Genomic DNA, 115,343 nt, shown 5'->3' on the forward strand with positions numbered 1-115,343 from the left:
CCCACTTTTTCAATACCGGCCTGCTGCAAGGTCGCCATTAGCGTCATGATAGCGCCGTATTGGTTATTTTGATCGGCATTGATCATTACTTGCAATGGCTCGGCATTGGTACTACCGCTCTGAGACTGTAAATTTGATAGTGTGTTGATCAGCTCAGGTTCACTCATGGGTAAATCGACGTTGTTCTCATAGCTGACAAAAATCTCACCATTATCAGTCAAAGAGACAATAACGGGTAATTGGCTCTGGCTCATCGTATTGGTCTGCTCTTTTGGCAAATCAACATCGACACCTGTAATGAGCATCGGTGCGGTCACCATAAATATCACCAACAGCACCAGCATGACATCGATATAAGGCACGACATTCATCTCTGCATTGAGTGCTTTTTTCTCACGGCGATAGGGGTTTGGTTTCATAGCCCATTCACCTGACTGGCACTCACTTGAGTTTCTCTGTTGACAGGGCTTTGAACGCTAGTCTCACGCTGTAGCATGCCTGTCATCTCATCACAAAATAAGGCACGTGAGTCATAAAGGTTACTCGATTTTGCAGTGAAATGGTTGTAAGCCAGAACTGCAGGAATAGCAGCGAATAAGCCCATCGCCGTTGCAATTAATGCCTCAGCAATACCAGGTGCAACAGAGGCGAGGGTAGCCTGCTCCGTTTGCGACAGCCCCAAAAAAGCATTCATAATGCCCCAAACAGTACCAAATAAGCCAATATAAGGCGCGACTGAACCGATACTGGCAAGCGCCGTGAGTCCTGACTCTAGCAGCTGCTGCTGGCGACCTAGGCCCACGCGCAGCTTACGCTCGACACCATCGATAATATCGTCTTTGGGTTGGCGCTTTTTATGCATTCTGAGGTATTCTGAAAATCCCACATAAAAAATCTGCTCAAGCCCTTGGCGATCAGGTGAGCCTTGGATACCTTGATATAGCTTTGCCAGGTCTTCACCTGACCAAAACCAAGTCTCAAACTGCTGATCAAAGTTTTTGGCCGTACCGAGACGCGCACTCATACGAAAAATAATAACCCAACTGAGTAAAGACGCTAATAGCAATAACGCCATCACAATCTGTACCAATAAACTGGCTTGGGTAATAAGATCAATAATATTTAATGATTCAGGCATGTAATGGACTCACGGATAATTGACAACAGCTGGATTGAATAAAAGTATATGAACCAGACCAACCTCAAAATATAATGCTTATGCTTTATTGGTCGCCCTCAAGGCAGTGCTACGTCTACAATAGCAAAGATAATTGTCCAATAGGGGTCTAGCAATGATTAAGGTATCGACACAATAACCCCCTAGTTTACTTCTAAATGAAAGAAAGGTCATTATTAATGTGTTAAACAAACAGATAGCGCATATATCAAATGGCAAGTAGCGAGTATATATAGAAATAATTGCAGAGCAACGAACGCTTTTATTGACAACTGATATACCTAAATACACTTAGAGTAATATAGAGAGCAGACTATTTGTATAGACGTTTAGCCCTTACGCCAGTGGCATCTCGAATTGTGTTTTTATACGAATTAGGCATTATCAACGATTGAGTTTGTAAGATAACTGGTCTAATATGTTACGCTTTGTTACTACATTATTCTCACTGTGGCGTCGTTATTTTTGCTGAAGTTACGTTTGATTTTAAGTAGTGGTGACTTTTTATTGGCCAGTCGGGGGCGACACTTATGAATGCAATTGAACGCTATTTTGGGATCAACGGTGAGAATACCACGATCAAAACAGAAATCATCGCTGGTATAACCACGTTTTTGACGATGGCATATATCATCTTTGTGAACCCAAATGTTTTAGCTGATGCGGGGATGGATAAAGGGGCAGTATTTGTAGCGACTTGTGTGGCTGCAGCGATAGGTTGTTTTATCATGGGCATATATGCCCGACTACCAGTAGCGTTAGCACCAGGAATGGGGCTCAACGCTTTTTTCACCTATGGGGTTGTGCTAGGCATGGGCTATGCATGGCAAACAGCGCTAGGTGCGGTGTTCTTGTCGGGTTGTATCTTTGTACTGTTAAGCTTATTCAAGATCCGTGAAGCGATTATTAATGCGATTCCAAACTCTCTCAAAAACGGCGTAGTCGCTGGTATTGGTGCATTCTTAGCTTTCATTGCTCTACAGAGCGCTGGCATTATTGTCAATCATGATGCAACCTTGGTTGGTCTTGGTGACATGACGTCATTTGGACCTGTTATGGCCTCATTGGGTTTTGTGGTTATTATCGGCTTGTCTTACAAAAAAGTACCAGGCGCGGTTACCATCGGTATTTTATTGGTTGCTCTGATTAGCTTACTAATGGGCTATACACAGTTCACGGGTATTATCTCTACGCCACCTTCAGTCGCACCAACGCTCATGCAGCTTGATATTGCAGGTGCGTTCGATGTGGGTATGATCAGTGTGATTTTTGCTTTCTTGTTTGTCGATTTATTTGATACTGCGGGTACTTTGATTGCAACCACTAGCCAAGCCAAGCTGACCGACAAAGACGGCAACATTCCTAATATGGGCAAAGCACTATTGGCTGATTCGTCAGCGACAGTAGCAGGCTCTTTGCTGGGTACGTCATCGACGACCAGTTATATTGAGAGTATCTCCGGTATTGCCTCAGGTGGCCGTACGGGCTTAATGGCAGTGACTGTTGGTGTGCTATTTTTATTCAGTATCTTCTTCTCGCCACTAGCAGGTATGATCCCAGCGTATGCAACGGCTGGTGCAATCTTCTATGTTGCTGTACTGATGATGGGCACTCTAAAAGACATCAACTGGAGCGATTTAACAGAAGCGGCGCCTGTAGTCGTCGTGTTGTTATTTACACCGCTGACATATTCTATCGCTGATGGTATTGCACTAGGTTTCATTACCTTTACTGCGGTAAAAGCTATCGCAGGCAAGTTCTCTGATATCAGCATCGCGGTATGGCTTTTGACTATTATACTACTGGTTAAGATTGTCTTCTTGTAAGATATAACCAAACATTAGCTAGTATCTAAAAAGCAAACCCTCTTTATCATTGAATGATAAAGAGGGTTTTTCTTTGTCAGTAATGTAGATCTACAGCTTCAGCTTTCACCCTTACATTTTGGGCTTTTTTGCTGGCTTTTGACATGCCAAAAAACAGGCAATAGTAAACAGAAATATATAACCAAAGCGTCATAGTCAATAAATTGCTTGTAAGCTATTGTTATTTATATATATTAATTTATGAAATTAAGAAAAATTCGTTAGTTTGAAATTTTTTTTCATGATATTATACCTCCGTTAAGCGCATCACCTCAATCAACGCCGTAGAGGTTTTTCTTACAGTGAATTAGCACATTTTAGATGACAGATTTAGGCTCTCTCAAGCGATATCTGGTCATTACACTCCTTTCACTACTAACAAGAAGAAGGCACTAATGCCGCTTAATTTTTCGTTGTTGCCTTTGTATTGTTAACGTAGCCCGTTTAACAGTCGAACGACCTACTTAACCGTCTCCAGCATGTGCTGGATTTTCTAGTTTTGTGATGGCGCCGTTTGGTCTTTTGATTATTGCTGTGAATATCCGTCAATAACCTCTATTTTTTGATAGCGGTTACGAGCAGTTATACAGGACGATCAGACTTCCTAAAGCACCATTTATTATGGTTTTTAAACGATAGTTATGGAGTTGTTATGAACCCAGTAGACCAGTTTACCCCGCAAGAGCCGATTTTGTTCAATCCTGTTGATTTGCTGTCGCCTGAGTACCTTGCGCAGTCAGCAGCAGAGCTACATAAGCGTATTTCGCCATTATATAGCGTTGATGAAGAACGTTGGTTGTCTGATTTATTGCCACTTGCCAAGCCTAGTATAGAAGAGCGCGATGCTGCTGCTGAGCAGACACGCAAGCTGGTTGAGCATGTGCGTAACGATGGCAAAGCCGTCAAGATGGTTGACTCATTACTGCTTGAGTATAGCCTTGATACCCAAGAAGGTATCTTGCTCATGAGTTTGGCAGAAGCATTGATTCGTGTACCAGATAATTACACGGCTGATGCGCTGATCCATGACAAAATGAGTGTTGCTGATTGGAAAAAGCACATCAAAAACGACAATGGCTTTATGGTCAATGCTTCTACATGGGGCATGATGATGACAGGCCGTGTTGTCAGTATCGATAGCAGCACCACTGCATCAGGCTTCTTGGATCGCATGACCAAAAAGATGGGTGAGCCTGTAATTCGTAGTGCCATGCAAAAAGCCATGCGTATCATGGGTCATCAGTTTGTATTGGGTGAGACTATCGAAGACGCCAACAAAAACAGCCAACCATATCGTAACAGAGGCTATACCTATTCGTTCGATATGTTGGGCGAGGCGGCGATCACGCACAAAGACGCTGAAAAGTACTTCAATGACTACCTGCATGCGATCAGAGCAACGGCTAATGTTAAAGTCAAAGAAGGCATGCCTAAGCCGTCTGTTTCTATCAAGTTGTCAGCACTGCATCCTCGCTATGAAGCCACGCAAGAAGCTCAAGTTATGGGGCTATTGCGTCAGCGTTGCCTGCTATTGATTGAAGCGGCACGTGAAGTCAATGTCGATATCAGTATTGATGCTGAAGAAGCAGATCGCCTTGAGATTTCTCTAAAACTGTTTGAGTCTTTGTACCGTGATAATTTAACGGCGGACTGGGATGGTTTGGGTATCGTTGTACAAGGGTACTCTAAGCGTGCTATCGCTGTATTGGCCTGGCTTGCTCGTATATCAAGTGAAGTAGGCGACCGCATTCCAGTACGTCTGGTAAAAGGCGCTTACTGGGATACTGAGATCAAACTTGCTCAGCAAAAAGGTCTATCAGGCTATCCAGTATGGACACGCAAAGAAGGTACGGATACCGCATACCTTGCTTGTGCGCGTTTCTTATTGTCAGAGCAACTACGTGGTCTTATCTGGCCACAGTTTGCCACGCATAATGCCCATACATTGTCGTCAATCATGACCATGAGCGCGCACAGAGACTTTGAGTTCCAACGTCTGCACGGTATGGGTGATGCGCTGTATGATCATATCTTGCAAGCTTATGAGATCCCTGTGCGTATCTATGCACCAGTTGGCGCGCACAAAGACTTGCTACCATATTTGGTACGTCGTTTGTTAGAGAACGGTGCCAACAGCTCGTTTGTCCATCAGTTATTAGACAAGTCGTATCCGATTGAAAAGCTAACCGTACATCCGTACGACAAGCTACTTGCTAATGCCACCTTGCACAATCCAGATATCCCGTTACCACTAGAGATTTATGGTGAGCGACGTGCAAGCTTTGGCCCTAATATATTTGTTGAGTCGCAATGGCTGCCGTTCAAATCAGCTATTGATAGTCATCTAAATAACAAATGGTCAGCAACACCTATCATCAATGGTCAAGCAGTTAATGAGTATGAAGTAGATGGTGTCACCCATCAGCTAAATGCACAGACTGTACTTGCGCCTTGGAACCACGATGTAAGCGCTGGTGAAGTCAAATATGCCAATGCAGCATTGGCTCGTCAAGCGATTGATGTGGCTGTTGCTGGACAAAGCATGTGGCAAAACGTGAAGGTCGCTGAGCGTGCTGCTATCTTGCGTAAGATTGGTGAGCTATTTGAAGAAAACTATGCTGAGCTGATGGCACTATGCCAAGTCGAAGCAGGCAAGACCATGCAAGACAGCATCGATGAAATCAAAGAAGCCGTTGATTTCTGCCGTTTTTATGCGGATGAAGCAGAGCGATTAGACGATGTTGTACATGAGTTTACCGATTTGTCTGGTAAGCAATCTCGTCAAGTGTATAAGCCACGTGGCACCTTTGTTTGTATCAGTCCATGGAACTTCCCACTAGCGATTTACACAGGTCAAATCGTAGCGGCACTAGCAGCAGGTAATACTGTCGTGGCTAAGCCTGCCGAACAAACCAGCTTGATTGCTCACTTCGGTGCTCAGTTAATGTATCAAGCAGGCGTACCAGCCGAAGCGCTACAGCTAGTTACTGGTGCAGGTGATGTGGGCGGCGCATTGACAGCTGCTGACAATATATCAGGGGTGATATTTACAGGTTCGACGCAAACTGCTCAGCGTATTAACCAAAGCTTGAATGATCATGCACAAGCCAGCGGTGAGCTGCCTGTCTTTATCGCTGAGACTGGCGGTCAGAACGCTATGATTGTCGATTCAACAGCATTGCCAGAGCAAGTCGTGAGAGATGCAGTACTATCAGCATTTGGCTCAGCAGGCCAGCGTTGTTCAGCTTGTCGCATATTGTGTGTACAAGAGGAGATGGCTGATGATTTGATCGAGCTACTACAAGGCAATATGGCTGAGCTGTCTGTAGGCAACCCTCTATATGCTGCGACAGACGTTGGTCCAGTTATTGATGCTGACGCTAAGCATGGTTTGGAGGCGCATATTGCGCGTATGGATGCTGAACCGACAGCAAACATTTTGGCGCAAACGCCAATGAGCTCAAGCTCAGTGGTCAGCCAAGAGAAATCTACCTTTGTACTGCCTACAGCGATTGAAGTAAACAGTATCGATGTGATTGGCGGTGAGCATTTTGGTCCCATTCTGCATGTGCTGCGTTATCAAGCTCGTGATTTGAATAAGCTGATTGATGCCATCAACAACACAGGCTTTGGTCTGACGTTGGGTATCCATAGCCGTATCGAAAACACGGTTGAGCACATTGAGCGTCGTGCTTTTGTCGGAAATACCTACATCAACCGTAACCAAATCGGTGCGGTTGTAAACGTCCAGCCATTTGGCGGTTGTGGTTTATCTGGTACGGGTCCAAAAGCTGGCGGGCCGCACTATGTTGCGCGTCTGATGCAGCTCAAATCAGAGTCAGTTAATGCCGCACAACCAGCTGCTGACATGACAGCGACCACCACTCAATCTACCACTCAAACAGAACTCGCATAAGGAGTAGCAACATGGCGACTGAATTCAAAAAAAATCATGCCCAGGTTTGTGAATCTTGGCGACTACTTGGTGCAGTCAATCGCGCAACGTACCTGCAAGCGGCAGTGTCAAAGCTGGCGCTGCTCACTGGTGATGCTAATAAAGCAAAGCGCTTGTTCAATCATTTATTGAGTGCGGCTCCTAGTCTAGATGAGACGCACCGCATGACGGGTGCAACTGGCGAGTCAAACGACTTGTATGTGACTGGCCGTGGTAAAACCATGGTCATCGGCGGTGAGTCTGCTAGAGCCATGGCCGTACTAGGGCAACTTATCGCTGCGCTACTGACAGGTAATGAAGTCATACTACATTGCCCAAGCCAAGATGACATGTGTAGCGAAGCGGCCAAGATACTACATGATACTGGTATCAGCGAAGATGTACTGAGCGTTGCTAACGACTCACAAACGGTCACGCTTTTATATATCGACCGTCTTGCGCAAGTGGCAGTGTCTGGTAGTCACAGCGAAGTACAGGCGATCAGTCAAGAGCTTGCCAATACTGACGGTATTTTGACCCAAGTCATCAGCGTCACTGATATGGAAGGCCTATCAGAGATGCTGACACCTGACTACTTGCATCGGTTTGTCACTGAGCGTGTTAAGACTATCAATACCACAGCAATCGGTGGTAACGCGAGCTTGCTTGAGCTGGGTACAGAGTAGAGTAGTTGCATTAATTACGAATCCGCTTAGCTTTTATAGTAACTATTCATAATAGCAATCTTCACAAAGGCTAAGCGGTGTTTGGTAGCCCTATTAAGTACCAAACCAGTGATTGTATAAGATATATAAGAAAAAACCGCTATCTGAGTAATTATCAGATAGCGGTTTTTTTGCGTTATTTAACTGAAACTTTATTACTGAGTATTATTCAGCAATATCCACCCATACCCAGCCGTTCTCTAGCCATTCGCTCAAATCATCTGCATCGATACCCGTCACGTCGCTATGTTGCAGTGTTTCACCATTGGCCAAGCGTACCAGTACTGATATTGCCACTTCATCAAGCCCATCGATACGTTGACCGTTGGCATACAGCACGGTGCTATCATTGGTCTGGCTATAGAGGATGCGATTGCTATAGTCTGCTTGTAATGTGGCACCTTCTGATAGCGCTTGCATGAGCTCATCGGTATCTAACGTTTCTTCTGGCATCAGCGCATCATATTGACGCTTACTGACCACCTCCGAGACTGCTTGACGAATCATGTCGTCACCGCGACTAGATTGTAGCATCTCTAGCAACTGCGCTTTGATAGCAGCGATACTATCCGTTTGCAGCTCACCTGAGTTCTGTAGTGCTTGTGGCAGTAGCATCGGGACAAACAAGCTGCTGTCATTGGTCGCAATATCTGCCACGCTATCGATAATTTGCATCAGGTTTGGACGGCGGCACCCAAAAGAAAAAGTCAGACAATCGTCTTGTGCCACACCGAAATGTGATAATTTAGGTGGTACATAAAGCACGTCACCTGCTTCTAGTACCTCATCAAAGATAATCTCGCCCATATCATCAAATAATCGCAAAGGCTCATCAGCAACAAACGCTGTTCGCTCATCACAGAACTTACCTAATTGCCAACGTCTAGAGCCATAGCCTTGCGCCAAAAACACATCATAGTCGTCATAATGCTTACCGACCGACCCACCTTGTGGAGCATAAGACACCATAATATCATCCCGCTGCCATTGCGGAATAAAATCAAACGCTTGCCACAGCTGACCCAGCTCTGGTGACCATTGTTCGAGATTTTGTACCAATACCGTCCATTGCTCTGGTAAGTCTTCAAAGTCAGTCTCAGCTAGTGGGCTTTTTTTGAGCTGCCACTGCGCTTGACCTTCTTTTTTACTGGCTGCTTGAGTTAGTAGGCGTGCGCTAGCGTCTTCTTCAAGGGCAAGACCGATCATGTCATCGGGCTCAAACATGTCAATCAGTTGCGACAACCCTTGCTTAATAAGCAGTGGCTTTTTTTGCCAGTATTCTGCTAGAAACTGCTCAGGCGTTATAGTGTCAGGTAGACAAAGCGGAATAGAAGTCATTGATAAATCCATATTTTAAATACGTACAATATTAATAATAAGGGACGCTTTATAGGAAGGTTTTAATAGTCTATGATTATGGTCTATCTGATGGTTATCATCAGAGTAGCCACTAAATCGTAGGAAAGTTATGAAAAAATTGCACTTGATCGCAATCATCGTTAGCGTGTTTTTGCTACAAGCCTGTGTCCACAAAATCGTCACGGTGCCCGCTAAAGTTGCTTATAAAACCACCAAAGGCGTGGTAAAAGGGACAGTAGCGGTTGGCAAGGCCATCATACCAGGCGACAGTGATGACGATGATGACAAAAAATAAAACCTCACTTATCAACTATGAATTTTAAATCAATATCATAGCATTCAAAGTAAGGCTGTTGTGTGGTCACAAAACCAGTAAGACATTAGCTGAACCAGACAATACTAGTATCGAAATAAGAGCGCGTAAATTATTTTACACGCTCTTATTTTTTGGTATCCGCTTACTGCTATTAAAGCTTGGCAATCCATTCTTTAATAGTGCGCGCTTGTTCAGCGGCATTACCGATATAAGTGGCTGGCGTCAATGCGCGTAGACTTGCTTTGTCAGCATCACTAACTGCCGATAGCTCATCACTTTCGACAAACGTCAGCATCGCTTCGCGAGTCATAGCATTACCACGAGTTAAAGCTTTTAGCTTCTCGTATGGGTTTTCAACGCGGTAGCGACGCATGACCGTTTGAATCGGCTCTGCCAACACTTCTTGCGCTTGATTCAAATCATCATTCAAACGCTGCGCATTCAATTCAAGTTTACCAACGCCTTTTAGGCACGCATCAAATGCAATCATGCTTTGTGCTAGGCCAACACCAATATTACGCAATACCGTTGAGTCCGATAGATCGCGCTGCATACGTGAAATTGGTAGTTTTTCACCTAAGTGTCCCAACATAGCATTGGCAACGCCCAAGTTACCTTCAGAGTTTTCAAAGTCAATTGGGTTAACCTTGTGCGGCATGGTAGAAGATCCAACTTCACCATCTTTTAGACGCTGTTTAAAATAGCCTAAGCTAATGTACTGCCAGATATCGCGGTTAAAGTCGATCAAGATTGTGTTGAAGCGTTTAACAGCGTCAAAAAGCTCAGCAATATAATCATGCGGCTCAATCTGAGTCGTATAAGGGTTAAAGGTCAGCTCTAGACGCTGATTGATGAAGGCTTCAGCATGGCTCTGCCAGTCGACGTCAGGGTACGCTGAAAAATGCGCATTATAGTTACCAACGGCACCGTTTATTTTACCAAGTAGCTCTACTTGACCGATTTGCTTGATTTGACGAGCAAGGCGATAGGCCACGTTTGCCATCTCTTTACCAAGCGTCGTTGGACTAGCGGTCTGACCATGTGTGCGTGATAGCATTGGTTGGTCAGCATGGGTGATTGCTAAGTCAACGATGCTGTCAGTCACTTGCTGCATTTTGGCAACGACGAGCTCGCGGCTATCTTTGAGCATCAATGCGTATGATAAGTTATTGATATCTTCACTGGTACAGGCAAAGTGAATGAACTCAAGCGAATCAATTAAGGCATCCTGACCACGGAATTTGTCTTTGATAAAGTACTCAACCGCTTTTACATCATGATTGGTCGTTGCTTCGATGTCTTTGATCGCTTGAGCATCGGCTTCGCTAAAGTCATCAACAATCGCATTCAAAAAAGCATTAGTCTGTTCATCAAATGCTGCTAATTCACCAATTGCGCTGTTGTCAGCCAATGACTGCAACCAGCGAATCTCTACCGTAACACGGGCTTTGATTAGACCAAATTCAGATAAATAAGGACGTAAGCTGTCAGCCTTTGATGCGTAACGACCATCAATTGGAGAGAGAGCGGTAAGTGGGGTCATGGTTATGCCTCAGTAGTTATGAAATAAAAAACTGCAAGAGTCTGGCTAAAAATTACCATACAAAAAACGACATCGAAATCGCTGCGCGTAATATAGCAGAAATATGTTATTAAAAAAGCGGTCTATGCAAAAAAAGCGATGTTGAAGCCAGCGCGTTTTTGCTGTCTATGGCTTCGAGATATAAGGCTTCAACATCATATACGGTTTCAATATCTATGCCTCAACTAACAACATCAAAGAGAAATGTCTAAAATCCACAAGGTGCATCGATAGATTCAATCACGCCGCCGCCCAGACATACGTCATCGATATAAAATACGGCTGACTGACCAGGAGTGACGGCGCGCTGTGGCTCATCAAATATGACACGCACTTCGCTGCCATCAGTATTGGTCGCAAATACGCGACATGCTTGGTCTGGCTGGCGATAGCGAGACTTTTCCATACAGGCTAGACCTTCGTCACTAAACACATCAGCAGGCGGCAGACCATTCGTCCAATCGAGCTTATAAGCTTTTAGCTCGTTGCTCATTAACATGGGATGTTCATGCCCTTGACCAACGATTAAACGGTTTTTTTCTAAGTCTTTTGCCAATACAAACCAAGGCTCCTCAGGACGGTCTTTAACACCGCCAATACCGATGCCGCCGCGTTGACCCAGTGTGTAATACATGAGGCCGTCATGAGTACCGATGACTTTATTGTCATCAGTAAGTATCTCGCCTTTTTGAGCAGGCAGATATTGCTGTAAGAAGTCTTTAAAGCGGCGCTCACCAATAAAGCAAATACCTGTAGAGTCTTTCTTTTTAGCCGTCGCTAGGTCATGCTCTTCGGCAATTTGACGTACCACTGGCTTTTCAAGCTCACCAACTGGGAATAGCGTTTTAGCGATTTTATCGCCGCCAACCGCATGTAAGAAATAGCTTTGGTCTTTATTGTTATCAAGGCCGCGCAATAACTGGGCAACCTCGTCACCCTCGGCATTTTTGTAATTCACACTGCGGCGCGTATAGTGACCTGTAGCGATATAATCTGCACCAAGGGTCAACGCGTAGTCCAAAAACGCCTTAAACTTGATTTCCTTGTTGCACAAGATATCGGGGTTAGGGGTGCGTCCAGCCTTGTATTCTGCCAAAAAATGCTCAAAAACACGGTCCCAATATTCCATAGCAAAGTTGGCCGTGTGTAGCTTCATACCGATTTTGTCACATACGGCTTGCGCGTCTGCTAGGTCGTCCATTGCCGTACAGTATTCAGTACCATCGTCTTCTTCCCAGTTTTTCATAAACAGGCCTTCAACCTTGAAACCCGCTTGTTGAAGTAATACGGCTGACACAGAGGAGTCGACCCCACCTGACATACCAACAATCACATGTTTGGTGCTAGGGTTTTCGACGTCGGCAAGTGTCAACGGGCGATGAGCATTAAAAGACTCAGAAACGACTGCGTTTGAGGTGTTTTTTGTGGCTGACATAGAACGGCTCAACTATTTATACGTTATCCAAAGTAAATGCCGACGCCAAGAGTTATGCAATTACTATAACGTATAGTCTCAGCACAACAGTGTCAGCTTGTCTTTTGGATCTGGTATTATGATAAAATAAACGTCATATTATACCAGTTAATTTAAACTGGTGGCGACCGATGCTATCTAGCTATTGGGAAAACCACTTTGAAAATTCAGATATTCATTTTGAATTATTTTAATCACGTCTAACTCATCTTGGAATGAAAATGATAAAAATCGGTCAAGGTATTGATGTTCACGCGTTTCATAACAACGGTCAGCAGCAGCAATACGTCGTATTGGCAGGGGTGCCCATTGAGCATTCGCACAGTTTGCTGGCACACTCTGACGGCGACGTGGTTTTGCATGCCTTGGCTGACGCACTACTTGGCGCTTTAGCACTTGGTGATATTGGTCAGCATTTCCCTGATACAGACGCCGCCCATGCAGGCCTAGACTCGCGTATATTGCTACGCTACGTTTATGGCAAAGTACAAGAGGCAGGTTATAGCCTAGGCAATGCCGATATCACGGTGATGTGTGAACGGCCTAAACTGGCACCGCACAACCAAGCGATGCGCGCTAATATTGCAAGCGACTTGCAAACAGATATTAGCAATATCAGTGTGAAAGCCACTACGACGGAAAAATTGGGATTTACTGGTCGACAAGAAGGCATCATGGCCAACGCCGTGGTATTATTGGTGCCTAATGCGGTTGGTCCATAATGCTATCGAATCTAGAGCTTTTAGATTTAGTAAACAACAACTGGCTAAAACAATATGAAAGGGCGCTTGTAATATACAAGCAGTCACCCCATGTATCAGCCATATCTTCACATAATTATTTTTATATAAATAATCATTTTAATAAACCGCTTTATCAATAGGAGCTTTTATGAGTGAGCAAACCCCAAATACTGCTGCAAACGACGTTGAACAATTGATCCGTGATCAAATCCGTGACAATAAAGTCATTATCTACATGAAAGGCACGCCGCAATTTCCACAGTGTGGTTTTTCTGCACGCTCTATTGAAGTGTTGACTCAGATTGGTCGTCCATTTGCATTTGTAAACATTTTAGAAAACCCAGAAATCCGCGCAACACTCCCGAAAGTTGCTAACTGGCCAACGTTCCCACAGTTATGGATCGATGGTGAGTTGATGGGCGGATCTGACATTATTTTGCAAATGTATCAATCAGGTGAGCTAAAGCCATTGGTTGAAGCAAACAGCCCTGCTGCTTAATACTTGAGAGTGTTGGTTGGATGTCTTTGATGTCCAATTAGCCTTTGCAAGATATGAGCATAGCAAACCCAGATAGCTATTAATGGCTATTTGGGTTTTTTTGTTGTCCCCATTAGTATTCTCACGCGCCTATATCATTAGGCTTCGTTGTTTTTATAGTATCTACCCCCATATAGTGTCCAAGATATTAGCGATATAAATAATAATTACTATACGAGTAAGAGAGCTTTATGAATAACAAAACCAATGAACAGTTAAACGAGCAAAAAGAAGCGGCTGAGCAGGCGGCGATTGAAAAACGTCGCGCGCGTCTAAAAAACGAATCTACGCGTATCATTGAGATTGCTAGTAATGAGACAAACTCAGCACTCAAGTGTATTCACCAGCTGAGTGTGGCAGGCGGTGCGACAGAAGCGACCTATATCGCTATCGAGCAGCGCGTCGTTGCAGATCAAGATACGGCAGGTGCTTATCATTTGGCATTATTGGCACAAAATACTCCTGATCTACCTATTGATGCGCGCCAGCTGATCGAGTTGGTGGTTAATAAGGGTGACAACGACCAGCGCTTAGCATTGCTTAAGAATTTACCATTACCACCAGTCGAGCTCATCAAAGAGCAGATCTTAGCAAGTGATGATGGTGATGCCATTGGTCAAATGAATGCCTATTTGCAGATCAACCCAGAAGGGTATGGTAGCCACCATATGTTGTCTAGTGGTCAATCAGATCAAATAGTACCGCTGAGCCGTGGTAACGGTAATGGCTAAGATATCATCATAAACTAAAAAGCTAACCGCTAAAGTGATGGTAGCTGCACCAGTAATGACGGTGTTACTGTCAACATCGTCATTATTGGTATAAATATCTTTGCGCTTAATTATAATAGTTTTTGTCCTAGCGTTTTTTAAGCGTCAAAAAATTGTTATAATGACAGGTTATCTAACCAATTATGAACGACTTATCTGAGTCGTTATCTTTTTTATAAATACGACTGACGTTTATTTGCCGACTACCATGTTATTCAATGAAATGTGGTACCAAGCAGCGTTATGAGTCAAGTGAGGCAAACATGCAATACCCAAAACATTATGACGTGATAGTGATCGGCGGTGGTCATGCTGGCACAGAAGCTGCTCTAGCGGCTGCACGTATGGGCGCACAGACCTTATTGTTGACGCATAATATTGAGACGCTCGGGCAGATGAGTTGTAATCCTGCGATTGGCGGTATTGGTAAATCGCATCTGGTGCGTGAGATTGATGCGTTGGGCGGTGCAATGGCGCTGGCAACGGACAAAGCAGGTATCCAGTTCCGCGTACTAAACAGCCGTAAAGGGGCTGCCGTTCGTGCCACGCGTGCGCAAGCAGACCGTATTCTGTATAAAGCGGCGATTCGCCATACATTAGAAAACCAGCCGAACTTAGATATATTTCAGCAAGCCGCTGACGATATCTTGGTAGAGAATGGCCGTGCGACAGCGGTTGTGACATCTACAGGTATTGTCTTTAAGACTGAAACAGTGGTATTGACCTCAGGAACTTTCTTGGGCGGCGTCATTCATATTGGTATGGAAAACTCAAAGGGTGGCCGTGCAGGGGATCAGCCGTCTATCAAACTTGCAGATCGACTGCGTGAGCTTAAGCTACCAGTAGGTCGTCTAAAAACAGGCACACCAGCGCGTATCGATGCCCGTAGTGTTGATTTTAGCGTGATGACGGTACAGCCGGGTGATACGCCGCTGCCAGTCATGAGCTATATGGGTGATGTCTCTATGCATCCTGAACAGGTCAATTGCTATATCACCCATACCAATGCGCGTACTCATGACATCATCCGTGAAAATCTCGACCGCTCACCGATGTTCTCTGGAAAAATCGAAGGCGTGGGCCCGCGTTATTGCCCATCGATTGAAGACAAAATCCATCGTTTTGCGGATAAAGACAGCCATCAGATCTTTATCGAGCCTGAAGGTCTCACCACGCATGAGCTATATCCAAATGGTATCTCGACCAGTTTGCCGTTTGATGTGCAACTGGAATTTATTCATAGTATGAAAGGACTAGAAAACGCCCATATTACTCGTCCAGGCTATGCAATTGAATATGATTATTTTGATCCGCAGAACTTAAAACCAACGCTTGAGACCAAATCGATTGATCGTTTGTACTTTGCTGGTCAAATTAATGGTACGACGGGCTATGAGGAAGCGGGCGTACAGGGTCTACTAGCAGGTACTAATGCAGCATTGGTCACCACTAATAACAGCGAGTTTGACACCTGGACACCGCGCCGTGATGAGGCTTATCTTGGTGTGCTTGTCGATGACTTGATTACGCACGGTACGACCGAGCCATATCGTATGTTTACGAGCCGTGCAGAGTATCGTCTATTGCTACGTGAAGACAATGCCGATCAGCGTTTAACTGAGACAGGTCGTAAGCTAGGACTGGTAGATGATGTGCGCTGGCAGGCCTATCAAGAGAAAATGGAAGCCATTTCGACAGAAACCTCGCGTCTAAAAGACATGTGGGCAACGCCTAGTAATGCATTAGGTAAGCAAGTGACTGAGCAAACAGGTGAGGTGCTGTCTAAAGAATCGACAGCCTTTGATTTGCTGAAGCGTCCGCAGATTCACTTTGCGGATATCGCTGCTATTACTGATTCAACCGTTGATGCACAAGTGGGCGAGCAGATCGAGATTTCTGTGAAATACGCAGGCTATATCGACCGTCAGCAGGAAGACATCGATCAAATGAAGCGACTAGAAAACACAGCGCTACCGCTAGATTTTGATTATAGCGTCGTCTCAGGTCTATCAAACGAGATCGTACAGAAACTCACGCAAGTGCGTCCTGCAACGCTTGCTCAGGCTGGGCGAGTCAGCGGCGTGACACCTGCTGCTATACAGCTATTGGCGATGACGGTCAAAAAACATAAGAAAGCAAAGGCTGCATTGGACTCATAGCTGTATTGGACTCACAATAGGTATGTAATAAAGCCTTTTATAATAAAGCACTTATCGTATAAGAAGCCTGTAATGACACTTCGTTACAGGCTTTTGTTTGCCAAAATATATGTCATTTTGATAAGAAAGAAGTATGTGAGCTTGTTTTACTATCTACTTTATCTCTATACTAGGTCACCGAAACTAGGCTGCCGAAATCACCGAACCTCATTAATATTTACTAATTTATCTTGCTGATGCCTATATGATAATGGGCTTATCAGCAAACTGAGCTTATTTATGATCGATGCTGTTATTTTTGCGATTACCATTGTCTTTCCCAACCTTGCACTGATGTGGTTGGGTTTTTTTATGCAAAGGCGAGGTGAGACCAGCCAAACTTTTATCGATCAAGCATCAAGTTTTGTCTTTAACTACTGCTTGCCGTGCTTGTTGTTCTTTAGCGTGGTCGATAGTAATGTCGACTATGGTCAGCAAATTAAGCTAATCTTCATTGGTATCTTGGTAACCTTTGTTTTGTTTATTGGCGCAGAGCTTTATGCCAAGCGGTTTGTCAAACGTCCTGAAGATCAAGGCGTGTTCGTACAGGGTATTTTCCGTAGTAATATGGCAATTATTGGTCTTGCAACGGTTGCCAACGCTTATGGCGCGCAAGGTTTAAGTATCGGCGCTGTCTATATGGGCGTGGTGACGATACTGTTCAATATTTTAGCGGTCATTACCTTGAGCCGTGTTTCAAAAAGTATAGATGATACCTTGATCAGTCGTAGTATTATGATCATCAAAAAAGTATTCACTAATCCGCTTATCTTGGCATTGTTATCAGCATTTGCATATAAAGCACTGCCATTGCCACCACTGACAGGTGTGATACATACAACAGGTGACTTATTGGCAGCGGTCGCATTACCCTTAGCATTGATTTGCGCTGGTGCGAGCATTGATCTGAAATCAATGCTGAGTGCGTCAGGATTGTCCATGCAGGCTAGTATTGGACGCATTGTTGTTGCACCATTGGTAGCTGTCGCGATTGGACTGGCATTTGGCTTGTCAGGTGTGCACATGGGCGTGTTATTCTTGATGGTAGCGTCACCAACAGCAGCAGCCAGTTATGTGATGGCAAAAGCGATGGGTGGCAATGACATACTGGCGGCAAATATTTTAGCGTTTACTACGGTCGTTGGCATGTTCGGAATGGCGTTTGGGGCGGCAGCGCTGCGTGCGCTTGGCTTGATGTAGTATTTATTTTATTAAGGACATCGGTTACATTCAAATTAACAGCATTACTGAGTGTTGACATATCTTTGAGCCAAAAAAAGCCCTTTTTCTTATTTGAGAAAGGGCTTTTCGTTATCGATTTAAATTGTCTCGATTACGCTTATCTTCCCGGCGCTGTTTGCGTTTAGGGCTAGTACGATAGGTTAGGTATGCAAAAATAGCCAGTACTGCAAGGAGCGCCACGATATACATAAATATTGATGAGCCAATCATCAATGACGCACCAATAATGGGAGTTGCTTCCATGTCAAAGATCCAGTTTTAGGTTTATCAATGATTATGCAAGCCTGTCATTTCATTGTAAAGTAAATAAGTTTAGCTCCGATGTAAGTTCAAGTGAACGGATACGGGCGGCTTGGTCATAGATGTTGGCCGTCACAATCAGCTCATCTGGCTGGTATCTTGCCAAAAACGCAGACAATTTAGGTTTAACGGTCTCAACAGAGCCAACGAAAGACACTGATAGCGCATTGTCTACCATCATTTTTTCTGCTTGACTCCAGATACTGTCCATATCGTAAGTGGGTTTTGGCATCTGACCGGTCTCGCCGCGGCGCAACCGTACAAAGCTCTGCTGCGCTGAAGTAAAGTGATATTCAGCGGTTTCATCATCATCAGCAAGTAACAAGTTCGCAGCCAGCATCACATAAGGCTTGTCCAGATATGCAGATGGTTTGAACTGTTCACGATAGGCATCGATTGCTTGCCCAAGCATCTGCGGTGCAAAGTGCGAGGCAAACACGTAAGGCAGTCCTAAATGGGCGGCCAAAGTAGCGCCAAAAAGAGAAGAGCCCAATATCCAAATAGGAATGCCTGATTTTGCACCAGGGAATGCCTGTACAGGGCTACCGTCAGTATCATTGCCCAAAAAGTACATCAGCTCTTGCACGTCCTGCGGAAAACGCTCAGCGTCTTTCATTTGTCGGCGAAGTGCCTGAAACGTCGCCCCATCAGTACCAGGTGCCCGTCCCAGACCCAAGTCAACACGGTCGCCGTAGAGCGCTTGCAAGGTACCAAACTGCTCAGCGATCACGAGGGGTGCATGGTTAGGTAACATGACGCCGCCCGCGCCAATACGAATGCGCTTGGTTTGACTACCGATATGCGATAGAAGTACCGAGGTTGCTGCACTAGCAATACCTGGCATATTATGATGCTCTGCCATCCAATAACGATTCAAGCCAGACTTTTCTGCTTGCTGTGCGGTTTCGACGGTTTGGGCGATACCTTCAGCGATAGTATGGTCTTCAGGTACGGGTGCTAGATCTAAAAAAGATAAAGGGATGTTGTTATTCATAAATTATCCAGTAGTTTGTAAATTACTGTCTACCGATATGCTCATGATTAGTGATAGTTTCAAGTGCTGCTACTTGGTGTTAATCAATCATAACAAAGTAAGCTAACTCAGTATTTAAGTCCACTTAATAATCACTCGTTAACCATTGAGCGTGATATATAACGTTGTCATACGATATAGAGGTAGTACAAGCAATATTGCACCATCATAGAGAACAAAAAAGCAGGCAACCTAGGTTACCTGCTTTTTTTGGTTATTGATAAAATAGCCATGATATGAATCATTGGTACTTTATCAACATAACGTCCTATAGCTGAGCGGCTGTTTAGCTTAATAGCTGTTTAGGTAAATGCTACTTAGACTGGTCACCAAGTTTATAAGCCATGACGTAGTCACCAATAGTTGTACCTACTGAACCATGTCCACCAGCAACCAGTAGTACCATCTGCTCACCTTTAGAGTTCAGGTAAGTCATTGGTGTGGCCTGGCCACCCGCTGGAATACGAACATTCCACAGCACATCACCATTCTTTAGGTCATAAGCGCGGAAGTTGTTTTCGGTCGCCGCTGATAAGAACGCAACGCCGCCTTTGGTAATCATAGGTCCGCCAATACCAGGGACCCCTAATTCCAGTTTAATTGGGATAGGAGACAGATCTTGTACTGTACCGTTTTTGCGCTGATAGGCAATCTCGCCAGTCGCTAGATCAGCACCTGCTATCGTGCCCCATGGTGGCTGCTGGCAAGGGACGCCTAGTGGCGATAAGAAAGGACCTAGCTCGACTGCATAGTCTGCGCCTTCGTTTGCATTGACCCCTTGTTCGCCTTTATTGGTCTCCGCATCGCCTAGCGTTTCTCTAGGAATGAGTTTTGAGGTAAATGCCAAATACGTCGGCATACCAAACATTACGCCATTTTCAGGATCGACCGCGATACCGCCCCAGTTAAAGGTACCAAAGTTACCAGGATAGACCAAGCTGCCATTGGTTGATGGCGGTGTATAGCGACCATCATAGTTGAGCCGATTGAACTCGATACGGCACATCATTTGATCAATGAGACTCGCGCCCCACATGTCTTTTTCAGTCATCATTTCAGGCTCAAAGCTCAAACCAGAGTACGGCTGAGTCGGTGCGGCGTGCTCACCTGCTACCAGATATCCCTGCGGCGCTTCGCGTTCTTTGATCGGTACAATAGGCTCACCTGTTGCACGGTTCAAGACGTAGACGTCGCCTTGTTTGGTCGGCACGACCAACGCAGGCTGAACGCCGTCAGCAGTATCTAAGTCAAGCAACGTAGGCTGAGCAGGGGTGTCCATGTCCCAAAGGTCATGATGTACAAACTGCTGAACCCAGCGCGCTTCACCCGTTTCGATATCTAGTGCAACTACAGACGTTGCGTATTTTTCTTCAGCAGCGTTACGGTAGCTACCCAACTGATCTGGAGTACGGTTGCCCATTGGGAAGTATGCCAATCCAAGCTCTTCATCAGCACTAGCGATTGCCCATGAGTTTGGTGAGCTGGTTTTGTAAGTTTGGGCTGGATCATTGACATCGAAAGGTGCGGTGTTTTCAGGATCACCTGAATCCCAGTTCCACATGAGCTCACCAGTATTGACATCATAAGCGCGTATCACACCAGAAGGCGAGTTGACATCATAGTTGTCATTGACAGCGCCAGCTACAATAATGACGTCACCTGCAACAACTGGCGGCGAGGTAGAGTAGTAATACCCTGCCTGAGTAAATGGCATGTTATGCATCAAATCTAATGCACCATCATCACCAAAGTCTTGGCAGCGCTGTCCTGTATTTGGATCAAGTGCATATAGCTTGGCATCAGACGTCGGAATAAATATTTTGGCATCACATTGTTTAGAGGCATTGTCAAACGTATTGCCAGCAATTTTTTGAACCATCGTATCGCGAGTACCCGCTTCATTAGTCGCAGCGACATCATTAGCAATCACAGGCGTATTATCAGTGCTAGCTTGACCCGCATAGTAAGAGACGCCGCGGCATGTTTGGTGCTGACGTTGTAAATTCTCTTCTACTTGAGGGTCAAACTTCCATAGTGTCTCACCAGAGTCTGCATCTAATGCCATAACCCAGTTGTGAGGTGTACATAGGTATAGTGCATTACCGATTTTGAGCGGGGTTACCTGATAGGTGGTCTCACCGACATCGTTAGGACCTTTGACATCACCTGTCTGGATCTGCCAAGCCAGTTCTAAATCTTTGACATTATCAGTGTTGATCTGTGTCAGAGGAGAGTAGCGCTGTCCGTAGTCTGTACGACCATACGCGCTCCACTCGCCATCTGGCGTTTGCTGACCATTGGATAGTGGATCACCAAGATTGGCTGACGTTTCATCTGTACTGTCATCTTGGTTGCTTTTATCGGTCGCAGACAAATCAAGCTCGCCTAGTTTGTCAGTAGCGTTGTTTGCCAAGCTCCCAAAAGAGAGCAATGCGCCCACAACGACACTAGCGAGCAGACCCCAATAATATAGGGGACTTTTCTTAACAGAGTCTGTGGTTGGTGATGTGCTCGCGGCTACTTGAGGCTTATGTCCACGCATCTTATTAGCTACCCATGGTAATAGCATGAGCAAACCAAATATCAGTGGGAAACCAACGCGAGGTGCTAGCGCCCACCAATAAAATCCAGATTCCCATAGTGCCCACACCATGGTTGCCACGATAAAGAGGGCGTAGAGTCCGTAAGCACTCCAATGTTTTTTGAACAATAAAAAAGCTGTCGTTAACATGATAACGCCAGCGAAAAGATAGTAAGGACTACCGCCTAGAGAGAGCAGATAAGCGCCGCCGATAAGCAAAGGGGCGGCAAAAACTGCCATAATGATCGCTACGAGTTTTTCCATGAGCGGTATCACCTGTTACATAAGAGCAAATGGACATGCAGTGATCGACACCCAGTAGCCATCAAATCCTAAATCTTCAAATATTTAGGTCATTAAATGTCTAGGTGTCCAGCAATACATGCATAAATAAAAAATAAAACGTTGGATGACGTTTTAGACTCTATTTTATCATTTATGCATAAGTTCGGTAAAGGTGACGCAAGCTAGCAGTAACGGTTTGGTAGGGTTGTTTTAGTTGTTGAATTGTTTCTGACACAGTTCCATAAAGGCGCGGCCGTATTGGCGGATTTCGGCATCATCGCGTACTGCCATCCAACTGGTAAAGCGGCCAAAATGATCTACTGGTATGGCAGTTAGGTTCTGATAATGGCTGGGTTCAAACGCCATTTCTGCGATGATGCCAATCCCCAAACCCAGTCCAACATAGGTACTGATCACATCAGCATCCAAGGCCGCTAATACGATATCTGGCTCCAGACCTGCTTCTTCAAAGGTTTTATCAATGGCGCCGCGACCAGTAAAGCCGCCGTGATAGGTAACAATGGGATAGCTGGCAAGGGTAGGCAAGTCGATAGATTCTTGACTAGCAAGCTCATGATCGCTCGGTACGATAACGCGGTGCGTCCAGTCATAGTAACGGTAGCATCTGAGGTAATTGTTTTGCAGCAACGACTCGGTTGCGATACCAATATCCGCCTGACCACGAATCACCATCTGCGCGATGGTCTCAGGATCTGCCTGTTGTAAGATGAGATTTACTTTGGGAAAGCGATCTTTGAACTCTTTGACTACTTGCGGCAACACATAGCGTGCTTGTGTATGAGTGGTGGCAATCGTTAGTGTGCCTATATTGGGATTGTTAAAATCTAGACTCAAGTTTTCAATGGTACGGATTTCAGCAAAGATAGACTCGATATGAGGCATGAGTGCTGTACCCATAGTGGTCAAACCTGTCAAGCGCTTGCCTTGACGAATGAATACTTCGGTCTTTAGTTGGTTTTCGAGGGCTGCGATATGCTTAGATAAGCTCGACTGGCTCGTGTGTAGGACCGTCGCTGCTTGACTTAAGTTATAGCCATTGATCACCGTATGCCATACTGTTTCCAACTGTTTGAGCTGAATCTGCAAATGTCGCTGGTTGACCACTACGTCGATTGCCATAACCTAATCCTATTGTATAACTATATAGACCTTGTCTATGTTTGAAAGGTCTGTATATGAAAGTAAAAACATATGAATATACCGCAATAGGCTAGTGTAAAACAAACCTATTATTCTTGTATATAATAAATAGCTATCAATTTATGATAATAACGAATATAGAGGCAGTTGATGTGGTGACATAGCTCTCAACATGGGTCATGATGATTTATATTAGTAAAACGTGAATGGCTTATAAGACGGTAGTCACTCATAAAAGACAAATGTCTTATGAAGGATAAGCGGTCTATAAAGCACAAAAAATTACAGCTTTCTAGAAAATAGACTTCAAACGGGTAAATTTTCAGCACAAAAAAACAGCTACCTTCTAGAAGGTAGCTGTTCATGATTTATAGACTTGCTTGATTTTCGTTAATCCAATAAATAACGCTTACTTAGCAACATCATAGCGATCTGCATTCATCACTTTGTTCCAAGCGCTCACAAAGTCACGAACAAACTTCTCTACATTATCGTCTTGTGCGTATAGCTCAGCATAGGCACGTAAGATAGAGTTTGAGCCAAATACTAGATCGACACGGCGTGCTTGCCATTTAACCTTTCCAGTGCTGCGCTCACGCACTTCATAGTTATCAACAGTATCACTTGCTTTGTCGTCCGATTTTACAGGATGCCAAGTGTAGTTCATGTCTGTCAAGTTAACAAAGAAGTCATTGGTGAGGACACCAGCGCGTTCCGTAAAGACACCATGTTGGCTATGACCATAGTTGGTATCGAGGACTCGCATACCACCAATCAATACAACCATCTCAGGCGCTGTCAATCCCATCAACTGAGAACGATCAAGTAGCATCTCCTCAGGAGAAACGGCGTAATCTTCTTTGACCCAGTTACGATATCCATCATGTAATGGCTCTAAATCAGCAAAAGATTCAGCATCAGTCATTGATGCATCGGCATCACCGCGACCTGGTGTGAATGGAACGGTTATGTCTACACTTGCCTCTTTTGCTGCTTGCTCGATAGCCGCATTACCAGCCAACACAATTAGATCGGCCAAACTGATGTCTTTGTCAAAGTCAGCTTGAATGCGTGTCAATGTCTCAAGTACACGTTGTAGCTGCTCTGGCTCATTACCCGCCCAGTCTTTTTGAGGGGCCAAACGGATACGTGCACCGTTGGCACCGCCACGATAGTCTGAGGCACGGAATGTACGTGCGCTATCCCATGCGGTAATGATAAGTTCACGGCGGCTCAACTCACTATCTAATACCTGCGATTTTAGCGTTGCAATATCATCAGCAGTTAACTCTGCATTTCCTGCTGGGATAGGATCTTGCCAGATAAAATCTTCGCTTGGTACATCGGCACCTAAATAGCGAGCTTTAGGTCCCAAATCACGGTGAGTCAGCTTGAACCATGCTTTGGCAAATACTTCATCAAAATACTCTGGGTTGTTGTGGAATTTCTCAGAGATCTCACGATAGATAGGATCTTTAATCAACGCCATATCGGCATCAGTCATGATTGGATTGCGGCGTACACTTGGATCATGAGCATCTAATGGACGATCTTCTTCTTTGATGTCGGTTGGTTCCCACTGCCATGCCCCTGCTGGACTTTTGGTCAATGCCCAGTTTTGGTTTAATAATAGCTCAAAGTAGCCGTGATCCCACTGAGTAGGATTGGTCGTCCAGGCGCCCTCAATACCACTTGAGACCGTGTTACCTGCATTGCCGTTACCTTTAGGGTTGCGCCAGCCTAGACCTTGCTCTTTCACATCAGCGGCTTCTGGCTCATCCTCTAGGGTTGTTGCATCACCATTACCATGACATTTACCCACGGTGTGACCACCAGCTGTTAATGCCACAGTCTCTTCATCATTCATTGACATACGAGCAAAGGTCGTACGCATATCTTGAGCTGTTTTTAGTGGGTCAGGGTTGCCGTCCACACCTTCAGGGTTAACATAGATCAAGCCCATTTGTACTGCTGCTAGTGGGTTTTCGAGCGAGGTACGGTCTTCATCATTGTCGTAACGGTTCTCTGTATCTGCTAACCATTCACGCTCAGAACCCCAATAGATGTCTTTTTCTGGATGCCAAGTATCAGCGCGACCACCAGCAAAACCTATGGTTTTAAAGCCCATAGACTCATAAGCCATGTTACCTGCCAAAATCATCAAGTCAGCCCAAGACAGTTTGTTGCCGTATTTTTTCTTAATGGGCCATAATAAACGGCGCGCTTTGTCTAGGTTGACGTTATCTGGCCAGCTGTTCAATGGCGCAAAACGCTGATTACCCGTATTAGAGCCACCGCGACCATCAGCACCGCGATACGTACCAGCTGAGTGCCATGCCATGCGAATCATCAAACCGCCATAGTGTCCCCAGTCTGCTGGCCACCATTCTTGTGACTCAGTCATTAGGTTCTTTAGATCTGTTTTTACCGCTTCTAGATCAAGTTGTTTAAACGCTTCGTTATAGTCAAAATCCGCTCCCATAGGATCGGTCTTTTTGTCTTGCTGATGCAATATGTCTAAATTCAAGCTGTTTGGCCACCAATCGGTTGCAGCAGAAGCAGTAGTGGTATGAGCTTGATGTATGACAGGACAGCCACCCATGCTAGGGCGCTGCGGCGCGTGTGATTTGTCAACGTTTTCACTATGAATCGTTGGACCCTTGTTATCTCCTTGATCATAAGTGGTATTGGTTGGTGCATTGTTGCTATGATCCACAGGGCAACCAGCAGTATCCTGCGTAGCGTTTTTGTTGGTTGGGGTATTGGTCGAATCGGACATGGTAAAACTCCTGGGCTATGATAATAGAAAGAACAAACAGTTAATCGAAATAATCATTGTTTATACATAGAGCATAGCGAAGCACTGTGTATTTATAAAACTAATATATAAGAATTATAAGTTTTAAATTATTAATCATAAAAAGCTTGATGTTTTGTTTATCTAAATCGTCGTTAACGCCTGTACTCGTTATCGCTAGTTGAGAATAAACCAATAGATTACGCTCAATCAATCAGATCTATTTCAATTTTATAGCTACCTTTATATTACCTATATGTCATGACGTTGTCAGGTATGGCTTAAGAGAAACTGTAGTAAGAAAAATAAGGGTTAATTTAACCTTAGAGAAATATTGTTATAATCTGCGTGACTACTACGAAACATAAGCTATCGTACAATCAGTATAGTCAGTATAGTCAGTATAGTCAGTATAGTCAGTGAGTTAGTGCAAAAACATCTAGTCAAGGTGAAGGTTCTCAAGTACCATAACTGGATTTTGTTGTTATATCTATATTGGTACAACTTTATATTGGTACAACGTCGAGCAGTTTCTATCGATTCTTTTTTATCGCTACTTTGCTGAGTAACTGACTTTAAAGAATGATAAGAATTGTGTGCAGTTGTGTTCCTTGTCTCAATTGTTGGTGAGTTATTATGTCTGCTGTCAAATCTGTGCCGCCCAATCAACCAATTGCCAAAAAATCATGGGGCGAGGCGACAAAAGCCTATCTAGACCCTCGTGTGATTATCATGTTGTTTTTGGGTTTTTCAGCGGGTATCCCTATTCTGCTTATTTTCTCAAGCTTATCATTATGGCTCAGAGAAGCAGGAATTGATCGTAGCGTCGTTACCATGTTTAGTTGGGCGGCATTAGGATATTCATTTAAGTTTATTTGGGCGCCATTAATCGATGCGCTACCTGTACCGTTTTTGACAAAATGGCTCGGTCGCCGCCGTAGTTGGATGGTGGTATCACAGCTGCTCATTGTGCTGGCCATCGTTCTAATGGCAAGGGTAAACCCTGTCAGTGAAGATGTTTTGGTTTATATGGCAGGTGCTGCGGTGTTGCTTGGCTTCTCTTCTGCGACGCAAGATATCGTGATTGACGCCTACCGTATCGAGCTTGCACCGCCGTCTATGCAGTCTATTTTGTCTTCTATTTATGTGTCAGGTTACCGTATTGGTATGATCGTTGCTGGGGCAGGCGCGTTGTATTTGGCGGACTATTTTGGCTCAAATGAGACTTTTTACAGTTACGAGGCATGGCGCAATACCTATTATATCATGGCAGGGGTCATGACTTTAGGGGTCTTGACGACATTTGCCAGTTATGAGCCGACGGCTGACGTTTTACAAAACAACAAGCAAAAAGGCAATTTAAAAGTATTTCTTATTTATTCAGCGTTACTGCTGATACCAGGGCTGCTATTCGGCTTTATTTACCTAATTAATATCTTAATCAATACAGTATTTGATAGCACAGTGGCATTGATACCGCTAATGATAATGCCGGCTATCAAGTTTTACTTTTTGGCTTTGGTTGCTTGTGCCCCATTATTACTACTGTACTTCATCGTCAACCAACCCAAAATCATCAACAAAGCCCCACTGGTCGCTGAGACTCGTGAGGATTACGTCAGACTGGTGGCGTTGTTTGTGTTTTCAGTGATTGCCTTTATCGCTGCTTACATAGTGATGGGACAAGTCCTACCAGAATTTGAAGGCGCATTTTCTAGCTTCTTTGTAGAAACTTTCCATTTACTGGTGAGTTTAGGGGCGGCGATGGTAGCAGGCTACGCATTGGTACAAGTAGGATTAGTCAAAAAAGAAGTAGCCATGGCAACATGGATTGAGCCTGTTTTAGACTTCTTCCGTCGTTATGGCAAAAAAGCCCTGTTGCTGCTGGCGTTAATTGGTCTGTATCGTATATCTGATATCGTAGCCGGCGTGATCTCAAACGTCTTTTATCAAGACATGGGCTTTAGCAAAACGGACATTGCGAATGCTGTGAAGCTTGTCGGTGTGATTATGGCGATTGGAGGTGGGTTTTTGGGCGGGATTTTAGCTCAGCGCTTCCGTATTATGCACGCTATGATGATTGGTGCTATTTTAGCCTGTGCGACCAATTTGTTATTTGTACTATTGACGTATAATCCAGGCAGCTTACCATTCATGTATTTGGCGGTCATTTTTGATAACTTAGCTGCAGGACTGGCAAGCGCTGTATTTATTGCCTTCTTGTCGGCACTGACTTCTATTCGATTTACTGCCGTACAGTATGCTATTTTTTCTTCCCTGATGACGCTCATACCTAAGGTCATGGGTGGATACTCAGGTGCTATCGTCGATAATATGGGCTACCCGTTCTTCTTTATCTTTACCTTTGCGATTGGTATTCCTATCTTGGCACTGATTTATTTCGTTGATAAACATATTGTCATTGGTGATAACGATGACATTTATGGCGACGATGATGGCAGCGGTGATAAGTTAGCCAAGGCAAACCCAAACTTGACTGATACCAAAGAGCCACCGCGCGCATCAGAGTAGTTTAGGCCCTTTACTGATCTTTCTATTATTTTTAAGAGTGACTTATGTCAGCATCAACCATCGGTCAAATTAAGCAACACATTGGACAACTGACGAATGATAATACGAGCAACCGGCTGCCGTCGTTTTGGCTAACGGACTGGTTGTTACATGTCACTGATAAGCCCGCGATAGCGTTGATGACGGATGAAGATTACCAATTGAGTGACAGCGAGCTTGCACAGTTCAGTGATGGTGTGAATAAGATGCAGCAAGGCATACCGCTTGCGTACTTGACTGGGCAGCAAGAATTTTGGTCACTTAATTTTAATGTCAATGAGCATACTCTGATTCCTAGACCGGATACCGAGGTATTGGTCGAGCAGGTACTACAGTGGATCAATGCTCAGCCGACATGTATTAATAATAAGCGTTTGCTAGATTTGGGGACGGGTTCAGGTTGTATCGCTATCAGTCTTGCTCATGAACTTAAGCACGCTAACTGGCAAGTTGTTGCGGTCGATTTATCGCTCGACGCGCTGAAGGTTGCTCAGCATAATGCTGTGAGCAATGACGTTGCTGATATTGAGTTCGTCCAAAGCAGTTGGTATCAGGCACTCGCTACTGGTGCTGAACAGCAGTTTGATGTGATTGTCTCTAATCCACCATATATCGATGAGACAGATGAGCATTTGGCTGCGTTAAAGGCAGAGCCGATAAGCGCACTGAGTGCGCCCAATCATGGCTTGGCGGATATTGAGTATATTATCCAGCAGGCACGGACATACCTATGTACAGATGGATTATTGGCTATCGAACATGGCTATGATCAAGGTATTGCCGTTCGACAGTTGTTTTTGGATAATGGTTTTGGTTCGGTGCATACGGTACAAGATTATGGTGGCAATGATCGTGTCACGCTAGGGCACGTTCAATAGACAAGTTTTATGAGTGGACTTTTTTGATTATAGGTTGTAGATAAATATGGTAGAAGAGGTGGTACCACTATCCGATGATGAGCTGCTCCGTTATGCTCGGCACGTTTTATTAGACGGTTGGGATATGGATGCTCAGCTGCGACTAAAATCAGCACGCGTGGTGATTATAGGGGCAGGCGGTCTTGGATGCCCAGCGTCTGAGACACTGGTACGTGCAGGGGTAGGCTATGTTCATCTGATTGACGATGATGAGATTGAGGCGAGTAACCTACAACGACAAACGTTGTTTTTGCCAGAAGACATTGGTAAATCTAAAGCACTGAGTGCAGCTGCCATGTTAGCGCGCATTAATCCTCTGATACAAGCTCACGGGACAGTCGCACGTCTAGATGAAAACAATGCTTATGAGCTGCTAGGGATGGCAACAAACAAGCCTGATTTACTCTTAGACTGTACGGATAATTTTACTACGCGTGATAGTATCAACCGTATCAGCGTGCGCTATAAAATCCCGCTGTTATCAGCTTCAGCAATTGCAATGCAAGGACAGTTGGCGTTGTTTGAGCCTCAGCTCGATACAGGCTGCTACCACTGCGTGTTTGGCTCGGTTGTGCGCGATGATGCCGCTGATGAACGTACCTGTGCCAATTCGGGTGTGCTCGCTAGTACTACAGCCGTCATGGGTAATCTGCAAGCCAATGCCGCCTTACAGTATTTGGGATTAACCAAAAATCCACTGACAAATAAGCTGCTCATATGGGATGGTAGTCAAATGCAGCAGCGGCTGATGGGTTATAGAAAAGACCCCCAATGCCCTGTCTGTAGCAGTGTTAATTAATATGCTAGTGCTGTAACCCTTTATAAATACTTTTATCATATTATCTATTTTCAAACATCCTTCTTATTACCATAGTTGTTTCTTATGAAAATTCATCGTCCGCATTTATTAAAACATACCTTTAATGTCGTCAACCGTGTTCGCCAGACAGCGAGTGTGGCAGGTCTGTCTGCGCTGAGAGTAGCAAAAGGGGAAAAACCTGACGCGATGCTCCTCAAAGAAACCTTTGAGCAACTCGGCACTACTTATATTAAGATTGGTCAGTTTATTGCCAGTACACCGTCGCTGTTTCCACGAGAGTATGTCAAGGCATTCCAGAGCTGTCTAGATCAGACCACGCCATTGTCTTATGCTTATATTGAGCAAGTACTAAAAGAAGAACTAGCGACTGAGGGTATGACCCTTGATGACACGTTTGCACATATTGACTCAGAGCCGCTCGCATCAGCTTCTATTGCCCAAGTGCATGCAGCACGGTTGCATAACGGTGATGAAGTGGTGCTAAAAGTGCAAAAACCTGGTGTCGAAACCATTATGCAGACCGATTTGGGTGTCTTGCATGGCGTGACTAAACTGCTGGAAATTGTAATGCCGTCGATGAAATTTGCCAGCATCGCACCGATCATCGATGAGATTCGTCTGCGTATGCTTGCCGAAACTGACTTTATCGCTGAAGCACAAAATATCCGCGATTTTCAGCAGTTCTTAGCGGTGTCAGGTAATACGCGCGTAGTGGCGCCGCAAGTATACGAAGCGTTGACGACTAAGCGTGTGCTCACAATGAGCCGACTATATGGCGTCTCGATGGTCGATGAGTCGCTCATGCGTCAGTACTGTAGCGATCCTGCGCAAGTGATGGCAGATACTCTAAACACATGGTTTGCCAGTCTCATGCTGTGCAACAGTTTCCATGCTGACTTACATGCTGGTAATTTGATGCTATTGACCGACGGCCGTATTGGTTTTTTAGACTTTGGTATCGTTGGTAAACTAAAAGCTGAGAGCTGGCGCGCGTGCATGGGTATGATGCAAGCGATGCAAGACAATGACTATCAAGCGATGGCCCGTCATATGATTGATATGGAAATGACGCATGGCGACAACAAAGTCGATGTGGCTGCATTGGGCAATGATTTACAGCGCATGATGACAACCATCATGGCAGAAGATAAGGCGTTTACCAGTGGCGTGCCTTTCAACAGCAAAGAACAAGCAGACGAGCTGAATCAAATGATGCTTGAGATCGTCGAAGTGGGTAAGCGTCATGGTATCCATTTCCCGCGTGATTTTGCTTTACTGACCAAACAGATGCTATATTTTGATCGGTTTATGCGTACGTTAGCCCCTGATATGGATATGTTCAGTGATCAACGTGTACAGATGCTAGGACAAGATGAGACAGAAATGCCAACGCTAAACGTCTCGTAAATGTTGATTCGATTAGTAAATCATAGGTTTGTCATTTTTGCTATTGATGAGTGCCTGAATATCTGGTTTGATGGGACATTTGGGCTACATGGTAATGTCGCTATTGTAAGGTTGAGATTTTTGTAATTAATTTCTGTCGGCAGGGTAGCGATGATACTCACATTGTGTCAAATGCCACTGCTGCCCACTCTGACTTAGTGATTGCATTAGTGACGCTGTTCTATGCACTAGGGCAGTTTTTTGGCTTATTGGTCACAGCCTTGCTGGCAGGGCAGGATAATAATGCTAACACCCCGTCGTCCTACACTACCAGTGGCTTAGATCCTCTAAACCACGCTCCGACTAAACACTTCTCGTAACTCAAAGCTGGTATGTACTTGGGCAACGCCTTCGATACGATTGAGTCGATGTAACAAAAACTCCTCGTAATGCGCCATATCGCGTACCCTCACTTTGATTAGATAGTCCTCTGTGCGTCCTGTGACAATACTACAGCTAATAACTTCCTCAAAACTTTGAACTTTGCGCTCAAACTGTTCGAAACGCTCAGCTGTATGACGGTCCATACTGATAGCGATAAACACAGCAAGTGGATAACCGAGTTTTTGTGCATCGGTCTTGGTTTGATATCCTGTGATAACATTTGCATCTTCTAAGCGTTTGATTCGCCGCGCGCAGGGCGTGGCAGATAGATTAACGCGCTCAGCAAGTTCAGTCACACTCATGCGGGCTTGTGTCTGTAATAAGCGCAGTAGTTGCCTATCGATCTCATCTATATCTGCTATTACTGTATTCTCGATCTGATGGTCTGGCATTTTTATCGTCTCAATAGTGAATTAACTCGATTATAGAGCCTAATATAGTATTATCCACTAAAATAACAATAAATAGAGTGAAAAAAAGCAGGTTTCTGAGCATCAAACTTTGCTATTATTGTGATATAAACACTAGCTATCTCGTATGATAAGTATTGATCTAACCAGCAGCTAATCGCCCACTAAATATACAAATAACGTTACCGTCTAAGGATTGATTATGTCTGACCAAGCCACTCGCACTGCAGTCTCAGGGACTGCAAAGATCACACCAAAAAGTGCCGCTTTTGACTTTCGTAAATACCGTCCATTTGCATTTGCACCCTCGTTGCCAGATCGGACGTGGCCGAGCAAAACAATCGAAAAGTCACCGATATGGGCAAGCGTAGATCTGCGTGATGGTAACCAAGCATTGATTGACCCGATGACTATTGAACAAAAAATGCGTTTCTTTAAGACGCTAGTCGATGTTGGTTTTAAAGAAATTGAGATTGGCTTTCCATCAGCGGCACAGGTTGAGTTTGACTTTGCTCGTAAGCTCATTGAAGAAAACCATGTACCTGATGATGTGACACTGCAAGTATTGGTACAAGCGCGCGAGCATTTGATTGCCCGTACCTTTGAATCATTGAAAGGCGCAAAACGCGCAGTCGTTCATGTTTATAACTCAACCAGTCGTGTACAACGCGAAAAAGTCTATGGCAAAGACAAAGCTGAAATCAAAGAGATTGCTATCGCTGGTGCCAAGCTACTACAAGAATATGCGGCAAAATACCCTGAGACGGATTGGGTATTTCAATACTCTCCTGAGAGTTTTAGCCAGACAGAGACTGAGTATGCTGTAGAAGTCTGCGACGCAGTTTGTGATGTGTGGCAGCCGCAGAACGGTCAAGAAGTTATTTTTAACTTACCAGCGACTGTTGAGGCATCTATGCCCAATGTCTTTGCTGACCAAGTCGAGTACTTCTGTCGTCATCTTGCCCAGCGTGAGCATGTCATTATTAGTTTGCATACGCACAACGATCGCGGATGTGCAGTAGCGGCAGCTGAATTGGGTGTACTTGCAGGCGCTGATCGTATCGAGGGTACTCTGCTTGGCAATGGCGAGCGTACCGGTAATATGGACATCATGGTCATGGCTATGAACTTGTTTAGCCAAGGTATCGATCCTGATCTTGACTTTAGCAACATGAGTGAAATCGTACAAGTCGTGAGCGAGTGCAATAATTTACCGTTGCATCCACGTCACCCTTATGTAGGCGAGTTGGTCTTTACGGCATTTAGTGGCTCACACCAAGATGCCATCAAAAAGTCTCTCGATTATAATGAAAACCATCAAAATGAGACGGATAACGTTTGGGATGTGGCTTACTTGCCAATCGATCCTGCACATATTGGTCGTAGCTACCAAGATGTGGTGCGCATCAATAGTCAATCAGGAAAAGGTGGCGTTGCTTATATTCTACAGCGCAATTATGGCTTTAATTTACCGCGCTGGATGCAGATTGACTTTAGTCGCGTGGTACAAAAGCAGGCTGAAGCGGTTGCCCGCGAATTGCAAAACGATGAAATCCTACAGACCTTTGAAGATACTTACTTACAGCAAGGTAAGTTTGAGCTATTAGACTATAGTGTCAATAACAAAGGCGGCGAGGTGTATTTTAGTGGTCAGGTACAGATGAACAGTGACACTATTGATATTGATGGTACTGGTAACGGCCCATTATCATCGTTTATTGATGGTCTTGCACAGCATACGGGTAAGTCTTTGCATATCATTAACTATGCTGAGCATGCGATTAACCCGCACCATAACAGCGGTAATGGCATCGATGACGATACCAACAGTGACAACAAGACTAATGCCAATGCTGCTGCCTATATTCAGCTAAATGTAGATGGTGAAGTATACTCTGGTATCGGTACATGTAGTAGCACGGTATCAGCGATGCTCAAAGGGGCGCTGTCAGCTTTTGCTCAAGCATTGAGTACAGAGGTAGCCTAATACTAAAAAGTGTACTAAACAGCAATCACTGAGTAGTCCGGTGACCTGCGCTGATCTTAACTTCATAAATATATAGCGCCATAGCTCCTTGTGCCTAACAAGAAAAGTTATGGCGTTATTTTTTGGGTAAAAAGAAGACTGAGCGTTGGTCAATGTTCTATCTTCTTATGGATATAGCCTACGGTTATGCAGATATTTTTGAATACTTTTTATATATGATGCTGCGACTAATAGCATAATGTTACTTGTGTTTTTGGTGCCTACGACTTACGCTAATGTATATATTAAAACATTATAAATAAAAGGTTAACCATGGAACCTACCTCATTTGCTTCGTTTACATTGGCATCTATTCTAGCTTCATTACCTGCAAATGGTGAAGCGGTTACTGAGCCGACAATCACTACTCATATCAGTCCCGCTATTGCAGGACAGTGGGAAATTGATTTGGATAGTCCTGTCACTATGACCAAAGAGGCGAGGGCTGAGCAAGCGGTTGTGAGTGAGCAAAAACCCAGCAGCGTAGAGCCTAAAGTGATGGCTGGGATAGATGGCGGTATACTGACCCAAAACGAAGAGCGAGTTTTAAAGATTCCGCCAACTACCAGCAATAACCTCATTAGTTCAGCAAATAAGTCTGCGCAGTGCCGCGAGTTGTACAATTTTGGTGCTGATAACGAGATGCGAGCGTCGAGTGGCAAGGAGTGGACCTATGGTCGTTACTTGATCACTCATCGCGAAGAAGGTCTGCCTATTATCGCGATCAAGACCGTCTATGACAATAACGAGGTAGACTGCTCGGGCAATCAGATAGACCAGACTGATGAAGCATTGATTGCCTTTATCAATCATGATGGCAATCAGATGCAGTGGTGCGCTGACCCTGATGGAAAAGAATGCTTTATGAACTTCAATAGAGTTTTACCATAGGAAGTGGTATCAATAGTATATTGTCTATCATATAGAATACTAATCGTCCTGTTCTAATACGAAAAAGCCGCTATCGATATAGCGGCTTTTTCGTATTAAGTTTCTAATAAGTCTGGTTTAGAGATTAATAATAAGCAGATTAAAGTCTTTAACTATCAATCCTCTAATTGTAATAACTCTAATTACTGTAATTTATGATTCTTTTTTAGTTTTGTCCGCACTCAACATCTCTCTTTCAAGATAGTGAATGTTTTGTGCTTCTTGAACAAACTGATCATCCGCCAAAATCACATCACGATGAAGTGGGATATTGGTCTTGATACCTTCGATGATTAATTCATCAAGGGCATGTACTGTCTTAGCGATAGCTTGCTGACGCGTTTGACCGTGACAGATAAGCTTACCAATCAGTGAATCATAATAAGTCGGTATTTCATAACCAGGATATAAATGCGAGTCAAAACGAATACCAGAACCACTTGGTGTGAACAATTGGCTGATAGTACCAGGGCACGGCACAAAGGTCGCTGGATCTTCAGCATTAATACGGCACTCGATCGCATGACCTTGGATTTCAATCTCACTTTGACGATAAGATAGACCATAACCAGCGGCGATTTTGAGCTGCTCAACAACAACATCGATACCAGTAATCATCTCAGTCACGGGATGCTCAACCTGCACTCGAGTGTTCATCTCAATAAAGAAAAACTCGTTGTTTTCAAATAAAAACTCAAACGTACCTGCACCGCGATATTTCACAAGCTCACAGGCTTTCACACAAGCTTTTAGAATTGGTTCGCGTACATCATCTGGGATATCTGGTGCAGGCGCTTCTTCTAGTACTTTTTGGTGACGACGCTGCAATGAGCAGTCACGGTCATACAGATGGATGGCATTACCATTCCCATCACCAAGTACCTGTACTTCTACGTGGCGTGGGTTTTGTAGATAGCGCTCCATATAGACCGTATCATCACCGAACCATAGCTCAGCTTCTTGTTTTGCAGCTTGTACTTGACCAACCAACTCATCAAAGCGCTCAACCACACGCATACCGCGTCCACCGCCACCAGAGGCGGCTTTGATCAGTAATGGAAAACCGATATTACGTGCCTGCTCTTCAGCATTGTGGAGTGTCACAGCGCCAACAGAGCCTGGCACAGTCGGTACGCCTGCTTTTTTCATCGCGTTGATGGCAGAGACTTTATTGCCCATTAAGCGGATGTGATCAGCATTTGGACCAACGAAAGTCAATCCTGCTTCTTCTACTCGTTCAGCAAATTCAGCATTTTCAGACAAAAAACCATAGCCTGGGTGGATAGCATCTGCGCCAGTGATTTCAGCAGCGGTTAAGATGGTATTGATATCCAGATAGCTTTGGTTGGCATTAGGTTTGCCAATACAAATTGCCTCATCAACAAAGCGCAGGTGCATCAAATTGGCGTCAGCGGTAGAGTAGACACCTACTGTTTCAATACCTAGCGCTTTACAAGCTCGAACGATGCGCAGGGCAATCTCACCTCTATTGGCAATGAGCAATTTTTTTATCATGGGTTCATCCTTGTCGAAGCGTCAGTCATTGACCAAGTTTAATATAACACCGTATTATTCAATATTGATACGATGGGTACACCAAAACTCAGCCATTATGAAATAAAGTATGGCAAATATCGTTACGCTTTATAGCGTATGACAGGTTGGCCGAACTGTACGACTTCAGAGTTGTCTACCAAGATTTCATCAATGATACCGCTTTGAGTCGCTTCAAGTGGATTCATGATTTTCATGGCTTCGATAATACCTAAGGTATCACCTGCTTGAACTTTTTGCCCGACTTTTACAAATGGTGGATCATTCGGCGTTGGTGCTGAATAGAACACACCTACCATAGGTGAGCTTTCGACGTTTCCAGCTTTTGCCGCAGGTTTTGCATCAGCAGCTGCCGTTGGGGCAGCGCCAGCAGTTGGGGCTGCCATCATAGCTGGTACAGGCGCATCATAGTGACGAGTCAAACTAATATGTTCATCATCTGAACTGATTTCTAAATTCACCAGTTCACTTTCTTCCATAAGGGCGATGAGGGTGCGTATTTTTTCAATATCCATAGTTTTTATCTGGCCTTGTACTAAATTCGAGAAATAGTGTAACTAAATATTGTCTAATTAGTTGCTAATGATACCTAGATTCAGGTCAATGAGCAATCAATGTACAGTTGTTAACTGAGAATTTTTACATATTTTGACGTAAGCGCTTTGTTTAGCAAGAAATCTTCTACGATTTATCATAGTCTATGTCACTAAGTAGCGCCAGTCATGTTGTGAGATAAGGTGCTCTATCATCGATGTTAGCCCCACAGTGCTGTCAGACGTTTTTGTTGGTAACGTAGACGCAGTGTCAATAGGATAGAGGATAAAAACAGACCAGTTATGAGTGCCATCCAAAACCCCTGTGCACCAACATCAGTGAAACGCACTAAATAAATACCCAGCGGTAATGCAACCAACCAATAGCAAAAGAGCGTCACCCACATCGGTATCGTCGTATCTTGCATACCGCGTAATATGCCAGCGACATTGACCTGCCAGCCATCAAAGAGCTGGTAGGCAAGGGCAAAGATAAGCAGGTGCATAGACTGAGCTCTCACAACGGGGTTATCAGTAAATGCAGCTGCCAATTCTGGCCTAAACAACCATATACCGAGCATGCAAACGACAGCAATAAGGACTGTCCAAATAAGCCCAGTGGCTTGCACTTGGCGTAGTGCCAAGAGATTTTTTTGACCAAATCGATTTGAGATCATGATAGTGAGTGCCATAGCGACGGATATCGGTATCATGAACAGTTGTGAGGTCACGGATAGAGCCACCTGATGCGCTGCTGTCGCAATCTCACCCAATGGGCTAATAACTAGAGCACCCAAACTAAATAAGCTGGCTTCAAAAAAGATAGAGATCCCGATAGGAATACCAAGCTTTAAAAGTTTTTTGATCTGTGTACGATTTGGACGTGTAAACCCATAAAAAAAGCGAGTAGTGGCAAACTCTTTTCGCTTGGTAAAGCCAGTATAAGCGGCTAATAGAAGCACATTTATCCATAATACTAATGCGGTTGCCACACCGCAGCCAGCGCCGCCCATCTCAGGCATGCCAAATAAACCATGAATAAAGATATAGTTGAGCGGTATGTCGGCCATCAGACCAATAATACTAATGACAGTCACAGGCTCAGGTCGACCCAGCGCCTCACAGTAACTGCGCAGTACGGCATAGACTGCTAGTGCAGGGAAACCAAAGGACACGCCATGCAAATACTGTGTTGCGATCGGCTGAATATTCTCAGGTACACCCATGAGACCCAGAACATTGGGTGCCAAATTGACAACAATAAACCCAATAATCCCAATCACCCCTGCGGTCCATAAGGACTGCTGCGTGATATGTGGAACCTGGTCATGCTGGTTTTGACCAACCGCTTCACCAATCAGAGGGGTCGTCGCGATTAATATACCTGTCGCTAACAAAAACAGTGGGAGCCAAATACCAGACCCAACTGCCACTGCTGCCAAATCAAGCGCAGACACCTGGCCTGCCATGATAGCGTCAACAACACCAAGTGCCGCTTGGCAAAACTGAGTGATCAAAATAGGTAGGGCAAGTACGCCTAAACGTAAACTGTAGCTTTTAAAATCTTTGAAAGACAATGGAAAAACCATGGTGAGCAACTTTTTATTCTTTGCGGTAATTGTTATTAAGAGCGTTATTATGAATAAGCCAACACTGCTATGAATCCGAAGAGAGCAATGCATCAAAAATGAAGCAATAGCATGAGCAGAAAAGTCGTGCCGATGATAATACCTCGATAAACGATATGAGCAAACTCATAAAGACCACGCACAGCAATGAAAATCAAGGTCTTAAATAAGGGTTCTAAAATAAAGACACTAAAATAAAAATAACCCGTCGATCCAAGCAGTGGATTGACAGGTCATATATAGATAAGATGGTAAAGAAGCGGCGCTACGATGTCAACGCTTTGAAGGGTCTATATACATATTAATCATAGACGCTTTGTACTTCACTGCTTATCACCGATAAGTGATGTGTTGAATCAATAAATTAATTAATGATTCGTTGTCTGCTCTGGTAATATCTCAAGCGTCTCCGCCATATTCATAATCGCACGCCAGTGCTTGGGTTCTAATGGGATCACTGTTAATTGTTGACAGCCTTTTCTCAGTAGTAAGGAATCTTCGAGCGCAGGCAAAAATTTTAGCTCTGATAAGGGCAACACCTCGGTAAAAGCGTGCTCAAAAGTGAGATCTACCATGTACCAACGCGGCGCTTCTTCGGTCGCAATAGGGTCGTAGTGTCGATGCTCAGGGTGAAACTGGCTAGGGTCAGGATAGCCTGCTTGGCTCACGGTCATAATACCAGCCACACCAGAGGGTTTGGCACTAGAGTGATAAAAGAAAACCTTGTCACCAACTTTCATATCATCGCGCATAAAGTTACGCGCGCGGTAGTTACGAACACCGTCCCAACCGTCGGTGCCCAAGCGCTGCAAATCTTCAATGCCAAAAAATTTAGGGTTGGATTTCATTAACCAATACGCCATATATTTGTCCTCTGAATTTTTTTTATTCTTTAATTCGTTCTTAAAGCTACTAGGGTTAGTTTCTATTAACTCACCCTCAAACATGTTTTAAATCGTGTCTATTCTCAGTAGAGGCTGTTTCTAATAGAGTCTCTATATACTGCCCATAAGTTGTCATGGTGAATAGAGCGTTTATACGTGTTTTTGTTAATAGTTTTATGATAGATAGGCTTTTCTTTATCCCATCTAGTCGCTATCCTAGCGTTACTTTTGATATCGATTATTATTGCTCACTACAAAATAAGTTTATTTATGCCCAAAGTGAATACAGACAGCATGCCAAACGACCTAAATACATTAAGTCTTACTGAAACAACGACGGATACTATCACGGTAGACGTGACTGACATTCCATTGTCTCTTTACATTCACATTCCGTGGTGTGTGAAGAAGTGTCCTTATTGTGATTTTAATTCGCATGAGTTGCCTGTAGACAGTCAGATCTCCATGTATGATGACTATGTCGATGCGTTACTGCTAGATGCCGCAATGCAGCAATCACTGGTGCAAGGTCGCAAAATTTCTTCTATATTTATCGGTGGTGGCACGCCATCTTTGTTACCTATTGCTCAGTATCAGCGATTGTTCTCTGGTCTACGGTCATGTTTTGAGTTTGCAGCAGATATAGAAGTCACGATGGAGGCCAATCCAGGAACCTTAGAACATGCTCCATTTGCGCAGTACCTAGAGGTTGGCATCAATCGGTTGTCTATCGGCGTACAGAGCTTTGCTGCTGACAAGCTGACAGCGCTTGGACGTATCCATGACCCTGTGCAAGCATTGTCAGCAATTAAAGCTGCCAAATCTGCTGGATTTACGCGTGTTAATGTCGATTTGATGCACGGTCTACCACAGCAAACTATGAAAGAAGCTCTTAATGACATTCAAATGGCACACAACGCTGGCGCCACACATATTTCTTGGTATCAATTGACAATTGAGCCCAATACAGTGTTCTATCGCAGTCAGCCGGTCTTACCTGATGAAGACAACTTGGCAGATATTGAACAAGCAGGTCAGTCGCTATTGCAGCAATTAGGCTATAGCAATTATGAAGTGTCGGCATGGGCGGGCGCATCAGACAATCCATGCCGTCATAATATAAACTATTGGCAGTTTGGTGATTATTTAGCAATAGGTGCAGGGGCGCATGGCAAAGTGACGGTTGGTTATAACCTAAACAATGAGCCGTCAACGCAAAGCAATATGCTAGAGACTAACCTAGTAGCAGAAGCAGGTGTTTATCGATTCAGTAAGTCACGTCTGCCGAAGGATTACGTGGGGTCTACAGATATCACTGAGCAGTCTCATATCAAGCAAAGCGCACCCAAAATGGTTGGCTGGCAAGAGATTGATCGTGATGAGCTGGTAAGCGAGTTTATGTTGAATGCGCTGAGGTTGCATGGAGGTGTGGCTTGGTCATTGTTTGAGGAAAGAACGGGGCTGAATCTTGATAGTATCAATGAGCAAGTGGCTGGTTTGATAAAACAAGGGTTGCTGATAGACAGTGATACGCAGTTACAACCGACACTGTTAGGGCAACGCTACCTTAATCAGATACTACGTGCTTTTTTATAAGATAAATAGCCAAAAATAAAAAAGGCTTACCAAAAAATGGTAAGCCCTTAACAAATCTAAAAAAATCAGACCTTAGATTTTATTTTGTACTTCTTGTGCGCCACCAGTGACAGCATCGCCAGCACTTGATACGTCTTGACCAAAGCCTTTGAACGTGTTGCAACCAGTTAGAACGAACATAGCAGTTAAAGATGCGATGATTACTTTTTTCATAATAGTATCCTCAAAGATAAATGGATGGTTATAAATAACAACAGTGATGCAAAGCGGTCTGCTTAAGCGTCACTGAAGGGGTATTGGATGAGACAGTCACACTTAAATGCTATCGCGTTATCCATTACAGACATCATAGAGAAAGTTAAAAGCGCTGCACAGTATCAAAATGTAATTATTGGCAGTAAACTGTAACTTTTAATTACCTGTCGCTCATAAACTTAAATAACAGAGCGTTAACCATTTTTGGAGTAAATAAACATGACCATTCATATCGTGCTGGTTGGCCCAAAGATGCCGAGTAACACAGGCAATATCATTCGCCTGTGTGCCAATAGTGGTGCCCAATTACATTTGGTAAAACCGCTAGGGTTTGAGCTTGATGATAAAAAACTACGTCGCGCAGGACTCGATTATCACGAATATGCGCATCTACAAGTACACAATGACTGGGCAGCAGCGAAGCAGGCGTTACAGACAGCAGACTGCCATGTCATTACCGCGCTGACGACTAAGCTGAGTAAACCCTTTTACGATTATGATTTTGGCGGGCGAGTAGCTACTGAAGAGGCTAATGACGACGTAGTACCTAATATCGCACTGGTATTTGGTTCTGAAACGGCAGGTCTTGCAGATGATATACGTGAAGATATTGGTGCTGATAATTGGTTAAGACTACCCATGCTGGCTGACTCGCGCAGTTTAAATTTATCCAACAGCGTTGCTATCTGCCTGTATGAAATATGGCGACAGCAAGGGTTTTGGGGTGATGAAGGTCGTAGTGTCGGTTATGAGAGTTTGACAGTCTACGACCCAAAGTAGTTACTTTAACGAATAGCGATTTGTCTGATAAGACCGATAGGATTGATTATCCTTGTTTCATAAAAACAGAATAAGCAATGATATGTATTATAGGCAGTTTGGCGGTTTGGGTAGACCCGCTAAGCGGTTGACATGACGTGCAACCAAACCAGTATGAAACAGCTGCTGCAACTTTTGATTGCTAATGTCATGTTCTGGCAAGGTCTTTTGTAGCCATTTTATCAATGGGCGTGTGGCTGGTGCGTGGTTGAACTTGTCAAAAAATGCACGCACTTGCTGCAAAACCTGTAAATGCTCAGCTTTCAAATGAACGTCTAATGTGTCAGCCAGTTGCTGCGCGATGTCAGGTGTCCAAATAGTGTGGTCACATAAGTGACCGTCTTGATCCAATGCAGCCTCAGTGGCTGCTATCATTACGTTGTTGTTGGGCGTGGAGTTGTGATCTGTCATAAGGCAATGGTCACCACTTTATCAAATTGACGGTCCTGAGTCAGATTGACCCATTCAGCGTCTGTTAACACGCCAGTTAGCTTGGTATCTAAATTTAGCTTGCCAGTAGTATTCGCTGTGAGCTGCGCGACATCATCCGTCAATGCATAAATAGCAGCGATGCCATCTATCTCATTATCATTCAAATAAGCACTTAGCCAGTCGATAAAAGCGACCGTCGTACCGAGCAAAACAATGCTGTCGCCATTGTGCCAAGTGCGAGACATCTCTTCAGTGCTACGTCTGAGCGTGTCCATCGTACTGTGTAATTGATATAAAGTCGCCATAAAAGTATCCGATGATGTGTTTTGTTATTTTTCTGATGATATAGTCATTTAAAAAGTTAAAATCTGCTCAAAGTCTTGCGAGCTGATGATCTCTGGTACCAGTGTAAGCTGTGATGCCAGATCTGTCGGTAGCATACCAATGACCCAACCGCTAAAGACATCGTCAGGTAGCCAAGCTGCGGGCATATCGTAAAGATCAAGCGACTGAATCATACCGTGCAAACGGGACTCCGTTTGCATCAACAAACCAAATACAGGCGCATCCAATGATAACTGCACTTCATGCCCAAATGTTGCTAGTGTTAGCGCCAGTGCACAGCCCTCATAACTAGCCGCTTCAGTGGGCGTATGCAACTGAATTAATAATTTCATGTTATATTCCTAAATAGGTTTGTCGCTGTTGACAGTCGTTATCGTAATGCCATCAAAACTGTATCAATCGGCAGTCATCTTGCATCATTAGAGCAAGCTCACTGAGTCCTACTAGCGTAAATCCTGCAGCAAGATTGGCACCCTCTAGCTGATGTCGTGTGCTGTTGTCAGCGTCACTCACACCGCGGCTCAGTGCAGTGCTGACACAAACGGGTAGTGATAATTGATACTGCTCAGCCAACGATTGCCATTCTTTTGTTAAATCTATTTGATCTGCTGACTGCCAACGTAGACGGTTGGCAGTATGAGCTGAATCGCCGTAAAAAAAGACATTGAGCAACGCCCGTTTGGTGTTAGGATTGTCACTATCGTTTATGTCGTTATCGTCAATCCTACTATTCTCAGAATGGTTTGAGGCCTCTCTAAGATAAGCGTGTGCATAACGTAGTGCTAGGTGCGCCAGTGGGTGGGCGGGATCAGCAGTGATGAGCAGTAATGGAGTAGTAGTCATAAGGTGCGGTATCACATATTGTCAATAAGAGTGTTATGAGAATTAGAAGATAGTAGTGAGTGGTTGCGACTGTTTTGTAGACAGCAGTTTGTTTCTTTGATTTGCTTCATTGGTTTATGGTCAGGTATATAGTCTTTAAACACTATTATATCAAAATACTATTTTTATTGGTGAGAAGAGCATTTAGCTACATGACCACGTCGCTATAGTGGTGTAACGACAGTGACGGATCAGCGACGCATTTTAGTATGCTACCATAAAGCGCTTCACATCAAATAGAGCGACTAATTACTAAACGCGCCTTTATCTTTTGTGCTGATATACCGAGTATATCTATTTGACGTTGTGACTGTCTCGTAAGAAAAAACAATAAACTTATGAGCTTGGTTCACGTAGTCTTACCATTCTATGTAAGGAGTTTTTGTCATTATGTTACCTGCTATGCCCTCACGTATGAACAGTGGTACAGATTATCAGCCGACAGCGGAGCAACTACAAGTACTACAAACAGCAAGTGAATTTGCTTATCAGATTTGGGAGAGTCGAACGGTTTCATGTCAGACGTTTTTGCGTAGTTACCCTTTGAGTAGTACGCTAACCCGTCAACAAATCGATGATCTGATACAAGATTATACGCTGGATGAAAACTACCAACTCGCTGATGAAGCCAAAGTCATGAGCGGCTTGCGTAATCTGCGTACACTGTTGATGATGCGCTGGATTTGGCAAGATGCCTTACAGATGATCAGTCTTGAGCAATTGACCGATGAGTTGTCTGAATTTGCAGATGGTTGCATTTCTTTTGCTAAAGGCTATACCTACCAGCACTTAGTTGCCAAATATGGTGAGCCAACCTTTGTCAATGCCCAAGGCAATGTACAGATTGATGACATGGCAATCATGGCTATGGGTAAGCTTGGCGCTCAGGAGCTGAACTTATCAAGTGATATCGACCTAATTTTTGTGCATCAAGCGCGCGGTGAGACCGATGGTGACAAAACCAAAGGCACACGTAGTATAGACAACAAACGCTTTATGACTAGGCTTGGTCAAGGCATCATTAAACTACTCGATAACAAGACGGCTGATGGTTTCGTGTTTCGAGTGGATATGCGCCTGCGTCCATGGGGTGATGGCAGTGACTTGGCCATTCACCTGTCAGCATTACAAAAATACTTCACGATGCATGGGCGGGCGTGGGAGCGTTTTGCTTGGTTAAAGGCGCGCGTCGTTGGACAAATAGAACAGCCGTTTTATGATGAGATACAGGCACTGATTAAACCCTTTGTGTTTCGTTATTACGTTGACTATAGTGCATTCTCGGCACTTAGAGAGATGAAGTCTCTCATTCAAAATCAAGTAGCACAGCGTGAAGATCTAGACAATATCAAGCTTGGTGCGGGCGGTATCAGGGATATTGAGTTTATTGTACAAGCATTTCAGTTGATCTATGGTGGCCGGCATCCACAGCTACAAACAAAACCTTGTCTACAAGCAATGAAAGTGTTGCGTGAGCTTGGATATCTAGAGCAGTCAACCTACGATAACTTACAAGCTGCGTATCGTTTCTTGCGCCGGCTTGAGCATGGCATTCAAGCAATCAATGATCAGCAAACCCAGCGCTTACCACACGATATGCAGTGGCAGCACAATCTAGCCGTGACGCTCAATTTTGAAAACTGGCGTGCATTGCTAGATCAGCTTAATTGTCACCGAGAGCTCGTCAACGTACCATTTGAGCGTATGGTCACCGAGCGTCAAGTACCTGATCACGAAGACACTGATCTCGAGCCCGAACGCTTAGATGAACAAATTTCTCGTTTAAATGAGGTATTGACAGAAGATAATCGCGAGCTATTGCAGAGCTTTTGGCAATCAAAGATGGTGGTGAATTTAAGTGAGGAAGCAAGAGAGCGCTTAGATGATGCTTACCCTGTTATTGTCCATGCGCTACTGGCCCATCAAGAGCAGCAAAAACTTGCTAATGCCGCCTTGCCTCGACTGATTTCATTGCTTGAAGCGATTTGCCGTCGTTCCATCTATCTGGTCATGATTGCAGAAAACCCCAATGCAACGATTGAGCTGATCCCGATGCTGTCTGCCAGCCCATGGATTGCAAAAGAGCTGGCACAGTATCCTGTATTGCTAGACACCTTTTTACAGCAGCGCTACCGTCATTTGCCAGACAAGCGTGAACTGCGTGATATTTTGCGTCAACAGCTGCTGCGCGTCGAGCCGAACGACGAAGAAGAGCTACTAAGCGTTTTACGACTATTCAAGAAAAACCAAATATTGGCTGTGGCTGCGAGCGATGTATTGGCTGAGCGCCCGATCATGAAAGTATCAGACTCTTTGACGTATATTGCCGAAGTAGTACTGGAGGCCGCACTAGAGCGTGCTTTTGCCGAGATCGTCAACCGTTATGGTTATCCTATTGGCCAAGATGGAGACCCTGTCACTGAAGCTGATTGCGGATTTGCTATCATTGGTTATGGGAAGCTTGGCGGCTTAGAGCTCTCATACTCGTCTGACTTGGATTTGGTGTTTTTGCATAAGATAAAAGAGCGGGGCATGACCACGGGCGAAAAATCAGTGAGCGGAATGAAGTTTGCTGCGCGCTTGGTACAGAAATTGATGAACTATCTCAATACCCAAACGCGAGATGGCAGAGCATACGAGATCGACATGCGTCTACGCCCTTCAGGCAATGCTGGCATGATGGTGGTGTCTTACCATGCGTTTGAAACGTATCAAATGGACAAAGCCTGGTCGTGGGAACATCAAGCGTTGGTACGTGCCCGAGCAATTTGTGGTGACAGACGGGTGACGGCGCTCTTTTGTGACATTCGCCGAGATGTGTTGGCGCTACCACGGACATTGGATCAAGTGCGTAGTGAAGTCACTAGTATGCGTATCAAAATGCAGAAGCATTTGGGCACCAATCAATGGCAGCAGCAAGCGGGTAAGTTCCATCTTAAACAAGATGCAGGCGGTATCGTAGATATTGAGTTCTTGGCACAGTTTGCGGTATTGGCCTATTCGCATGAGTATCCAAGCTTGACCAAATGGAGTGATAACGTTCGTATCTTCGAAGAGGTTGCCTTACTTGGTATATGGCAAGAGCAGGTCTGTCAAGATTTGAGCGATGCGTATCTCAGGATACGCGCTGCCACGCATCAACTGGCATTATCAGAGCAGTCGTTGCTGGTCGATGAGTCACTCTGGCAGGAGACACGCGCATTGGTACAAGCACAGTGGCAACATCTAATGGGTGTCGAATCTGCCAAAAAGTGATTGATACTTGTGTTATTAAGGTCTTGCTGATAGCTACAGAGACGCTTACACTGTAGGGCCCTATGATAATTGACAAGCGCAATTAAAAGCCATGTGCTCCCAAACCAAAAGATTTCATTTGCCAACACGGCCAGTGATATAATCGGTCGCGCATCGTCATAGCACTGCCAGCCATTTATCATAATAATGCTGGATTTTAAGCAATAAATAAAGGCACTGCAGTGTTATCATAGGGTGTTAATCACTACTGTTAAATAAAACCTACCTAAAAAAGTTAGACGTCAGTGCTAGCATAAGGACTATAAAATGAATATGGCAACACAAGATGGCAAGCTTTGGATGAATGGCACAATAATTGAACAGCCAGATGCTAAAGTTCATGTGCTTACACACAGCTTGCATTACGGCATGGCTGTGTTTGAAGGTGTGCGCGCTTACCAAACGGCTGACAATCGCACGGCTATTTTTCGCCTAAAAGAGCATACTGAGCGTCTGCTTGGCTCAGCCAAAATCTTCCAAATGGATGTGCCTTTTGATGCAGCCACACTAGAGCAAGCACATAAAGATGTGGTCAAACAAAACAACTTAGCAGAAGCGTATATTCGTCCACTCATTTGGGTTGGTGCAGAAAAACTTGGTTTGTCTTCGCGTGAAAACAGCATCAATGCTATGGTTGCCGCTTGGCATTGGGGTGCTTATCTTGGTGAAGAAGGTATCAAAAACGGTATCCGCGTAAAAACATCTTCATTTACGCATCATATGACCAACGTGACCATGTGTAAGGCAAAAGCATCAAGCAACTACCCTGTGTCTATTATGGCGAACCAAGAAGTCACTCGTAATGGTTACGACGAAGCGATCCTCATGGATCCGCAAGGGTATGTTTGCCAAGGTGCTGGCGAAAACTTGTTCTTGGTAAAAGATGGCGTGTTACATACACCAGATTTAGCGGGCGGTGCTCTTGATGGTATCACGCGTCGTACTATCATGCAGTTTGCTGATGACTTAGGAATTAAAGTCGTTGAGCGTCGTATCACTCGTGATGAGTTCTACTTAGCAGATGAGATCTTTATGACAGGTACAGCCGCTGAAGTGACGCCTATCCGCGAATATGATGATCGCATCATTGGTAACGGTGGCCGCGGTGAAATCACTGAAAAACTACAAACCTTGTATTTCGATGTGGTTCATGGTCGTAATGAACAGTATATGGACTGGTTAAGCTTTATTGATTGATAATGTCATTACTTTAAAGACCGAAAAGGCTGAACATAATTGTTCAGTCTTTTTTTTATGCTAATATAGCCATCATATTTATTCATAAGATTAAAGCGAGCAGTCAATGCCAACAGATTCTAATATAGTAGATGATAAAAACATTAAGCAAATTATTTGCATCAAATGGGGCACAAAGTATGGTGCTGATTATGCCAATAAACTGTATGGCATGGTGTCTCGCAATATCACACCGCCGTTTCGTTTTGTTTGTTTTACCGATGATACAACCGATGTGCGTCCAGAGATTGAGTGTCAAGAGTTACCACCACTTGATGTGAGTATGCCAACCAATACACTGGGTAAATGGCCAAAATCTCGTTTGTGGGGTGAAAAGCTAGGTGATTTGACAGGCACAGTACTGTTTGTAGATCTGGATGTCATTATAGTAGATAGTCTTGACCCTTTCTTTGAATATGGCGCGCCAGATGACGTTATTTTATCTTATAACCCAAGTAATCCATTAGAGCGCTTGGGACAGACGTCTTGCTTTAGATTTCAGGTAGGCTCACTTGTGTCACTACAAGAGAAGTTCAAAGCAGATCCACAAGGTATCGCTGATGAATATCGTTTTGAGCAGCGTTTTGTTACTCGTAATGCGCCAGGTGGCGTGAAACTGTTTCCAAAGGCATGGGTGGCCCATTTCAGACGTAAGTGCCGTCAGCCATTTCCACTTAACTATGTTAAAGAGCCAAAGATTCCTAAAGGTGCTCGCATGGTTATTTTCCCAGGCGACTTATATCCGACTCACGCTATTGAAGGTAGATACAACAAAAATGCTGCCAACAATGCCAAAGACCATCTAAAAAGACTGACTGAACCTAAAAACCTAAAAAGACCACTACGTCATTTGCGTCATTTCATTTTGCCAGTAGGGTGGATTGAGAAGTATTGGAAAGAGTAGACTTCAAGTTCTGAATGATACCGGAGCGTCAGTCTTTTAATAAAAATAATATTAGCAGGTAAGCCATAGTTCATGTCTCAAATTACCAAAAAAGTTGTGTTAGTTATTAATTGTTTGCAAGGTGGTGGCGCAGAGCGTTCAGTACTTACTTTAGGTCAGGGGTTTTATGAATTGGGCTATGAGGTTCATATATTAAGATTTAAACCGCTTGTAGAATATGATCTCAATCCCAACTTGAACTATCACATGATCAGATTCAAGCCTTATAAGCTAATACCGAGTAGTCAACTTCGTTATCAGTTATTTGCAGCTAAGGTGGATAGATATATATTAAGTAAAATAGGACAGCCAAATATTATCTTATCCAACCTTTATCCATCAGATAGAATTATGGTTCATAGTAAATTACCTAATTTAATTTACGTCATTAGAAATACCGTTTCCAATAAGTTTGAACTGTCAAATAACACTGATAACGATAAAAAAGTAAAAGAGCTTCGCCAAATTTACGAGAGTAGACCTTGTATTTGTGTTTCAAAAGGAGTGGAGAATGATTTACAAGCAAGCTTAGGCTCCTGTGTCACTAGCAGTACCATTTATAATGCGTTTGATAAACAATTGATTCAACAACTGGCTAATGAATCAATTGAAGGCCAATACGATAATATTAAGCCAAGACAATATATTCTTCATGTAGGTAGTTTTAAGATAGAAAAAGCGCATGATGTTTTGCTGAAGGCTTATGCGAAATCTTCTATGGAATACCCTCTAGTACTACTAGGTAAAGGGAAGATGCTTGAGCAAACAAAAAGGCTAGCTCACGACTTAGGTATTTCAGAGAAAGTTCTATTTCTAGGTTTTAATAAAAATCCTTACCCTTATATGAAGCATGCTAGAGGGTTTGTTTTATCTTCAAGATCCGAAGGTTTTGTTAGGGTTATACCCGAGGCATTAGCATTGAATGTACCTGTGGTAAGCACCAACTGTAAGTCAGGTCCAAGTGAAATGTTACCGACTAATAGTCTTGTGCCTGTAGATGATGTTGATGCTTTAGCTAGCAAAATGACCCTATTGATGGCAAAGCCTGAAAGTTTTCTATTTGATTTTGATGAACAGTTTTTACCCAAGAACATTGCTCAAAAATATATTGACTATCTAGCTTCTTCTTAAGGTTACTTTATATTATTTATTGAATGTTTTAAAAAACATAAATGGAGTTACTGTTATATAGATAACAGTTAAATTATTGAAAATAGTATAGGTTTCTTAATGATTGACAATGTTTTGACAGTTTCAAAAAGCAGATTAGAGGGTGAAGTTGCGTTAGCAGGTGCTAAAAACTCAGCATTACGTTTGTTGGCGGCTAGCATATTATCTGAAAATAGCATTATATTAGAAAACTATCCTTCCCAATTGTTAGATGCGCAAGTACATGTAGATATGCTGCATGCTTTAGGCAAACAAACTGAGCTTGTAAATAATGACATCATTATTATTAAAGAAAATACCAGTATAAAAACAGATTTGATATGGGATGGTCGCTCTATTAGAAACACATTATTGATACTAGGAGCGTTAGTGTCTCGTTTTGGAGAAGCCAAAGTACCACTGCCGGGCGGTTGTAAGCTGGGCGAACGTAAATATGATTTGCATGTTATGTTGTTAGAGAAACTAGGAGCAACGATATGGGAAGAAGGTGACTATCTATGTGCAGAAGCGAGAAGTGGTTTAGTAGGAAGTGACATACATTTACCACTGCGTTCAACAGGAGCCACTGAGAACGCTATCATAGCTGGATCGTTAGCTCGTGGTACTACACGTATCTGGAATCCACATATACGTCCAGAAATAATTGACTTGATAACAATGCTCAATGGTATGGGCGCTCGTATTAAAGTGTTTGGGCAAGAACATATCGAAATATCTGGTGTCGAGCGGTTAAATGGTATTAGGCATAGAGTGATAGCTGATAATATGGAGGCCATTACATGGCTGGCAGCAGCAGTTATCACTAAAGGTGATATAGAGATTCATGACTTTCCTTACAATGATTTAGAGGTTGTTCTTAGTCATTTGAAAGCTGGGGGAGCAAAGCTTTACCAAGGTGAAAGATCACTTATTGTACGCGGTGGTTGTTGCTATCCACTTGAATTAAGTACTGGGCCTCACCCAGGTATAAATTCAGACGTACAGCCCATTCTAGCGGCTTGGGCTGCACAAGCTCAAGGTGAGTCGCGTATAGTAGACTTGCGTTTTCCTGGACGTTATGGATACGCAAAAGAAATGGCTCGTATGGGAGTTGACTATGAAATCTCTGGTGATATGCTAAAAATTATAGGTAAAGGTGGTGGTTTGTTAGGAGCCGAAGTCAAGGCTCTGGATCTAAGAGCTGGTATTGCCTTGACGCTATGTGGTTTAGCTGCTGAAGGAGAAACCGTTATTACTGATGCATGGCAAATCGGACGTGGATATGTTGATCTTATACCTAAATTAAAGTCTCTTGGTGCAAACTGTGGTGGTAGTATCGGATAAATACAAATGAATACCTTATATCAGAAAAAAATTAATGAGATATTCCCTGAAATTATAGAGTTTGAAGTGTCTTTGTCTAAACTTAGCCAATGGAAGGTAGGTGGAAAGGCAGACATTATCATTCGGCCAAGAAGTAAAAACGAATTAATCAAAGTTCGACAATGGTTATATTTGAATGGTATAAAATCCCTCATAATAGGTAGTACTACAAATTTACTATTCTCTGATGAAGATATACACATAGTTATTATACAAATAGGAACTAATTTTTCAAAAGTAACAGTGGATGGCTTAGAGATTGTTGCTGAGCCTGGTATATGGGTGCCTAGTTTGGCTAGGCTGGCTATGCAAAACAGTCTATCAGGCATCGAACATACGTGCGGCATACCTGGGACACTTGGCGGTCTTGTTGTCATGAATGGTGGCAGTCAAAGAAAAGGTATTGGTAGTGTAGTCACCTATGTAGAAACTATCGATAACCAAGGCAATATAAAACGTTATGATAACTCACAATGCAATTTTTCCTATCGCCATTCAATTTTCCAGAATACAGATGAAGTGGTCGTTGAAGTCGGATTAAAGCTCAAAAATGGTCGTGATAAATGTCATATTCGTCAAAATATGTTAGACATTCTCCATTCACGTCGAAAAAAATTTCCTAGAAAACAACCAAACTGCGGCTCAGTATTTGTTAGCAACCCTGATATGTATGAAGATTATGGACCACCAGGAAAAATTATTGAAGAGTTAGGGTTAAAGGGTATAAATAAGGGTGGTGCACAAATATCAGAACAGCATGCCAACTTTATCGTAAACAACGGCAGTGCTCAATCTAAAGATATTTTGTACTTAATTAATGCTGTCAAAGAGACGGTATACAAAGAAACAGGTTATAGAATGGTAGTTGAAGCAAGGTTTGTAACTTCTAATGGAGAAATTACTGGCATCTAGTTCTATAAATAGTAATGAGACTCAGTTCAAGTGAAGCGCGTTAGTAGACTATACATTTAGAACTAACAATATTTGTTAACTTAGCATTCCTTTAAGTCTATGTCTAAAAGACTTTGTTCTGTGCTTGAAATGTAGCTTTATATTGTGAAGCCGTAACATGAAAAAGTTCCATCTGGAGATTCCCGGCTTGTTTTGACTGCTGTGATATATATCAAGTACTTTTCTAGCTCCTACATCTACATTAAAATCTGAGTTGAAGATATCATAACCGAATGCGCTCAGTTTATGTCTATAGGTGCTGTCTGTTATTAAATCCAAAACATACTTTGGATTACAGTATTCGCTTAATTGCTCAGGCACTATGGTTCTTTCTGAGAAATTATCCTGCATGGCATAAGCCGCGGTCTTTTCATTAAACAAACATGGATAATCAAAATTAGAAACGGGAAATAGTAGAATTTTACCAGCAGATAGGGCTTCCATAGCACCGCGACCAGTACCAACTGCCGCATCACAAGACCATAATAGTTCAGATGCTTGTGATGTATAGTCGCTATCAGAATAGATAGATAATGATACATTTAGCTGTTCTGCATAACCCCTCAGTCTTTGCGTAACCTCTACTGACTCTTCATAACCAACAAAGCTCAGATGTATAGGAAAATTCTTGCTTTGAACGTGTGAACAGAACTTAATAGTATCTGTTAATGTTTTAAAATAATAACTGCCAATTCTACCTATCTTTAAAATATTAAAAGCATGCTCATTGCGGATCTCTTGGATTTGATATTGTCTACTTTTCTCATATAATGCAGGTTTTGCTCTATTAGGAATAAGGTGGACATGTGGGTAGTTATTTTTTTGTTTGGAAAAGTAGTCATAGTCTTTTTTGTGAAAAACAATCAAAGAGTTTACTTTAGGATAAAACTTTTTTGGTACTCTGCCTCCACATTTTGTAAGTATGAAGGAGGTCTTTGTCATTTTTGCGATATGTGCACCAATGTAAGCAGACTTTGCATCGTAAGCATGAACAGTAGTGAGCTCAGATAAACACTCTAATTCTTCAAGCTTAGCAATAACGTTTTTTACGCCCTCTTGTTGCTTATGTAATTTAGTAGAAACAGAATGAACATTTTGCATACCTAATAATGCCGCTGGCAATGAGACGCTATCTCCCATTACAACGGTTACGACTTGTCTGTTTTTGGCTATAGTTTCGGCCATTTGTCTCAATGAGTAATAGTGCCCGCCACGTCCAGTATTAAAACCTGAGTAGTTTGAAATCAAAAATAAAACCATGTACTGTTCCTCAGTAGTGGGTACTCAAAATAACTGTAAAGCTTGTCTAAACTGATATAAATATTAGATATAATATCGTTGATACCATTCGACAAATTGCTTAATACCTTCTTCGATACTGGTTTCAGGCTTGAAGTTAATATCCTCTATCAACTCATCTATATCAGCGTAAGTAACAGGCACATCACCTGCCTGCATGGGCAATAGGTTTTCCTGCGCTTTTTTACCACATGCGTCTTCAATGGCAGTAATGAAACGGCGCAGCGTGACTGGCTGATTGTTACCAATATTATATATCTTGTAGGGGGCAGCTGCAGTTGTAATAGTAGATTTCTGAGGAGAGGGTGCTTTATCAATAATGCAAATAATACCTTTGACAATATCATCAATGTAGGTGAAGTCACGCTGCATAACACCATTATTAAAGACGTTGATGGGCTCACCAGCCAAAATCTTCTTGGTAAATGAAAAGTAAGCCATGTCAGGGCGACCATAAGGGCCATAAACCGTAAAAAACCTCAATCCTGTCGTAGGTATATTATATAAATGACTATAGCTATGTGCCATAAGCTCGTTGGATTTTTTCGTGGCTGCATATAAGCTGATAGGAAAGTCAACGCAGTCAGCCGTGGTAAATGGTTGCTTAATATTCATACCATAGACAGAGCTTGAGCTGGCGTAGATTAAGTGCTTGATATCATGGTGACGACACCCTTCTAATATATTGACGAATCCAACCACGTTTGAGTCGATATAGGCATTTGGGTTTTCGATAGAGTAGCGTACGCCTGCTTGAGCGCCCAGATTAACAACGGTATCGAATTGATGGGTGGCAAAAAGCTCAGACATGGCTTTGCGATCAGCAAGGTCTAATTTGATGAACGTAAATGTGTCTGGCGATGCTATCTCACCTAATATTCTTAAACGCTCTTTTTTTAAATCTACATCATAATAGTCATTGATATTATCGATACCAATAATACAATATTCGCTATCAGATACGCCCGTTTCCAATAATGCTTTGATTAAGTGGAAACCAATAAAGCCCGCCGCACCAGTGACTAAAATTTTCATTAATCGTTCCCAAATAGATCTCTAGTAAATACTTTGTCCGCCACATCTTTTATCTCATCAGATAAGCGGTTGGCGACAATCACATCACTCATTGATTTAAAGGTTTCTAAGTCCTGAATAACCTGCGAGTTGAAGAAATTGTCTTCTTTTAACACAGGTTCATAAACCACCACTTCAATCCCTTTTGCTTTGATACGCTTCATGATACCTTGGATCGCAGACGCTCTAAAATTATCTGACCCGCTTTTCATCACTAAGCGATGTATGCCTACGATCTTTGGCTGTCTTTCGATAACTTTATCAGCAATAAAATCTTTGCGAGTTCTATTAGAATCGACAATAGCCTTTATCAGGTTGCTTGGTACTTCATCGTAATTTGCAAGTAGCTGCTTGGTATCTTTGGGTAGACAGTAACCGCCATAGCCAAATGAAGGGTTATTATAATGATCACCAATGCGTGGGTCTAAGCCGATACCTTCGATGATTTGTTTGGTGTCAAGTCCAAAGGTTTGAGCATAAGTGTCAAGCTCATTAAAATAAGCCACGCGCATCGCTAGATAGGTATTAGAAAATAACTTAATCGCTTCAGCTTCGGTAGATTCTACAAATAATAGCGGTACGTCCTTTTTGATTGCACCTTCAAGTAATAAGTTGGCAAACACGCGAGCCTGCTCAGACTGTGCACCTACAATGATTCGAGAAGGGTAGAGGTTGTCATGTAGTGCTTTACCTTCACGCAAAAACTCAGGCGAAAAAATAATGCGATCAGTCGCGTAACGTTCTCTGATACTTGCTGTATAACCTACTGGTACTGTGGACTTTATGATAATAGTCGCTTGTGAGTTCACTAAGAGCACTTGTTCAATGACCGCTTCTACTGTGGAGGTGTTGAAATAGTTAGTCTTAGTATCATAATCAGTTGGTGTGGCAACGATGATAAAGTCAGCATCTTTGTAAGCTGTACTGGCATCCAGCGTCGCAGAAAAGTTGAGGTTTTTATGCGATAAAAAGTCTTCAATATCTTCATCTTCAATAGGAGATTGCTTGGCATTCAACATCTCTATCTTTTCAGCAACCACATCGACAGCGATAACTTCGTTATGCTGTGCCAGTAGCATTGCATTTGATAAGCCTACATAGCCTGTACCTACGACTGTTATTTTCATAATATATCCAAGTAATGTTTATGCTTTTATTGGTTCAAACCAAAATTGGCTAGTTCTTATAGTTGTTTAAGATTGGTAGCTGCTCAAGCTTGAGCTAACCTGCTTTAGGCTTATTCATTAATGCTTGCTACCACAGAGGTAGGTAGATAAGCTGCGAGTTTATGCGTCATGGCTTGGCTGATTTTCTTGTGCAAATCTGTCTCAAGAAGATCTAGGCTTTGGATACAACCGTACTTAATAGATTTATCTTCTAAAGCAGTAATAAAATCATCGACACTACTCTCATTTTTTAGATAATTGACAGAGGTATCAGATTTTAAATGTACTTCACTCTTTTGAATTTTCAGATGATTCATCAGTGTTATAGGATTGACCTGTGCAACATCCCTAAATTTATATTTTATCTGCTCTTCTAGCAGTTTAGGGTTATTTAACAGGTGAGTTTTTAAAATATTTCTATCAACAATATGAGGGTAGTGGTGTATCTCAAAAAATTGATCCATACCTAATATTTTAGCACTTAACATTTGAGCTATAGTATGGCGTGGTTGAACGGGGGTACCAAATAATTTCAAGCGAGATTTTCGGAAAGTAAGCTTAGCGCTCAAAACAGCATTATTGCGCCACTGACCGTGAATGATCAGGTTGTTACCATCTAAGAAGTCATCTATCGTCACAGGCTGGTTAAAAAAGAAATCATCATTCATATAAACAAAATAGTCGGATAGCCCTTCGATATTCCATATCATTGTCTCAATTGACCGAGTATTAAACGTAGGCAAAAACTGCTCATAACCTGAAAATATTTCTTTATGATCGACGATACGTATTTTATCTGCTGAACAGATATTTTGCTTGGCAAACTCATCGATGAATGCAGGTTTCTGTTGGTCTGTGACAATATAAATGTGACGGCAAAAAGGCACGTATTTGATGACAGAGGCAATATTATAATATATCTCATCATCGCTTGCGAAACGCGTCGCAGATGTCGCATCTGACGCTACTGCCTTACCTGACTTATAATGCTCTCTTTTTTGTTTGAGGATAGGATCTGCGCCATCTACCCAAGCGATGACAACGTCTACTACTTTTTCATTAAACTGCTTCATAATAGATCCTACCTTTTGGGAATACATTTTATCAAAATGCTATTATTTTTAGTAGTGACGTTAGCTCAGCTAGGATATTTACTGATATCAGTGTTACCAAGTCTTCATCAATTTATAACAACAATGTTTATCACAAGTCTGCTATGGGCAGGCAGACCAGCTACGTCTATACTTAATTAATCAAAATCAGGAGGGCAAAGGTAGATGAGACTAGCATATAAAGCCAGAATGCTGCAATAAATATGGCTATTAATACACTTATTTGGGCAATCAATCATACTAATACGCTTACCAAGCTGAGACACGCATGCCACCCGTTATTTTATTTATTCTAAAAGCGCTTGAAGGTCGCGGTGCTGAGCGTATGGTTACTACACTAGCGAGTACTTATGTACAGATGGGCTATAACGTACATATACTATGTTTGGAAGGGACGCAGGATATGCCGTTGGATGCTGGTATTCACTATCATGTCGTACCATACAATGAAGTGTTTATTGAGCAAAATCTTGATCCAGGTTCCAAACAGGCACAGGCTTATAAGAAAGTTGCGACGCGTATTGACGATTATGTACTTAGTCAAATAGGAACACCAAATCTAACCTTGGTTAACATTTATAAATTAAACTGGATCATGACGTATAGCCGATTGCCAAATGTCGTAAATGTGCTACATACAGCGCTATCTAAACAGTTCGAGTATCAGTTATTAGACACACCAGTACAGACTCTTAATCATTTAAGAATGGTGTATGGTGCGCACCCTTGTAGCTGCGTCAGTGAAGGTGCACGTAAAGACTTAGTCTCGCTTTTAGGAGAAATGACTGCTACCACAACAATCTATAATCCTTGCGACGCTGCTTGGATTCAAAGGAAATCAGTGCAAATAACACATATTGAAGCATTTGGTTTAACCCATAAACAGTATATGATTCATGTTGCCTCATTTGACACTATGAAGGGACATCGCGAGCTATTACAGGCCTATGCACAGACAGCGCAGAAGCTGCCGCTAGTACTGGTGGGTAAAGGCACGCTTGAAACAGAGATTAAGGCGTTAGCAGTTGAGCTTAATATTAATAACCATGTTAGGTTTTTGGGTTTTCAGACCAATCCTTATCCACTGATTGCGTCAGCGGCATTGATGTTAGTCACCTCTAAGTTCGAAGGTTTTGGCTATGTTATTGTCGAAGCGCAAGCACTTGGCGTACCCGTGATCAGTACCGACTGTCCTTTTGGTCCAAGGGAGCTGTTACCAACTAAAAACTTGATAGCTGTCGGAGACATTGAAGGATTAGCCATACTTATCGATCAAGCGGTAGACAATCTTATACGTTATATAGTGCCATTAAATGAGCAACTATTGCCGAAACATATCGCGCAGCAATATTTGGAATTTGGTCTCATATCGAATTTACTAGGTAATGAAAGTTATAAAAAAGATTATAGACCATTAAATAAGTCTTTGGAGACGGGCGAATGATTGATAACAGTAACCCCATGTGCTCTGTACGCTCTACCCAGTAAGTTAAAGGAAGGCACAATGCGCTCGCTCATAACTTTACTCAATGTACTTGGCGCACTGTTGCCATCGTTTTCATAAAAACGCGGTTGATCACTATTGAGTAAGTCAATACCGTATAGATGAATAGTAGCTGCAAGACGAGAAAAAGCCAGTTGTGTAGCGACATAAGCAACGGTACCTGCTTCGACAAACCCATGAGTGACATTAAGAGAAACGCCAATTTCAGCAGCGCTATGAGTGCTCGCAATAACAAAGTTTGGATGGTTTATAAAGTAAGACAATGGCGTTTTTTTATTCAGTCGTTTTTTCTTAAATATAAGCTTATTGAATGATAGCTTATTTGACTTAACCCCCCACGGTCTATCCACCGGATACAATACTCGCATGGCATGATGGTAAGTGCGCATGATGTCCGGGTGAGTGGTTGCCATTGCTTCAAAGACAGCCAATGTCGCGTATAAAGGTTGACCCGTATAATGCTGCCGTAGAATTTCAGGTTGATGATTGATAAAGCGGGCATCACTGATAACATAGCCGACGATATCATTGAAATTATGCTCTGCGGTAAGGCTGATACTGCCGTTTACAAAGATAGTTGGCGTGTCTGATAAATCTGACAATACCAGCTGCTGTATTGATGGGCCTGAGGCGATAATATTGACGTCTTTTCCAAGCAAACTTTGCTCTGCTTCATTAGCATTAAAAGCATTGATAACGACGAGCTCGTTATCAATATTGAAACTAGCAGTGGTCGGTAACCTTAAATACAACGCCATACCATTTTCCAGTAGTTGACCTCAATTATTTGATATTTTAATGACTAAACGTTTACTGCCAGTGTTCTTTTAACCAAGGACTTGGCTTCACATGCCGATACCATTTGCCACCGCTACCAGCAATGGCGTCTGGTGGATTAATCTCGCCATGGAATATAACAACCTTTGCATCGTCAGGTAGTGTGGGCGCTCGTACAAAGTTAAACGGAATGGGCGCGATACATTGGTATTTAAAACTCACACACCAGGTTTTATCCCAATACTCTAGATGATGATGCTCACGCAGGTAGTTAGACAGGTAGGCCTGTTCATGACGTACTTGAGTGCGAATGGTCTCGAAATTTCGCTCAAAGTTTGCCAATAGATCAGGGTAGGTGTTCATACCAATATTAAAACGATAGACAGAGCTATTACCAATCATACGCCATGGTTTTTTCCAATCGCGAATGATGACCACACTATCTTTATGCTTTGCTGCATAAGTAAAAAAAGCATCGATATTATCGACAATGACGATGTCAATATCCAAAAATAGTGCCACACCTTTTAAATCATACAGCTCAGGCTTAAAGGTAGTGAGCTTTTTCCAGCCACGTTCAGGACCTGCGGGCAAATCCATCTCAGGTATGGGGTAACAAGCAATCGCAGGATCGATACCTGTACTGTCATCGGTCAAACAAACCATTTGAAAATCTAGTGTCAGATGACGGCTTACCATGTTGTAGAGACGATTGACGTATTCGGGACCATATTTATCGCCCCATTTCATACAAATAATATAACGCTGTTCAGTAGTGCCGCTACTGCGCTGCGCTGGGTCTGTAGGTACGGCTTTGGTTACGTCAGATGTCATAATACACTCGTGATGAGATAATGATAAGGTGAATATAGGATCAATAAAAAAGAAAAGAATTTGAAAGTTAGGCAATACTAGCATAACTGTGATTGATGATATGTCTAAATCATTACATGATAGCACGGTTGTTGCTAGCGATTATTAAGCTCGGTGCTATCGCTGATAGCCGTTAAGATCATTGTTGGAACGATCAGCAGTAGCATGATGCGACTGAATAAAGGCTGCTAAAGTGGCTTTGTCTTTTCGGTAAGGGTTGCCTAGATTTGGTATGCGTTTAAACCGTCGGTAGCCCCACATATAATGACTGCAGTGTTCGTTGATCATATGCTCCATAGCCTGGTTGAGCGCGTGAGTCGCCACTTCAGCATTACGGTCGTATAAAGCAGAGTCATCGAGCTGATAGCAGTAAATATCAAAACCGCGTGCATCAGTACGGCGAATACATGCGAGGCCAACTAAGGCGCATTTGGTTTTACTCGCCAATTTTGAGGCAAGGGTGCTGGTTAATGTTTTGACACCAAAGAAGGGCACGACAACGCCGCCAGAGGGATCTGGGACATGGTCTGGCAGTACAATACTAAACCCCCCTTGCTTGAGGGTTTTAAAGACGGCTTTTACACCGCTACCGTCAGTAGGTACCAATGTGGCATTAAGACGCGCACGACCTTGCAAGATAAACTCATTAGCGAATCTGCCTTCTACAGGCTTGTACATAATAGTTGGCGAACCAAACTGGTTAAGCCAGGCATTCATCATCTCCCATGTACCAAGATGGGGTACGATGGCAAGCATACCATTGGGATTGGCAAGCCCTTCTAATAGAATGTCTTTATTATGGACGTCACGAATCTGAGCAATGCTCCATTCAGGTGGCATAGCCCAGCTTTTGATAGATTCGATACTGGTCAAACATTGATGGTAGATGATATCTTTAGTTAGTGCGCGCTTTTGTCGCTCAGACAAGGTATCAGTAACCAGCGCCATATTGATACGAATGGTGCGCATGATACTTAGACTGGGTATTTTAACGATAACCCAAGCGACAAAACGTGCCAGCATCTGCAGTACAGACAGTGGCACGAATTTGAAAATATGATACGGATTCATAACCACTCACATGGCAATGAATCACGTAACAAGCACGGTAGATAGTAACTACGCATCATCAAAGGTTTTATTGAGCAGGTTTGTTGGCATCAGCCTGTGCTTTTTCACGCACACGGATACCAAGATCACGTAACTGTTTGTTATCAACTTCAGCAGGTGCTTGGGTTAGTGGGCATTCAGCAGTTTTGGTTTTTGGGAAGGCAATCACATCACGGATAGAGTCTGCACCTACCATGAGCATGATCAAGCGATCCAAACCGAAAGCTAAACCACCATGCGGCGGTGCACCAAATTTCAATGCATCAAGTAAGAAGCCAAATTTGTCTTCTGCTTCTTGCTCGCCGATACCTAAAGCATCAAGGACAGCTTGCTGCATATCGTAAGTATTGATACGCAAGCTACCACCGCCAACTTCTGTGCCATTCAATACCATGTCATAAGCGATAGAAAGCGCAGCTTCTGGGTTGTTTTTCAACTCTTCAACTGAGCCTTTAGGCTTAGTAAATGGATGATGCATTGACGTCCATTGACCGTTGTCAGTTTCTTCAAACATTGGGAAGTCAGTCACCCAAAGCGGCGCCCACTCACAAGTTACCATCTCAAGGTCAAGCCCGATTTTTTGGCGTAATGCGCCGATTGCGTCGTTCACGACACTGGCTTTATCTGCACCAAAGAAGATAATATCACCATCTTCTGCAGCAGTACGCTCAATTAAGCTAACAAGCACATCATCAGTCATGTTTTTGATGATCGGAGACTGTAGGCCAGACTCTTTATCTACGCCATTGTTGATGCTGCTTGCATCATTGACTTTGATATAAGCCAAACCGCGTGCGCCATAGATACCAACAAACTTAGTATAAGCATCGATTTGCTTACGGCTCAATGAAGCACCGCCAGGTATACGTAGGGCAGCAACGCGACCTTTAGGATCGTTAGCAGGGCCAGCAAATACCTTAAAATCAACGTCTTTCATCAAGTCTGCAACGTCGACCAGTTTCAATGGAATACGTAAGTCAGGCTTGTCTGATGCATAGTCGCGCATGGCTTCAGCATAAGTCATGCGAGGGAACTGCTCAAACTCAACGTCCATCATGGTCTTGAACAAATGCTTGATCAGACCTTCATTGATGTTCATGATCTCTTCTTCGTTTAAGAAAGACGTCTCGATATCCACCTGAGTAAATTCAGGCTGACGATCAGCACGTAAGTCTTCGTCACGGAAGCATTTAGCGATTTGATAATAACGGTCAAAACCTGACACCATTAATAATTGCTTAAATAGCTGTGGTGACTGCGGCAGGGCAAAGAAGTTACCAGGACGCGTACGTGATGGTACGAGATAATCACGCGCACCTTCAGGCGTTGCACGAGTCAAAATAGGCGTCTCGACATCCAAGAAACCATGATCGTCTAAATAGCGACGAATTGCTGAAGTTGCCTTGGCACGGAACACCATACGCTCTTGCATTTGCGGACGACGCATATCAAGATACCGATACTTTAAACGCAAGTCTTCTGATACCGTGGTTTTTTCGTCATTCAATGGGAATGGCGGTGTTTCAGATTTAGCCAATACTTCAATTTCTTTGCCCAATAGCTCGATCTGGCCACTGGTCATATTATTATTTTCAGTACCTTCATAACGACGACGTACGCGGCCAGTGATTTTTAGTACGTATTCAGGACGTACCGCATCAGCGGTTGCGAAAGCTTCTGGTGTGTCAGGGTCGACCACGACCTGCAAGATACCAGCGCGGTCACGCATGTCTAAGAAAATCACACCACCGTGATCGCGACGACGATGTACCCAACCTACGATGCTAATGGTTTGCTCAAGTAAGCTCTCGGTTACGGCTCCGCAATATTCGTCTCGGTATTCGCTATGCGTCATAGTGCTTTGCGTCATAATATAGTTATCCAGTTATCAGCCCAATTCGAAATACAGTAATGCAGCCATTGCTGTGCGTTTCAAGCGATTTGCCAAAAAAACACACAAACAACGCGATCAAGACAAAGGGTCATCACGTTGGCTGCAGAAAATTTGATATAAACGCATATTATGCCTAATATGCCCTTGTTATACAACCGGCTGAGTTCAATCAAAGTGCAGCCATGCACTGGTATCGGCTGTATTCATTGAGCGATATCTAGATTAGGTTAAATATTGTCATTTTGCTTGAAAACACCAACAAGCGTGCGCATATCAACCGCACCTGAATAAAAACATCTATATTGATATATCTACTGACTTGAGGATTTGTAATCATGCTATTTCATCCCCCTAAAAACCCGGTTGAGCTAAAAGTAAGACATCTAAATGAAGCCCAAAAACAGCGTCGCGAAGATTTGATGGAAGCGACCCAGGGCAAAGCCGCGCTTAAAGCATTCAAAAAAGCAATGGCAAAAAAAGCCAAGCAAGCCCTAAAGACAAAAAGTAAAAAGCAGAAAAAAAATCCTGACAATGCCTCGCAAGTTTTCGTCCTGGATTTTGAAGGTGATATCAAAGCCACTGCCGTTAAGCATCTGCGCGAAGAAATCAGCACCTTAATCAGTACGGCTAACAAAGGCGATGAAGTGATTGTACGCCTCGAATCAGGTGGCGGTTTGGTGCATGGTTATGGATTGGCAGCCGCGCAATTGGTGCGCTTAAAGGACGCTGGTCTAAAGCTCACAGTATGCGTCGATAAAGTGGCGGCAAGTGGTGGCTACATGATGGCGTGCGTGGCAGACAATGTGGTGGCAGCGCCATTTGCGATTATTGGCTCAATCGGCGTGGTATCACAATTGCCAAACTTTCATAAATGGCTCAAAAACCATGATGTCGATTATGAGATGTTTACGGCTGGCGACTACAAACGCACGGTGACTGTGTTTGGCGAAAACGATGCCGAAGATCGTGCTAAGTACCAAGAAGAGCTAGAGCAGACGCACGAGCTATTCAAGCATTTCGTCAATACCTATCGTCCAGAACTTGATGTTGCCAAAGTAGCCACAGGTGAGCATTGGTATGGCGAAGATGCGTTAAAGCTTAACCTGATTGACAGCTTGCAGACCTCTGACAGCTACATTTTAGAGCGTATGGAAGACAATGAAGTGTACGCATTACATTCACGTCAGAAACCGACGCTGGCAGAGAAGCTGGGCCTTGCGCAAGCCGCAGAAGCGACGCTCAGTATGGCAGTGGATAAACTGCCAGATGCGCTCGCACGTTTTGAGTCAAACAGCCGTTTGAATATTCTAAAATAGTGTTAGATATCATTATGATGCCTGATAGCTAGTATCTTAGCGGTCATATGTTCAGCAATACACTGTTTGTATTTTGTAAAAGGCGTGCCCTAACGGGTCGCGCCTTTTTGCTGTTTAATCATAATTGCTGTGTTATAAATGTAGGATACAGAAAACAGTATACGTCCGTACACTAAGGCTCGCATTAAAGATCTCGCAGAGCTTTTTGTCAAAACCTGATTTAGACAATCAATAAAGAAAAGGAAGTCATTTATGTCTAGCGACAATTTAATGTTTACCGCAACGGAACATGGTCAAGCCATGCATGCCAAAGTCAAAGCGTTCATTGAAACGCATATTGAACCCATCGAAGCCCAATTCTGGGAAGAATGTCATAAGAAAAATCCTGATGGTAACTGGGAAAACTGGGAATGGCCAGACGCTTATGACAACCTACGCAAGCAAGCACGCGAAGCGGGTTTATGGAACTTATTCTTACCTGACGACACCTTAGGTGCAGGGCTTTCTGTCACTGACTATGCACCAATTGCAGAGCTGACGGGTCGCAGTTTGCTCGCGCCGCATGTGTTTAACTGTAATGCGCCTGACAGCGGCAATATGGAGCTATTATGGCGCTATGGTACGCAAGAACAGCAAGACAAATGGCTCACGCCGCTATTAGAAGGTGAGACCCGCTCAGTGTTTTGTATGACTGAGCCTGATGTGGCCTCAAGCGATGCCACCAATATGCAAGCAACTGCTGTGGTCGATGGTGATGAAATTGTCATTAACGGTAGCAAATGGTGGTCATCGGGCCTTGGCGATCCTGCGGTTGATATTTTGATTGTGATGGCCTATACCGCGGATGAAAGCGCAGATCGTCATCATCAGCACTCGATGGTACTGGTACCAGTCAATACTGCGGGTGTGAATATTAAACGTATGCTTAAAGTGTTTGGCGATTATGATGCGCCGCACGGTCATGGTGAGATCAGCTTTGATAATGTACGTGTGCCCGTCAGTCACTTTATTGGTGGGCCGGGTAAGGGTTTTGAGATTGCACAAGGCCGCTTGGGGCCAGGTCGTATTCACCATTGCATGCGTTGTATCGGTGCGGCTGAAAAATCACTAGAATTGGCTGTTAAGCGCGGCATGTCACGTACCGCTTTTGGTAAGCCATTACTACAATTGGGCGGCAACTTTGAGCGTATCAGCGATGCCCGTATCAAGATTGATCAAGCACGCTTACTAACCCTTTACGCGGCGCAAAAAATGGACGCCCAAGGTACCAAAGCGGCATTGACTGAAATCTCTGCTATTAAAGTAGTCGCGCCAACGGTATTACAAGAAGTGGTCGACATGGCGATTCAAATTCATGGCGGCATGGGTGTATGTCAAGACACGATGCTACCAGGGTTCTATGCCCAAGCCCGTGTACTACGCCTCGCAGATGGCCCTGATGAAGTACACCAAACGATGATTGCCAAGCTAGAGCTAAAACGTCAAGGTTTTAGTCGTTCTAAATCTGACAAAGCTTAAGACTCATCAATAGGTGTGAGTAAACCTGAAGTTGCTCATACCACTATTGCCGAAAATAAAAAAATTGAAAATTCACTATTAACGATTTAGTAGTGAATTTTTCATCACTAACAGTAGCTCATTGCTATTAAATAGTTGACTACTGGCTATAAAAATACATGATCACACGATAAGGAATGTCTCATGGCAACTGATAATAAAGTACTTGATAAAGGCGGTGCCGTACGTGAAGGTGAAGAGCTTGATGCTACAGCAGTGAGCGAATGGCTTCGCAGTCAGGGTGTCGATGTCGTAGGCGAGCCTAAAGTTACTCAGTTCTCTGGCGGAGCGTCAAATTGGACGTATCGATTACAATATGAAGGTGAAGGTAAAAACCAGGATCTTATCTTACGCCGTCCACCAAAAGGTACCAAAGCAAAATCTGCTCATGACATGGTACGTGAGCATACAGTTCAAAAGGCATTGAAAGACGCTTATCCTTATGTACCTGAAATGGTTGCATTATGCACTGATGAAGCTGTCATTGGTGCTGATTTCTATGTGATGGAGCGTATGGAAGGTATCATTCCTCGAGCCAACTTACCAAAAGGCGTTGAGCTGGATCCTGTACAAACTCGTCTGCTTTGTACCAATGTTTTAGATGCGTTGGTAGAGCTACACCAGATAGACTATACAGAGCATCCTGATTTGGTCGATTTAGGACGCGGTGATGGTTATTGCGAGCGCCAAATTAGTGGCTGGGATAAACGTTACGTCAAAGCAAAAACACCTAACGTACCGAGCTTTGCATTGGTCAGACAGTGGCTTAAAAAACACACACCTGCGGATAGCAAAACGTGCATTATTCACAATGACTGGCGTTTTGACAATGTCATACTCGATGCGGATGAGCCGACCAAGGTGATTGGTGTACTCGATTGGGAGATGGCAACCCTTGGTGACCCATTAATGGATCTGGGTAGTGCATTGGCCTACTGGATTGAAGAAGATGACAATATTGTTATGCAGCAGTTCCGTCGCCAGCCAACTCACTTAGAAGGCATGATGACGCGTGATGAAGTGGTTGCTTATTATCTAGAAAAATCTGGACTCAAGATAGATAACTGGACCTTTTATGAAGTGTTTGGGCTGTTTCGTCTATCAGGTATTATTCAGCAAATCTACTATCGCTACTATCACAAACAAACCACCAATCCAGCATTCAAAAATGCATGGCTTGCTATACATGTCATGCATGCCAAATGTCTAAAACTGATCGCCCAATATGAAGGCGAAGCGCTGTTCAATACACACGTTCAGCCACATTTAGAAGACAGAGGGGTAGATGCCGCTACTATCGAGCAACTGCCGAGCCCTGTACAGAAGGTTGTCAAAAGTATTTTACCGAAAGGGTATTTCGCAAAATCATCTCACACTCCTGAATAAACTGTACTTTGGTAAATATGACAAAAGGTAATAAGTTATGACAACCATACTTTTAGCCCGTCACGGCCAGGCTTCTTTTGGTCAAGAAAACTACGATCAACTCTCAGAGTTAGGTAGTATTCAAGCAAAAATGCTAGGTCAGCACTACGCTGCAACGCAGCGCCGTATAGATGCAATATTCACTGGTAATTTGGTTCGCCAGCAAGATTCAGCACGCCATTTTTGGGAGGGCTATCAGCCCTTTGTTTGTACCAATAACGGCGATGGCAAACCTACGATGCCAGCAATCGATTTTGATCAGCCCAATAGCTATATCGTGCCACAATTCGATGAGTTTAATCACAAAGACGTCTTTATGAAGTCAACTGACGGACTCAGTAATCGAGCCGATATCTCAGCTGAAATTGCTAAAGCGGAATCACCAGCCACGCGACTGGCAGAATTATTCGATCAGGCAATGCAGCGCTGGCACGGTGGTAACAATGATCAAGATTATGTTGAAAGTTGGCCACAATTTAATGAGCGTGCGCAGCAAGCGCTTGAGCAAGTACGTGCAAAAATAGCAAATATGAGCTTAGATCAGGACAGTACAGTACTTGTGTTTACGTCGGGCGGTGTTATTGCTGCAATCACTGCGCAGTTGTTACGTCAAGGCAGCCAGACAGCCTACCAGTTGAATAAAAGCTTGGTTAATACGGGCGTGACATCCATCACTCTAAAAAAACAGAGTACTCGCTTGCTGTCTTTAAATGAATATAGCCATTTATTCTCTGAAGGCAAGCCATTTGTGACATGGCGATAAACTTGTTAGTGATACGATGTTGTGTATACCTAAATGAAGTACATTGTTTGTGCGTGAAGTACACCGTCTGTGCTGATAAGATGCACTGATACAAGCGGACATGACGTTAACGCTATTCATTACTGATATTCAAAGGACTGTATATGCAAAATAAATTGATAAATTTGGTTGCCAAAAGTGCCCGCAATAGTAAAAACCAGTTAGTCGGTGCAGTTCAACCTGCACGTTACTTAAAAGGTCTGAACAGGCAACAAGTAGGCAAGGGTAAAACGGTACTTATCACAGGGGCAAGCTCAGGTTTAGGCGAGGGGATGGCGAGACTTTTTGCCAAATTAGGGTATAACCTGGCAATATGTGCGCGCCGTACGGATCGTTTAGAGCAGCTAAAGTCAGAGCTAACGGCGCAATACCCTGATATCCGTATTGAGTATCGTGCTTTAGATGTCAGTGACTACGATGCGATTTTCCAAGTATTTGCGGCTTTTACAGAGGACTTCGGTAGTATTGAGCGCGTAGTAGTCAATGCTGGTATTGGTGACAGTCGCCGAATTGGTCAAGGGCATTTCGAGACCAATCGCCGTACTGCAGATATCAACTTTGTGGCAGCATTGGCACAGTGTGAAGCGGCAATGAGCATCTTTCGTGCCCAAAACAGTGGACACTTAGTAGTGATATCAAGTATGTCAGCTATGCGCGGACTGCCTAGACATCTAACTACCTATGGCGCGAGCAAGGCTGGCTTGGCTCACTTAGCAGAAGGTATTCGCGCGGATATGCTATTGACTAAATTACCCATCAAAGTATCTACTATCTATCCAGGGTATATCCGTACAGAGATCAACGAGGGCTCCAAGCCATTGCCATTCGAGGTTGATGCAGATACTGGTACCAAAGCGATTGTGGCAGCGATTGAAGCGGAAGTAGATGAAGCCTGTGTACCAAGTCTACCGTGGTCAATGGTCAGTCATGCGATGAAACATTTGCCGTTGCAAGTAATGAGTAAATTAAGCTAATAGAGTAAAATGGCAAAATATTAGATATGACAAACAAAACAGCCCACTATTATGATAGTGGGCTGTTTTGTATTTATCCAAAAATCATAGTATGAGTACTATAGTGTTTGTGGGTTGTCTGCAATATGCTGCTCACGCAGCTTTTGACGTAGTACTTTGCCCACATTACTTTTTGGTAGTTCACTGACAAACTCAATATGACGCGGGCATTTGTAACCGGTCAAATTATCCAACGCAAACTCTTTAATGTCCTCTTTAGTGACGTTGTTGTCTGCAGGTACGATATAGATTTTAACGGCTTCACCTTGATGATTATCAGGAATGCCAATGACAGCACAGTCGACAATACCGTCGCAATCAAGCATGACCGCTTCAATCTCATTGGGGAACACGTTGAACCCTGATACTAGAATCATGTCTTTTTTGCGATCCAGCAAGGTGATATAGCCTTTTTCGTCCATGCTAATGATATCGCCAGTACGGAAATAGCCATCACTGGTGAAGTCGTTCGTATTGTCTTTGTTGAAATAACCGGAAGTAATGTTAGGACCTTTGATGCACATCTCACCAGCTTGATTTAATCCAACACGTTTACCGTTATCATCAACTACGATGATGTCAACGCTCGGAACTGGTATACCGATTGTACCGTTGAACTTGCGATCAGTAATGACGTTTGCGGTACCAGCTGCAACACCTTCAGTCATACCCCAACCTTCAACCATCGGGCAGCCAGTCACTTCTAACCAACGGGCTGCTGTTTGCTCGGTTGCTGCCATACCACCGGCTTGCGTGATACGCAATGAGCTAAAGTCCAAATCTTTGAAGTTTGGCTGATCAAGTAAACCTTTAAACAAGGTATTTACAGCAGGGAAAATATGGAATGGTTGTTTTGATAACGTTTTGATAAACCCTGGCATATCACGTGGGTTAGGTATCAGCACAAAGGTATAACCTGAACGCATACCAAGCAAGCTAAGCATGAATGCAAAAATATGATATAGCGGCAATGCCATCACCATATTGATATATACCTCATTGATATCTGAGGTAACTGGACGATACCATGCTTCTGATTGCATAGCAGCAGCGACGACGTTACGCTGAGTCAGCACGGCACCTTTAGATAACCCTGTTGTTCCACCAGTATATTGCAAGATAGCTTTTTGCTGCATGGTGGCTTTAGGTGCTTGAATAGGGAGGTTCTTACCTTTCTTAAGCACTTCAGGAAATTTGGTAACATGGTACTTAGGATCGTTAAGGTTGTATTTAGGTACTAAGCGTTTGACCTGACGGATAACGGTATTTACCAAAATACCTTTTAAGCCCATCATATCGCCCATTTTTGAGAGGACAATACGCTTGATATTAGTCTCTTCAATGACTTGCTCTAGCGCTTGAGCGAAGTTGTCGACGACAAAAATAACCTGAGCACCAGAGTCATTTAGTTGATGACGCAGCTCACGGCCAGTATATAAGGGGTTGACAGGGGTACAAACGTAACCTGCGCGTAAGATACCAATCATAGTTGGTAGATACTGTGGTACGTTTGGCATCATAAGTGCCACAACACTACCTTTGGGTAGGCCTTGAGCTTGTAACCATGCCGCCACTGCAAGTGATGCCTTATCAACGTCACCATAAGTATGAGTAACACCCATACAAATAGTCATAGGATGCATACGAAAACGGTTAAAGCACTCTTCATATAGCTCTATGAGGCTTTCATATTGGTCAGGATTAATAGTCTTGGGTACATTGTCTGGGTATTGAGCAAGCCAAGGTTTATCTACTGTCATGCCTAGCGTCCTTAAATTAAGATAAGCTAAGGTTCTATAGAGAAGTAGTCACATCCATGTCAACAATATAAGTCACTGCCTTATAAGCAGTGCATTGTCGAGTGCTATCCTATTTTTCACATACAGCTAAAATACAGAGGCCTTTATAAAGTTTTATTTAACTACTAAGAGTAAGCCGTTCGAATAGCAGACATCTGAGTAGATTAAACAACTGGTTACTGATTCTACAATCAAAACATTCATTTAGAGCAGTAGCAATAATGTGTCTTATATTTAGCTTAGAATCAAATTAAATCGATAGAAAGCATAGTGACACATTGCGGCATTACATTAACACAACTACAACTAATTTTGTTATTGCTATACAAGAACTTAATAGTTTATATTTAAGTTTGATATAACAAAAAAAATATGTTGCAAGTCAAAAAAGATAAGTGGTTATTTTAAATGGATAAAATTATTGATAAGATTTGAAAGCCTAAAAATTGATACGAGCCAAAAATCAACAGCATCGTAAAACTAACAGAGCAGTTACAGCATTATAAGTTCTTGTATATAAAAAATCACTACAAAAAAAGCCCCGCATTAAATGCGGGGCTTTTTTTCTGAAATCATGAATTAATATGACATGATGTTCGGGATCAACATAGACCACTTATAGCTGAGGGTGCTCAGCATTATGTTTTTCACGTAGTTTTTGACGTAGTACTTTACCGACATTACTTTTCGGCAATTCGCTGACAAACTCAATATGACGCGGACATTTATAGCCAGTTAGGTTGTCTAGTGCAAAATCTTTGATAATTTCTTTAGTCACATTGTTGTCTTCAGGAACCACGTATATTTTGACAGCCTCACCCTGATGGCTATCAGGAATACCGATTACTGCACAGTCAAGGATACCATCACAGTCGAGCATGACAGATTCGATCTCATTTGGAAACACATTAAATCCTGATACCAAGATCATGTCCTTTTTACGATCTAATAGTTTGATATAGCCCTTATCATCCATACTAACGATGTCTCCAGTACGGAAGTAACCGTCACTAGTAAAATCACCACTACTATCTCGGTTTAGATATCCAGAAGTTACATTAGGTCCTTTGATACATAATTCGCCGCCTTCGTTCAGTTTTACCTGATTGCCTTCTTCGTCGATAATGATGACATCTACGCCAGGGGCAGGCACGCCAATGGTGCCATTAAACTCACGGTTTGTAATCACGTTCGCTGTGCCGACGGCAACACCTTCCGTCATACCCCAACCTTCAATCATTGCGCAGCCAGTCACCTCTAGCCAACGTTTGGCAGTTTGCTCGGTTGCAGCCATGCCGCCAGCCTGTGAAATACGAAGCGAGCTAAAGTTTAAGTCTTTAAAGTTTGGATTATCTAATAGCCCTTTAAAGAGAGTGTTGACGGCGGGGAAGATATGGAACGGTTGTTTTGATAAGGTTTTGACAAACCCAGGAATATCACGCGGATTGGGTACCAGTACGAAGGTATAACCTGAGCGCATACCCAGTAGACTAAGCATAAAAGCAAAAATATGATACAGCGGTAGCGCCATAACCATATTAATATATACCTCATTGATCTCCGAGGTGATAGGTCGTGTCCATGCTTCTGATTGCATTGCCGCTGCCACAACATTGCGCTGCGATAAAATAGCACCTTTAGAGAGCCCTGTGGTACCACCTGTATATTGTAAGAATGCTTTTTGGTCTAACGACATTTTTGGCTGCTGGAAAGGTAGGTTTTTACCTTTCTTCAATACGTCAGGAAATTTGGTGACATGATATTTAGGGTCGTTGAGGTTGTACTTAGGAACTAAGCGTTTGACCTGACGGATAATGGTATTCACTAAAATACCTTTTAAACCCATCATATCGCCCATTTTCGATAAGATAATACGTTTGATAGAGGTCTCTTCAATGACTTGCTCAAGCGCTTGTGCAAAATTATCGACCACAAATATTGCTTGTGCACCAGAGTCATTAAGCTGATGTCGTAGCTCTCTTCCAGTATATAGCGGGTTGACAGGGGTGCAAATGTAACCTGCACGCAGGATACCGATCATGGTTGGTAAGTATTGGGGTACGTTTGGCATCATAAGTGCCACGACACTACCTTTAGGTAAACCTTGCTCTTGTAGCCATGCTGCTACTGCCAGTGATGCTTTGTCGACGTCATTATAGGTATGGGTCACACCCATGCAGATGCTCATCGGATGACCGCGAAACCGGTCAAAACATTCTTCGTACAGCTCCATAATGCTACTGTATCTATCAGGATCAATAGTTTTTGGTACACCTGCGGGATATTGAGAAAGCCAAGGTTTGTTCGGCATCATGGTCAGCGTCCTTGCAATTTAGGATGGGTTAAAGTGTTGTAAGAAAGTAGCCATCTGTACGTAAATATAACAAAACAACAGTAACCTACTTTATCTTCTGCTGTGTTCGACAACGTCCTTGTCTATCGACTGGCTGCTCACTTGTGTTGCTGTTGTTCGATGCTTCTTAATTACCAAAGCAATTGGTTAATTAATTAAGTAACGTTGAACGAGTAGATAACCACCTAAGAGAAATTATAGATATTTCAGATAAGTATTATCTGCTCTTTGCAACTGAGGTATCAAAAAAGCGATACATTTAAGCAATACATTAGCATGAATAGCGTTGAAAACAACAACAGAAATCAAAACTGAGCAGTCTATATATAAAGCTAAAAAAACTGAAAAATATATTACGTACAAGTATCTGCCAGATATGAGAGGTGCTTTGTTTATCACAATGGATGTACGAATAGGAAATGAATATTCTATAAATTGATCTCACGATGAGATTTGTCACGGAGCCAGTACTACTCGACGATATCATAAACGCTTTAGAGCGGTGAAGTCTGATCGTCAACTCATAAAGAGGATAGAAAGAGGAAACTACTGGGGAAGCATAAATTGCTTGCTCCTATTAAAAAAGCGTCGATAAATCAGCAAAGCACTGATAGTACAACCAAGCGTGCTACTTGCACAGATCAAAAACATAGTGACAATCTGATAGCGAACAGCCTGTGTAGGATCAGCACCTGCCAATATCTGACCGGTCATCATACCTGGTAAGCTGACAATACCGACGACTAGCATAGAATTCAGTGTTGGGGTCATACCATTGGTTATTGCTGCGCGTATCTGTTCATGTACTGCCTCAAATGGCTTCGCAGAAAGGCTGAGCATCATCTCAATACGCCCTTGCTGCTCGTGAAAAGCTTCAATCAACTGGTTGCTGGTCAATGAGATAGCCGTCAAAGAGTTGCCCAGTATCAAACCTAGTACAGGAATGATGAATTGCGGTGTATACCAAGGTTGAATCCCTAAAATAACCACAATAGCTATCGCGGTAACGAGCACAGCCGAGGTGCTCACTGCTAATAAGGTGTCAGTTAGTAAACCCTTATAGCTGCGTTTAACACGATTTTTTGCAGCACTGCCTGCAATAAGCGTCATGATAGTCAAAATTAGCAAAACTTCATACCATTGTTCACGTGCAAAAATCCACGCCAGGATCAGACCAATAAAGCTCAACTGTACGATGGTACGGACAGCCGCGATTAAGAGTGTCTTTGTCAGTTTTAAGCGCAGCTGCCATGACACCAAAAGCACGATAATAATTAGACCGCTGGCAAGAGCGATATCACCATAAGTTAGTAACACTTGCATATCATCTGTACCAGTCATAGGTGCTCATTATATTGTTAATCCACTATAAAAGAGCTACAGCGTTAACCTCGCTTGAAGTATGACATATATATCTGCACTCGGTTGTCTTGTAGCACTCTTAGATTGGATCAACTCTAGATATGAAAAAATAAACGAGTAAAAAAGTGGGGGTAAGGGAGATTAAACTGCTTATCTATCGTTGGGTAATTGTCTCAAGATATCTCAGTTAAGACACCCGCCTGCATTTGCCAATGTCTATTGGCCAGCGGCATGATGTCTTTAGTATCGTGAGTGACCCACAGTAATGTGCGCTGTTTATTGGCCTGTAACCAGCTCATCAGCAGAGTTACCAATTGTGCTGAAGTATCAACATCCAGTGCAGCTGTTGGTTCATCTAGCAATAACACTCTTGGATTCAGTTGTAATAGACGCAACGTATTGACGAGTTGACGCTCACCACCAGATAGATGATAGGCTTCTTGCTGCAAAAACTCTGCATTTCTATTGAGCGTCTCAAGCTGGGCAACATGCCAGTCGATATCAAAGCTTTGAGACTGATGTGCTTGTAGTTGATAAGGCATCTTTAGGTTGTCAAGGACACGGCCTTCCATCAGTTGCGGGTGCTGAGCAAGTAAAGCAACTTGTTTGCGCCATTCTGTAGGCTCAATGACTTCAATACTGTCACTGCTACAAGACGCGCTGCTACTCTGTAAGAGAATATCACCAGCACTCATTGGCAGTAACCCTGCAAGCACGCGTAACAATACGGATTTCCCACTACCAGAAGCCCCTGTCAAAACAGTTATTTGACCTGAATGTAGCTCGCCACTTGCGCAACTGATTAGTGCGCTGTTATTAGCCGCCCAGTCATCGGGCGTCATATTGTTCTTGAGCTTACCTGACCAGGTTTGATATATTTTTTGCAGAGTAAAAGCATTTGCTCGTGTGCCTGTTGTAGCTTTATTATCAGACATGCTGACTGCTCGTCTGCCATATACCCAGAGAGTGTCAAATGCAAGCAAGGGCTTACTAGTATCTATAATCATAAAGTGCTATTGGTGTCCACTCATTTGCGCGCTAATCGCTTGCCCAATACTATCGCGCAGTTGTTTTGGTACACGAATAGGGCGCATTGGGGGGGTATTCACTGTCGTGTCAGTTTTGTTATTGTCTGTTTGCTCATTGGCCATTGGCTCTGGTTTGACAAGATTCTGTACACAGGCGATGACGATCTTGGTGCTGCTTAATAGCTGACTACTGATTGTTTTGGCAGTGTCATCATCAGATAGGGTTCGATGAATGCTTTGATAAAATATCATGCTGGCAGGTTTTAGCTCTACTTTATCGATACGGACACTGATGATTTCATCTAAGAGAATGGCTCTTTTGTATTGTAAATCTGCCTGACTCACAACAAAATGCTGTACATCGCCATCATCAGTCTGCAAAAAATAACCATTTAGACCCAGCTTGGTAAACCAATCGCGGCGACAGTTTTCAAAAAATACTAGATGGTTGGCATGATAAACTATACCGCCAGCATCAGTGTGGTTGATGTAGACGTTATAGTCTTTAGCAAATAGTGGTTCGATATTGTTATTAGGGGCTGTGTTATTAAGTGCTGTGTTATTAAGGGCTGTGTTATTAAGGGCTGTATTTTTATTTTTGTGCTCAGTTGTCGTCATAATGGTGCTCAGTATTTTAATAAGTCTTGTTTAATGAAAACGCTATATATGTTTGTACCAATAAAAAAGCGTCTATTATATTTATAATAAGAGCTACTCTAGCTCAAGATATAAGGCCGTGCAACTGCTCGAACAGACGAGGTCTGTTATCATAGACATTTATAGCGCATTCGTTTTTATTAGCATCGTATTTTAACCAATCAGTATAGGACAATTTATGACCCGTTTTGTCAGTTTTAATATTAATGGTATCCGTGCTCGCCAGCATCAGCTTGAGGCGGTGCGTGAAGTAATCAATCCTGATGTCATGGGTCTACAAGAGACCAAAGTCCATGATGATCAGTTTCCACTTGATAATATAGAAAGCTTGGGCTACCACGTAGAGTATTTTGGGCAAAAAGGACATTATGGTGTGGCACTACTATCGAAAACTGCCCCTATATTTGTACAAAAAGGTTTTCCTGGTGAAGATGTAGAGGCGCAAAAGCGTTTTATCCATGCGCGCTATGAGATCGAAGGACGTGAGATAGATGTGCTCAATGGCTATTTTCCACAAGGAGAGAGTCAAGATCATCCGACCAAGTTTCCGATGAAGCGCGCTTATTATGCCAATTTGATGGCTTATATTGATACGCTAAAGGCAGAAGGTCGCTCACTCATTGTAATGGGTGATATGAACATTGCACCAGAAGACATTGATATTGGTATCGGTGAGGTTAATGCAAAGCGCTGGCTGAAAAATAGAAAGACCTCGTTTTTGCCAGAAGAGCGTGAGTGGTATTCAGCATTGATGTCACGTGAATTGACTGATACATACCGTTTGCATTATCCCGAGAGCACAGAGTTATATAGCTGGTTTGATTACCGCAGTCGCGGTTTTAATGATGAGCCTAAGCGCGGTTTACGTATTGATCATATTCTATGCACATCTGATCTTATTAGTGAGTGTATCGATGCTGGAATCAGCTATGAGCTACGCGCTATGGAAAAACCCTCTGACCACGCACCAATTTGGTCGGCATTTGATCTAAAAAAACCGTAATATGCCTATAGTGTTTATTACGTTACCCTTAAAAACAACGATAACAATTAAAAAGTAAGGATTTTATTATGGCTGTTGGAAACGTAGCAGTACCTGATACCATCTATCCGATTGACGGCATTAGACTCAGTGCGACCGCAGCAGGCGTGCGCTACAAAAACCGTGATGACTTGGTTGTCATAGAAATTGCGGAACAAGCGACCACGGCAGTTGTCACGACCAAAAATACATTTTGTGCCGCACCTGTACGCATATTACGTGAGCACTTTGCCAAGTCCAGTCCTCGTTATTTAGTCACTAATACTGGTAATGCGAATGCAGGTACAGGCGCTGATGGCAAACGCCGCGCCGTTGACATCTGTACAGCCTTAGCTGATAAAGCAGGCGTAGATACTCATGCGATATTGCCGTTTTCTACTGGTGTGATTGGCGAGCCGTTAAATAGTGATGCAGTCATTGCAGGTCTAGATGATGCGTTGGCAACTTTAGCTGATGATAGCTGGCTGGCTGCCGCTAATGGTATTCGAACGACAGATACTATTCCTAAACTTACTAGCCAAAAGATTGAGGTGTCAGGTACCAGTTATCATATCACTGGTATGTCAAAAGGCTCAGGCATGATACGCCCAAATATGGCAACCATGCTCGGCTACGTAGCAACGGATGCCAATATTGCCGCTGACTTATTGCAAGAGATGTTGAGCGCTATTAATGAGCAGTCTTTTAATCGCATTACCGTCGATGGCGATACCTCAACCAATGACTGCTGTGTATTGATTGCAACAGGGGCTGCCAGCTCAGATGTGATTGATAGTCCAGCACATCCACATTATCAGCCTGTCTTTGACGCATTGACCCAAGTCTTTGTGCGTCTGGCACAGTTGATTGTACGTGATGGTGAGGGCGCGACTAAGTTCATGACGGTCAAGGTTACTGGCGGTCAGACCACACAAGAGTGCTGCGATGTGGCTTACGCAGTGGCGCATTCGCCGCTAGTAAAAACCGCCTTTTTTGCAAGTGATGCAAACTGGGGACGTATCCTAGCAGCAGTTGGTTATGCGGGTATCGACGACCTAGACACTGAGCAAGTTGATGTGTATTTAGATGAGGTCATGATTTGCCAAAATGGTGGTGTTGCGCCGAGCTATACGGAAGAGGCGGGCAAAGCTGTCATGAGCCGCGCTGAGATTACTATTCATATTGATCTTGCTCGTGGTGAAGCTAGCGACACAGTCTATACCTGTGATTTGTCTTACGACTATGTCAAGATCAATGCTGATTATCGTAGCTAACAACTCTAACCCAAAATAATTCTCGAATACGTTAAAAAAAGGCCAAAGCAATACTTGCTTTGGCCTTTTTAGTTTCTAATCCTTTTTGCATTCTAATGTATGCCGAGTATCAAAACACTCTGTTATTTAATACGTACTATTAACATGAGTTGCAAAAGCTGACGTTAGTTTACAAAGCAGTCATAGAGAGTAGGTCGGTTTGCAGCATATACTTGCCTAAGTAAATAAATGGCACTGTTTATAAGATACTTATAATATCGATAATAAAAAGAGACTTTGTGAAAAAGTATACTTGGATTGTTATCGCTTAATTAGCAACATAGCTGTCATAGAAAAATAGTTTCAGTAATAAATCTAGACACACAATAAATAATTATTACCACTCACTTGAGGAACACACAATGAAAAAACTAGCACTCGCAGCATTGATGACAACTTTCGCCCTTTCTGGTTGCTCTACTATGAGCATGGATGACGAGCGCACGATGGTTGTTGAAGGGCAGCCTATGAATGTAAAAGTGGTTAATATCCCAAGTTTCGAAGTTGAGATCGCACCGCGCAAAGCAGTTTGTGATCTGACTGCAACAGATGGCAGTATGGTAGAGTCACAGTGCTTACAGTATCGTCAAACCTATCAGAAAAACTACACGACTCTAAATGGTAACATTCAAGGCTTTACTTATGAGCCAAACTATCGTTATGTTCTAGATGTACGCCAAGAAGCAGTCGTTGCTGAAGGATCGAACATGGTGCAGCCTGTTTGGATTCTAAATGAAGTGGTTTCAAAAACTGCTGAGTAATTCTAATACTTAACGTCATGACATAGTGTCATGATGCTATTCATAAAAAAGACCTCTAGTTTTTTAGAGGTCTTTTTTGTTGTTAGCACGGTATCTTTTTTCAGTTATTATCTACTATTAGCACAACCAATAACTCAGATTAGCATTGACTGTAGTTAACGCTAACACCGCGAGTGGCAGTAGGAATTCTGTTATCAGCGTAAACAGCAAGCCCACCACGTGCAGTCTCTTTATATTTATCAGACATATCTGCGCCTGTCTGCTTCATGGTTTCTATGGCCTTGTCCAAAGAGACAAAGTGCTGACCATTTCCTCTACAAGCTAGGCGTGCAGCATTAATCGCCTTGACCGCACCCATCGCATTACGCTCGATACAAGGTACTTGTACCAGACCACCAATAGGGTCACAGGTTAGGCCTAGGTTGTGTTCAATACCGATTTCGGCGGCGTTTAAGCATTTGGCTGGTGTGCCGTCCATGATCTCTGCTAATGCTGATCCTGCCATCGCACAAGCAGAGCCCACTTCACCTTGACAGCCGACCTCGGCACCAGATATAGATGCATTTTGTTTGATTAGACTACCGATAGCAGTGGCGTTCAGCAAGAACTTACGAACGCCGTCTTGGCTATAGTTGGGCAAAAAGTCACGGTAGTAGTGCAGTACGGCAGGAATAATACCTGCGGCGCCGTTGGTTGGTGCTGTCACGACCTTACCGCCATTGGCATTTTCTTCATTGACGGCGAGTGCGTATAAGTCTACCCAATCCATAGCGGCGAGTTTATCCGTTTTGGTGATAGGCTGATCTTTTTCAGCGCACAGTTGTACGTGCAAATCTTGTGCACGGCGCTTAACATCTAAGCCACCTGGCAAGATACCACCATTTTCACAGCCTTGCTTTACACAGTCTTGCATGACCTCCCAAATACTATCTAAGTAAGCAAATATCTCTGCTTTATCATGGAAGTGGCACTCATTTGCCAGTACCAATTCGCTAATACTCAAGTCATGCTGACGACATTGCTCTAGAAGTTCTGCTGCGTTGTTGAACGGGTAAGGCACGCTATCGATGGTTGGGCTGGCATGATCTTCGTCTGGGTCGGTAGCATCTTCTTCATTGATAACAAAGCCGCCCCCAATCGAATAGTAGGTCTGTTGATAGCGAGTGCCATCGTTTGATATGGCGCGCAGTGTCAGTGCGTTAGGATGGTAGGGCAATACAGTGTCATCGTACCAATGAATATCCTGCTCTGTATCAAAGGCAATGGTGTGAGTACCTGATATGTTCAATATTTTGTCAGAAAAAATAGGAGACAAGTAGCTGCTACTCATACGCGTATCAATAGTGCTCGGCGTATGACCTAGTAATCCTAGCAATATGGCCGTATCCGTGGCATGTCCTTTTCCTGTTGCCGCCAGCGAGCCATAAAGCTCGATTTCTATCTTAGTAACGGCTATCAGTGCTATCTGTTTGGTTAATGAGTCCAAAAACAAGTTGGCGGCTACCATTGGCCCGACAGTATGTGAGCTTGATGGACCAATTCCGATTTTAAATAAATCAAAAACACTAATCATAATAAGTTACCGAAAAATTTAAGAGCCTTAGCAATCCTCACGATTACATTGAGCACTTTTATTGAGAATATAACAGACGGTTATCGCCCGCAGCCACCATTAATAGGGGCATGCGAGACACTGTCTATAAAAGGTTTAACACGAAAGAGTACAAGTGATGACTGAATAATAACTTTTATTTATTTTGAAACTCCGCTATCATGCTCGGAGTCAACGACTATGTAACATCCTGTAAGTAAATATCGCTACTGAGTATGCTAGCGTGCAAAAGGGTAAGTATGTTTTTGACAACACTTTTAACCTTATGCAGCTATCAAGACTTGGCTATCATACCAAATGATACTTTTGGTTTGTCATATTACAACATAAATGAATGAATTAAGATGACATATTATTGATAGGGGACATTAGGTTTCTTCGATTTAAATCATCTGTAACTTACGCGGTTTTGTTGGTCAGTCTATCAACCTCATTCAGTTTTTATCTCATTAGTTATTTTAGCCTATTACTTTAGCTCAGCTCACATAGGACAAGCGCGCATGCCATCACAAAAAGACCCATCATCAGCTCCAGAGAACAGCGCTCAAGATCAGTCAGCTCACAATGCATTAGAGGCTGCAGGTATTGATTCCGCAGCCATAAACTACCCAAAAAATCCAGATTTTGAAAATGGTCGCTGGTTTCCGACATGGCGAGCCTACAAAGGTAACTTAGATCGTGATCCAGTTGGTATTAATGAATATCTGCCACCATCAAAGAGTGTCTTGCTAGGGATACAGCATACGTTTGCAATGTTTGGTGCGACCGTACTTGCGCCATTATTGATGGGATTTGACCCTAACCTAGCTATCTTGATGTCTGGTATCTGTACGGTGATGTTCTTTATGATCACTGGTGGACGTATGCCAAGTTACTTGGGATCGAGCTTTGCGTTTATTGGGCCCGTCATTGCGGTGACCGCTTATGCAGGGGCAGGGTTCAATGATAATTTGAATGTCGCGCTAGGCGGCATCATGGCTTGCGGTATTATTTATGCGCTAATTGGTTTGCTGGTGATGAAGACGGGTACAGGCTGGATTGAGCGTTTGATGCCGCCCATTGTGACTGGTGCCATCGTTATGATTATTGGTCTGAATTTGGCACCAGTGACCATTCAGGGTGTCTCTGCCAATCAGTTTGATGCTTGGATGGCCACGTTGACGGTATTACTCATTAGCAGTGTAGCGATATTTACGCGCGGCATGTTACGCCGTCTGTTATTACTGGTAGGTTTGGTGCTGTCCTATTTTGCTTATTTTGTCATGACCAATGTTTTAGGGTTTGGTACGCCAATTAATTTTAGTACGGTCGCCGCTGCCTCATGGTTGGGGTTACCCAGTATTCATACCCCAAGTTTTGAGATGAGCGCTATTATTTTAATTGCTCCTGTTGCCTTTATTTTGGTAGCTGAAAATTTAGGGCATTTTAAGGCAGTAGAAGGTATGACTAAAGCTCGTGTCACCCCTTATATGGGTCGAGCGTTTTTGGCGGATGGTTTGGCCACGACTTTTTCGGCTGGATTTGGTGGTACAGGGGTAACCACTTATGCGGAAAATATTGGTGTGATGGCAGTTACCAAAGTATATAGCACAACAATATTTGTCGTTGCAGGTATCGTTGCAATTATACTGGGTCTATCACCGAAGTTTGGGGCGATTATCCAAACGATACCAGCTGCGTTGTTGGGCGGTGCGTCTATTGTGGTATTTGGTCTTATCACGGTGGCGGGGATAAAAATCTGGATAGACAGCAAGATCGACTTCAGTAAAAACAGCAACCTCATTATCGCGGCAGTGACCATAATCATGGGTACGGGAAACTTTAGCTTGCACTTAGGTGGTTTTGATTTGGGCGGTATTGGTACGGCTACCTTGGCTGCTATCGTATTAAATGCATTGTTTAACCAAAGCGCTGAGACTAAAGCAACTAAGCAATCATTGGCTAAATAATTAGACTATATAATAAGTCAATCTGAAATGCTTAAATAAGTAATACAGTCTATCATGCCAATAAAAAGCGCCCATACTATTGATAGTGTGGGCGCTTTTTATTGGCTGACCGCATTCAGTCAAAAACGCAGTTTTACTTATAGTCCCGCTTATAAAATTTTGAGAAAAACCCATAACGACGTAGTGCACGAGGCTTGGGTTTCAGTGATCCTAAATAAATGGCAAACATAGTCAATAAGGCGCCGCCCCATTGTAAGCTATTGATGGGTTTGTCCAGCCAACTGTAATCAATCACGAGAGCGGCGATAGGTTCAGTCAATAGTAATAATCCAGTCAGTGCCAGAGACAGCTTCGGAATCGAGTAGGCAATCAGACCCCATGCCAAGCACTGCATCACTGTACCGTAGACAAGTATCCAGCCAATCTCAGACCATGTATTGGGCAATATATGACCGGTATCAAAGACGAACATCGGTATAATCATCGCTAAAACACCGCCAATACTGATCAGCTGCATCAGCATAAAGATTGGTACAGGCTCGGTATCGTGTGTCTTACGAATAAAGGTCATTGATGCGGCCAGCATCGCACCTGAGACAATACCGGTGACAAAGCCCCAAGTGGCAGCAGTATTATGCGCAAACTCAGGACTGCCTATCATGGCCACGCCCAACATCGCCAAAAACAAACTGATGATCTGTACGATAGATTGACGTTCATTGAAATATAAGAACCCGATTGCCGCCAAGAAAAAGATCTGTAAGCTGTTGAGTAGGGTCGAGATACCAGGGCCAACGGCATAGATACTCTCGTGCCAAAGAGCCAAATCTAATCCCAAAAAGGCACCTGACAATAAACCATAAAAAATAGCACGCCTTGACTGAGGTATTCGTTGTCCCATTACTTTGGCTAAGATGGCAAATACGACACCTGATATGGCCAGTCGCCAAAACGACATCGCCCAGCCACCGATATCGACATGAGCGACAATCAGGCTGCCCAAACCAAAAATAATACAACCAATAACCAAGCCAATAGGGGCGGCGCGTGAAGAAGCAATTGCCATAAATCGTCCTTATATTATTATTTTAGTCGGCACATATGTCGGTTGACCAAAGGCATATTGTCGTGGTTTTAGGCGAGAAATGAAATGGTAAAACCAAAATTTATTTTAGTTTTAGAAAGATTACTACGATAGGTAGTGAAAGTGCTTAAATAAAGGGCAGATACAAAGTCAGACATTCACGAGCATTAATTTCCAAAAGTTCAAGTTTTTAAGAATTTATAAACTATTTGAGAGTTTATGCGCTATGTGGCGGTGTTGATATTTATACAACAGCGCTTATATAATCGAGTCACATCCTTACAGGAATGGCGTTGGCGTGCACATGACTATTTGTTAGTCTAATGCCTTATGATGTGGCTAGCGCTCAATGTGCTATACCAAACACTCTATACTATTTGCCTAGGTTTGCTCATGCTCCGACATTTTTTGTCAAATATACCGTCAAATGTAATTTCTAAATCTTCCCTAAGAGTATCGCAGTTGAGCGTTGCTATTGGTGTTCTCTCTAGTGCTGTACTTTTGATACCAAGCGCACAAGCAGCCAGCTGTAAGCTTCCCAAAAGCTACTACAAAAATGTCTCCTGTACGGCTAGTAGTCGTTACTTTTTAGCAGAGAAAGACTTTGGTGCACCAGTGGCTTTGATTGATAGCAAGGGTAAAAGAGTTGTCGACTTATCACGCTATCAAAAAGTTGATGCCAATAAGATATCAGGCGGTCTACTGCCTGTACTACGCAACAGCCATGTCGGTTATCTCAATATGCAGGGCCGTGAGGTCGTACCGGTAATGTATGATATGATCCAAGGAAGTCAGGGGTGGGCGCGACCAGTATCCGATGGGCGTATCGTGGTAAAAAAGGACGGCAACTATGGCGTTATTGACACGTCCAACAGTACCGTTGTCTCGTTTTCAGCCGCAATCGATGAGATCGATGACTATCGTAATGGTGTGACGCGCGTTCGCAAAAACAGCACAACCAGCTGGCTAGATAAAAACGGTAATACGACTAATAATTCAAACGCACGGCGTAGCAGTCAGACGACTAAACAACCGAACACGTCTAGCAATACTAACGTATCATCGTCACAATCAGAGCGACCCAAACCTACGCGCTTTACAACGTTGCAACCCCGACAGCAAGATGGAAAGTGGGGTTTTGTAGATGACAGCGGCGTTACGATGATCACTTATTCATTCGATGAAGCCCGAGCATTTTCTGAGCAATTAGCTGGTGTACGTATTGGTGATGAGTGGGGGTTTGTTAATCTTGGCGGTGAGCTGGTCATTCCCTTTCGCTTTACGAGTGATGAGGTATTGGCTAATGATAGCTACAAAGGCAAGCCATCATTTTTATTCACAGATGGCAAGGCATGGATTGGTAACCTGAAAAATGGCAATAAGATGTGCATTGATAAAGAAGGTACTGCCATCAGCTGTGAGTAGAGTAGCGCCGTGCCTATATAGATAGGCAAAGAAAGAGTGTAAACCCTATCAGTGATTGATAAGGTTTACACTCTTTTTCACAACAGCTAGTCGTCAGCTCTTTATCATAGATAAATGATTATTTATCTGATAAATGATTGCTGATCAAATCGACCATATAAGGCTGATAGTACTCCGGAATATCATGCGCCATGCCTTCGATCAGATGAAACGTAGCATTAGGAATGGTTTTGGCGACTACTCGGCCTTGTGATGCAGGTAATAGCCCATCAGCACTACCGTGCAGTACGATAGTCGGTGCTTTGACTTGCTTACTGAAGCGACTGATAGAGCCTGATGCCAAGATCGCGTTGAGCTGCTGTACAGTACCAAGGGGATGAAAGTTGCGTTGATAGCGAATTTTAGCGATTTCGCGGACCATACGCACATTGACATGACCGGGCGTGCCAACTGTCTTCATAAACCAAACACTATGGCGTACGATATCACGCTCAGAGTGGCTCTCTGGGCGATTGATGAGCGTATATAGCTGCTTGGGCTTTGGCGGTTTTAAAAAAGCACGATTGGTTGTGGTGAACATCAGTGCCATACGCTGAACCAAACTTGGATAACGCGCGGCCACAATTTGTGCAATCATACCGCCCATAGAGGCCCCAAGCAGGTGCGTTCTACCGAGTTTTAGAACTTTAATCAGACGTGCGGTATCCTCTGCCATATCAGTCAGGTTATAGGCAACCTGAGTGCTCTTATTTGACAGCCCCGTTTGTAGGCGCATCATCATTTTGAGCTGGCTAATACGGGGCAGACCATCGATCTGAACTTTAGAGGACAGGCCAATATCACGATTATCAAAACGAATCACAAAAAAACCAGCATCAATAAAGCGTTTGATAAAATTATCTGGCCAAAATACCATCTGCGATCCCAACCCCATAATCATTAACAAAGGTGGGTTGTTGGGGTTGCCGCCAGCTTCGATACATAGCTCAATACCATCACCAATATCAATCATCGCTTGGTAGAGGTGTTTGCTAAGATCGGAGTCTCGCCATTGGTGATCCCCAAACTTTTGCCACTCAGGCGCTGGATAAAAATCTGGCGTATTGTCTAGATCTGTGTCTGAAGTTTCACGCAATTTGGCACTATTGATGTCATCTGATTTTGTCATGAAGTGTCCTAATTAGAGGGTCGTCTATTACAGCTCAAGCATCTCAAAATCAAGCTTGCCGACACCGCACTCAGGGCACGTCCAGTCATCAGGGATATCTTCCCATTTGGTACCAGGTGCAATACCTTCTTCAGGGCAGCCAAGCGCTTCATCATATATCCAGCCGCAGACAATACATTCATAACGTTTCATAAATAGTCCTATCGATCATTACTAGTGTTATAGTGCGTCATAAACACTCATGTGTAGCATCACAGCCATCATATTAGACTGCAAAAACGCACGTAGTTTAGCATATAACCGTTATTTTCATAGTTAAGTTTACACTTGTATATTGAGATGACTTGCCTTTTATCAAGGCTAGCATATGCTCTATTTTGCTGCGATGTAATACAATCTAAGGCGTCAGTCCGCAATACGAAAGCTAGTTATGCTATAATAATCGCCGCTAAATTCACAGAGTCACCCGTTATTGAACGCCAATATACGATTAACCAATCAGTATAGAAGCCATACCCATTCATCATTCAAACCAGATAAATACATAAGTTAAGGGTTAACATGAGTATTAATGCCGCCGCCGCATCTGCCACTACCGAAAATGAGACGACTACCATGCTCAACACTGACCATCCGTTTTGGCAGATTATTCGCACAGTACCAGACTTTCCAAAACCTGGCATTGATTTTTATGATATTACCCCGTTACTGCGCAGTCATGTTGATGCTGTCATCGATGCACTACTTGATGCGTTACCAGAAGGTTTGATGGATGAAGTGGACTGTTTAGGCGCTGTTGAGGCACGCGGTTTTGTATTTGCCAGTATGTTGGCAGGCCGTTTGGGTAAAGGTATGATCTTGCTCCGTAAACCAGGCAAGCTGCCACCACCTGTTGCCAATAAGGCATACGCGCTTGAGTACGGTAAAGATACGCTTGAGATGCAAAACAATCTGCCACCTGAGCGTGTACTATTGGTCGATGATATTTTGGCGACTGGTGGTACGCTGACGACAGCGTATGAGCTGTGTCAATCAGCGAAGCATACGGTAGTAGGTGCATTGGTATTATTAGATTTAGTAGATCTGCATGGCGCGTTTCCAGTCCCCGTCTATACGGTACTAAAAGCCTAAAACCAATACTAACAGACCAAGATCAATCGCAAGTCGTTGCTGTCAGCCACAAAAAAGCGCCCTGAAAATAATCAGGGCGCTTTTTTTATGATTGGTCTAATATATTATGCTTCATCTTGTTCGTAGCTTTTGCAAGCGCGTTCAACCAGTGTGCGTCCGACTGTCTTTGGTGTCGTGACTTTAAAGTCTTTGGTGGTCAGTATGGGTTTTTCTGATTGCCATGACTTGATGACCTTATTGTCAGCGCCATAATTGACATAAGCTCTTTTGTAGTAACTGGCGTCTTTGCAAGAAATCAGGAGCTGCTGGTCACTATGGTGAATAGTTTTTTCTTTCACTGTATCTTTTTCTTTTTGCTTAGGATAGGTTCTTAGCATAGAGACAGTGATATTTTCGACCTCTTTTTCATCAATGATCTTGATGTCAGAGCTCTCAATAGAGTCCAAATCTAAACTAAAAACCGATCCAGAGCCGCTCTTGGACACTTCTACCCAATTGGCTGCATGGGCGCTAAACGCCAAAGCACTGCCTGCCAATAACATTGATAGCCGTTTCATACTTAAGCCTTGCTTCTTGTTATCTGAAGTCGCTCATGATAGCCAACTTACTGTGGGCAGGCAAATATCTTTTGTGTGACACCAGTGTGAATCTTGTCTCTTTTATTACCCACGGATTGCAGTTAGTGCTTTGGCAAGCTCATCACGTGCACCAATGAAGCCATCGATACCTTTAGGTAATAAGTCTTGTGTGACTTTATCTTTTTGGTAGGCGGCGCTAAATTCCTCATGGGTTAAGCTGACTTGGGTCATTGCTTGTACGTCCATTGACATACTAGGCGATAGCTGGCGTGTCACCTCAGTGTCCATGGTTGCTAGCTCATCAATGAGATTGGGCGCAATGGTTAACAAATCACAGCCTGCTAATGCCAAAATTTGCTCAGTCGAACGGAAGCTGGCGCCCATTACTTGCGTCTGGTAACCATGCTGTTTGTAGTATTGATAGATGAGCTTGACTGATTGTACGCCCATGTCATCAGAAGCGGGTACGTTTTGACGGTTCTGTTGGCGTTTTTGCCAGTCTAAGATACGTCCTACAAAAGGCGAGATCAGGGTCACGCCAGCATCTGCACAAGCGATAGCCTGATGTTGTCCAAATAACAGAGTCAAATTACAGTGAATACCTTGGGTCTCAAGATAGCGTGCTGCTTCAATGCCTTGCCACGTTGCTGCCATTTTTATCAAGACTCGCTCTGAGTTGACGCCAGCTTTTTGATACGCGTCCATAAAGGCGAGGGCTTTATCTATAGTTGCCCCAGTATCATAAGACAAACGTGCATCAACTTCGGTTGAAACCCGTCCTTCAATCAGCTCTAAAATATCACAGCCCACTTGAATGGTCAGTGCATCAATCACGGCATCAACGTCACCATTATGACGGCTCATCGTCTCTGATAGCATGCCTTGATTGTCAGGGTGAACCATAGCCTTGGTAATTAGACTTGGATTGGTGGTCGCATCGATAGGTTTTAAACGTGCAATGGCCGAAAGGTCACCAGTATCAGCAACAATGGTAGTCATGGTGCGTAGCTGTTGTAATGCGCTCATCAGGTATCCTTTTTTTTAGTAATGATGTGATGCTCCTCTTATATATAGCAGGGTAGGGAGCTGAACTGAAACTGTAACACAGTTTTGAGCATGTGTTTGCCCAGAGTTGTGCTGTGCGACGCTGTTATGTGCCTTAACTGTGCTAATATTAATGGCTATTGGTGTATTTATGCGCATTTACGAATGGGCACTGACTCAAGTTTTTGTTATAGTAGAGCCGTCTATATGTCGAGCATCTGTATTTGATGATGCATATAGTATCAGCAGCAAATGACGCTAATGCGTAACTGACTTTGGAATGACTCCATCATGGCGCTATACACAAATAACATTGTATATAATCATCGATATGTAAAGACAATCAAAGCGCCTAATAGTCAAAGCACCTGACAGTTAAAATATTTAATTGCTAGGCACCTAATAATTGAGGCGCTTAGCAATTAAAGTATATAAAAGACAGTAAGATTAAGCAGTATTGACACCTAAACAATAGCAATACCTAACAGTGATAAAATCTAAAAAGGATGGGCGGTAATGAGCGAGCAGTCACCAGATCAAAATATGGACAATTTAAATCAAACCACCGCAGGCGCTAGCGATACCGCAACTGAAAAAGAGTTTTTAGACAATATTCGCCAAAATATTGATGCAGTTGACTGCGAGATCCAAACACTCATCAATAACCGCGCCAAGCTGGCTCAGCAAGTCGCTACAGTAAAGAAAAATCATATTGCCACTGATGATACCAGTAACCCCATCTTTTATCGTCCTGAGCGCGAAGCACAAGTGCTAAAAGCAGTAATGGAGCGTAATACCGGTCCTATCGCTGACGAAAAAATGGCACGTTTGTTCCGTGAAATTATGTCAGTTTGCTTAGATTTAGAAGCACCGCAGCGTATTGCCTTTTTGGGACCAGTCGGTACCTTTACGCATGCCGCCGCGCTCAAGCATTTTGGTAAGGCCGCAGATACCGTGCCTATGACGACGATTACTGATGTGTTCCGTGAAGTTGAAGCGGGTACTGCGATGTATGGCGTGGTCCCTGTCGAAAACTCTTCAGAAGGGGTGGTCAATCATACCTTAGATGGATTCTTATCTTCTACCCTAAAGATTATTGGTGAAGTTGAGCTACCGATTCATCAAAACTTCTTAGTTGCTGAACACACCAAAATTGATGGCTTGAGCCGCATTTACTCACATCAGCAATCGCTTGCCCAGTGTCGCCATTGGCTAGATGTGAACTTCCCCAATGTTGAGCGCGTTGCCGTATCGAGCAATGGTGAAGCCGCCCGCCGTCTAAAAAACGAGTGGCATTCAGCAGCGATTGCAGGTGATGTGGCAGCGGCAGAGTATGACCTGCACAAGCTTTACTCAAACATCGAAGACAACCCAAGCAATACCACGCGCTTCCTAATTATCGGTCATGAAGCCATCGCGCCATCTGGTCAAGATAAAACCTCTATCGTTGTGTCAGCGCACGACAAAGCGGGTGCGCTTATCGAGATATTAAAGCCCTTGTCCTATCATGGCGTATCGATGACCAGTATTGAGACTCGTCCTGAGCGTCCTAACAAATGGGCGTATGTGTTCTTCATTGATATGAATGGTCATATCAATGATCCAAATGTCAGTGCGGCTATCAATGACATTCGCCCATTGGTGAAAGATTTGCGCATATTAGGCTCGTATCCAAAAGCAGTTCTATAAAATATTTAGGAACCACTTATTGTTATGAACATACAATAAGTGGGTATTGTATTTTAAAGGCAGCATTTAGAGACAACATCTAGGGATGAACCATGCAAGATTCTCAATCGACATCGTCAGATTTATTACCACTTGTGCCTGCTTACGACAGTATTCTGGCATTAACACCCTATCAAATAGGTAAGCCGATTGAGGAGTTGACCCGCGAGTATGGTGTTTCAGATGTGGTCAAGCTGGCTAGCAATGAGAACCCAATGGGGTGCTCGCCGCGTGTGACCCTAGCAGTGACTGAGCAATTGGGTCAATTGGCACGATATCCTGATGGTAATGGCTATTACCTAAAGCAAGCTTTGGCTGACTTTAATGATGTCAATGCTGATCAGATTACGCTTGGTAATGGCTCTGACGACTTGCTTGATATCTTGGCGCGTAGTTTTGTTGGCACTGATGACGCTATCGTCTATAGCCAGTATGCTTTTGTAGTGTATTCAATGTTAGCGAAAATGCAAGGCGCTATGGATATTGAAGTGCCTGCCCAGCGTTTTGGTCATGATCTAAAAGCTATGAGCCAAGCGGTTCAGGATAATCCTAATACCAAAATTGTTTTTATTGCCAACCCTAATAATCCAACGGGTACTCAGCTAGAGCAAAAGGCGCTGCGTCAATTTGTTGCCAGTGTGCCACCCTCAGTACTGATCGTATTGGATGAAGCTTATATCGAATACAGTCCTGAGAGTAATAACCGCGCACTATTAGATGAGTTTGATAATGTGGTTATCGTCCGTACGTTTTCTAAAGCTTATGGACTAGCAGGGTTGCGCGTGGGTTATGCCCTAAGCTCAGTCGCTGTTGCGCACTTATTAAACCGTATTCGTCAACCGTTCAATGTCAGCCGCGTAGGTCTAGCAGCAGCAGCAGCGGCACTTGCTGATCAAGACTTTATCGAAGAGACTCGCGTGATGAACGACGAGCAAATGCGCTGGTTAGAAAAGCAGTTTGATGCGTTAGGTCTGGGTTTTGTGAAGTCGCATGCCAATTTTATTATGGTTGAGGTAAAAGTTGAGATGGAAGATATAACCGCTGATTCCATTCATCAAGCACTACTTGAGCAAGGTGTCATCGTCCGTCCATTGGCAGCTTATGGTCTCCCTAACTGGCTACGCATTACGGTAGGTTTGGCTGAAGACAATCTGCGTTTGATAGATACGCTGCGCTCTATATTGACCGAAGATTAAGCTGCTTGATAGATGGTTTTAACCAAATAATATGATAATGAGTCATTAAATTTTATAACGCTAGGGTATGCTTTATCTAAGTTTATCTTAGCGTGTTCAACGAGAAAAGCTGTGAGTTATCAGAAAAAAAATAATATCCAACCATCTTTGAATATACCCCGACCTATGTTTAAACAAGTCTGTGTGATCGGACTTGGGCTTATTGGCGCCAGCTTTGCGCAAGCCATCAAAGATAATAATCTAAGCGAGCGTTTGGTAGCAGTGGATAGACATACGCCAAGTATTGCTGAGGCTGTTGAGCACGGTTTACTGGATGCAGGTAGCGCCACCCTTCTAGACGTTGTTCGCGGCAGTGGCTTGATTATCATTGCCGTGCCAGTACAGGCGGTACAAGCAGTATTTGTCGATATCAAGCAAGCAATGGATAAAGGGCAGCTTGCTACCGATTGCATCATAACGGATGTTTGTAGTACCAAAGTCAATATCATTGAGGCTGCAAAAGTCGTGTTTGGTTCTTTGCCAGTAGGGTTGGTGCCTGCGCATCCGATTGCTGGGGCTGAAAACTCAGGGTATCATGCCAGACGCGCCAGCTTGTTTGTCAACCATAGCGTCATTGTCTGCGAACTACCGACTACCAATACAAAGTCAATCGCAAGATTACGTCTATTGTGGGAAGCAGTAGGTGCAAATGTGATGTCTATGCCAGCTGATCACCATGATCGTATACTGGCGCATACCAGTCATTTGCCGCATTTGCTTGCCTTTAACTTGGTTGAGCAGTTGGCGAGCCATGATGACAATTTAGATATGTTTCGCTATGCCGCCGGCGGCTTTCGCGACTTTAGCCGTATCGCTGCCAGCGACCCTAAAATGTGGCATGATATATTTTTTGCCAATCAGAGCGCCATTGTGAGCGCTCTTGATGAGTATGGTGTCTATCTGCAAACCATGCGCCAGCTCATCATTGATCAAGATTCAACCGCCCTGATGGGACTTTTGGGCCGTGCGCAAGCCGCACGGCGACATTTTGGCCATATGTTAGCCAGCACCCCTTATACGGATACTTCTGCCATGTCAGCTTCTTATAATATTACTCCTAGCAACACTGTCTCTGGCACCATTGCGATCCCTGGTGATAAATCCATCTCGCATCGCAGCATCATGCTTGGTAGTCTTGCCACAGGCGTGACCAATGTGACCGGATTTTTGGAAGGAGAGGATGCCCTTGCAACGCTACAAGCATTCCGTGACATGGGCGTCACTATCGAAGGTCCTGACAATGGAAACTTGATTATCCATGGTGTCGGTATGAATGGTTTAAAGCCAAGCAAAACCCCACTATATATGGGCAATTCAGGCACCAGTATGCGCCTGCTATCTGGTATTTTAGCGGCGCAATCGTTTGATAGTGTGTTGACGGGTGATACCAGTCTAAACAAACGCCCGATGGAACGTGTGGCAGCACCGCTACGATCTATGGGAGCTGTGATTCAGAGTACTGGGCACAGTGGCACCGCACCGCTCAGTATCACTGGTCGCGATACCGCTGGTAAGCCATTGCAAGGTACTGAATATGATATGCCAGTTGCTTCAGCGCAGGTCAAGTCTTGCCTGCTGCTAGCAGGATTATGGGCAGAGGGCACAACAACCGTTACGCAGCCTGAAATCAGCCGTGACCATACCGAGCGTATGTTATCGGCTTTTGGTTATCCTGTGACTGTAGAAGGCAATCGTATCAGTGTCACTGGCGGCGGTACGCTAACTGGCGGTGATATTGCGGTTCCTGCTGATATTTCTTCTGCGGCATTTTTTATGGTGGCTGCTGCTATCAGTCAAAATAGCGAACTGACACTGACACAAGTCGGTATTAATCCGACACGTACAGGTATTATCGATATTCTAAAATTAATGAATGCAGATATTAGCCTAAGCAATGAGACCCACGTTGGCGGTGAGCCAGTGGCTGATATTACCATTCGCAGCTCAAACTTGGTCGGTATCGACATACCAGAGCATCTCGTACCACTAGCAATTGATGAGTTCCCTGTACTGTTTGTCGCGGCTAGCTGTGCGCAAGGGCGTACAGTATTGACTGGAGCTAAAGAGCTACGCGTCAAGGAGTCAGACCGTATTGCCGTAATGGCAGAAGGCTTACAGACGCTTGGCATCGATTGTACTGTCACTGACGATGGGCTGATTATTGAAGGCAAAGGCACTGCTACTGAGAACGGCGATATAAATAATAGCCAGCCTGTCTTTGGTGGTGGTCACATTGTCTCGCATCATGATCACCGTATTGCGATGAGTTTCTCTGTTGCTAGTCTGCGTGCATCCAAGCAAATTACCATTGAGGGAGTTGAGACAGTTAATACCAGCTTCCCAGGATTTGCGACGCTTGCCAACCAAATCGGTATGTCTATTGACGTTGATCAAATGGATACTGGTGCCCAATAGATCATAAAATGCCAGTTAGTGTCATCTTCTTGATTGACAACACAGCGCATCAATAAAAATTTAGTATTACATCGTTAGCAATGTACTCATGTCACTACTGGCATGAGTACATTGCTTTTTACCTTATAATCTCACTGTAGTAACCCTGCGCTTTCACCATGATGTCGATAATAATAATCAAAACTAGGTGAGGGCGCGCTTTGCTCTAAAAAGTTGTCCTATATTATGACTACCCAAAATGTCATCAAAAAACCTGTTGCTCCCATTACTACTACCAGGCGCGGTATTATCACAGCGCTTATTGCGTTTTTTATCTGGGGCGGATTTCCGTTATACTTCAAAAAACTATCTGATTATGATGCGACTGAGATCATTGGGCATCGTATTGTTTGGACGTTTTGCTGCCTACTAATTGTGTTAGTGGCTACCAAACGCTGGGGGTGGATTGAGACACTCAAAAAGAACCCAAGATGGATTGCACTATCGTTAGTATCTGGTTTGATTATCGCCACCAACTGGCTCACCTATGTCTGGGCGGTCAATCATGACCGTATCCTTGAGGCCAGTTTGGGATATTTTATTGGACCGTTGGTAGGCGTCGCATTATCAATGATATTGTTCAAAGAGCGCTTGCGTCCTTTGCAGTGGGTTGCTATTGGGTTTGCATTATTTTCCGTCATCATCCAAGTAGTAATGATTGGCAGTCTACCGTGGATATCGTTGATTTTGGCATTTAGCTTTAGCACTTATGGCACTATTCAACGGCAAACGCCATTGACCGCTGTCGATGCTATGTTTGTTGAGACGGCGATGCTGGTACCGTTATGCCTGTGGTGGTTTTGGCAGTCTGACGTGGTTAGTCACCAGCTAAGCTTTTGGTTTAGCTCAAATATTTGGCTGCTTATGATTGCAGGTCCGATCACTCTGATACCGCTGCTATTGTTTAATAAGTCTACCAAGCTTGTCGCGTATAGTATCTTGAGCTTTATGAATTATCTGACGCCGACGTTTATCTTCTTCTTAGCGGTATTTTATTATAAAGAACCGTTTGATTTACATCGTTTAGCAGTATTTGGGCTGATTTGGTTAGGTCTGCTATTATTTAGCATCGATCTATGGCGACATCGTCCAAGTAAAGTGTTAAAGGCGGCGCGCTTATGAGAAGAAGCTCTACAATAGTTTTGGATAAAAGATTCATCACTCAAATAAAAATTCGCAAATAAGGATAGACGTATGTTCCATACCCAGTCTGATGTCGTATTTATAAAGGGTCTAAAAGTTGAAGCCGTGATTGGCGTTTTTGACTGGGAGCGTGCAATCACCCAGCCGTTGCTCATTGATATCGCACTTGAGACTGATATTAGCGCTGCTGCACTGTCAGATGATGTGAGTGATGCACTCAGCTATAAAGAAGTGTGCGATGATGTGAGCGAGTGGTGCAAAGAGATACAAGCAAAGCTGCTTGAGCATTTGGCGGGACAGATCTCTGATAAGCTATTTGCAAAATATGACTGTCAAAAGATAACATTGAGCATTGCTAAACCGACGGCTATCACTCAAGCCGACGCGGTCGGGGTGCAAATAACACGCTATGCACCAGCGTCAAGCAATGAGCCAGTTACTACAGACGCTGATGACAGCCAAGCCGATGATGCATAAAACGTCGATGGATTCGGATTTAGAAACGCTAACACAAGGCGCATCTGAGACTCTGCAAGCACAGCTTGTGTTAGAGGTAGTGTTAGCGCTTGGGAGTAACTATCAAGCTGACAAGTATCTTCCGCTCGTTCGAAATAGCTTAGCTGCGCTAGGTGACATTCGTTTATCTACGGCTTTTCAAAATCCTGATTTTACCGCAAGCTTGGAACAACCAAAGCCTGACTATACCAATCAGTGTGTTTACCTAGCACTGACCACACCAATGAGTCTACATCATTTACAGCAAACTTTTAAAACGCTTGAAGGGAATTGTAATAGATGTCGGCAGACTAAGCCGAATCAAGTACGGCGAGTGACAATGGACATTGATATTCTGATGATTAAAATGGCTGGCAAAGAAAATAGCCTAAGCAAATATTCGACATTTAAATCAATATCTGATTGGATAGTAATGGCAGATCGTTATCCGTTTAAAGCGCATGAGGAAGCAGGGGTCGAAGAATTGGCAATAGCCAATCTATCGTTTCCAATATTGTTTTGAAAAACAGTAATTGTTGATAGGCAAACTACTGGCAATCGAGTTTGCAGAGGGTGATTTGATAAAAATATTATGGCGCCTACATTCCAATGCCCTGTAAGCGCCATAATATCGTCAATTTTGAACGTTAAGTCTGAACACTTCTACTATTTTTTCTCGGTTCCTGCTTCTGCTTCGTTAATATCAACACGACCAATCACATCTAAGTCTTCTAGACACAGCTTGTCATACTCTTTTTTGCAAAAATTGGGATCAATATCGCACATCGCTGACTGTAGTTGATCGAGGCGATTTTCTGACTGTTGGATGTGTTCAAGCATTTTAGCAAAAGCTTCCGCAACAGGGTCTTGTGAATAGGGGTCGATACCATAAGCGCGGAAGGTATTGGTACGTTTTGCGGTAGGGGTGGTGTTAGTTGTTTGATCTTCGCTGCTGTCACCTGCTTTCGCAACTTTCTCTTGCTGCTTGGCATCTTGTACCTTAGTCGTGAGCGGGTTGCCTTTTTCATCGTGATAATCTGAGATCATACGAGCCGCACTGCCGACCATCGTTGCACCTGCTGGCACCGGTTTAACTACCACTGCATTTGAGCCAATTTTGGCATTTTTACCGACCGTAAATGGCCCCAAAACTTTTGCACCAGCACCAACGGTCACGCCATCTTCTAGCGTTGGATGTCGCTTGCCATTGTTCCAAGATACTCCGCCTAGAGTGACACCGTGGTATAAGGTCACATCGTTCCCAATCTCAGCGGTCTCACCGATAACGACACCGACACCGTGATCGATAAAAAAGCGCTTACCAATCTTGGCAGCAGGGTGAATCTCGATACCGGTAATAATACGTGAGCCATAAGAGATAACACGAGCCGCCAGTTTCTGTTCATTATTCCACAGACAGTGCGCACCGCGATGCAATATCAGCGCATGAATACCAGGGTAGGTCAAAATAACCTCCAAGCTATTACGTGCTGCAGGATCACGGGTAAATACTGCTTCAACATCTTCTTTTAGATCTTTTTTGATGCTGGCAAGTGTTTTGAACAATTTGGCTGGCACTGACATAAAGCGTCCTATCTATTTGTCTATAGAGCACCGCTGCTAACATAGCAGGGTCTCTCATCTGTGGTCATGATATTCGGATAACAATGGAAACGTATAGCCGCTAGTCTCTCTCAAGTTATAACAGCTTTATGCCCTAAAATATAGTAAGGCGCTATCAAATAAACTGAGGTAATGAGCAATAACTTACCTTAGTCTTTTGAGAGTTTCGCAATCAAAGCACTTAATAGTTGATACTCTTTTTGATCAAGCTGCAAACGCGACCCAAGTCGAGACAGCCGCGATGGCAGTGATTTTAGATGTTCGCTATTTGCCAGACCACGATTGATCATAAGATCCGTAGTACGCTGGGTGAGCTGTTGCAGCTGCTGCTGAGTGATAGCAGGCTCGTCCCATTGCTGACGCAAATGCACATCAAGTGTCGGCTGAGTCGTGTCATCTGACTCTGTATCCAAATCATCTGCTGTCTGAACGTGTGTCTGAGCATAAGCAAAAACAAAGCTAGCAATGACTTGCACTGCGGAGGCGACATTTAGTACTGGATAGGCAGGATTGGCATCGATTTGAATGTGATAGTCTGCATAAGCCAATTCTTCATTGGTCAATCCGCGGTCTTCACGTCCAAATAGTATAGCGATATTTGGCTTGCAAGAAGGCGCAGCAGATAAAGTATCACTATCATCTGTACTTAAAGCTGCCTGTGCATCAATAAAGTCAAACATGATTTTGGCGGCCTGTGTGGGTGTCACGACAGGGCGAGGCAAATGACGACTGCGACTGCTGGCAGCAAATACCAACTGACAATCAGAGATAGACGCCTCTAGGGTAGGCGCGATGATAGCAGCGGACAACAGATCACTGCCACCTGCTGCATGTGAGACACTGGTGTCATCAATCGGTAGTTTGGGATCGACGACTGTCAAGCGAGACAAACCCATTGTATGCATTGCACGGGCAGCAGAGCCAATATTAGCAGGTAGAGTCGTATTGACCATCACGACTTGTAGACAGTTAAGATAATCATTCACTGTACGGGCGTGCTCAATAGATGATAAAGCGTCGTTACTCATTATTGCCCCAATCTTTGATTGATTTCTTGTTCGGCGCGTTGTAATGCGCCAGCGATTTCTTCAATCAAGTCTGCGTGCTCACTGATATGGCGCTCACGGCAGTGTTCTTGTAGCTCGCTGCTCAGGCGGACTAATTGAGTAGTACCTAAGTTTGCACTCGCCCCTTTTAGAGCGTGAGCTGCCTCAAAGCCGGTAGCATTGTCATTCTCTTGCTGAGAATTGCGTAATGTCACGATTCTTTGACGACTGTCTGTGAAATATACATGGATTAAATCGACAAAGTCTTCTTCTAGCAAGTCACGCATGTCTTCAAACTGTTCATGATTGACAATCTCTTCATCAGTCTGACCAGTTGTATTATTATTTGTCATGTCAGTCATTGTTTTTGTCCGATTATTAAAAGTTAAAGCGGTAAGATTACTATAGTAAATTTTCGATGGGATTGTACATTTTAGCTGTAATGAAAGTGTAAATTATCTTCACTGACTAAAGTCTTCAATTGTTGCAAGTTGTCATCATTTGGGTAGACGCGCCAGTGCTCGGATAGTCCTACATTGGCAATACCATATACGTCATAGATGCTTAGTCCAAGTGGTAAGCAGTTGTCATTGATAGAGGCATCCGTATTACTTAATGCATTGTTTGCATAACTTTGGAGCATGCCGTTTTGGTTCATTGCATCATGGTTCATATCGTTCTCTAGCGCCAACAGATCATTGCCATTTTCATCATATAAGCTGCCGCCCATGGCAGGATCGTAGGCGTTACTGCTAGCACCGCCTTGTTCGTCTTGTTCTTGATTATAAGTTAATCGCGGTTCAGGTATGATGTCAGCTTGGGCGGACTTGAGTAATGGCTGCAAGCGCGTGAGCAGGTCAATGTCATTGCCATGAACTTTGATACTGATTTTTTTGAGCCAACGCAAGCGGGCATCGACCATACTCATGGCGCTATCAAGGCGCGCAAACAAGCGCCCGTCACGCTCGCGGATGCTGCCTTTGATGATGACGACTTCATCGATTTTCAATTGTTCTTTGACACGGTTGAATCGCTCAGCGTAGCAGCTGACTTCTAGCCTCGATGTGCCATCATCTAACGTAATCACATTACGATTACCGAAGTTTGCGATATCTATAATGAGTCCTGCAAAATAGCAGCTGCCGTTGTAGCCAGTATCTGCCAGTTTATTGAGGCGAGCGCCTGAGGTATAGCGTTTTAACTCATCTAAGTATTCATTAATTGGATGACCGGTTAAGTATAGCCCCAGCGTATTTTTTTCCGCTTTTAGGCGATGTTTGTCACCCCAAATCAGCTCTGGCGTCATCACGAGCGGCGGCGCGGCAACAACCCCATCCATCTCACCAAACAAGTCCATCATGCCAAGCTCATTGTTTTGACGGTCTTGTTCAGCCGCTTGTACTGCGCTTGGTAGCTGGCTCATCAATGCACCGCGAATCTCGAAAGCTTCGTCGGCTGGTAAGTCGGGTCGTAGCGTCGCTGCAAAGTCATCAAAACAGCCTGCGCTGACCAATGCTTCGAGCGTACGCTTATTGACCTTTTTGATGTCCACACGGCGGCAGAAATCATATAAGTCTTTAAAAGGTCCATCCGTGCGACGAGCATTAACGATGGACTCGACAGCCCCTTCGCCCACGCCTTTAATCGCTCCAAGACCATAAATAATATTGGTTGGGGTGTCTGCGACGAAGTGCCATTCACTGCGATTGACCGATGGATTGACCACCGTCAACTCAAAATTTTCGCGACAGTCATTGATAAAGAACACCACGTTGTCGGTGTTGTTCATATCTGACGTTAATACCGCTGCCATGAACTCGGCAGGGTAGTACTGTTTTAGATAAGCCGTTTGGTAGGCGAGCACCCCGTAAGCGGCAGAATGCGAGCGGTTAAAGCCATAACCTGCGAATTTTTCCATCAGATCAAACACGCCGCCTGAGGTGACCTCGTCGATACCTTGCGAAGTTGCCCCAGTCACAAAGATATCGCGCTGCTTTGCCATCTCTTCAGGTTTTTTCTTACCCATCGCACGGCGCAGCATATCAGCACCGCCCAAACTATAGCCTGCCATCACCTGTGAGATCTGCATTACCTGTTCTTGATACACGATAACGCCGTTAGTGTTTTCTAAAATTGGCTCGAGATTCGGGTGGTCATAAATGACTTCCTCACGGCCGTGCTTACGGTCGATATACATCTCTACCATGCCTGCATCAAGTGGACCAGGACGATAGAGCGCACACATGGCGATGACATCTTCGATGTTTGTCGGCTGTAGTTTGGCCAGATACTTTTTCATGCCCATACTTTCTAGCTGAAAGACGGCTGTTGTTTTGGCATCTTGCAACAATTTGTAGGCTTTGACATCGTCTAATGGCAAATCTTCTAAAACTAAGGCGGGCACGTTTTCTTTGACACGGCGCAAGTTGATGTTCTCAACCGCTGCGTTAATAACTGTTAAGTTACGTAGACCCAAAAAGTCAAATTTTACCAGACCGACGGCTTCGACATCGTCTTTGTCGAACTGACTGACACGGTGCCCATCATCATCACAATAGATCGCGCTAAAGTCCGTGATCTTATGCGGTGCAATCAGTACACCACCAGCATGTTTGCCAACGTTTCGGCAGACACCCTCAAGTTTAATCGCCATCTCCCAGATCTCAATGGCATCTTCATAATCCATATTATCAGGGTTAGAGATTAAGTCTTTGAGCTGTGGCTCTTGCTCAAGCGCTTGGCTAAGGGTGATGCCGGGTGTTTTGGGAATCAGTTTGGAGATTTTATTGGCCAAAAAGTACGATTTGCTTTGTACACGTGCCACATCGCGCACCACCGCTTTTGCGGCCATGGTACCAAAGGTAATAATCTGTGAGACCGCATCACGACCATAGGTCTGCGCCACATAGTCAATCACGCGATCGCGACCCTCGATACAAAAGTCGATATCGAAATCGGGCATCGATACCCGTTCAGGGTTCAAGAAGCGCTCGAATAACAGATCATAATGAATAGGGTCAAGGTCGGTAATATTGAGCGCGTAGGCGACCAGAGACCCTGCACCAGAACCACGTCCAGGACCTACGGGCACGCCGTTGGCTTTCGCCCAGCGGATAAAGTCCATTACAATGAGGAAGTAACCGGGAAAGCCCATGGATAAAATGATATCCAGCTCATATACTAGGCGCTCGTCGTATCTTTGACGAAAGTCGCTCCAATTGTCTGTACGTGCCTCGACTGGAAAGAGCTTATCTAAGCGCCGCTCAAGACCGCGCTGGGACTCTGCACGGAAAAACGACTCAATCGTCTCGCCTTCAGGGACAGGAAAATCGGGCAATACATTAATGCCTAGCGTCAAGGTTACATTGCAGCGGGTAGCCAAACTTAAAGTGTTATCAACCACTTGCGGGATATCAGCAAACAGCTGCGCCATTTGGTCTTGGGTTTTTAGATACTGCTCATCTGAATAGGTCTGCGGGCGGCTGGGGTCTGCTAAGACATAAGAGCCTGCAATACACACGCGAGCCTCATGCGCATCAAAATCTTCTTGCGCTAAAAAACGCACATCGTTATGAGCAATGATAGGAATGTTGTGCTTGGCACCTGAGTGAATGGCCGCCCTAATAAAAGCATCTTCGCCTGAGCGGTTGGTACGCTTGATGGCAAAGTACAAACGATCGTCAAATTTTGCTTGCCATTCAGTGAGCATCTCATCGGCTTTTTCTGGCATAGAACCAACCAGTGCTTGACCCACGTCTGATTTTTCGGTTAGTAGTACAATGACGCCTGCCGCATGCTCCAGAATATGACTACGCTTAATCACAGGTGTGCCATGGTTGACAGGATCAGCGCGACCTTCGGTAAACCCAAGCGACACGATACGGGTAATGTTTTGATAGCCCTCGTTGTTCATCGCAAGTAGGGTAAGGCGTGTGTCTTCATTGTCCATGATGACGTCACTACCGATAATGGGCTTGATACCCGCGCCTAGGCAGGCACGATAAAACTTCACTGTGGCGTACAGGTTAGACAAATCAGTCAGTGCCAGCGCGCGCTGATTATCGGCTGCGGCCGCTTTTACGAGCGGTTTGATACGCACGATAGAATCGGTGATGGAGTATTCGCTGTGGATGCCAAGGTGTACAAATGCCATAGAAGACTCTTACTGGTACGATCAAAGAAATAAGCTACCGATAAAATAATTGATTATTATCAATCAATTATACTGATACCTAGAGGCCGATAAGACCTCGATAGCCATATTGATACGTTTTAAATGGGGTCGTTAATAATATCATTATTTGCGGCAGACAGCCACTGATTGCAAGGGTTTAATCTGAGTGAAATAAGTCACTATACGACTTCCAATAGGCCAAATGGCATATTAAAAAGCCCTCTATACATAATGTATAGAGGGCTATGTTATTGATAATTAAAAACAGTTTGATCTAGTATCCAACCACCGCTGCATCAACTATACGGGGATCAGAAGAGCCATAAACGCCGTTTGGTGTGAGCATAATCGACTGCGTGGAGCCCATGGCTGATTTTGGACTGACCGTGTGACCCATAGATTCCAATTTTTTGATCGTATCGATATTCAGTGCCTTTTCGACTCGAATCTCGTCAGGCAACCACTGGTCATGAATGCGCGGCGCGTGCGTTGCTTCCGCGATATTCATGTCGTGGTCGATGACGTTGGAGATGATTTGGGTGACCGTGGTAATGATACGACTGCCACCTGGACTGCCCGTGACGATATAAGGTTTACTGTCTTTGAATACCAGTGTCGGGCTCATCGAGGAGAGCGGACGTTTATTGGCTTCAACGGCATTTGCTTCGCCGCCTAGCAGTCCGTAACCATTGGGTACACCCGGCTTGGCAGAAAAGTCATCCATTTCATTATTGAGCAGAATACCTGTGCCCTCAGCCACGAGACCAGTGCCATAAGAGAAGTTCAACGTATAGGTGTTGGCGATGGCATTGCCGTCTTTATCAACAATAGAGAAGTGCGTGGTCTGATCGCTTTCATAGGGAAGCGGGTTGTTGGCTTTGATGGTAGCTGCTGGCGTGGCCTTGTTCGGGTCGATTAACGTACGCAGTTTATCTGCATAAGCTTGTGAGGTTAGGCCACTGGCAGGGACATCAATAAAGTCAGAATCACCGAGATACTCAGCGCGATCCGCATACGCCAGTTGCATGGCCTCGCTCATCAAGTGAATGGTTTTTGCGCTGTTTTGACCGTAGTCACCCAGTGGATAGCCTTCTAAAATATTTAAAATCTGCACGATATGAATGCCGCCAGAGGAGGGCGGTGGCATCGAGACAATCTCATAACCACGGTAGTTACCTTTGACAGGCACGCGGGCGATGGCTTCGTAATCGGCTAAGTCTTGTAAGCTCATGCTGCCGCCTGCTTCATTGACGGCTTTTACGATGTCACGCGCGGTTTCACCCTGATAAAATCCGTCTACCCCTTGTGCCGAAATTCGTTTCAATGATTGCGCAAGTTCAGGCTGTTTTAACCGCTCACCTGGTTGATAGGCACTGCCATCCGCTTTAAAAAACACTTTTTTGGTGCTTGGCCATTTTTGCAAGCGGTCACTCAAAGCAGTAAGCGATTCGGACAAACCTGCGGTGACTTCTATACCATCTTCTGCCAATGCGATCGCTGGTGCCATGACTTGCTCGCGGCTCATCGTGCCATGCTCTTCTAGGGCTTTTAACAGTCCTGCTACTGTCCCTGGTACGCCAACGGCTAAACCATGATAACGAGATAAGTCACTAACTGCGTTGCCCTTATCGTCGAGGTACATATCGCGAGAGGCGCTACTTGGTGCCTTTTCACGGTAATCAAGGGCGACTGTTTTGCCTTGTTTGGCATCATAAATCATCATAAAACCACCACCGCCAAGGTTGCCCGCGCGCGGTAAGGTCACTGCTAAGGCAAAACCCACTGCGACCCCAGCATCGACGGCATTACCACCGTCTTTTAAAATCTGCAAACCAATATCAGAGGCAAGTGCTTCTTGGGTGGCAACCATGCCGTTTTTTGCCCATAGCGGATGGTGAATCGCATCTTCAGAGTAGATGGCCTGATCGCTATTGGCATTATTGGACGTGGTTTTGAGAGTGCTGGTTTTGGCTTTTGTGATGCGTTTGGTTTCAGATAGGACGGTTGGATTGTCCGCCATGATGGCTAAATTGATTGCACTGGTATTGATAGAGGTATTATTGAGCGTCGCGCTACTTGCTGGGATGGTTGGCTCCAGTGCATGAGCTGAGACAGACAGTAGCAAGGCGCTTGTGATCAGCAATATATTAGTTTTTAGCTGGTTTTTGGTTTTTGAAGGGATCTGCTGAGCAATCTGATCGGCATGAAAAGGGAGTCGTGACATCGCAAAGTCCTTTTTGGGCGAGTAAAAGTAAACCATTAGAGAGATGTCTGAATAATAACGAAAATAACGAATAGTAGAAAGTTGTTTATTAAATTCTACAATGAGGTGTTGATACAAGATGAGCAACTCTGTCAGTAATTTCAGTTGTTTTCATTTAAGCACGACCTAGCATAACTGCCTCGTTATATAGAGGAAATTACTTCTCATTGAAGTTTTCCTTTAAAAAATATACGCTACGCTTACTAAACTGTAACGTCTTGTGATATAAATAACAGTACTACTGTACACTCATTATCGATGAGTCTATCTACAAAAAGAGACTGTTATGCCATTACGTCATTTGAAAACCTGCAATCAACAGCGTTTTATTGAGGCTACGCCCGCCTGTTTTTCTAATACTAAGCGCTATAATGATCGTTTATATCAAACCTGTAAACTGACTTCTATCGCACTGTTAGTGAGTAGTGCATCGTTTATGCTCGCAGGTTGTCAATCTGCATCTCCTATATCATCGAATACAGGGTCGACCAGCACACTGATAGACTTTAGCAGTGCAGATACCGCGAAGAGTCAACGCCAAGGACACGCCTTTACAGCCAGTCAAGATGCTCAGGCCGAGCGTTACGCGCAATTGTTTGATCAAGAAAAATACCCGAGTACTGAGAACCAAGCTAAGACGCATTTACTAGCTGCGATTCGTCAGCACTTAGCGACAGAGCATGTGGCCGTCGCCCAAGCGAATTATCAGTCAGTACCGTTTATCGATGCAGACAGTATCGATGCAGGATCAACCAGCTTGCTCAGAACGATCATAGAAACCTATGCCTATCAGCCTGAAGGGATGGTCGATGAATATCAGCCTTATATCGATGAATATGACGACTCATTGCAGTCTGACTATTACAATGAAAAATATGGTGAGAGTGATCCTGCCGAGGTAGAAAGAAAAGCCAGCGCCGCGATATTGGCTGAAGCAGGGGAGAATGAGCCTACGAGCAGTGATGCTAGCAGCGATAACGAGTATGCTTACGATACAGCAGATTATGATAGCGCTGATTACAGTAGTGACGACTATGATAATTATGATGAATACAGCAGTAGCGCAGGGAGTGCGCTCTCAGGTATGTCAAGGTTAAATCCAAAAACTATGGCTGCAAAATATGAAGCTATGCAACTGGCAAAACAGCAGGCTAAGACAGAGGTGTCAGCTGACAATAAGCCCTCAATGTCTTCTACTGGGTTGATTGGTAATATACTGACCATGTTCCACCGTACGCCAGAACAAATCGCCGCAACTAACGCCTATCAGTATCAGAACTTGACGTTCAATAGCGTCAGCCAATACAACCCCAAGCAGCGACAATTACAAAGTGTCTATAGCTACGATTACGCCACACCAACGATCAGCTCATCTATACAGGTTCCTCTCGCATTTGATTTTAATAACAGCAAGGTCACAGTCGACCCATCGGCCATTATGCCACTTGTCGCCATAGTCAATCCTGAAAACACCCCTTTACCTGAACAAATGGCTGCACATACGGTAAGTTTTGGTTTACCTGAAAGTATTACAGCTCAGCTGCCACCAGCAGTACTGTATGACGCCGTGCTCAACGCTATACAACAAAGCATGGCAGAATTGGCACCTGAGCATTTTAGCGCGGTAGATATTGATGGTGATGCATTTGCCAAAAAAGTCGGTGCGACCCGCGCAGTAAAAGTCTATTTTGGTAGTCAGCAAAGCGGTGAAATGATTGGCAAAACGCTAAAATATGTGACGCAGTCGCTACAAGCGCATGTCGATGCCAATCCAAAACAATACCCTGATGGCGCTACGCTAAAGGCTGCACTTGCCAAAGCGCAGCTGTATAACAAAGGCTATCAAAGTGCTGATGTGGGCTCGCTGTTGCAGCTCATCGAAGCTATTGGCCCCATCTCATTTAATCAAATCAATTACTACTACTTAGACAGCTCAGATCGCCTACTTGCCAAGCAGCAGCGTGTCAATATTGGTAGCGATTTTATGGGCTCTACGACGACTATGCTCAATCAAATACGTTATGACAAAACCAGCTTTAATCGTCATGCATTAACGCCATTATTGGCGGAATCGTTTGGTCCAAAAGCCACCGCTCCTATCGATGGTAATGCATGGATTGCCGCACAGCGTGAGAAAAGAGACAGCCTACAGCTGGCACGCTATGCCCGTTATGACTATCAGGATGGTGGGCTAGAGAATTATTACAATAGTGATGACTATAACAGTGGTGACTATGAGCGTAACTATGGCGAAGAGGCCATCGAGCAGAGCCGTACTGACAACGGCGAAGATGATACAGATAATAAATAACGACTCAGCTGCATTATCTCACTGCATTTACGCTCATATCTATTAGGAATAAATAATGAAAACAATATATAAAACCATCGCTTTACGTTTGCCATCTATGATGAAAGCCAATCAATTATTGACTAGTGCCTGTCTATCAGGGGCACTACTATTAACAGGTTGCCAAGCAACTAATATCAGTCAACCAAATACGGCAGCTAAGCCATTACCTAGTACTGCAAAAAAGACATTGGCAAATGCGTTGCAAAAACAGCGCCGTCAATCGTTTAGCTACCATAGCAACCTTGAAATAAGTAATGGAATCAGCAACAACCGACCGCTGACTGCTACAGAGCGCCGACACATGGCTGTAGCAAACTATGTGGATCAACACTGTGAGGAGGCGCATGACCAAACGTATGCAGCGCTAATACTGGAGGCAGAAAACCAAAACAAAGAAGTTCTAGCGGCTGATTACGATGCTGAGCGCGATAACATCAAGCAGTCGTACGTCGAATGCGTAAAGGCTTACAATGCCTGGAACGACCATTATTACGATAGCACTATCAAAGTGGCACCAGAGTATCAGGTGCTATTCGATGATTATGAAGACAAACCAAAACCACTGGATAACAAAAAAGTGCAATTACTTGATGAGTATTTGCTACAACCATTATCTATCGATGCGCAAGGAATCTACCAACCACTAGCGGGCAAGACGACGATGCTTGCCAGCGCCCAGTATCAGGCGCGCAACCACCATAGTAGTATCAATCAGCCTATTTACGTTGATTTAAAAAACGGTGATATCTATCTATGGGCAGATAACCTTGCGCTGATCAACTCTGAGCTGTTAGACGATAAGCTTGGAGAAAAATGGCGCAACAAATGGCTAAAAATAGCCATCGATGATGGTACATTGCCCAAAGGGTTTGGAGGTGTGCTAATAAAAAGCCACTTTGCCGCGTTAGATATGACTTATGATGCAGCCCCAGTTGGTCAGTTTGATTATGTCGCGCCCAACACACTTACGTCAGTATCCCCGAAGCTACCTGCCCATCAGCTATCAGCAATGTTGCCAAGCGAATCTATTATTCGCCGAGTACAGAGTTTTGATGATTATCGTGACGATTATAAGAGTTATATGCAGATTTTCTATGATCGTATCAGCAAGCAATATCCAGAACTCATTGAAGAAGCGGCGCCTATGACAGCCTTTGAGACGATTCAAAACCCACAGGCATTCACTAGCAAAGCGATGGTACAAAAAATACTAGCGATGATAAAAGAACAAATGAACGATGACGTATCAGAGGCGCAAGCAGCTGCCAACACAGAGGTACAAGAGCTATATGGTTTTGATAAAAAGGGTCAGCTCAAATGGCAGCATGTCCATCGCAAGCTTGATATCGACAACGCCTCTGATAAAAGCAATCATATGATGATAGACGTGTTGCAGCAGTACGCTGCTATCAATACCAGAAATATGGCGTTCCCAAATCTACCACGTGATGTTCAGTCGCCGAATACAAGCAATAGTATCGATCTTAGAGAATACGCGCCAGAGTTACTGCAATATTACCGTGATGGTAATGGCACAGTAGTGGGTAAAATGATGTTTAATATGCTACCGATGGCCAAAGAGCGTCTTAGTTCGATTGATTAATGCGTAAGACCAGTCGTTGATGAGCAGAAAGATTTTCAATAAAAAAGCGCACCGTTTGTACGATGCGCTTTTTTGTTCATATAGCGATAGGCACTGTAGTGATGGGTACTATGTCGATAAGCAATACAAAGACAAATTAGTACCGATCAGTACAGGGGTAACCGCTTACATACCTGGACGTTGCTCATCATGACCTTTACGGTCTTTTGAGTGCTTGCGTCCTTTTTCTTGTCTTTCTGATTTCATTTGTTCCATTTTTGCACGCTGTTCAGCCGTTAGGACTTGAGAGATAGCATGCTGAGTTTGTACACGCTCGATAAAACGTTGTTTGGTTTTGGTAGCTTGTTGATCAGCCAAGCGGTTTAGCGCAGCGTTATTTAGCGTGCTTGCGTTGGTCAAAGCTTGTATTTGCTGATCCATCTGCGCGCGCTCTGCTTGATGCGTTGCACGATCAGCAGTACGATCGCCACGCTTTTCTTGCATGATGGCTTTGATTTGGGCTTGCTGTGTGACCGTTAGATCCAGCTTTGACATTGGACCTTTCATAGCGCCATTTTTATGTTTTTGTTGCATTTGAGTCGCGGGTGTTGTATCGGTGGTTGCATTGACACTGGTACAGGCCGTCACGGTAAATACGCTAGAAGCTGCTAATACTGAACCTAATAATAATTTTTTCATGATGAGATCCTTTATGAAGTTGAGTGTGGTTTAGTAGACACTAAAATTTTATCTTGCGAGCATCCTTTTCCAGACTGCGGCACTCGCTGCTGATAGGAGCTATATTACGACAGTTAAAGGTTACGAACATTTATGAAGTATTAAGAAAGGTAACGTTTATAGCGAACTGATATGCGCATGCCTGATAATATGGATAACCGGACCAATGAAAGCCAATTGAAATCATCAAAAGTGAAAGGAGAGGCGTATGCCAAATATACTGATAGGTGATGATGATGAAGAGTTAACTCAGTTATTACAAGAGTATTTGTACAATCATGGCATCCATTGTGACTGTGTTCACGATGGCGCTGCGGTTATACAGCGATTAAAAGCGGTGGCGCACGACGATGCTGCCTACGATTTACTCGTGCTCGATATCATGATGCCCAAAATAGATGGGCTGAGCGTATTACGTCAACTGCCAAGCATCAGTGATATTCCTGTGATTATGCTGACGGCAAAGGGGGAGGAGATCGATCGTATCATCGGCTTAGAGTTAGGCGCTGATGATTATATCACCAAGCCCTGTAACCCGCGCGAACTGCTGGCACGTATCAATGCGGTGATCAAACGAACCAATACCACCGCATCTGAGCATACACCGCTACCAGAGAGCCGGTTATCTCTTGACCAAAACCAGCGTGTTTGTGAGATAGATGGCGTGGCGTTACAAGTGACTGGGACAGAGTTTGACTTGCTTGTGGCACTACTTAAGCAAAAAGGAGAAGTGGTGAGCAAGGCATGGTTATCAGAGAATGTCTTGCAACGTGAGTTGCAGCCTTTTGACCGTAGCCTTGATGTGCATGTGTCTCGTTTGCGCAAAAAACTACAGCCTTTTCATGACGAACCAATTAAAGCGGTGCGTGGAAAAGGCTATCAACTGGTGCTCTAATGACAAACTCATCAATAAAAGCGTCCCAGCAGGACGCTAACAAAAATACTCAAAAATCACCCAAGCTAAAGGTGCGTGTGACGCTGTTTTGGCGTTTGTTTTTGAGCTTATTGCTGACGATCCTGATTACCTCTATTTTATCCATTGTGGTCGAGCGCTGGTTGGCCGAAAAGGAGCTGACTGCTCGGATGGATGTCCAAATTGAGAGCCTATTAATTAAACGTCAAGAGATGGCTGCAGCACTACGAGTAGGCGACTTGACCACGGTCACGCAGATGTATCGTCAGGATAGACGGCTGATGAATCAAATTAGAGTCTACGACGAGCAGGGCGCTATTATATTTCCGCGCTATCGAGACCGAGAGGATCGAGCACAAGAGCGGCTACAGAACGGTCAGCAGTCAGTTGAGCGTGCTATACCACCGATGCCGCAGCCCAGAATGGACAACAACGATAGACCAAGAAATTATAATGACGAGGTACCAAAAAAACCGCCGACGGTCTTGCATGAGATTTTGAAGCCATTAACCTCGAGTAGTGCTGCAATTGCAGAGATAGATGCTCGTCCTGAGCTGGCCGACATCTCGGTTGAGCTGCCCGATGGGCAGTCAGTTATCATACAGCTGCGCCCGCACTTGCGTTTCTCAGATGTCGTTGCGTTGCAACACGGTAATTTTCCTATACGTCTGCTCTTGATTATCGTTTTTAGTGTGCTGATTTGTGTATGGCTTAGCCGTACATTGACCCAGCGTATCGGGCGTGTACAAAGCACGGTTCACCGTATGATTGATGGGGATTATCAAGCCAATCCAGCATTGTCCAAAATGGGTGATGATGAGCTTGGGTTACTGGCCAAAGACGTGGCGCATTTATCAACGAGATTGGCTGAGAGTGAGCTGGCGCGCAAACAAATGCTAAGCGATATCTCTCATGAGCTACGCTCACCGCTTGCACGACTTGATGTGGCAACTGAGCTGACTCGCGACTTTGCCCCCAATGCCAATCGCTATCTAGACCGTATTGACAAAGAGTCTACGCGGATGAATGAGCTGATTGAACAAATCATTCATATTCAATCACTACAAATGCAGCAATATACGATCGACAATCTAGAAAGTGACGTCGTCAATTTGACTGAAATTATCAGTGATATCGGACAGGATGTGTGCTTTGAGTTTCAGCATAAAGAAGTTCACTGGCAGTGGCAACCACCTGAAGATTTGATGTCCACTGAGACAAAAAACGTAAAAGATGCTTGGACGATACAGGGCAATCAGGAGCAATTGCATAGCGCGCTCGAAAACATCATTCGCAATGCTTTTATGCATACGGCTGCAGGTTCGACAGTCATTGCTGAGATGAAAGCAGTTCAGACAGATGATGGTCGATCTGCCATTCAAATTAGCGTAAAAGATGAAGGCGGCGGTATAGCGGATAAGGACCTAGAACGTATCTTTCAGCCATTTGTGCGGTTAGACTCTGCGCGTCATCGTGATACTGGGGGGTATGGGTTGGGATTGGCTATCGTTCACGCTGTTGTGATGGCGCACAAAGGCTCTATCACGGCCTATAACCGACAGGATGGTATCAAAGGATTGATAGTACAAATCGTTTTGCCTATGAAAGAGAAAATAAAGTATTAAAAAGCAGCTTAAATGAATCGTTTTCGCTCATGCATATATGTAGTGTACATAAGTCCATAACCTGTATGAGATTATGGACTTATGTTTATAAAGAAGCATCGTCTTGACAAATGCACTCAATAATAAAAATCTTTTATATTCCCTAATATGAATATAATAGACAAACGGTATTAAATCACGGACGAACGGTATTGTCTCTCTCTATATATTCGGCAATACTAATATATAAGAGAGTGATACATAACTTACAAAACGAAACGTCTTACTTCTTAAACCTTAATATCAGTAATACTTAAAAAGGCTTTACTACCGCACACATAACTCGTCTTATTTTGTCATATCGACTCTCTTGCAAGATGGATTTTATCTCTGATTTTTTAAATCTGACAAATCTGTAAGGGAGTACATATCATGAACCGCATCTATAAAGTCATCTGGAATGAAGCCCTAAATTGCTTTACCGCAGTCGGTGAGTATGCAAAAGGGCATGGCAAATCTTCCAAATCTAGTGTCAGTGCTAACACAACCATCAGCACGACATCTCGTTCATCTACTATCAATACACTATGCCTGAGTGCCATAGCACTTGGGCTCATAACGGCTGGATTCGGCATGCAGGCAAGCGCTGTAGGCACAGAAAATCACCATAATGGTAACTATAGTCACAGTCATGGTAGTCATGGTGTCCATAGCCACACCGCTGGTAACAACAGCCATAACAATTCAGGTCAAGGCAACCCCGGAAGTTCAATAGCACTAAAATTTGAAGGCGATAATGCTACAACTATTACACGCAGTAATGGTGAGACGCTCAATATTTTGGGCGGTGCAACAGGAGCGCTAACGAATGGCAACATCGGGGTCTTTGGTATAGGTGATACTTTGACCGTTAAACTAGCAGAAGATTTGACGGGTTTGGAAAGTACTACCTTTAACAGCGGTATTGTTATTTCATCCACTGGTATCAATGCTGGTAATAAGAAAATAACCAATGTAGATAATGGGCTGGTTAGTGCTAGTAGTAAAGAGGCGGTCAATGGCTCACAACTGCATAGTTTAACCAATACCGTCGCCGCTAACAAAACCAAGTACTATAGTGTCAATTCAACTGCCTCTGGCAATGCCAATAACGATGGCGCAACCGGACCCAATGCTATGGCAATGGGTGGTAATGCTAGTGCTACTGGCGGGCAAGCTATTGCTATTGGTAGCGGAGAGAGTGGTCAGAACACCGTAGCGAGTGGACAACAGTCTATCGCCATCGGTGCAAACGTCGTGTCAACAGGGCATTCTTCT

At 43.8% G+C, this 115,343-nt stretch carries 92 protein-coding genes (2 of these 92 only partly in view); 47 read left to right on the top strand and 45 right to left on the bottom strand.

The annotated features are described in order from the left end of the window. Nucleotides 1-419, bottom strand: the 5' portion of a protein-coding gene (tolR, locus tag NJD71_RS02375; protein ID WP_319050323.1) for a protein TolR. 43 nt of this gene lie to the left of the window's left edge; the window shows 419 of its 462 coding nt (coding positions 1-419); the start codon lies at nt 417-419; the stop codon falls past the left edge of the window. Further along, nucleotides 416-1,138, bottom strand: a complete 723-nt coding sequence (tolQ, locus tag NJD71_RS02380; protein WP_319050324.1) for a protein TolQ — start codon at nt 1,136-1,138, stop codon at nt 416-418. The genes tolR and tolQ overlap by 4 nt, the downstream gene beginning before the upstream one ends. 569 nt (nt 1,139-1,707) lie before the next feature. On the opposite strand from tolQ, the gene NJD71_RS02385 reads away from it, so the two are divergent. The 3 genes from NJD71_RS02385 to NJD71_RS02395 all read left to right on the top strand — a co-directional run bounded on the left by NJD71_RS02385 (nt 1,708) and on the right by NJD71_RS02395 (nt 7,662). Continuing rightward, nucleotides 1,708-3,003: an NCS2 family permease gene (locus NJD71_RS02385; RefSeq protein WP_319050325.1), complete on the top strand. Its 1,296-nt coding sequence runs from the start codon at nt 1,708-1,710 to the stop codon at nt 3,001-3,003. 691 nt (nt 3,004-3,694) lie between these two features. Further along, a complete protein-coding gene (gene putA / locus NJD71_RS02390; protein ID WP_319050326.1) occupies nt 3,695-6,958 on the top strand; it encodes a bifunctional proline dehydrogenase/L-glutamate gamma-semialdehyde dehydrogenase PutA in 3,264 nt (1,087 codons plus the stop codon). An 11-nt stretch (nt 6,959-6,969) separates the two neighbouring features. Continuing rightward, nucleotides 6,970-7,662 carry a 1-pyrroline-5-carboxylate dehydrogenase gene (locus tag NJD71_RS02395; RefSeq protein ID WP_319050327.1) on the top strand — a complete coding sequence of 231 codons (693 nt, stop codon included), beginning with the start codon at nt 6,970-6,972 and terminating at the stop codon, nt 7,660-7,662. 204 nt (nt 7,663-7,866) lie between these two features. On the opposite strand, the gene NJD71_RS02400 is transcribed toward NJD71_RS02395, so the two are convergent. Beyond that, nucleotides 7,867-9,039 (bottom strand): cupin domain-containing protein, encoded by a 1,173-nt coding sequence (locus NJD71_RS02400; protein ID WP_319050328.1) that lies wholly within the window; start codon nt 9,037-9,039, stop codon nt 7,867-7,869. A gap of 130 nt (nt 9,040-9,169) precedes the next feature. On the opposite strand from NJD71_RS02400, the gene NJD71_RS02405 reads away from it, so the two are divergent. Next, nucleotides 9,170-9,355: an NF038104 family lipoprotein gene (locus NJD71_RS02405; RefSeq protein ID WP_319050329.1), complete on the top strand. Its 186-nt coding sequence runs from the start codon at nt 9,170-9,172 to the stop codon at nt 9,353-9,355. 172 nt (nt 9,356-9,527) lie between these two features. On the opposite strand, the gene purB is transcribed toward NJD71_RS02405, so the two are convergent. Together purB and mnmA are read right to left on the bottom strand one after the other, a co-directional pair. After that, a complete protein-coding gene (gene purB, locus NJD71_RS02410) occupies nt 9,528-10,919 on the bottom strand; it encodes an adenylosuccinate lyase (protein WP_319050330.1) in 1,392 nt (463 codons plus the stop codon). Between the two features lie 247 nt (nt 10,920-11,166). Continuing rightward, the gene (gene mnmA / locus NJD71_RS02415; protein ID WP_442967640.1) at nt 11,167-12,279 is read right to left on the bottom strand and encodes a tRNA 2-thiouridine(34) synthase MnmA; all 1,113 of its coding nucleotides are present in this window, start codon (nt 12,277-12,279) and stop codon (nt 11,167-11,169) included. Between the two features lie 368 nt (nt 12,280-12,647). Between mnmA and ispF the strand changes: the two genes are divergently transcribed. The 5 genes from ispF (at nt 12,648) to NJD71_RS02440 (ending at nt 17,881) form a co-directional block, all read left to right on the top strand. Continuing rightward, nucleotides 12,648-13,154: a 2-C-methyl-D-erythritol 2,4-cyclodiphosphate synthase gene (gene ispF / locus NJD71_RS02420; protein WP_319050332.1), complete on the top strand. Its 507-nt coding sequence runs from the start codon at nt 12,648-12,650 to the stop codon at nt 13,152-13,154. Between the two features lie 169 nt (nt 13,155-13,323). After that, a complete protein-coding gene (grxD, locus tag NJD71_RS02425) occupies nt 13,324-13,674 on the top strand; it encodes a Grx4 family monothiol glutaredoxin (protein WP_193012410.1) in 351 nt (116 codons plus the stop codon). A 230-nt stretch (nt 13,675-13,904) separates the two neighbouring features. Continuing rightward, nucleotides 13,905-14,444, top strand: a complete 540-nt coding sequence (locus NJD71_RS02430; protein WP_319050333.1) for a hypothetical protein — start codon at nt 13,905-13,907, stop codon at nt 14,442-14,444. Nucleotides 14,445-14,746: 302 nt separating this feature from the next. Then, nucleotides 14,747-16,642: a tRNA uridine-5-carboxymethylaminomethyl(34) synthesis enzyme MnmG gene (mnmG, locus tag NJD71_RS02435; RefSeq protein WP_319050334.1), complete on the top strand. Its 1,896-nt coding sequence runs from the start codon at nt 14,747-14,749 to the stop codon at nt 16,640-16,642. A gap of 279 nt (nt 16,643-16,921) precedes the next feature. Then, a complete protein-coding gene (locus NJD71_RS02440; protein ID WP_319050335.1) occupies nt 16,922-17,881 on the top strand; it encodes an AEC family transporter in 960 nt (319 codons plus the stop codon). Nucleotides 17,882-17,992: 111 nt separating this feature from the next. On the opposite strand, the gene NJD71_RS02445 is transcribed toward NJD71_RS02440, so the two are convergent. From NJD71_RS02445 to katG, 5 genes are all read right to left on the bottom strand, one after another. Continuing rightward, nucleotides 17,993-18,166 carry a hypothetical protein gene (locus NJD71_RS02445; protein WP_319050336.1) on the bottom strand — a complete coding sequence of 58 codons (174 nt, stop codon included), beginning with the start codon at nt 18,164-18,166 and terminating at the stop codon, nt 17,993-17,995. 49 nt (nt 18,167-18,215) lie between these two features. Next, a complete protein-coding gene (locus NJD71_RS02450; protein ID WP_319050337.1) occupies nt 18,216-19,217 on the bottom strand; it encodes an LLM class flavin-dependent oxidoreductase in 1,002 nt (333 codons plus the stop codon). A gap of 352 nt (nt 19,218-19,569) precedes the next feature. Beyond that, a complete protein-coding gene (locus NJD71_RS02455) occupies nt 19,570-22,101 on the bottom strand; it encodes a membrane-bound PQQ-dependent dehydrogenase, glucose/quinate/shikimate family (RefSeq protein ID WP_319050338.1) in 2,532 nt (843 codons plus the stop codon). A 231-nt stretch (nt 22,102-22,332) separates the two neighbouring features. Further along, a complete protein-coding gene (locus NJD71_RS02460) occupies nt 22,333-23,262 on the bottom strand; it encodes a LysR substrate-binding domain-containing protein (RefSeq protein WP_319050339.1) in 930 nt (309 codons plus the stop codon). A 430-nt stretch (nt 23,263-23,692) separates the two neighbouring features. Next, nucleotides 23,693-25,885 carry a catalase/peroxidase HPI gene (katG, locus tag NJD71_RS02465; protein WP_319050437.1) on the bottom strand — a complete coding sequence of 731 codons (2,193 nt, stop codon included), beginning with the start codon at nt 25,883-25,885 and terminating at the stop codon, nt 23,693-23,695. Nucleotides 25,886-26,716: 831 nt separating this feature from the next. Here katG and NJD71_RS02470 point away from each other — a divergent pair. From NJD71_RS02470 to NJD71_RS02490, 5 genes are all read left to right on the top strand, one after another. After that, on the top strand, nt 26,717-28,612 hold the full coding sequence (locus tag NJD71_RS02470) for an AmpG family muropeptide MFS transporter (protein ID WP_319050340.1): 1,896 nt from the start codon (nt 26,717-26,719) through the stop codon (nt 28,610-28,612). A gap of 44 nt (nt 28,613-28,656) precedes the next feature. Beyond that, nucleotides 28,657-29,529, top strand: a complete 873-nt coding sequence (gene prmC, locus NJD71_RS02475; protein ID WP_319050341.1) for a peptide chain release factor N(5)-glutamine methyltransferase — start codon at nt 28,657-28,659, stop codon at nt 29,527-29,529. Nucleotides 29,530-29,575: 46 nt separating this feature from the next. Beyond that, nucleotides 29,576-30,367, top strand: coding sequence for a HesA/MoeB/ThiF family protein (locus NJD71_RS02480; protein WP_319050342.1), 792 nt, complete (start codon nt 29,576-29,578; stop codon nt 30,365-30,367). 84 nt (nt 30,368-30,451) lie between these two features. After that, nucleotides 30,452-31,795, top strand: coding sequence for an ABC1 kinase family protein (locus tag NJD71_RS02485; RefSeq protein ID WP_319050343.1), 1,344 nt, complete (start codon nt 30,452-30,454; stop codon nt 31,793-31,795). 164 nt (nt 31,796-31,959) lie between these two features. Next, a complete protein-coding gene (locus NJD71_RS02490) occupies nt 31,960-32,154 on the top strand; it encodes a hypothetical protein (RefSeq protein ID WP_319050344.1) in 195 nt (64 codons plus the stop codon). Here NJD71_RS02490 and NJD71_RS02495 read toward each other — a convergent pair. Then, nucleotides 32,122-32,610 carry an Lrp/AsnC family transcriptional regulator gene (locus NJD71_RS02495; RefSeq protein ID WP_319050345.1) on the bottom strand — a complete coding sequence of 163 codons (489 nt, stop codon included), beginning with the start codon at nt 32,608-32,610 and terminating at the stop codon, nt 32,122-32,124. The two genes, NJD71_RS02490 and NJD71_RS02495, sit on opposite strands and share 33 nt — an antisense overlap. A gap of 220 nt (nt 32,611-32,830) precedes the next feature. On the opposite strand from NJD71_RS02495, the gene leuA reads away from it, so the two are divergent. Together leuA and NJD71_RS02505 are read left to right on the top strand one after the other, a co-directional pair. Further along, nucleotides 32,831-34,615 carry a 2-isopropylmalate synthase gene (gene leuA / locus NJD71_RS02500; RefSeq protein ID WP_319050346.1) on the top strand — a complete coding sequence of 595 codons (1,785 nt, stop codon included), beginning with the start codon at nt 32,831-32,833 and terminating at the stop codon, nt 34,613-34,615. A 312-nt stretch (nt 34,616-34,927) separates the two neighbouring features. Continuing rightward, nucleotides 34,928-35,545, top strand: coding sequence for a hypothetical protein (locus NJD71_RS02505; protein WP_319050347.1), 618 nt, complete (start codon nt 34,928-34,930; stop codon nt 35,543-35,545). A gap of 192 nt (nt 35,546-35,737) precedes the next feature. Here the strand turns inward: NJD71_RS02505 and accC are convergent, their stop codons facing one another. The 4 genes from accC to NJD71_RS02525 form a co-directional block, all read right to left on the bottom strand. Further along, the gene (gene accC, locus NJD71_RS02510; protein WP_319050348.1) at nt 35,738-37,099 is read right to left on the bottom strand and encodes an acetyl-CoA carboxylase biotin carboxylase subunit; all 1,362 of its coding nucleotides are present in this window, start codon (nt 37,097-37,099) and stop codon (nt 35,738-35,740) included. A 122-nt stretch (nt 37,100-37,221) separates the two neighbouring features. Continuing rightward, nucleotides 37,222-37,653: an acetyl-CoA carboxylase biotin carboxyl carrier protein gene (gene accB / locus NJD71_RS02515; RefSeq protein WP_319050349.1), complete on the bottom strand. Its 432-nt coding sequence runs from the start codon at nt 37,651-37,653 to the stop codon at nt 37,222-37,224. 239 nt (nt 37,654-37,892) lie between these two features. Continuing rightward, entirely contained in the window at nt 37,893-39,260 is a 1,368-nt protein-coding gene (locus NJD71_RS02520) for an MATE family efflux transporter (protein WP_319050438.1), read from the bottom strand. 407 nt (nt 39,261-39,667) lie between these two features. After that, nucleotides 39,668-40,162 carry an EVE domain-containing protein gene (locus NJD71_RS02525; RefSeq protein ID WP_319050350.1) on the bottom strand — a complete coding sequence of 165 codons (495 nt, stop codon included), beginning with the start codon at nt 40,160-40,162 and terminating at the stop codon, nt 39,668-39,670. A 315-nt stretch (nt 40,163-40,477) separates the two neighbouring features. On the opposite strand from NJD71_RS02525, the gene hemW reads away from it, so the two are divergent. Next, the gene (hemW, locus tag NJD71_RS02530; RefSeq protein WP_319050439.1) at nt 40,478-41,779 is read left to right on the top strand and encodes a radical SAM family heme chaperone HemW; all 1,302 of its coding nucleotides are present in this window, start codon (nt 40,478-40,480) and stop codon (nt 41,777-41,779) included. Nucleotides 41,780-41,851: 72 nt separating this feature from the next. Here hemW and NJD71_RS02535 read toward each other — a convergent pair whose 3' ends face one another. Continuing rightward, entirely contained in the window at nt 41,852-41,992 is a 141-nt protein-coding gene (locus NJD71_RS02535) for an entericidin A/B family lipoprotein (RefSeq protein ID WP_057759705.1), read from the bottom strand. A 261-nt stretch (nt 41,993-42,253) separates the two neighbouring features. Here NJD71_RS02535 and NJD71_RS02540 point away from each other — a divergent pair, with 261 nt between their 5' ends. Beyond that, nucleotides 42,254-42,814 carry a tRNA (cytidine(34)-2'-O)-methyltransferase gene (locus NJD71_RS02540; RefSeq protein WP_319050351.1) on the top strand — a complete coding sequence of 187 codons (561 nt, stop codon included), beginning with the start codon at nt 42,254-42,256 and terminating at the stop codon, nt 42,812-42,814. An 87-nt stretch (nt 42,815-42,901) separates the two neighbouring features. Here the strand turns inward: NJD71_RS02540 and NJD71_RS02545 are convergent, their stop codons facing one another. From NJD71_RS02545 to tusD, 4 genes are read right to left on the bottom strand one after another with little or no spacing between them, the layout of a single operon-like run. Beyond that, nucleotides 42,902-43,228 carry a TusE/DsrC/DsvC family sulfur relay protein gene (locus tag NJD71_RS02545; protein WP_319050440.1) on the bottom strand — a complete coding sequence of 109 codons (327 nt, stop codon included), beginning with the start codon at nt 43,226-43,228 and terminating at the stop codon, nt 42,902-42,904. A gap of 32 nt (nt 43,229-43,260) precedes the next feature. After that, nucleotides 43,261-43,590, bottom strand: a complete 330-nt coding sequence (locus NJD71_RS02550) for a hypothetical protein (protein ID WP_319050352.1) — start codon at nt 43,588-43,590, stop codon at nt 43,261-43,263. A 48-nt stretch (nt 43,591-43,638) separates the two neighbouring features. Next, nucleotides 43,639-43,962, bottom strand: coding sequence for a hypothetical protein (locus NJD71_RS02555; RefSeq protein ID WP_319050353.1), 324 nt, complete (start codon nt 43,960-43,962; stop codon nt 43,639-43,641). A 52-nt stretch (nt 43,963-44,014) separates the two neighbouring features. Continuing rightward, a complete protein-coding gene (gene tusD / locus NJD71_RS02560) occupies nt 44,015-44,473 on the bottom strand; it encodes a sulfurtransferase complex subunit TusD (RefSeq protein WP_319050354.1) in 459 nt (152 codons plus the stop codon). 429 nt (nt 44,474-44,902) lie between these two features. Here tusD and glnE point away from each other — a divergent pair, with 429 nt between their 5' ends. The 6 genes from glnE to murB all read left to right on the top strand — a co-directional run bounded on the left by glnE (nt 44,903) and on the right by murB (nt 53,429). After that, entirely contained in the window at nt 44,903-47,767 is a 2,865-nt protein-coding gene (gene glnE, locus NJD71_RS02565; RefSeq protein WP_319050355.1) for a bifunctional [glutamate--ammonia ligase]-adenylyl-L-tyrosine phosphorylase/[glutamate--ammonia-ligase] adenylyltransferase, read from the top strand. A gap of 306 nt (nt 47,768-48,073) precedes the next feature. Then, the gene (locus NJD71_RS02570) at nt 48,074-49,003 is read left to right on the top strand and encodes a branched-chain amino acid transaminase (RefSeq protein ID WP_319050357.1); all 930 of its coding nucleotides are present in this window, start codon (nt 48,074-48,076) and stop codon (nt 49,001-49,003) included. 106 nt (nt 49,004-49,109) lie between these two features. Beyond that, the gene (locus NJD71_RS02575; protein WP_319050359.1) at nt 49,110-49,946 is read left to right on the top strand and encodes a glycosyl transferase; all 837 of its coding nucleotides are present in this window, start codon (nt 49,110-49,112) and stop codon (nt 49,944-49,946) included. Nucleotides 49,947-50,018: 72 nt separating this feature from the next. Beyond that, nucleotides 50,019-51,116, top strand: a complete 1,098-nt coding sequence (locus tag NJD71_RS02580) for a glycosyltransferase (RefSeq protein ID WP_319050360.1) — start codon at nt 50,019-50,021, stop codon at nt 51,114-51,116. A gap of 99 nt (nt 51,117-51,215) precedes the next feature. Beyond that, on the top strand, nt 51,216-52,478 hold the full coding sequence (locus NJD71_RS02585) for a UDP-N-acetylglucosamine 1-carboxyvinyltransferase (RefSeq protein WP_319050361.1): 1,263 nt from the start codon (nt 51,216-51,218) through the stop codon (nt 52,476-52,478). Nucleotides 52,479-52,484: 6 nt separating this feature from the next. Beyond that, the gene (gene murB, locus NJD71_RS02590; RefSeq protein WP_319050362.1) at nt 52,485-53,429 is read left to right on the top strand and encodes a UDP-N-acetylmuramate dehydrogenase; all 945 of its coding nucleotides are present in this window, start codon (nt 52,485-52,487) and stop codon (nt 53,427-53,429) included. 75 nt (nt 53,430-53,504) lie between these two features. Here murB and NJD71_RS02595 read toward each other — a convergent pair whose 3' ends face one another. The 4 genes from NJD71_RS02595 to NJD71_RS02610 form a co-directional block, all read right to left on the bottom strand. Then, nucleotides 53,505-54,728, bottom strand: coding sequence for a hypothetical protein (locus NJD71_RS02595; RefSeq protein ID WP_319050363.1), 1,224 nt, complete (start codon nt 54,726-54,728; stop codon nt 53,505-53,507). Between the two features lie 63 nt (nt 54,729-54,791). Then, nucleotides 54,792-55,802: an NAD-dependent epimerase gene (locus NJD71_RS02600; protein ID WP_319050364.1), complete on the bottom strand. Its 1,011-nt coding sequence runs from the start codon at nt 55,800-55,802 to the stop codon at nt 54,792-54,794. Beyond that, nucleotides 55,802-56,968, bottom strand: a complete 1,167-nt coding sequence (locus tag NJD71_RS02605; RefSeq protein ID WP_319050365.1) for a nucleotide sugar dehydrogenase — start codon at nt 56,966-56,968, stop codon at nt 55,802-55,804. The genes NJD71_RS02600 and NJD71_RS02605 overlap by 1 nt, the downstream gene beginning before the upstream one ends. Nucleotides 56,969-57,078: 110 nt before the next feature. Continuing rightward, nucleotides 57,079-58,080 carry a Stealth CR1 domain-containing protein gene (locus tag NJD71_RS02610; RefSeq protein WP_319050366.1) on the bottom strand — a complete coding sequence of 334 codons (1,002 nt, stop codon included), beginning with the start codon at nt 58,078-58,080 and terminating at the stop codon, nt 57,079-57,081. A 307-nt stretch (nt 58,081-58,387) separates the two neighbouring features. On the opposite strand from NJD71_RS02610, the gene NJD71_RS02615 reads away from it, so the two are divergent. Then, a complete protein-coding gene (locus NJD71_RS02615; RefSeq protein WP_319050367.1) occupies nt 58,388-59,563 on the top strand; it encodes a glycosyltransferase in 1,176 nt (391 codons plus the stop codon). Here NJD71_RS02615 and NJD71_RS02620 read toward each other — a convergent pair. From NJD71_RS02620 to aspS, 4 genes are all read right to left on the bottom strand, one after another. Continuing rightward, the gene (locus NJD71_RS02620; protein ID WP_319050368.1) at nt 59,524-60,381 is read right to left on the bottom strand and encodes a hypothetical protein; all 858 of its coding nucleotides are present in this window, start codon (nt 60,379-60,381) and stop codon (nt 59,524-59,526) included. The genes NJD71_RS02615 and NJD71_RS02620 overlap by 40 nt on opposite strands. A 52-nt stretch (nt 60,382-60,433) precedes the next feature. After that, nucleotides 60,434-61,234, bottom strand: a complete 801-nt coding sequence (locus NJD71_RS02625) for a glycosyltransferase (protein ID WP_319050369.1) — start codon at nt 61,232-61,234, stop codon at nt 60,434-60,436. A 156-nt stretch (nt 61,235-61,390) separates the two neighbouring features. Continuing rightward, on the bottom strand, nt 61,391-62,344 hold the full coding sequence (locus NJD71_RS02630; RefSeq protein WP_319050370.1) for a lysophospholipid acyltransferase family protein: 954 nt from the start codon (nt 62,342-62,344) through the stop codon (nt 61,391-61,393). A gap of 67 nt (nt 62,345-62,411) precedes the next feature. Then, entirely contained in the window at nt 62,412-64,238 is a 1,827-nt protein-coding gene (gene aspS, locus NJD71_RS02635; protein WP_319050441.1) for an aspartate--tRNA ligase, read from the bottom strand. A 374-nt stretch (nt 64,239-64,612) separates the two neighbouring features. Between aspS and sohB the strand changes: the two genes are divergently transcribed. The 5 genes from sohB to NJD71_RS02660 all read left to right on the top strand — a co-directional run bounded on the left by sohB (nt 64,613) and on the right by NJD71_RS02660 (nt 70,351). Next, nucleotides 64,613-65,593: a protease SohB gene (gene sohB, locus NJD71_RS02640; RefSeq protein WP_319050371.1), complete on the top strand. Its 981-nt coding sequence runs from the start codon at nt 64,613-64,615 to the stop codon at nt 65,591-65,593. Between the two features lie 270 nt (nt 65,594-65,863). After that, on the top strand, nt 65,864-67,111 hold the full coding sequence (locus NJD71_RS02645; RefSeq protein ID WP_319050442.1) for an acyl-CoA dehydrogenase family protein: 1,248 nt from the start codon (nt 65,864-65,866) through the stop codon (nt 67,109-67,111). Between the two features lie 183 nt (nt 67,112-67,294). Next, nucleotides 67,295-68,536 carry a phosphotransferase family protein gene (locus NJD71_RS02650; protein WP_319050372.1) on the top strand — a complete coding sequence of 414 codons (1,242 nt, stop codon included), beginning with the start codon at nt 67,295-67,297 and terminating at the stop codon, nt 68,534-68,536. A 37-nt stretch (nt 68,537-68,573) separates the two neighbouring features. Beyond that, entirely contained in the window at nt 68,574-69,338 is a 765-nt protein-coding gene (locus NJD71_RS02655; RefSeq protein WP_319050373.1) for a histidine phosphatase family protein, read from the top strand. Between the two features lie 143 nt (nt 69,339-69,481). After that, the gene (locus tag NJD71_RS02660) at nt 69,482-70,351 is read left to right on the top strand and encodes an SDR family oxidoreductase (protein WP_319050374.1); all 870 of its coding nucleotides are present in this window, start codon (nt 69,482-69,484) and stop codon (nt 70,349-70,351) included. Between the two features lie 98 nt (nt 70,352-70,449). On the opposite strand, the gene NJD71_RS02665 is transcribed toward NJD71_RS02660, so the two are convergent. From NJD71_RS02665 to NJD71_RS02685, 5 genes are all read right to left on the bottom strand, one after another. After that, on the bottom strand, nt 70,450-72,150 hold the full coding sequence (locus NJD71_RS02665) for an AMP-binding protein (protein ID WP_319050375.1): 1,701 nt from the start codon (nt 72,148-72,150) through the stop codon (nt 70,450-70,452). 655 nt (nt 72,151-72,805) lie between these two features. After that, nucleotides 72,806-74,503: an AMP-binding protein gene (locus NJD71_RS02670; protein WP_319050376.1), complete on the bottom strand. Its 1,698-nt coding sequence runs from the start codon at nt 74,501-74,503 to the stop codon at nt 72,806-72,808. Between the two features lie 585 nt (nt 74,504-75,088). Beyond that, nucleotides 75,089-75,883 (bottom strand): ABC transporter permease, encoded by a 795-nt coding sequence (locus tag NJD71_RS02675; RefSeq protein ID WP_319050377.1) that lies wholly within the window; start codon nt 75,881-75,883, stop codon nt 75,089-75,091. Between the two features lie 194 nt (nt 75,884-76,077). Continuing rightward, complete coding sequence (locus NJD71_RS02680; RefSeq protein WP_319050378.1) at nt 76,078-76,839, bottom strand: ABC transporter ATP-binding protein; 762 nt, start codon at nt 76,837-76,839, stop codon at nt 76,078-76,080. A 78-nt stretch (nt 76,840-76,917) separates the two neighbouring features. After that, a complete protein-coding gene (locus NJD71_RS02685) occupies nt 76,918-77,550 on the bottom strand; it encodes a hotdog domain-containing protein (protein ID WP_319050379.1) in 633 nt (210 codons plus the stop codon). Between the two features lie 217 nt (nt 77,551-77,767). On the opposite strand from NJD71_RS02685, the gene xthA reads away from it, so the two are divergent. From xthA to NJD71_RS02700, 3 genes are all read left to right on the top strand, one after another. Further along, the gene (gene xthA, locus NJD71_RS02690; protein ID WP_319050380.1) at nt 77,768-78,592 is read left to right on the top strand and encodes an exodeoxyribonuclease III; all 825 of its coding nucleotides are present in this window, start codon (nt 77,768-77,770) and stop codon (nt 78,590-78,592) included. Nucleotides 78,593-78,660: 68 nt separating this feature from the next. Further along, complete coding sequence (gene argJ / locus NJD71_RS02695) at nt 78,661-79,884, top strand: bifunctional glutamate N-acetyltransferase/amino-acid acetyltransferase ArgJ (RefSeq protein WP_319050381.1); 1,224 nt, start codon at nt 78,661-78,663, stop codon at nt 79,882-79,884. A 401-nt stretch (nt 79,885-80,285) separates the two neighbouring features. Continuing rightward, nucleotides 80,286-80,684: a DUF4377 domain-containing protein gene (locus tag NJD71_RS02700; protein ID WP_319050382.1), complete on the top strand. Its 399-nt coding sequence runs from the start codon at nt 80,286-80,288 to the stop codon at nt 80,682-80,684. Between the two features lie 139 nt (nt 80,685-80,823). On the opposite strand, the gene NJD71_RS02705 is transcribed toward NJD71_RS02700, so the two are convergent. Continuing rightward, a complete protein-coding gene (locus NJD71_RS02705) occupies nt 80,824-82,260 on the bottom strand; it encodes an L-serine ammonia-lyase (protein ID WP_319050443.1) in 1,437 nt (478 codons plus the stop codon). Nucleotides 82,261-82,796: 536 nt separating this feature from the next. On the opposite strand from NJD71_RS02705, the gene NJD71_RS02710 reads away from it, so the two are divergent. After that, nucleotides 82,797-84,245 (top strand): solute carrier family 23 protein, encoded by a 1,449-nt coding sequence (locus NJD71_RS02710; protein WP_319050383.1) that lies wholly within the window; start codon nt 82,797-82,799, stop codon nt 84,243-84,245. A gap of 133 nt (nt 84,246-84,378) precedes the next feature. Here the strand turns inward: NJD71_RS02710 and NJD71_RS02715 are convergent, their stop codons facing one another. Beyond that, nucleotides 84,379-85,311, bottom strand: coding sequence for a DMT family transporter (locus tag NJD71_RS02715; protein WP_319050384.1), 933 nt, complete (start codon nt 85,309-85,311; stop codon nt 84,379-84,381). Between the two features lie 480 nt (nt 85,312-85,791). On the opposite strand from NJD71_RS02715, the gene NJD71_RS02720 reads away from it, so the two are divergent. Next, nucleotides 85,792-86,754 (top strand): WG repeat-containing protein, encoded by a 963-nt coding sequence (locus NJD71_RS02720; RefSeq protein ID WP_319050385.1) that lies wholly within the window; start codon nt 85,792-85,794, stop codon nt 86,752-86,754. Nucleotides 86,755-86,872: 118 nt separating this feature from the next. On the opposite strand, the gene NJD71_RS02725 is transcribed toward NJD71_RS02720, so the two are convergent. Beyond that, on the bottom strand, nt 86,873-87,922 hold the full coding sequence (locus NJD71_RS02725; protein ID WP_319050386.1) for an alpha/beta fold hydrolase: 1,050 nt from the start codon (nt 87,920-87,922) through the stop codon (nt 86,873-86,875). A gap of 27 nt (nt 87,923-87,949) precedes the next feature. Continuing rightward, on the bottom strand, nt 87,950-88,114 hold the full coding sequence (locus NJD71_RS02730; protein ID WP_057759803.1) for a rubredoxin: 165 nt from the start codon (nt 88,112-88,114) through the stop codon (nt 87,950-87,952). 423 nt (nt 88,115-88,537) lie between these two features. Here NJD71_RS02730 and NJD71_RS02735 point away from each other — a divergent pair, with 423 nt between their 5' ends. Then, complete coding sequence (locus tag NJD71_RS02735) at nt 88,538-89,053, top strand: adenine phosphoribosyltransferase (RefSeq protein ID WP_319050444.1); 516 nt, start codon at nt 88,538-88,540, stop codon at nt 89,051-89,053. Between the two features lie 104 nt (nt 89,054-89,157). Here NJD71_RS02735 and NJD71_RS02740 read toward each other — a convergent pair whose 3' ends face one another. Together NJD71_RS02740 and NJD71_RS02745 are read right to left on the bottom strand one after the other, a co-directional pair. Next, a complete protein-coding gene (locus tag NJD71_RS02740) occupies nt 89,158-89,610 on the bottom strand; it encodes a surface-adhesin E family protein (protein ID WP_319050387.1) in 453 nt (150 codons plus the stop codon). 105 nt (nt 89,611-89,715) lie between these two features. Beyond that, nucleotides 89,716-90,657 carry a transaldolase gene (locus NJD71_RS02745; RefSeq protein ID WP_319050388.1) on the bottom strand — a complete coding sequence of 314 codons (942 nt, stop codon included), beginning with the start codon at nt 90,655-90,657 and terminating at the stop codon, nt 89,716-89,718. Nucleotides 90,658-91,191: 534 nt separating this feature from the next. Here NJD71_RS02745 and pheA point away from each other — a divergent pair. The 6 genes from pheA (at nt 91,192) to NJD71_RS02775 (ending at nt 98,253) form a co-directional block, all read left to right on the top strand. Then, the gene (gene pheA, locus NJD71_RS02750) at nt 91,192-92,364 is read left to right on the top strand and encodes a prephenate dehydratase (protein ID WP_319050389.1); all 1,173 of its coding nucleotides are present in this window, start codon (nt 91,192-91,194) and stop codon (nt 92,362-92,364) included. A 92-nt stretch (nt 92,365-92,456) separates the two neighbouring features. Then, nucleotides 92,457-93,599 (top strand): histidinol-phosphate transaminase, encoded by a 1,143-nt coding sequence (gene hisC, locus NJD71_RS02755; protein ID WP_319050390.1) that lies wholly within the window; start codon nt 92,457-92,459, stop codon nt 93,597-93,599. A gap of 165 nt (nt 93,600-93,764) precedes the next feature. After that, nucleotides 93,765-96,053 carry a bifunctional prephenate dehydrogenase/3-phosphoshikimate 1-carboxyvinyltransferase gene (locus tag NJD71_RS02760; protein ID WP_319050391.1) on the top strand — a complete coding sequence of 763 codons (2,289 nt, stop codon included), beginning with the start codon at nt 93,765-93,767 and terminating at the stop codon, nt 96,051-96,053. Nucleotides 96,054-96,278: 225 nt separating this feature from the next. Beyond that, the gene (gene rarD / locus NJD71_RS02765; protein WP_319050392.1) at nt 96,279-97,214 is read left to right on the top strand and encodes an EamA family transporter RarD; all 936 of its coding nucleotides are present in this window, start codon (nt 96,279-96,281) and stop codon (nt 97,212-97,214) included. A gap of 72 nt (nt 97,215-97,286) precedes the next feature. Further along, nucleotides 97,287-97,712 (top strand): dihydroneopterin aldolase, encoded by a 426-nt coding sequence (folB, locus tag NJD71_RS02770; RefSeq protein ID WP_319050393.1) that lies wholly within the window; start codon nt 97,287-97,289, stop codon nt 97,710-97,712. Continuing rightward, entirely contained in the window at nt 97,663-98,253 is a 591-nt protein-coding gene (locus tag NJD71_RS02775) for a 2-amino-4-hydroxy-6-hydroxymethyldihydropteridine diphosphokinase (protein WP_319050394.1), read from the top strand. The genes folB and NJD71_RS02775 overlap by 50 nt, the downstream gene beginning before the upstream one ends. A 143-nt stretch (nt 98,254-98,396) precedes the next feature. Here the strand turns inward: NJD71_RS02775 and cysE are convergent, their stop codons facing one another. From cysE to ggt, 5 genes are all read right to left on the bottom strand, one after another. After that, nucleotides 98,397-99,314: a serine O-acetyltransferase gene (cysE, locus tag NJD71_RS02780; RefSeq protein WP_319050395.1), complete on the bottom strand. Its 918-nt coding sequence runs from the start codon at nt 99,312-99,314 to the stop codon at nt 98,397-98,399. A 188-nt stretch (nt 99,315-99,502) separates the two neighbouring features. Continuing rightward, nucleotides 99,503-100,381, bottom strand: coding sequence for an RNA methyltransferase (locus NJD71_RS02785; protein ID WP_319050396.1), 879 nt, complete (start codon nt 100,379-100,381; stop codon nt 99,503-99,505). Further along, on the bottom strand, nt 100,381-100,761 hold the full coding sequence (locus tag NJD71_RS02790; RefSeq protein ID WP_319050397.1) for an Hpt domain-containing protein: 381 nt from the start codon (nt 100,759-100,761) through the stop codon (nt 100,381-100,383). Before NJD71_RS02790 ends, NJD71_RS02785 begins: the two co-directional genes overlap by 1 nt. A 71-nt stretch (nt 100,762-100,832) precedes the next feature. After that, nucleotides 100,833-104,552 carry a DNA polymerase III subunit alpha gene (gene dnaE, locus NJD71_RS02795; RefSeq protein WP_319050398.1) on the bottom strand — a complete coding sequence of 1,240 codons (3,720 nt, stop codon included), beginning with the start codon at nt 104,550-104,552 and terminating at the stop codon, nt 100,833-100,835. Nucleotides 104,553-104,847: 295 nt separating this feature from the next. Next, on the bottom strand, nt 104,848-106,797 hold the full coding sequence (gene ggt / locus NJD71_RS02800) for a gamma-glutamyltransferase (protein WP_319050399.1): 1,950 nt from the start codon (nt 106,795-106,797) through the stop codon (nt 104,848-104,850). 325 nt (nt 106,798-107,122) lie between these two features. Here ggt and NJD71_RS02805 point away from each other — a divergent pair, with 325 nt between their 5' ends. Continuing rightward, a complete protein-coding gene (locus NJD71_RS02805) occupies nt 107,123-109,147 on the top strand; it encodes a hypothetical protein (protein WP_319050400.1) in 2,025 nt (674 codons plus the stop codon). Nucleotides 109,148-109,202: 55 nt separating this feature from the next. Further along, a complete protein-coding gene (locus NJD71_RS02810) occupies nt 109,203-110,792 on the top strand; it encodes a hypothetical protein (protein WP_319050401.1) in 1,590 nt (529 codons plus the stop codon). Nucleotides 110,793-110,957: 165 nt separating this feature from the next. Here NJD71_RS02810 and NJD71_RS02815 read toward each other — a convergent pair whose 3' ends face one another. After that, the gene (locus NJD71_RS02815) at nt 110,958-111,470 is read right to left on the bottom strand and encodes a Spy/CpxP family protein refolding chaperone (RefSeq protein ID WP_319050402.1); all 513 of its coding nucleotides are present in this window, start codon (nt 111,468-111,470) and stop codon (nt 110,958-110,960) included. Nucleotides 111,471-111,717: 247 nt separating this feature from the next. Here NJD71_RS02815 and NJD71_RS02820 point away from each other — a divergent pair, with 247 nt between their 5' ends. The 3 genes from NJD71_RS02820 to NJD71_RS02830 form a co-directional block, all read left to right on the top strand. Further along, nucleotides 111,718-112,404 (top strand): response regulator transcription factor, encoded by a 687-nt coding sequence (locus tag NJD71_RS02820; protein ID WP_319050403.1) that lies wholly within the window; start codon nt 111,718-111,720, stop codon nt 112,402-112,404. Continuing rightward, the gene (locus tag NJD71_RS02825; protein ID WP_319050404.1) at nt 112,404-114,047 is read left to right on the top strand and encodes a sensor histidine kinase; all 1,644 of its coding nucleotides are present in this window, start codon (nt 112,404-112,406) and stop codon (nt 114,045-114,047) included. Before NJD71_RS02820 ends, NJD71_RS02825 begins: the two co-directional genes overlap by 1 nt. A 411-nt stretch (nt 114,048-114,458) precedes the next feature. After that, on the top strand, nt 114,459-115,343 hold the beginning of the coding sequence (locus tag NJD71_RS02830) for an ESPR-type extended signal peptide-containing protein (RefSeq protein ID WP_319050405.1). Its footprint extends 5,799 nt past the window's final position; 885 of the gene's 6,684 nt are visible here — the first part of the coding sequence; the start codon lies at nt 114,459-114,461; its stop codon lies beyond the right edge, outside the window.

The sequence above is a fragment of the Psychrobacter sp. PP-21 genome (genome assembly GCF_033790785.1).
Classification (GTDB): domain Bacteria; phylum Pseudomonadota; class Gammaproteobacteria; order Pseudomonadales; family Moraxellaceae; genus Psychrobacter.

Excerpts from the sequence above, each read along its gene's own strand:
- xthA (WP_319050380.1), top strand. The coding sequence starts at position 77,768 with ATGACCCGTTTTGTCAGTTTTAATATTAATGGTATCCGTGCTCGCCAG.
- NJD71_RS02575 (WP_319050359.1), top strand. The coding sequence starts at position 49,110 with ATGCCAACAGATTCTAATATAGTAGATGATAAAAACATTAAGCAAATT.
- NJD71_RS02540 (WP_319050351.1), top strand. The coding sequence starts at position 42,254 with ATGACCATTCATATCGTGCTGGTTGGCCCAAAGATGCCGAGTAACACA.
- NJD71_RS02405 (WP_319050329.1), top strand. The coding sequence starts at position 9,170 with ATGAAAAAATTGCACTTGATCGCAATCATCGTTAGCGTGTTTTTGCTA.
- NJD71_RS02815 (WP_319050402.1), bottom strand. The coding sequence starts at position 111,470 with ATGAAAAAATTATTATTAGGTTCAGTATTAGCAGCTTCTAGCGTATTT.
- argJ (WP_319050381.1), top strand. The coding sequence starts at position 78,661 with ATGGCTGTTGGAAACGTAGCAGTACCTGATACCATCTATCCGATTGAC.
- NJD71_RS02440 (WP_319050335.1), top strand. The coding sequence starts at position 16,922 with ATGATCGATGCTGTTATTTTTGCGATTACCATTGTCTTTCCCAACCTT.
- NJD71_RS02680 (WP_319050378.1), bottom strand. The coding sequence starts at position 76,839 with ATGTCTGATAATAAAGCTACAACAGGCACACGAGCAAATGCTTTTACT.
- NJD71_RS02675 (WP_319050377.1), bottom strand. The coding sequence starts at position 75,883 with ATGACTGGTACAGATGATATGCAAGTGTTACTAACTTATGGTGATATC.
- NJD71_RS02700 (WP_319050382.1), top strand. The coding sequence starts at position 80,286 with ATGAAAAAACTAGCACTCGCAGCATTGATGACAACTTTCGCCCTTTCT.
- folB (WP_319050393.1), top strand. The coding sequence starts at position 97,287 with ATGTTCCATACCCAGTCTGATGTCGTATTTATAAAGGGTCTAAAAGTT.
- NJD71_RS02715 (WP_319050384.1), bottom strand. The coding sequence starts at position 85,311 with ATGGCAATTGCTTCTTCACGCGCCGCCCCTATTGGCTTGGTTATTGGT.
- NJD71_RS02535 (WP_057759705.1), bottom strand. The coding sequence starts at position 41,992 with ATGAAAAAAGTAATCATCGCATCTTTAACTGCTATGTTCGTTCTAACT.
- NJD71_RS02745 (WP_319050388.1), bottom strand. The coding sequence starts at position 90,657 with ATGAGCGCATTACAACAGCTACGCACCATGACTACCATTGTTGCTGAT.
- NJD71_RS02725 (WP_319050386.1), bottom strand. The coding sequence starts at position 87,922 with ATGACAAAATCAGATGACATCAATAGTGCCAAATTGCGTGAAACTTCA.
- NJD71_RS02450 (WP_319050337.1), bottom strand. The coding sequence starts at position 19,217 with ATGAATAACAACATCCCTTTATCTTTTTTAGATCTAGCACCCGTACCT.
- katG (WP_319050437.1), bottom strand. The coding sequence starts at position 25,885 with ATGGGTGGCTGTCCTGTCATACATCAAGCTCATACCACTACTGCTTCT.
- cysE (WP_319050395.1), bottom strand. The coding sequence starts at position 99,314 with ATGTCAGTGCCAGCCAAATTGTTCAAAACACTTGCCAGCATCAAAAAA.
- NJD71_RS02660 (WP_319050374.1), top strand. The coding sequence starts at position 69,482 with ATGCAAAATAAATTGATAAATTTGGTTGCCAAAAGTGCCCGCAATAGT.
- NJD71_RS02630 (WP_319050370.1), bottom strand. The coding sequence starts at position 62,344 with ATGAATCCGTATCATATTTTCAAATTCGTGCCACTGTCTGTACTGCAG.
- NJD71_RS02645 (WP_319050442.1), top strand. The coding sequence starts at position 65,864 with ATGTTTACCGCAACGGAACATGGTCAAGCCATGCATGCCAAAGTCAAA.
- dnaE (WP_319050398.1), bottom strand. The coding sequence starts at position 104,552 with ATGGCATTTGTACACCTTGGCATCCACAGCGAATACTCCATCACCGAT.
- NJD71_RS02485 (WP_319050343.1), top strand. The coding sequence starts at position 30,452 with ATGAAAATTCATCGTCCGCATTTATTAAAACATACCTTTAATGTCGTC.
- NJD71_RS02620 (WP_319050368.1), bottom strand. The coding sequence starts at position 60,381 with ATGGCGTTGTATTTAAGGTTACCGACCACTGCTAGTTTCAATATTGAT.
- putA (WP_319050326.1), top strand. The coding sequence starts at position 3,695 with ATGAACCCAGTAGACCAGTTTACCCCGCAAGAGCCGATTTTGTTCAAT.
- ggt (WP_319050399.1), bottom strand. The coding sequence starts at position 106,797 with ATGTCACGACTCCCTTTTCATGCCGATCAGATTGCTCAGCAGATCCCT.
- tusD (WP_319050354.1), bottom strand. The coding sequence starts at position 44,473 with ATGACTACTACTCCATTACTGCTCATCACTGCTGATCCCGCCCACCCA.
- NJD71_RS02735 (WP_319050444.1), top strand. The coding sequence starts at position 88,538 with ATGCTCAACACTGACCATCCGTTTTGGCAGATTATTCGCACAGTACCA.
- NJD71_RS02525 (WP_319050350.1), bottom strand. The coding sequence starts at position 40,162 with ATGGCGTATTGGTTAATGAAATCCAACCCTAAATTTTTTGGCATTGAA.
- NJD71_RS02430 (WP_319050333.1), top strand. The coding sequence starts at position 13,905 with ATGAATAACAAAACCAATGAACAGTTAAACGAGCAAAAAGAAGCGGCT.
- rarD (WP_319050392.1), top strand. The coding sequence starts at position 96,279 with ATGACTACCCAAAATGTCATCAAAAAACCTGTTGCTCCCATTACTACT.
- NJD71_RS02395 (WP_319050327.1), top strand. The coding sequence starts at position 6,970 with ATGGCGACTGAATTCAAAAAAAATCATGCCCAGGTTTGTGAATCTTGG.
- NJD71_RS02710 (WP_319050383.1), top strand. The coding sequence starts at position 82,797 with ATGCCATCACAAAAAGACCCATCATCAGCTCCAGAGAACAGCGCTCAA.
- NJD71_RS02400 (WP_319050328.1), bottom strand. The coding sequence starts at position 9,039 with ATGACTTCTATTCCGCTTTGTCTACCTGACACTATAACGCCTGAGCAG.
- prmC (WP_319050341.1), top strand. The coding sequence starts at position 28,657 with ATGTCAGCATCAACCATCGGTCAAATTAAGCAACACATTGGACAACTG.
- aspS (WP_319050441.1), bottom strand. The coding sequence starts at position 64,238 with ATGACGCATAGCGAATACCGAGACGAATATTGCGGAGCCGTAACCGAG.
- NJD71_RS02455 (WP_319050338.1), bottom strand. The coding sequence starts at position 22,101 with ATGGAAAAACTCGTAGCGATCATTATGGCAGTTTTTGCCGCCCCTTTG.
- hemW (WP_319050439.1), top strand. The coding sequence starts at position 40,478 with ATGCCAAACGACCTAAATACATTAAGTCTTACTGAAACAACGACGGAT.
- NJD71_RS02505 (WP_319050347.1), top strand. The coding sequence starts at position 34,928 with ATGGAACCTACCTCATTTGCTTCGTTTACATTGGCATCTATTCTAGCT.
- NJD71_RS02445 (WP_319050336.1), bottom strand. The coding sequence starts at position 18,166 with ATGGAAGCAACTCCCATTATTGGTGCGTCATTGATGATTGGCTCATCA.
- NJD71_RS02615 (WP_319050367.1), top strand. The coding sequence starts at position 58,388 with ATGCCACCCGTTATTTTATTTATTCTAAAAGCGCTTGAAGGTCGCGGT.
- grxD (WP_193012410.1), top strand. The coding sequence starts at position 13,324 with ATGAGTGAGCAAACCCCAAATACTGCTGCAAACGACGTTGAACAATTG.
- murB (WP_319050362.1), top strand. The coding sequence starts at position 52,485 with ATGAATACCTTATATCAGAAAAAAATTAATGAGATATTCCCTGAAATT.
- ispF (WP_319050332.1), top strand. The coding sequence starts at position 12,648 with ATGAAAATGATAAAAATCGGTCAAGGTATTGATGTTCACGCGTTTCAT.
- NJD71_RS02570 (WP_319050357.1), top strand. The coding sequence starts at position 48,074 with ATGAATATGGCAACACAAGATGGCAAGCTTTGGATGAATGGCACAATA.
- NJD71_RS02805 (WP_319050400.1), top strand. The coding sequence starts at position 107,123 with ATGCCATTACGTCATTTGAAAACCTGCAATCAACAGCGTTTTATTGAG.
- NJD71_RS02520 (WP_319050438.1), bottom strand. The coding sequence starts at position 39,260 with ATGGTTTTTCCATTGTCTTTCAAAGATTTTAAAAGCTACAGTTTACGT.
- leuA (WP_319050346.1), top strand. The coding sequence starts at position 32,831 with ATGTCTGACCAAGCCACTCGCACTGCAGTCTCAGGGACTGCAAAGATC.
- NJD71_RS02825 (WP_319050404.1), top strand. The coding sequence starts at position 112,404 with ATGACAAACTCATCAATAAAAGCGTCCCAGCAGGACGCTAACAAAAAT.
- NJD71_RS02670 (WP_319050376.1), bottom strand. The coding sequence starts at position 74,503 with ATGATGCCGAACAAACCTTGGCTTTCTCAATATCCCGCAGGTGTACCA.
- NJD71_RS02605 (WP_319050365.1), bottom strand. The coding sequence starts at position 56,968 with ATGAAAATAACAGTCGTAGGTACAGGCTATGTAGGCTTATCAAATGCA.
- mnmA (WP_442967640.1), bottom strand. The coding sequence starts at position 12,279 with ATGTCAGGTGGGGTCGACTCCTCTGTGTCAGCCGTATTACTTCAACAA.
- NJD71_RS02730 (WP_057759803.1), bottom strand. The coding sequence starts at position 88,114 with ATGAAACGTTATGAATGTATTGTCTGCGGCTGGATATATGATGAAGCG.
- NJD71_RS02655 (WP_319050373.1), top strand. The coding sequence starts at position 68,574 with ATGACAACCATACTTTTAGCCCGTCACGGCCAGGCTTCTTTTGGTCAA.
- NJD71_RS02585 (WP_319050361.1), top strand. The coding sequence starts at position 51,216 with ATGATTGACAATGTTTTGACAGTTTCAAAAAGCAGATTAGAGGGTGAA.
- NJD71_RS02760 (WP_319050391.1), top strand. The coding sequence starts at position 93,765 with ATGTTTAAACAAGTCTGTGTGATCGGACTTGGGCTTATTGGCGCCAGC.
- NJD71_RS02600 (WP_319050364.1), bottom strand. The coding sequence starts at position 55,802 with ATGAAAATTTTAGTCACTGGTGCGGCGGGCTTTATTGGTTTCCACTTA.
- NJD71_RS02650 (WP_319050372.1), top strand. The coding sequence starts at position 67,295 with ATGGCAACTGATAATAAAGTACTTGATAAAGGCGGTGCCGTACGTGAA.
- NJD71_RS02610 (WP_319050366.1), bottom strand. The coding sequence starts at position 58,080 with ATGAAGCAGTTTAATGAAAAAGTAGTAGACGTTGTCATCGCTTGGGTA.
- accC (WP_319050348.1), bottom strand. The coding sequence starts at position 37,099 with ATGATAAAAAAATTGCTCATTGCCAATAGAGGTGAGATTGCCCTGCGC.
- sohB (WP_319050371.1), top strand. The coding sequence starts at position 64,613 with ATGCTATTTCATCCCCCTAAAAACCCGGTTGAGCTAAAAGTAAGACAT.
- NJD71_RS02790 (WP_319050397.1), bottom strand. The coding sequence starts at position 100,761 with ATGACTGACATGACAAATAATAATACAACTGGTCAGACTGATGAAGAG.
- NJD71_RS02775 (WP_319050394.1), top strand. The coding sequence starts at position 97,663 with ATGAGCCAGTTACTACAGACGCTGATGACAGCCAAGCCGATGATGCAT.
- NJD71_RS02595 (WP_319050363.1), bottom strand. The coding sequence starts at position 54,728 with ATGGTTTTATTTTTGATTTCAAACTACTCAGGTTTTAATACTGGACGT.
- NJD71_RS02460 (WP_319050339.1), bottom strand. The coding sequence starts at position 23,262 with ATGGCAATCGACGTAGTGGTCAACCAGCGACATTTGCAGATTCAGCTC.
- NJD71_RS02685 (WP_319050379.1), bottom strand. The coding sequence starts at position 77,550 with ATGACGACAACTGAGCACAAAAATAAAAATACAGCCCTTAATAACACA.
- NJD71_RS02470 (WP_319050340.1), top strand. The coding sequence starts at position 26,717 with ATGTCTGCTGTCAAATCTGTGCCGCCCAATCAACCAATTGCCAAAAAA.
- NJD71_RS02385 (WP_319050325.1), top strand. The coding sequence starts at position 1,708 with ATGAATGCAATTGAACGCTATTTTGGGATCAACGGTGAGAATACCACG.
- NJD71_RS02820 (WP_319050403.1), top strand. The coding sequence starts at position 111,718 with ATGCCAAATATACTGATAGGTGATGATGATGAAGAGTTAACTCAGTTA.
- pheA (WP_319050389.1), top strand. The coding sequence starts at position 91,192 with ATGAGCGAGCAGTCACCAGATCAAAATATGGACAATTTAAATCAAACC.
- NJD71_RS02555 (WP_319050353.1), bottom strand. The coding sequence starts at position 43,962 with ATGAAATTATTAATTCAGTTGCATACGCCCACTGAAGCGGCTAGTTAT.
- NJD71_RS02480 (WP_319050342.1), top strand. The coding sequence starts at position 29,576 with ATGGTAGAAGAGGTGGTACCACTATCCGATGATGAGCTGCTCCGTTAT.
- NJD71_RS02785 (WP_319050396.1), bottom strand. The coding sequence starts at position 100,381 with ATGAGTAACGACGCTTTATCATCTATTGAGCACGCCCGTACAGTGAAT.
- NJD71_RS02580 (WP_319050360.1), top strand. The coding sequence starts at position 50,019 with ATGTCTCAAATTACCAAAAAAGTTGTGTTAGTTATTAATTGTTTGCAA.
- glnE (WP_319050355.1), top strand. The coding sequence starts at position 44,903 with ATGTTACCTGCTATGCCCTCACGTATGAACAGTGGTACAGATTATCAG.
- accB (WP_319050349.1), bottom strand. The coding sequence starts at position 37,653 with ATGGATATTGAAAAAATACGCACCCTCATCGCCCTTATGGAAGAAAGT.
- NJD71_RS02810 (WP_319050401.1), top strand. The coding sequence starts at position 109,203 with ATGAAAACAATATATAAAACCATCGCTTTACGTTTGCCATCTATGATG.
- NJD71_RS02495 (WP_319050345.1), bottom strand. The coding sequence starts at position 32,610 with ATGCCAGACCATCAGATCGAGAATACAGTAATAGCAGATATAGATGAG.
- NJD71_RS02740 (WP_319050387.1), bottom strand. The coding sequence starts at position 89,610 with ATGAAACGGCTATCAATGTTATTGGCAGGCAGTGCTTTGGCGTTTAGC.
- NJD71_RS02550 (WP_319050352.1), bottom strand. The coding sequence starts at position 43,590 with ATGGCGACTTTATATCAATTACACAGTACGATGGACACGCTCAGACGT.
- mnmG (WP_319050334.1), top strand. The coding sequence starts at position 14,747 with ATGCAATACCCAAAACATTATGACGTGATAGTGATCGGCGGTGGTCAT.
- purB (WP_319050330.1), bottom strand. The coding sequence starts at position 10,919 with ATGACCCCACTTACCGCTCTCTCTCCAATTGATGGTCGTTACGCATCA.
- hisC (WP_319050390.1), top strand. The coding sequence starts at position 92,457 with ATGCAAGATTCTCAATCGACATCGTCAGATTTATTACCACTTGTGCCT.
- tolQ (WP_319050324.1), bottom strand. The coding sequence starts at position 1,138 with ATGCCTGAATCATTAAATATTATTGATCTTATTACCCAAGCCAGTTTA.
- NJD71_RS02665 (WP_319050375.1), bottom strand. The coding sequence starts at position 72,150 with ATGACAGTAGATAAACCTTGGCTTGCTCAATACCCAGACAATGTACCC.
- NJD71_RS02545 (WP_319050440.1), bottom strand. The coding sequence starts at position 43,228 with ATGATAGCAGCCACTGAGGCTGCATTGGATCAAGACGGTCACTTATGT.
- NJD71_RS02625 (WP_319050369.1), bottom strand. The coding sequence starts at position 61,234 with ATGACATCTGACGTAACCAAAGCCGTACCTACAGACCCAGCGCAGCGC.